This is a genomic window from Natronococcus sp. A-GB7 (assembly GCF_029688865.1).
GTDB lineage: Archaea > Halobacteriota > Halobacteria > Halobacteriales > Natrialbaceae > Natronococcus.
Window position 1 is genome coordinate 1 of sequence record NZ_JARUKV010000022.1, and the last position, 86,785, is coordinate 86,785.

General features: G+C 63.9%; 80 protein-coding genes and 3 pseudogenes. 32 read left to right on the plus strand and 51 right to left on the minus strand.

Annotation, left to right across the window (positions count from 1 at the left end; all coding sequences use genetic code 11):
• Positions 1 to 287, minus strand: a pseudogene (locus QA609_RS17825) (hypothetical protein); the annotation flags it as partial.
• A gap of 788 nt (positions 288 to 1,075) precedes the next feature.
• A complete protein-coding gene (locus QA609_RS17830) occupies positions 1,076 to 1,372 on the minus strand; it encodes a HalOD1 output domain-containing protein (protein ID WP_278303968.1) in 297 nt (98 codons plus the stop codon).
• Between the two features lie 207 nt (positions 1,373 to 1,579).
• Here QA609_RS17830 and QA609_RS17835 point away from each other — a divergent pair, with 207 nt between their 5' ends.
• Positions 1,580 to 2,095, plus strand: coding sequence for a PAS domain S-box protein (locus QA609_RS17835; RefSeq protein WP_278303969.1), 516 nt, complete (start codon positions 1,580 to 1,582; stop codon positions 2,093 to 2,095).
• Between the two features lie 1,026 nt (positions 2,096 to 3,121).
• Positions 3,122 to 3,387: pseudogene (locus QA609_RS17840) on the plus strand (winged helix-turn-helix domain-containing protein); the annotation flags it as partial.
• 90 nt (positions 3,388 to 3,477) lie between these two features.
• Here the strand turns inward: QA609_RS17840 and QA609_RS17845 are convergent.
• Positions 3,478 to 3,687, minus strand: coding sequence for a hypothetical protein (locus QA609_RS17845; protein WP_278303970.1), 210 nt, complete (start codon positions 3,685 to 3,687; stop codon positions 3,478 to 3,480).
• Positions 3,688 to 3,886: 199 nt separating this feature from the next.
• Here QA609_RS17845 and QA609_RS17850 point away from each other — a divergent pair, with 199 nt between their 5' ends.
• On the plus strand, positions 3,887 to 4,648 hold the full coding sequence (locus tag QA609_RS17850) for a TraB/GumN family protein (RefSeq protein ID WP_278303971.1): 762 nt from the start codon (positions 3,887 to 3,889) through the stop codon (positions 4,646 to 4,648).
• Positions 4,649 to 4,839: 191 nt separating this feature from the next.
• Here QA609_RS17850 and QA609_RS17855 read toward each other — a convergent pair whose 3' ends face one another.
• The 4 genes and pseudogenes from QA609_RS17855 to QA609_RS17870 form a co-directional block, all read right to left on the minus strand.
• A complete protein-coding gene (locus QA609_RS17855; protein ID WP_278303972.1) occupies positions 4,840 to 5,058 on the minus strand; it encodes a hypothetical protein in 219 nt (72 codons plus the stop codon).
• Positions 5,055 to 5,270 carry a hypothetical protein gene (locus QA609_RS17860; RefSeq protein WP_278303973.1) on the minus strand — a complete coding sequence of 72 codons (216 nt, stop codon included), beginning with the start codon at positions 5,268 to 5,270 and terminating at the stop codon, positions 5,055 to 5,057. The genes QA609_RS17855 and QA609_RS17860 overlap by 4 nt, the downstream gene beginning before the upstream one ends.
• 171 nt (positions 5,271 to 5,441) lie before the next feature.
• Positions 5,442 to 5,981: a hypothetical protein gene (locus QA609_RS17865; RefSeq protein ID WP_278303974.1), complete on the minus strand. Its 540-nt coding sequence runs from the start codon at positions 5,979 to 5,981 to the stop codon at positions 5,442 to 5,444.
• Positions 5,978 to 6,085, minus strand: a pseudogene (locus QA609_RS17870) (hypothetical protein); the annotation flags it as partial. The gene QA609_RS17865 and the pseudogene QA609_RS17870, both read right to left, overlap by 4 nt.
• A gap of 1,138 nt (positions 6,086 to 7,223) precedes the next feature.
• Between QA609_RS17870 and QA609_RS17875 the strand changes: the two are divergent.
• Complete coding sequence (locus tag QA609_RS17875; protein WP_278303975.1) at positions 7,224 to 7,781, plus strand: PH domain-containing protein; 558 nt, start codon at positions 7,224 to 7,226, stop codon at positions 7,779 to 7,781.
• A gap of 536 nt (positions 7,782 to 8,317) precedes the next feature.
• On the opposite strand, the gene QA609_RS17880 is transcribed toward QA609_RS17875, so the two are convergent.
• From QA609_RS17880 to QA609_RS17905, 6 genes are all read right to left on the minus strand, one after another.
• Entirely contained in the window at positions 8,318 to 9,307 is a 990-nt protein-coding gene (locus tag QA609_RS17880) for a hypothetical protein (RefSeq protein WP_278303976.1), read from the minus strand.
• A gap of 88 nt (positions 9,308 to 9,395) precedes the next feature.
• Entirely contained in the window at positions 9,396 to 9,920 is a 525-nt protein-coding gene (locus QA609_RS17885; protein ID WP_278303977.1) for a hypothetical protein, read from the minus strand.
• A gap of 117 nt (positions 9,921 to 10,037) precedes the next feature.
• The gene (locus tag QA609_RS17890; RefSeq protein WP_278303978.1) at positions 10,038 to 10,745 is read right to left on the minus strand and encodes a hypothetical protein; all 708 of its coding nucleotides are present in this window, start codon (positions 10,743 to 10,745) and stop codon (positions 10,038 to 10,040) included.
• Positions 10,745 to 11,236, minus strand: a complete 492-nt coding sequence (locus QA609_RS17895; RefSeq protein WP_278303979.1) for a hypothetical protein — start codon at positions 11,234 to 11,236, stop codon at positions 10,745 to 10,747. The genes QA609_RS17890 and QA609_RS17895 overlap by 1 nt, the downstream gene beginning before the upstream one ends.
• Positions 11,237 to 11,638: 402 nt before the next feature.
• On the minus strand, positions 11,639 to 12,712 hold the full coding sequence (locus QA609_RS17900; protein WP_278303980.1) for an AI-2E family transporter: 1,074 nt from the start codon (positions 12,710 to 12,712) through the stop codon (positions 11,639 to 11,641).
• A gap of 78 nt (positions 12,713 to 12,790) precedes the next feature.
• Positions 12,791 to 13,426 (minus strand): metal-dependent hydrolase, encoded by a 636-nt coding sequence (locus QA609_RS17905; protein WP_278303981.1) that lies wholly within the window; start codon positions 13,424 to 13,426, stop codon positions 12,791 to 12,793.
• 124 nt (positions 13,427 to 13,550) lie between these two features.
• On the opposite strand from QA609_RS17905, the gene QA609_RS17910 reads away from it, so the two are divergent.
• Positions 13,551 to 14,117: a VTT domain-containing protein gene (locus QA609_RS17910; RefSeq protein WP_278303982.1), complete on the plus strand. Its 567-nt coding sequence runs from the start codon at positions 13,551 to 13,553 to the stop codon at positions 14,115 to 14,117.
• Here QA609_RS17910 and QA609_RS17915 read toward each other — a convergent pair.
• From QA609_RS17915 to QA609_RS17940, 6 genes are all read right to left on the minus strand, one after another.
• The gene (locus QA609_RS17915) at positions 14,106 to 15,410 is read right to left on the minus strand and encodes a hypothetical protein (protein WP_278303983.1); all 1,305 of its coding nucleotides are present in this window, start codon (positions 15,408 to 15,410) and stop codon (positions 14,106 to 14,108) included. The genes QA609_RS17910 and QA609_RS17915 overlap by 12 nt on opposite strands.
• Before the next feature lie 138 nt (positions 15,411 to 15,548).
• Positions 15,549 to 17,519, minus strand: a complete 1,971-nt coding sequence (locus tag QA609_RS17920; protein WP_278303984.1) for a bacterio-opsin activator domain-containing protein — start codon at positions 17,517 to 17,519, stop codon at positions 15,549 to 15,551.
• Between the two features lie 42 nt (positions 17,520 to 17,561).
• Entirely contained in the window at positions 17,562 to 19,418 is a 1,857-nt protein-coding gene (locus tag QA609_RS17925; protein WP_278303985.1) for a histidine kinase N-terminal 7TM domain-containing protein, read from the minus strand.
• Between the two features lie 458 nt (positions 19,419 to 19,876).
• A complete protein-coding gene (locus QA609_RS17930) occupies positions 19,877 to 21,646 on the minus strand; it encodes an L-lactate permease (RefSeq protein WP_278303986.1) in 1,770 nt (589 codons plus the stop codon).
• Between the two features lie 261 nt (positions 21,647 to 21,907).
• Complete coding sequence (locus tag QA609_RS17935) at positions 21,908 to 24,898, minus strand: FAD-binding and (Fe-S)-binding domain-containing protein (protein WP_278303987.1); 2,991 nt, start codon at positions 24,896 to 24,898, stop codon at positions 21,908 to 21,910.
• Between the two features lie 120 nt (positions 24,899 to 25,018).
• The gene (locus tag QA609_RS17940; RefSeq protein ID WP_278303988.1) at positions 25,019 to 26,374 is read right to left on the minus strand and encodes a DUF4147 domain-containing protein; all 1,356 of its coding nucleotides are present in this window, start codon (positions 26,372 to 26,374) and stop codon (positions 25,019 to 25,021) included.
• A gap of 128 nt (positions 26,375 to 26,502) precedes the next feature.
• On the opposite strand from QA609_RS17940, the gene QA609_RS17945 reads away from it, so the two are divergent.
• Positions 26,503 to 28,764, plus strand: coding sequence for an NADP-dependent malic enzyme (locus QA609_RS17945; protein ID WP_278303989.1), 2,262 nt, complete (start codon positions 26,503 to 26,505; stop codon positions 28,762 to 28,764).
• Between the two features lie 14 nt (positions 28,765 to 28,778).
• Here QA609_RS17945 and ddh read toward each other — a convergent pair whose 3' ends face one another.
• Positions 28,779 to 29,717 (minus strand): D-2-hydroxyacid dehydrogenase, encoded by a 939-nt coding sequence (gene ddh, locus QA609_RS17950; protein WP_278303990.1) that lies wholly within the window; start codon positions 29,715 to 29,717, stop codon positions 28,779 to 28,781.
• Between the two features lie 147 nt (positions 29,718 to 29,864).
• Here ddh and QA609_RS17955 point away from each other — a divergent pair, with 147 nt between their 5' ends.
• Positions 29,865 to 30,290 carry a PPC domain-containing DNA-binding protein gene (locus QA609_RS17955; protein ID WP_278303991.1) on the plus strand — a complete coding sequence of 142 codons (426 nt, stop codon included), beginning with the start codon at positions 29,865 to 29,867 and terminating at the stop codon, positions 30,288 to 30,290.
• A gap of 53 nt (positions 30,291 to 30,343) precedes the next feature.
• Here the strand turns inward: QA609_RS17955 and QA609_RS17960 are convergent, their stop codons facing one another.
• Complete coding sequence (locus tag QA609_RS17960) at positions 30,344 to 31,399, minus strand: isocitrate/isopropylmalate family dehydrogenase (protein WP_278303992.1); 1,056 nt, start codon at positions 31,397 to 31,399, stop codon at positions 30,344 to 30,346.
• A gap of 143 nt (positions 31,400 to 31,542) precedes the next feature.
• Here QA609_RS17960 and QA609_RS17965 point away from each other — a divergent pair, with 143 nt between their 5' ends.
• The 3 genes from QA609_RS17965 to QA609_RS17975 all read left to right on the plus strand — a co-directional run bounded on the left by QA609_RS17965 (position 31,543) and on the right by QA609_RS17975 (position 35,226).
• Positions 31,543 to 31,911, plus strand: a complete 369-nt coding sequence (locus QA609_RS17965; RefSeq protein WP_278303993.1) for a VOC family protein — start codon at positions 31,543 to 31,545, stop codon at positions 31,909 to 31,911.
• Positions 31,912 to 32,582: 671 nt separating this feature from the next.
• Positions 32,583 to 33,893, plus strand: coding sequence for a malate synthase AceB (aceB, locus tag QA609_RS17970; protein WP_278303994.1), 1,311 nt, complete (start codon positions 32,583 to 32,585; stop codon positions 33,891 to 33,893).
• A 571-nt stretch (positions 33,894 to 34,464) separates the two neighbouring features.
• Positions 34,465 to 35,226 (plus strand): IclR family transcriptional regulator, encoded by a 762-nt coding sequence (locus QA609_RS17975; RefSeq protein WP_278303995.1) that lies wholly within the window; start codon positions 34,465 to 34,467, stop codon positions 35,224 to 35,226.
• Between the two features lies 1 nt (position 35,227).
• On the opposite strand, the gene QA609_RS17980 is transcribed toward QA609_RS17975, so the two are convergent.
• The 6 genes from QA609_RS17980 to QA609_RS18005 all read right to left on the minus strand — a co-directional run bounded on the left by QA609_RS17980 (position 35,228) and on the right by QA609_RS18005 (position 42,390).
• On the minus strand, positions 35,228 to 38,194 hold the full coding sequence (locus QA609_RS17980) for an FAD-binding and (Fe-S)-binding domain-containing protein (protein ID WP_278303996.1): 2,967 nt from the start codon (positions 38,192 to 38,194) through the stop codon (positions 35,228 to 35,230).
• A gap of 315 nt (positions 38,195 to 38,509) precedes the next feature.
• Entirely contained in the window at positions 38,510 to 38,674 is a 165-nt protein-coding gene (locus QA609_RS17985; protein ID WP_278303997.1) for a hypothetical protein, read from the minus strand.
• Between the two features lie 64 nt (positions 38,675 to 38,738).
• Entirely contained in the window at positions 38,739 to 39,164 is a 426-nt protein-coding gene (locus QA609_RS17990) for a cupin domain-containing protein (RefSeq protein WP_278303998.1), read from the minus strand.
• Between the two features lie 78 nt (positions 39,165 to 39,242).
• The gene (locus QA609_RS17995; protein ID WP_278303999.1) at positions 39,243 to 40,742 is read right to left on the minus strand and encodes a tripartite tricarboxylate transporter permease; all 1,500 of its coding nucleotides are present in this window, start codon (positions 40,740 to 40,742) and stop codon (positions 39,243 to 39,245) included.
• On the minus strand, positions 40,743 to 41,339 hold the full coding sequence (locus tag QA609_RS18000; protein WP_278304000.1) for a tripartite tricarboxylate transporter TctB family protein: 597 nt from the start codon (positions 41,337 to 41,339) through the stop codon (positions 40,743 to 40,745).
• Between the two features lie 73 nt (positions 41,340 to 41,412).
• Positions 41,413 to 42,390, minus strand: a complete 978-nt coding sequence (locus QA609_RS18005) for a tripartite tricarboxylate transporter substrate-binding protein (RefSeq protein WP_278304001.1) — start codon at positions 42,388 to 42,390, stop codon at positions 41,413 to 41,415.
• A gap of 330 nt (positions 42,391 to 42,720) precedes the next feature.
• Between QA609_RS18005 and QA609_RS18010 the strand changes: the two genes are divergently transcribed.
• The 3 genes from QA609_RS18010 to QA609_RS18020 are packed head-to-tail and all read left to right on the plus strand — an operon-like array spanning position 42,721 to position 45,188.
• On the plus strand, positions 42,721 to 43,149 hold the full coding sequence (locus tag QA609_RS18010; protein ID WP_278304002.1) for a universal stress protein: 429 nt from the start codon (positions 42,721 to 42,723) through the stop codon (positions 43,147 to 43,149).
• 60 nt (positions 43,150 to 43,209) lie between these two features.
• Positions 43,210 to 43,995, plus strand: coding sequence for an enoyl-CoA hydratase/isomerase family protein (locus QA609_RS18015; RefSeq protein WP_278304003.1), 786 nt, complete (start codon positions 43,210 to 43,212; stop codon positions 43,993 to 43,995).
• The gene (locus QA609_RS18020; protein WP_278304004.1) at positions 43,992 to 45,188 is read left to right on the plus strand and encodes a CoA transferase; all 1,197 of its coding nucleotides are present in this window, start codon (positions 43,992 to 43,994) and stop codon (positions 45,186 to 45,188) included. The genes QA609_RS18015 and QA609_RS18020 overlap by 4 nt, the downstream gene beginning before the upstream one ends.
• Before the next feature lie 65 nt (positions 45,189 to 45,253).
• Here the strand turns inward: QA609_RS18020 and QA609_RS18025 are convergent, their stop codons facing one another.
• From QA609_RS18025 to QA609_RS18035, 3 genes are all read right to left on the minus strand, one after another.
• A complete protein-coding gene (locus tag QA609_RS18025; protein ID WP_278304005.1) occupies positions 45,254 to 46,864 on the minus strand; it encodes a thiamine pyrophosphate-requiring protein in 1,611 nt (536 codons plus the stop codon).
• A 205-nt stretch (positions 46,865 to 47,069) separates the two neighbouring features.
• Positions 47,070 to 48,320: a CaiB/BaiF CoA-transferase family protein gene (locus tag QA609_RS18030; RefSeq protein ID WP_278304006.1), complete on the minus strand. Its 1,251-nt coding sequence runs from the start codon at positions 48,318 to 48,320 to the stop codon at positions 47,070 to 47,072.
• Between the two features lie 42 nt (positions 48,321 to 48,362).
• A complete protein-coding gene (locus QA609_RS18035; RefSeq protein ID WP_278304007.1) occupies positions 48,363 to 49,598 on the minus strand; it encodes an MFS transporter in 1,236 nt (411 codons plus the stop codon).
• 515 nt (positions 49,599 to 50,113) lie between these two features.
• Between QA609_RS18035 and QA609_RS18040 the strand changes: the two genes are divergently transcribed.
• Complete coding sequence (locus QA609_RS18040) at positions 50,114 to 50,881, plus strand: IclR family transcriptional regulator (protein WP_278304008.1); 768 nt, start codon at positions 50,114 to 50,116, stop codon at positions 50,879 to 50,881.
• A 23-nt stretch (positions 50,882 to 50,904) separates the two neighbouring features.
• On the opposite strand, the gene QA609_RS18045 is transcribed toward QA609_RS18040, so the two are convergent.
• Positions 50,905 to 51,252: a hypothetical protein gene (locus tag QA609_RS18045; protein WP_278304009.1), complete on the minus strand. Its 348-nt coding sequence runs from the start codon at positions 51,250 to 51,252 to the stop codon at positions 50,905 to 50,907.
• Positions 51,249 to 52,367, minus strand: coding sequence for a thiolase family protein (locus QA609_RS18050; RefSeq protein ID WP_278304010.1), 1,119 nt, complete (start codon positions 52,365 to 52,367; stop codon positions 51,249 to 51,251). The genes QA609_RS18045 and QA609_RS18050 overlap by 4 nt, the downstream gene beginning before the upstream one ends.
• A gap of 1,039 nt (positions 52,368 to 53,406) precedes the next feature.
• On the opposite strand from QA609_RS18050, the gene QA609_RS18055 reads away from it, so the two are divergent.
• Together QA609_RS18055 and QA609_RS18060 are read left to right on the plus strand one after the other, a co-directional pair.
• Positions 53,407 to 53,601, plus strand: a complete 195-nt coding sequence (locus tag QA609_RS18055) for a DUF4177 domain-containing protein (RefSeq protein WP_278304011.1) — start codon at positions 53,407 to 53,409, stop codon at positions 53,599 to 53,601.
• Between the two features lie 9 nt (positions 53,602 to 53,610).
• On the plus strand, positions 53,611 to 54,612 hold the full coding sequence (locus tag QA609_RS18060; RefSeq protein WP_278304012.1) for a hypothetical protein: 1,002 nt from the start codon (positions 53,611 to 53,613) through the stop codon (positions 54,610 to 54,612).
• A gap of 32 nt (positions 54,613 to 54,644) precedes the next feature.
• On the opposite strand, the gene QA609_RS18065 is transcribed toward QA609_RS18060, so the two are convergent.
• Complete coding sequence (locus tag QA609_RS18065; RefSeq protein WP_278304013.1) at positions 54,645 to 54,998, minus strand: hypothetical protein; 354 nt, start codon at positions 54,996 to 54,998, stop codon at positions 54,645 to 54,647.
• Between the two features lie 379 nt (positions 54,999 to 55,377).
• On the opposite strand from QA609_RS18065, the gene QA609_RS18070 reads away from it, so the two are divergent.
• Both QA609_RS18070 and QA609_RS18075 read left to right on the plus strand, forming a co-directional pair.
• Positions 55,378 to 56,574 carry an MBL fold metallo-hydrolase gene (locus QA609_RS18070; RefSeq protein ID WP_278304047.1) on the plus strand — a complete coding sequence of 399 codons (1,197 nt, stop codon included), beginning with the start codon at positions 55,378 to 55,380 and terminating at the stop codon, positions 56,572 to 56,574.
• Positions 56,574 to 56,852, plus strand: coding sequence for a DUF3006 family protein (locus tag QA609_RS18075; protein WP_278304014.1), 279 nt, complete (start codon positions 56,574 to 56,576; stop codon positions 56,850 to 56,852). Before QA609_RS18070 ends, QA609_RS18075 begins: the two co-directional genes overlap by 1 nt.
• A 328-nt stretch (positions 56,853 to 57,180) precedes the next feature.
• Here QA609_RS18075 and QA609_RS18080 read toward each other — a convergent pair whose 3' ends face one another.
• The 3 genes from QA609_RS18080 to QA609_RS18090 all read right to left on the minus strand — a co-directional run bounded on the left by QA609_RS18080 (position 57,181) and on the right by QA609_RS18090 (position 59,278).
• Positions 57,181 to 57,771 (minus strand): NAD(P)H-dependent oxidoreductase, encoded by a 591-nt coding sequence (locus QA609_RS18080; RefSeq protein WP_278304015.1) that lies wholly within the window; start codon positions 57,769 to 57,771, stop codon positions 57,181 to 57,183.
• A 62-nt stretch (positions 57,772 to 57,833) separates the two neighbouring features.
• Positions 57,834 to 58,229, minus strand: coding sequence for a DoxX family protein (locus tag QA609_RS18085; protein WP_278304016.1), 396 nt, complete (start codon positions 58,227 to 58,229; stop codon positions 57,834 to 57,836).
• Positions 58,230 to 58,231: 2 nt separating this feature from the next.
• Complete coding sequence (locus tag QA609_RS18090) at positions 58,232 to 59,278, minus strand: sialidase family protein (protein WP_278304017.1); 1,047 nt, start codon at positions 59,276 to 59,278, stop codon at positions 58,232 to 58,234.
• Positions 59,279 to 59,412: 134 nt separating this feature from the next.
• On the opposite strand from QA609_RS18090, the gene QA609_RS18095 reads away from it, so the two are divergent.
• The 3 genes from QA609_RS18095 to QA609_RS18105 all read left to right on the plus strand — a co-directional run bounded on the left by QA609_RS18095 (position 59,413) and on the right by QA609_RS18105 (position 61,530).
• Positions 59,413 to 60,414, plus strand: a complete 1,002-nt coding sequence (locus QA609_RS18095) for a TatD family hydrolase (protein WP_278304018.1) — start codon at positions 59,413 to 59,415, stop codon at positions 60,412 to 60,414.
• A 169-nt stretch (positions 60,415 to 60,583) separates the two neighbouring features.
• Positions 60,584 to 61,021, plus strand: coding sequence for a DUF6653 family protein (locus QA609_RS18100; protein ID WP_278304019.1), 438 nt, complete (start codon positions 60,584 to 60,586; stop codon positions 61,019 to 61,021).
• A gap of 38 nt (positions 61,022 to 61,059) precedes the next feature.
• The gene (locus QA609_RS18105; protein ID WP_278304020.1) at positions 61,060 to 61,530 is read left to right on the plus strand and encodes a nucleotidyltransferase domain-containing protein; all 471 of its coding nucleotides are present in this window, start codon (positions 61,060 to 61,062) and stop codon (positions 61,528 to 61,530) included.
• Positions 61,531 to 61,741: 211 nt separating this feature from the next.
• On the opposite strand, the gene QA609_RS18110 is transcribed toward QA609_RS18105, so the two are convergent.
• A complete protein-coding gene (locus QA609_RS18110) occupies positions 61,742 to 62,629 on the minus strand; it encodes a fumarylacetoacetate hydrolase family protein (RefSeq protein ID WP_278304021.1) in 888 nt (295 codons plus the stop codon).
• Positions 62,630 to 62,652: 23 nt separating this feature from the next.
• A complete protein-coding gene (locus QA609_RS18115) occupies positions 62,653 to 64,011 on the minus strand; it encodes an amidohydrolase family protein (protein ID WP_278304022.1) in 1,359 nt (452 codons plus the stop codon).
• A gap of 101 nt (positions 64,012 to 64,112) precedes the next feature.
• Between QA609_RS18115 and QA609_RS18120 the strand changes: the two genes are divergently transcribed.
• Entirely contained in the window at positions 64,113 to 64,745 is a 633-nt protein-coding gene (locus tag QA609_RS18120) for a TetR/AcrR family transcriptional regulator (RefSeq protein WP_278304023.1), read from the plus strand.
• 97 nt (positions 64,746 to 64,842) lie between these two features.
• A complete protein-coding gene (locus tag QA609_RS18125; RefSeq protein WP_278304024.1) occupies positions 64,843 to 65,979 on the plus strand; it encodes a hypothetical protein in 1,137 nt (378 codons plus the stop codon).
• A 154-nt stretch (positions 65,980 to 66,133) separates the two neighbouring features.
• Here QA609_RS18125 and lrp read toward each other — a convergent pair whose 3' ends face one another.
• Entirely contained in the window at positions 66,134 to 66,598 is a 465-nt protein-coding gene (gene lrp / locus QA609_RS18130; RefSeq protein WP_005557383.1) for an HTH-type transcriptional regulator Lrp, read from the minus strand.
• Positions 66,599 to 67,206: 608 nt separating this feature from the next.
• On the opposite strand from lrp, the gene QA609_RS18135 reads away from it, so the two are divergent.
• The 4 genes from QA609_RS18135 (at position 67,207) to QA609_RS18150 (ending at position 70,679) form a co-directional block, all read left to right on the plus strand.
• The gene (locus QA609_RS18135) at positions 67,207 to 67,785 is read left to right on the plus strand and encodes a MaoC family dehydratase (protein ID WP_278304025.1); all 579 of its coding nucleotides are present in this window, start codon (positions 67,207 to 67,209) and stop codon (positions 67,783 to 67,785) included.
• Complete coding sequence (locus QA609_RS18140) at positions 67,782 to 69,017, plus strand: Xaa-Pro peptidase family protein (RefSeq protein ID WP_278304026.1); 1,236 nt, start codon at positions 67,782 to 67,784, stop codon at positions 69,015 to 69,017. Before QA609_RS18135 ends, QA609_RS18140 begins: the two co-directional genes overlap by 4 nt.
• Before the next feature lie 95 nt (positions 69,018 to 69,112).
• On the plus strand, positions 69,113 to 69,643 hold the full coding sequence (locus QA609_RS18145; protein WP_278304027.1) for an HNH endonuclease: 531 nt from the start codon (positions 69,113 to 69,115) through the stop codon (positions 69,641 to 69,643).
• Positions 69,644 to 69,689: 46 nt separating this feature from the next.
• Positions 69,690 to 70,679 (plus strand): asparaginase, encoded by a 990-nt coding sequence (locus tag QA609_RS18150; protein ID WP_278304029.1) that lies wholly within the window; start codon positions 69,690 to 69,692, stop codon positions 70,677 to 70,679.
• Positions 70,680 to 70,757: 78 nt separating this feature from the next.
• On the opposite strand, the gene QA609_RS18155 is transcribed toward QA609_RS18150, so the two are convergent.
• Both QA609_RS18155 and QA609_RS18160 read right to left on the minus strand, forming a co-directional pair.
• Complete coding sequence (locus QA609_RS18155) at positions 70,758 to 71,570, minus strand: ABC transporter permease (RefSeq protein ID WP_278304030.1); 813 nt, start codon at positions 71,568 to 71,570, stop codon at positions 70,758 to 70,760.
• Entirely contained in the window at positions 71,567 to 72,715 is a 1,149-nt protein-coding gene (locus QA609_RS18160; protein WP_278304048.1) for an ABC transporter ATP-binding protein, read from the minus strand. The genes QA609_RS18155 and QA609_RS18160 overlap by 4 nt, the downstream gene beginning before the upstream one ends.
• Before the next feature lie 173 nt (positions 72,716 to 72,888).
• Between QA609_RS18160 and QA609_RS18165 the strand changes: the two genes are divergently transcribed.
• Complete coding sequence (locus QA609_RS18165) at positions 72,889 to 74,412, plus strand: MATE family efflux transporter (protein ID WP_278304032.1); 1,524 nt, start codon at positions 72,889 to 72,891, stop codon at positions 74,410 to 74,412.
• Positions 74,413 to 74,510: 98 nt separating this feature from the next.
• Positions 74,511 to 74,675, plus strand: coding sequence for a hypothetical protein (locus QA609_RS18170; RefSeq protein WP_278304033.1), 165 nt, complete (start codon positions 74,511 to 74,513; stop codon positions 74,673 to 74,675).
• A gap of 80 nt (positions 74,676 to 74,755) precedes the next feature.
• Here the strand turns inward: QA609_RS18170 and QA609_RS18175 are convergent, their stop codons facing one another.
• Positions 74,756 to 75,292: a TrmB family transcriptional regulator gene (locus QA609_RS18175; RefSeq protein ID WP_278304034.1), complete on the minus strand. Its 537-nt coding sequence runs from the start codon at positions 75,290 to 75,292 to the stop codon at positions 74,756 to 74,758.
• 229 nt (positions 75,293 to 75,521) lie between these two features.
• Positions 75,522 to 75,722, minus strand: a complete 201-nt coding sequence (locus QA609_RS18180; protein WP_278304035.1) for a hypothetical protein — start codon at positions 75,720 to 75,722, stop codon at positions 75,522 to 75,524.
• 127 nt (positions 75,723 to 75,849) lie between these two features.
• Here QA609_RS18180 and QA609_RS18185 point away from each other — a divergent pair, with 127 nt between their 5' ends.
• Positions 75,850 to 76,632, plus strand: coding sequence for an aldolase/citrate lyase family protein (locus tag QA609_RS18185; protein WP_278304036.1), 783 nt, complete (start codon positions 75,850 to 75,852; stop codon positions 76,630 to 76,632).
• A 92-nt stretch (positions 76,633 to 76,724) separates the two neighbouring features.
• Positions 76,725 to 77,039: a hypothetical protein gene (locus QA609_RS18190; protein ID WP_278304037.1), complete on the plus strand. Its 315-nt coding sequence runs from the start codon at positions 76,725 to 76,727 to the stop codon at positions 77,037 to 77,039.
• A 36-nt stretch (positions 77,040 to 77,075) separates the two neighbouring features.
• Here the strand turns inward: QA609_RS18190 and QA609_RS18195 are convergent, their stop codons facing one another.
• The 5 genes from QA609_RS18195 to QA609_RS18215 form a co-directional block, all read right to left on the minus strand.
• Positions 77,076 to 77,324, minus strand: coding sequence for a HalOD1 output domain-containing protein (locus QA609_RS18195; protein WP_278304038.1), 249 nt, complete (start codon positions 77,322 to 77,324; stop codon positions 77,076 to 77,078).
• A 42-nt stretch (positions 77,325 to 77,366) separates the two neighbouring features.
• Positions 77,367 to 77,642 carry a helix-turn-helix transcriptional regulator gene (locus tag QA609_RS18200; RefSeq protein WP_278304039.1) on the minus strand — a complete coding sequence of 92 codons (276 nt, stop codon included), beginning with the start codon at positions 77,640 to 77,642 and terminating at the stop codon, positions 77,367 to 77,369.
• Between the two features lie 402 nt (positions 77,643 to 78,044).
• Positions 78,045 to 78,377 (minus strand): hypothetical protein, encoded by a 333-nt coding sequence (locus QA609_RS18205; protein WP_278304040.1) that lies wholly within the window; start codon positions 78,375 to 78,377, stop codon positions 78,045 to 78,047.
• 159 nt (positions 78,378 to 78,536) lie between these two features.
• On the minus strand, positions 78,537 to 78,689 hold the full coding sequence (locus QA609_RS18210) for a hypothetical protein (RefSeq protein ID WP_278304041.1): 153 nt from the start codon (positions 78,687 to 78,689) through the stop codon (positions 78,537 to 78,539).
• Positions 78,690 to 78,815: 126 nt separating this feature from the next.
• Positions 78,816 to 80,285 carry a TIGR00366 family protein gene (locus QA609_RS18215; RefSeq protein WP_278304042.1) on the minus strand — a complete coding sequence of 490 codons (1,470 nt, stop codon included), beginning with the start codon at positions 80,283 to 80,285 and terminating at the stop codon, positions 78,816 to 78,818.
• Positions 80,286 to 80,564: 279 nt separating this feature from the next.
• Between QA609_RS18215 and QA609_RS18220 the strand changes: the two genes are divergently transcribed.
• Positions 80,565 to 80,765, plus strand: a complete 201-nt coding sequence (locus QA609_RS18220; RefSeq protein WP_278304043.1) for a hypothetical protein — start codon at positions 80,565 to 80,567, stop codon at positions 80,763 to 80,765.
• 100 nt (positions 80,766 to 80,865) lie between these two features.
• Here QA609_RS18220 and QA609_RS18225 read toward each other — a convergent pair whose 3' ends face one another.
• From QA609_RS18225 to QA609_RS18235, 3 genes are read right to left on the minus strand one after another with little or no spacing between them, the layout of a single operon-like run.
• Entirely contained in the window at positions 80,866 to 81,753 is an 888-nt protein-coding gene (locus QA609_RS18225; RefSeq protein WP_278304044.1) for a molecular chaperone TorD family protein, read from the minus strand.
• A gap of 2 nt (positions 81,754 to 81,755) precedes the next feature.
• The gene (locus QA609_RS18230; RefSeq protein WP_278304045.1) at positions 81,756 to 82,964 is read right to left on the minus strand and encodes a 4Fe-4S dicluster domain-containing protein; all 1,209 of its coding nucleotides are present in this window, start codon (positions 82,962 to 82,964) and stop codon (positions 81,756 to 81,758) included.
• 2 nt (positions 82,965 to 82,966) lie between these two features.
• On the minus strand, positions 82,967 to 86,548 hold the full coding sequence (locus QA609_RS18235; protein ID WP_278304046.1) for a molybdopterin-dependent oxidoreductase: 3,582 nt from the start codon (positions 86,546 to 86,548) through the stop codon (positions 82,967 to 82,969).
• Between the last annotated feature and the right edge of the window lie 237 nt (positions 86,549 to 86,785).

Consider the following 86,785-nt stretch of genomic DNA (forward strand, 5'->3'; position numbering starts at 1 on the left):
GTGTAATATAATCTGTTGTCAAGACTACGGGCTTCTATACGCTCGTGCCAGGCTAACTTTTCCAGTCGAGATGCAACCAACACAGCCCGAGATAATCTAGCAGAATCACCCTCGGTGAGCAACGGTTCAGGAAACACCTCTGGCTTTTCAGCTGCAAGATGTTCCGTGATTTCTGATAGCTTATAGGCCATTTCTGAATTCTTCTGGAGGAACCTCTCGATCTCTACTTCTAAAATATCGACTTGCTTGCTCTTGTCCCACTGATTCGATTCAATATCGATCGGCATAGTATCACTATCCTCTATCTGCGGTATATTAATTCTAGTCTAGTAACAGAATTAATAGGAACGTCCAAATAAGTTAGCCACAGGAGACTTTCATAGATGGTTTTCACCGTTTTGGCATTTTGATGTTTTACTCGAGAAATATAGACCAGTAGTGAGTCATCCCGGAACGCCCTACTGAGTTCCTTTAGTGGGCCAATGAATTTGAGACCGACTCGAGCACCCACTGTGGTTGCAGTTCGTCTGCGTGACTACGGCCCGCTGTAGGTACTGACGCCGCTTGCCCGGGGGAGCAAGCGGTCGCTACCGCCGTTCTGGAGTCGTTGTTCACCATGCATCACGCTGATTAGCTCACCAATTTCACCCATGTATGCTTACAATGATAGAATCATCACATAAGTCCTATTGTGTTTTCAATACAAATTCAAATATCATAAAATCATATCTAACTGACGAGAGGTCCCTCACCATACGACGACTGCTGCCGCAACCGTAGTATGCCCTCTTCGTGCAGGCAGTCGTGCTACCTAGCCTAAGATGCACGCGTCTACGAGATTCCCTCCTGTGTCATCACTCAGAAACGGTGAAGTCGCGGGGGCTTGTTCCCATGGTACTTCACATCGTGGCGATATTGATTCCCTTCGGGAACAGCTCAGTGACGGACAAGCGTTCATCGAAGAGAGTGGGTTCGATCATCGGCTCATGGGTATGTTCGGCCAATCAGCAGCTTCAGCCGAAAAATCGAGACGCTCCTCAAGTTCCTCAAGCGACAGCGGACGTGAATTCGTCCGCTACTGCCCGTCGAACTCTAGAACAGCGATCCGACCGTTACTGCTGGCAACGACTAGGTAGTCCAGTATGCCGAACTCAATCTTTGTCGGTGGTTCATCACTGATCACCGGATCGCCGAGAAGAGAATCGAGTGCCTCGGGATCAATGGACTCGTACAAAAGATCAAGTTCGGTCGGGCTGACACCCTCAGCTACTGCAAGTGCTCGAATGACTGCCTCGCTTGCTTTCTCATTGCACGAATATCGTGTCTGTACCACCGGTTCGTCGCCGTCCCGAGGGTCATGTTCGTTAGCCATTTCGTTCCCCGTTCTAATTGTTTCATATACCCCCTGATCTCGAAGACTGCGCTCTATACGGAGTTTGGAAAGTAACCTGACAGTGGTGTAAGAGGTATTTTATTCTTCTGTTTCCTCATGCGGTTGGCAGCCGATTAACTCCGGTTGTTCGAAAGTACTGTTTCTACCGGCAGAACACATTTGCCTACACTTGATCAAATTCGTCTTATGACAACGACCACACCAGAACTTGAAGACGTAGTAGAGACGGTTGATACAGTCGGTCCACCTGGTACACCGGTGACGACGCCAGAAGTCGCCGACAGGTTCGACTGCACCCAGCGGACTATCTACAACAGACTCGAGACGCTTGTCGATGACGGCGTCCTACAGACAAAGAAGGCCGGGGCCAGCAGCCGTGTATGGTGGCGCCCCGTCGAAAGCGATCCGCCGGGTAGCGAATCCTCACGGGGTCGAGAACAGGTACGCTCCCACTCAGTCTTTGATTCGACAATGGTCGGCGTCATTGTCTGGGGAGACGACATGATGATCACTGACGCGAACGACGCTTTTCTGGAGATGACTGGTTTCGAGTACAAGGAGGTACTGGGTACGTCGTGGCGCGAACTCACGCCCGAAGAATTCTATCAGGAGTCAAAACGACACATCGAACAAGTCGAGCGGACAGGGCCCCAAATCCTACCGAAGAGGAGATCCCACTCTATATTCTATCCCTTTGTTTAAGAGTGAATTCTTGATCTAAATGGTGAGATAGATGTCTAGTTTTATGTGCTATGTTCACAAGCATAACATATGAACGTCATTAGAGCAATGCACCAGGTGCTGTACAACAGTAGAGTTACGATGTACGAATGTCGTGATTGTGGGCAGAATTTCTCTGGGGGCGTTACGGAGTGTCTCAACTGTGGATCGGAGGAGATTGCTGACTACGAACTTAGACAATAAAAAGCAATGTTACGATGATGGTCCGTTGTGTACTTTGATCGTACTCACATACCGCTTTTTACTGTGGAATCTAATTATACGATATGACAAATGCTCCTAAAGGGCAGAGAGGAATTGCCGTCTGTGTCCAGTGTGGAAGAAAGTATGCGGCAAAGACACTCTCGGATGGGGGTGTCAAGCCTATCGGATCACCTAGTGGATGCAAGTCTTGTGGATGTACTGAGTTTAGCCCCTTTTCCCTAGCCGAGACAGATCCTGGTTCCGAAAAAGGAGATCTCCACGGGTGAGTGTTCCTCGATGTTCAACCCTTTGTGAGTACTTATGAGATGAGTATCATCGACAGTGCTTCAGAACACAGACCGACTTGAAATTTCAATAGTAGGACTCTGAGTTAGACTACCGCTGCCTCGAGGGCCCCGTGAATGGATGTGGCTACTTGTGTGTGACATTCTAGAATGTGGCCTCGTCTATCTCTTCCCAAGCTCGCGGATCCGTTGGGCTAAGATGATGGCCAGCGAGCATCCGTGAAGAGCTCGACCGGCGATCATCATCGTCGAAGTAGTGCCTCGTGTTCCCGCATTCGGCGCAAATCGTTTTCGTCCAGACCAAGTCGTTCGCCGAGACCGACTACGGTTCGTTCGCGTACTCGTACTGCCGGCCAGGATAGTACTCGCGGATCTCGTCGCCGTCTTCGTCCTGGACCTCGTAGGCGTACGCCTGCAGACTGAGCGACGGCAGGTCGGGCTCGATGGCCGGATCGCTTGACGGGCTCTTTTCGCCTCGGGCGGCGTGCTCGGGACAAGTATGAAGCTCCGGCAGCCTACTGACTTCCTGATCCTCGAGGAACTCGAAGAGAAAGGACGCAACGTCGCGACAAACTTAGCGCACCATACCGGAAAGTCCCGCAAGAACGTCAACACGAGACTTCCCCTGCTTGAAGACTACGGTCTTGTTCAGAAGATCGGACCGCTGAGCAGTCTGGTCTGTACGAGATTACGCGGTTAGGAAAAGCAGCGATTATCCACCAAGCCGAGTACGACGACGCTGACGACTTCGAATCACTCATCGAATATCCTTTGGTCACTGTTGATCGGCCTATGAAATCCAATCGGAGGTTGGGACTGTGGCCTTATCCAGAACCTGGTTTGAAAGCTGACTTCTCACCGAAAGTAGAGAGCGTATATCATGATGGCAAGGCCGAACGCAAGGCTTCCGCCGACAACGACGATCAGTGCGAGTGACTGATCGGCGCGCAGGAGGGCAAGGATGAGTATCGTGTATGCTGCGTATATTATCGTAAGAGCGACGCCAAACCAGAGCCACCGGGTCTGTTCGGAAGCATCCGTCTCCCCTCTCTCATCAGTGCTCATTCGTAGTGCTTCTCGTATTCGCACCCGACTCTCGTGTAGCTTACCTACCACAGCGGGTGTCCTGGCCCGGCTGTAACGCACGAACTTCGATACCGCCGCCGCTATGCACCTACACGATGACCGCCGTTCGAGACGCCCGCGTCAATCGGGGGCACCGAGTACTGGGTTCAAGGCGCTGCGAAGTGAGCGTATTGCCAGCATGTCTGTTCAGGGCTCCATCACGTTCGTACCGAGCGTCCACTTCTCGCCAACACACTGCCGCCGGGTCCGCGAGACGATTCGCGCGGAAGCCCCCGATCTCGTCGCCGTCGAACTCGACGAGTTCCGGTTCGAACACCTCGACCGCGGCCGACGACCGACCTCCGCCGATGTCACACAGGTCTTCCCGTCGACACCGGCAGCTGCCACCTACGGAGCCATTACAGCGCTCCAGCGAACCGTTGTCCGGCTTTCCGGGCTTGACCCGGAGACGACCGACATGGAGGCTGCCATCGAGACGGCAGCTGAACTGGACACCGAGATCGCACTCATCGACGAGAGGATTGCGGAGACGCTCGCCGAACTCAGCGCGCGGGTGGGCCTTGAGACGCTCCCGAAGTTCTGCCTGCGGATACAGCGGGTGGGACCACAAACGCAGGCCGCCCAGATCGAGGCGCTCACGCGGCCGGTCGGCGAGATCGAACACGGCGACGATGTCCAGCCCGCAATTGACCAGTTGCGGCAGTTGCTTCCCGAGGTTGCCGAGGTCATGATTGACCGGCGTGACCGAGCGATGGCCCAACGACTCCACCGGCTTCGTCGCGAGGGCAACGACGTGGTCGCGGTCATCGGCGCCGGCCACCACAACGGGATCCAACACGCCCTCGAAGAACTCGAGGAAGGGGATATCGACCCCGATCCGGAAATCTCGCTTCCGATCCGCTCGTCCATAAAAACGGTCGTTCGGATTCCGATCGACTGACCCTCGGCGACAGTGTCTCGGCCATCCTCGTCGGCGGACGACTAGCGGTTTCGCTCCTATCGCTACTTCTGGTGGTTCGACGGCGGCACTATCTCTCCACCACATGTCAGTTCCAAAACTCGCCTCCCATACTACATAGACCTCCACCTACGGTCCTGCTATGGCGACGAAGACGAGACAGATGGCCTCTATCACTCGAATTTCGTGTTGACGTCGCGACCACCGAACTCGCGTTGTTCGACAGCACGGTACGCCGAGAGGAGACCACGGTCCTGGATGCCGCGGATCCGTGCTATTGGGAGATAATGCTCAGACGAGGAGAGAAACCGCGCCGGATCCTCGCCCATGTCCTCGTCGATTTCCGGATACTGCGGTCGGTCAGACGTCGCCGCTTGTATCGGGACGCTCACGTCCGCTTGACCACCCCGTTGAAGACGTAGATCCGACCAGTGTTCTCGAGTTCGTCGAACGAAGCGAGAACCGTCTCACAACTGTAGCCTGTTTCATCGATGATCGCTTCGATCAGGAACTGCTTCGTCCACGTGCCTCGAGAAAGCCGAGTGAGGATCTCTTCTCCCGGAGTTCGAGTGTTCGCTTCCGTCGGTGTGTGTTGGGAGTCCATTGAACTTGTTCACCACAGGCCGACGGCGGGTCGAACTCCCCCGTTCTCTCCGAGAGAGAGCCGAGAGCGAACACACCCGCCGCTAATCGTTTGATGATTAACACTACTACTGCAACAAGATTTTAGCCGAATGAAAGGGCGGTGGGATACCTCGTTGGAAAGAACCCATCTCTACCGCCCCCCTCCCTCGGTGCTTGTGGTGAACTTGTTCACAGCCTCTGGATCGCTGTGAAGTGCTTCAAAATCGATGACGATCGCCTTCGTCTGTTTCCCGTCGTCGATTTCGATGCTCCCGAACTGACGCTCTCTGGCTTCGCTCCGCGTGAGGATCCAGTAGTGTTGTTCAGGAAGATCCTCGATTAGATCGTAGGCGTAGCGTCGTGAGACGCCGGTTACCGTCACGATCTTCGCGGCGTCCATCACGACTGCGGGCTGCTCGCCGGTGCGATTGTTCTCGGCGCCGGCGACAATCTGGCGGACCTTTCCGTTCTTGCTGCTCGAGCCGTCCTCGAGGACGTCCATCCGTGCTTCGAGGGAATCGAGGCGGGCGCGGAGTTCGTTGTTCTCGTCTTCGAGTTCGCTAACGCGGTCGTCAGTGTTCTCGAGCCAACTGGAGAACGCATCCAGTCGTGCCTCGAAGTTGTTAACGCGATCGCGAAGCGAGTCGACCAACTCCTTCACGTCCTCGGCGCTGCGAGGGGCGACGCTCATCGAACCACCTCGTGAACACCGAAGGTACGCCGGCAGTTGCGACACTCCCAGCGTGAGCGATCGTCCTCGAGGCGCCAAGCCTCGGGCAGGATCCAGCCACACTCGGGACAGTCGGGCTCGTACGCGCTCGGCGATCAGCCGATCGACAATAGACGCGCAGATGAGCGACATCCGAAGGATGTGTTCGGTACTGGGATCGACGACAGAGAGAATGTACCAGCCGCCGGCATCGACGAGTCGCTCGTGGTTCGCGCGCGCGATCCACCAACTGGCCTCTGCGCGACTCGTATCGAACCCAGCAGGACTTACACTCGATCGGATCGCCGGTGTCGACGGACCGAGCAGCGACGCTGAAGGGCTCTGTCGCGACGAAATCGCACCAGTCGTCTCGTCGGCCGCGGTCATCAGCAATCGGCTTGAGTGGCCACTGACGGCAACTCTCGTCTTCGACGTCCAGGCCGCGCGCGCGGTTGTCGGTGACGGACGCGGACGTCATGCTCCACCCCCCGCTGCCGCAGCTCGAGGACGCTGTAGAGTCCTATCTGCTATATCGTTGTGACTACGTGTTTTTGCTCGAGGCCCGCAAACACCCGCTTCTAGGGGTGTTTTTACGCGGGCATGTAAATAATCTGATGAGTGCCCCCGGGGAGGGCACTGCAGTTCGACCGAACGGACGGCGGACCGGAAGAACGGGTCCCGGAGACGAACGTCCTCACTGTCTGGCCCGATGGGCCGCTGTATCTCAGCGGCGATATCGAGATCGTAACCCCGGACGAGACGACGGCACTCGAGGACACGCGCGTCGCGCTGTGCCGGTGTGACGCGTCGGAAAACAAACCGCTCCATGACAACAGCCATCTCGAGGCTGATTTCCGGGTGCCCGGAGCAAAGAACGCCTCCGGTCGGGCGCGCAACCGACGACGGCGTACTCGCGGTTGCTCCGAGACTCGACGGACTGGTTCGGCTCCAGGGCCAGTTCGAAACTCGCGACGAGGACGGGACGGAGACCGTTCGTGATTCTTCTATCGCGCTTTGTCGGTGCGGTGCCTCGGAGAGCAGGCCGTTCTGTGATAGATGACACGACGGGGTCCGCTTTTCCAGCGACGCGTAGTTACGGCCGTTCGATCTCGAGGCTGTAGATACCGGATGGCCACCGGAGGCCCCGACAACAACCCACCAGCAGTCGAGAGATGACCGCATCGTCCGAAAGGACCAGTATCGAAGAGATGAAACGGGATACCAATGGAGGAAACGCACGAGTCCTACGACGACCTCGCGGCCGCGGACTGGCTTCACCTGACCGACGACGAGCAGGTTCAGTGGGCGGGGCGTCCGTCGTGGCTCACGATCGCAGCCTCAGTCGCGTTCGGCGTCGGTCTCGCGGTGGTCGGGATCGTCCTTACCGTCTGGCTTTCGGGGGTTATCACCGGCGAGAGCGTCCCGTCGTGGGTAGCCTATCTGCCGTTGGTGCTGGTCCTGGCGGGCGCCGGACAGGTAGGCGCGACGTACCTCAACTGGATCCGGCTGCTGTACGTCATCACCGACGAGGAGATCTACGTCAAACACGGGCTCATCTCTCGAGACGTCACGCAGGTTCGTCTCGACAGGGTCCAAAACACCGCGTACAACCAGTCGGCGCTCGAGCGAACGCTCTCGTTTGGCGACGTCGTGGTCTACACGGCCGGAACGTCGACCGACGACGTCACTTTCCGCAGCGTTCCGAATCCGGAGCGAGTCAAGCGAACGCTTACGCACCTGCTGAGCAAGAGCCGGACGCCCCAACCCCGCGACGATCTCTGAGAGGGCGACCGCGGTTCGCACTCGCGGGACCGCCCGGGAGCCGAAACGCGAGGAGTTTTACCCTCTAATCGATCGGACCTCCGGACCGACGCCTGCTCGATCGCGAACCCGCCCTGACCGGTCGGACCCGGCCGGAGACGGCTACGTGTCGGGACGAAAGAGGGCGCAGTTCGGACACCAGACGGAACTGTCGGCCCGAGCGATCTTTCGTCCACCGCACTCGGTACACGGGTCGGTCGCGTATTGAACCATGTAATACGAACGACACCACGCGGTAATATGCTTTCCGTAAGACACTCACACACACACGTCGAACCGTCTCGAGTCCCTACCGAGCCGGCGGGACGACGCAAGTGAGAGCGAGGACGTGACGGCGGACGGCGCTTTCGACCCTCGACGCGGACCGAGTCCGTTTCCCGTTCCGAACGGATCGAGTACGTCGGCGGGTGGAGTCGGAGAATTCATCGGAAACACGGTGTCGGTCCCCCGCAGTCCTCGATGGTCCGGCTCGGACACCTACCGTCCCGCGAGTCGTTTCAGGTGGGTTCCTCCCTCGGTACGTCGCCCTCCGACGGATCACCGGTCGGGTAGCTCTCCGCTTCCTCGGCGTCGGCCTTCGCCGTCAGTTCCCGGAACTTCTTCGAACGGCCCTCGAGGAACTCGACCGTTTCGCTGTCCGGCGTCAGCTCGCGGGACTCGATCAGGAACGTCGTGATCACGACGGTCTTTACCCAGGGTCTGAGCACGCCGAGGTAAACCGTCAGGCCGATCGCGGCGATGCCCAGCCAGCCGAGTATCTCGAACGTCGGCGAGAGGCTCCCGAAGACGGTCGCCAGCGGCGTCAACGCCAGTAACATGACGAACGCCGCCACGTACATCGCGAGGATGATAAGCAGCGTCGAGCCGAGGATCGACTTCCAGGTCTTCGCGTAGAGGACGACGCCATCCCGGGCCGCTCGCCAGTTGTTTTCCTCCTCGGCGATGAAGACGTAGGCGATGATCGCCTCGTCGATGTACGACGCCGCGAGCCCGATCGCCTTTCGAAGGACGGTGAGGATGTTCTTCAGCGTCGGAACGAAGCTCACCAGATTCGATAGCGAAATGGCGGTGTTGTTGAACTGCCGGATCGCCGCCTTCACCAGCTGATCCACGACGAACAGGGCGTTGGCCTCCTTGAAGTGCGATTTCACCTGTCCGGTGCCGAACGCGAGCTGGTTTCGCGGCGTCTCGCCCGTATCGACGATGTGAGCGATGACGGCGACGTGGCCAGCCGCGACCATGTAGAGGACGTACCGACGGGCAAAGCGCATCGCGGCCAGGAAGATCAGGGTCGCGACGAGCAATCCGATCCCACCGATCGGTCCGGAGACGGTCCCCGCGTCAAGCAGCGTCAGCACCAGCCAGCCGACGACGCCGAAGTAGACGACGGTAACGAGCCCGAACAGCAGACCGACGGCGATCCGTAGTGCGACGAACGGGAGCGTCCTGAGGAAGACGCGCGTCGCCTTCAGGAAGTACAGCACCATCGCTACGCCCTCCGTTGGGTCGCTGATGACGACGAGGACTCCCTCACCGAAGTCGGCGTGCGGTTTCGCACCATCGATGTCTCTCGTGTTAACATGCTATCTCCCAGGTTACCTCCCCACCGTCGGGGTCGTATGCCACGTCGTCGTTCATCAGGGACGAGGGCTCGAGGTGGATGCTGCCCGACGTGCCGCTGCCGAGTTCGAACTCGATCTCGTCGACGGTCGTCCGGGCGTCGTACGCTTCCACTTCGCCGATCGTCTCGTTCGGGTCGCCGGTCGGAAACGAGAGGTGGACCTCGACGACATCGGATTCGGCTGGATCGTGACGTTCGACCCAGAACTCGATCTCGTCATCCACGTCTCGGTGGCGAATCATCTCGTTTTCCGGTGGAAAGGTCCTGCTCGCCTCGCACGAAGCGTCGTCGTAGGTGTACGTCTCGCCGAGGAACACGATTTCGGCGGTTCCGACGCTCCCGTCGCTCCCGTCGTCGTTGCTCACGTCGCTCGACCCCTCGGTTTCGTCATCGTCGTCCGTCGACTCGTCGCTCGCCACCTCGGCCTCGTCGCCGTTGCCCGCGGTATCGTCCTCGTCCCCGCTAAGGCAGCCGCTCACGACCGGAATGCTCGCGACCCCCAGTGCTCGAAGAACCGTTCGTCGATCGAACACCGCTGTATCTATTTGCCTCGTTGTCGTCATCGTCTTCGTGATTCGGTTGTTTTCATCCGTCTCTCAGCTCCCGTCACCCGGTGCGTCGTACTCGAGCAGCTCCATCTCGAGCAGTTGCGCGCCGCTCTCGTCGTGGTACGCGACGAACGCCGGAAACGCCAGGTCGGGCGAGAGACAGCTCTCGTGGACCACCGCGCCGTCGATCTCGGTCGTGGTCACGTAACACTCCCGTCCGACGTAGGAGGCGGTGTCATCGACCGCGTACCGGAAGCTTCCCTCGTCGGTCGCGACGCGCCACTCGTAGCCGACGTAGACGCCCTCGTCGGCGACAACGTACGGCGAGTGCAGCCCCGAGCCGATGAAGATCGCGGCCGGCGTCGTCATCAGCTCCGAGAACACCTCGTCCTGAGTGCCGGTTACGGTCCGAGCGAACTCGTCTCCGCTCTCGAACGCCAGCTCGGTGTCGACGGTGAGTCGATCCTCGCCCGCGTCCTCGACGATCCAGCTGAAGGTTCCGGGACCGTCCTCCTGGGAGTCGAGACGATACTCGTAGCGCTCGCCCGGTTCGAACTCGTACAGCCGCCACTCCTCGTCGGTTTCCGGCGGCTCTTCGGGCGTCTCGACGTCTATCCCCGTTCGATCCCGAAACTCGTCGCTTGCCCGGTCGCTGGCCTCGCTTCTCGCTCGGTCCGTGATGTCGTCGACACTGAGACAGCCGCTCAGCGCGGTGAGTCCGGCGACCGCCACGAACGAGCGCCGGCGCACTCCCATCAGACGTACCTCTCTGCGATCTCACCGGCGACGGGGAGGGCGTATCGCTCACCCGTAACCGCCTTGTACGTCAGCAGTACCCAGAGGATGAACCCGAGCGGAGCGAGCACCAGGAACGTCAGCATCGAGATCGCCAGCGAGAGCATCCAGCCGACGAACGGCAGGAATTCGAGAACGAACCCCATCATGAACACGCCCATCCCGACGGCGAAGAAGCCGCCGAAGACGACGATGCTCTGTGCGGCATGGAAGCGGACGAACTCGTTTCGATCCTCGAGGAGGTAGAACAGCACCGCAATGAACGGTGCGAACAGGTAAACGAGCGCTCCCGCAACGTTCTCGCTGAGGCCGCCGACGACGGTGCTGTCTTCGGCATCCACATCCGAATCGGCAACTGTCGGCTCCGCGTCGGAAGATCCCGGCTCCGTCGCGATCGCGTTCGAGTGATCGGTTCCCAGCTCCCCATCGATTTCTGTGTTATCGGTTGACATGTAATTGCCTCCTGATTCTTCCCCGGACCGTCTCTCGTCGACGAACGTGTAGGGAAGACGTTCACGCTGCGTTACTCTATTGAATCTTCCCACTGAGAAGCGTTATCACATAATACGACGTACCGATCCCGTTTTAGGTATGATAACGATCGACCTCGCACAGTTCTCGTCCGACATATGAAGGTATTCGATTCTTATCCGTGCGTCCTCGAGCCGTTCGTTACAGGCTTCCGAAACGGCGAAACTCGCGCTCGAGGGGGGCTGTTCTACGGTGGCCCCGCTGTCGGCCGAGATCGGTATCGCAGTCGCTGACAGTCAGCGCATGCCGGGTTGCACGACTGTTGCACAATCGGTATGCAACCGATTTCAATTGTTGCTACGTTCGGGCGGTGAGAAAGTGGCTCAATCCGATGGAGCGTTTCGCTCTCCGGTATCGGAGGTGTGTGCTTCGCTGAAAACTTCGAGCACGGCCTTGAGCGTCGCCAGGAGGACCGGTCCGAGTATCAGTCCCAGGAAACCGAAGAGATAGAGCCCGCCGATCACCCCAACGAGAACGGTTCCCGGATGCACGCCGGATCCGATATCGACCAGGAAGGCTCGCAGGTAGTTATCCACGATCGAGAGGACGGTAACGCCGTACGCCAACAGGAGCAGTGCACCGACGGGGTCGCCGATGAGGAGAAGATAGCCGACGATCGGCATCCAGACCAGCCAGATTCCGATCGCGGGCAGGAAGGAGACGACGACCATCACAACCGACCAGAACGCGACGTTCGAAACGCCAATGAGGTAGAGTCCGATTCCGCCGAGTATCCCCTCCGCGAGCGCGACGAGGACGTGACTGATCAGTACGGCCCACGTGACGCCCTCGATCTCGGCGACCAGCTCCGTTCGAGTCTCGTCTTCGATCGGTGCGACCGCACCGATCCAGCCGACTAACCGCCGCCCGTCGACGAGGAAGTAGTACAACAGAAAGACCAGCACCAGAAGTCCCAGACCGACGCGAAAGCTCGTATCGATCAGTCCGATCAGCTCCTGGAGGACGAACTCGGCGCCTCGCTCGAGGAGCCCTTCGACCTCCGTGTTCAGGAACTGCTCTCCTTCGGCGACGATCGCGTCGTCGATCCCCAGCTCGCGGGCCGTCTCCTGAATCGTCTCAGTGATCGCTATGTCGTCGACCTCCTCGAGGAAGGAGAGAACCGTCCGAAGAACGATGCCGGAGACGATGAGTAGCGGCAGGATGGCGGCAACGACGCCGAAGAAGGTTACGAGACCCGCCGATATCCGCGGCGAAATCGTGAGCGCCCGTCCTCGAATCGTGACCGTTCGAGCGGCGAGGCGGTCGTGAACCGGAAATAGAATGAACGCAAGCAGCGCGGCGGCGATGATATACTGTAGTAGCGGGAGCAAAAGCAGGGCGCTGATCCCACCGAGAAGGGCGACGAGAAACAGCATAAACACGACGCGGAGATCCATACCCACCCATTCCGAAACGACCTATTTAGCCGTTAATACTTCAGCAGGTGATCGGAACGATACTCCGATATCGGCCCGCTAGCGTCTCGTCGTTCTCGTCTCGGATTCGAGGTCTTCCAGGTATCGGTTCGGGACGTAGGGTTGGACGCCCGTCGGTATTCGCCGAGCGACGACAGCCGCGAGATCCGCGAGACGACGCCTGAGCGCGGTGTAAACTGCCGCGACGGCGACGGTACTGAACACGAGCCACTGGAACACTCCCTCGAGCGTGTACAGAAGGGGGAGCGCGAGCGTTACCGAGAGCATCAGATCCGCCGGCGAGCCGTCGTATCGAACCAGGCGACGTGGCGGAATCCAGGTCCGACGGTAGTGATCGTACACCGCCCTGTCGGACGTCCCCTCCCACGGGCGCAACTCGAGTCCGCTCCCGAGGACGTCGGTCGCACAGTGGAGGGCGGCTGCGAGCAGAAAGACGGCGACGGCGACGGTCACTCCCGTCGGAACGAGTACCGCGACGCCGATCGCGAGGACGGCAAGCACGCTGTAGTACACCGGAAAGTGGAGGGTTTTGCGGTGGCCGGCGTACATATCGAGGTCGGGAAATATCCCTCCGACCAGTCCCGCGCCGAGCGCCAGGGGAGCAAACTCCGGAGCGACGACTAGCAACGGCAGCGCGAGTGCCATGCCGCCGAGAGCGTGAGTCGGGAGCATCATAGTGTCCCTCCTAAAGGGACAGAAAGGCTTCAATGTATCGGGTAACCTGTTCGACCCGTCTCGACGGAAAAGCAGTACCGCCTCCAAACTCCTATATGAGGGTGGTGAGAAGGGAGCGGACGAGATGCCTCTCGATACGACGCTGGCCGAGTTGGTGCTTACAATCGGTCCGCCGGTGCTCGTGTTGTTGTACTTCCTCGAGGGGCTGTGGATCGGGAAGCTCCTCCACCCGTCCGTTCTCCTGATTCTGTATCTCGTCGTTACGGAAGCCGGACTGCTGGTTACGGCCGTGGTTTCCGCCCTCTGTGTCGTTTCTGCGACGGCGGGACAGTGGGTTCTGTACGAGGGCTTCAGAGGTGAGCACGAGGACAGAAATCAAGCCAGTCGCGTCGTTCAATACATCGACCGGATCCCGATCGTCGTCAGACGTCGCCTCGGTCGCAAACGGATGTCGTTTATCAACCGCCAGTTCGACCGGTACGGCGGGAAAGCGATCTGCGTCTCGAACGCGACTCCCGGGCTCCGAGGGCTGATGACGGTCGTTGCCGGGTTGAACGGCTACCCGCGGCACCGATTCGTACTCCTCTCGGCGATCGGGAACGCGATATACATGGTGATTCTCGTCGCGGTCGCGAACGGTCTGTTGGAGGCCATCGACTTCCTCCCGGAGTACGATCTCCTACGAATCTGATTCGTCGACATCGAACCGGCTCTCGAGTTGCTCCGCGAGACTCTCGGAAACGTCCGTGAGGTACACCGTTCCCCACGTCGCGACGATGATCGCACCGAGCGTGTTGAACAGCATATCGACGATCGTATCGTCGATTCCGTGTTGTGCCAGCACGGGCTCGATGCCTAACAGGAGCGCGCCTTGATCGACGAAGAACTCGAAAATCTCCCAGACGACACCCATCGAGAGCACGAATACGACGGTGAACGCGAACAGCGCCCACCGCGGAAGGTGAATATCCCGCCCGTGGAGGTGGATCGCTCGAAGGGTGGCGTAGCCCGCAGCCGCGACGACGGTTGCCGACAGCGTGTGCGTCAGGTTATCCCAGCGAGCGATCGCGTCGTACAGTCCGGCGGTACCGAGCGCGTGTAGAAAGACGGCGCTCGTCACCCACAGTGCGAGTCCGGGTTCGACCGCGATGTGGTAGTCTCGGTCCAGTACCGCCGGGATGAAAGTGATGATCAGCGCGATTGCGGCGTTGGTCACGACGGGGAGTTGGAGGTTCCAGATACCGTAGACGAGAACGCCGACAAGAACGAACTGCATCAGTCGCACCAGCCGGATCTGTCGTCGCTTCGCGATTCCCAATCGCTCGCTGAGAACGACTCCCTCGACGTCTTCGTCCTCGGTTCGGGACGTCGAGCAAGCGGCCATTCGAGGCGATGCACGCGCGCCTGCGGTACGGAAGTACCAGTAGAAAATCGCGCCCGCGAGGAGTCCGGCGATAGTCGCATAGATGAACTCGATCATCACCGCCGCGTTGATCGCGTCCTGGGTCCGCCCGTCGAGCAAGAACGACGTTCCGAACAGAACGTCCGAAGCCCAGCGAACGATGTTCAACAGGCCGCTCATAGCGAGGGTAAACAGCACGGTGAGGGTGATAGCAAACCACGGAACGAGGCGGAGCGATGTGAACCGGTGTAGTTCGACCGCCATCAGCAGTCCCAGCGTGGCAAGTGCCAGACTCGGGACGACGGTCGTCAACAGCGGTCTCGGTGCGAACGCCTCCCAGAGGACAGGTAGACATATCAGTCCAACGAAGTACCACGGCGGCATCAGCGTCGGATCGCGGAACTTGACCGCCGGAGCCGTGATTACGACGATCGCAATGCTACTGAACAGTACCGATTCGTACCGGGTAAGGAAGAATCCGCCGACGAAGGTCGCACCCAGTACGGCGAGGAACAGCCACGAGAGTGCCGTGTTTCGCGAGGACTCGACGAACAACGCCGTGAGCCTGTCGACTTCACTCATCGATACTCGGGTTCGGACGACCTTCACCGCACGGTGACTCGTGAACGACCATACTGACACCACCGTTTTTCCGACCTAAAGAAACCTCGTTTCGAACCGTCCAGGATCGTTCGGTCGACGGTTCGAGGCCGCCGGCCGCTACTCGTCGTAAAACGCCGCGAACACCTTCTGCTGGGCCGCACGCAGGTGCTGCAAGTACGTCGAGTGAGAGATTCCTAGGACGTTTGCGATATCCGTTGCGGACGAGCGACGCGGCTGCTCGAAGTAGCCGTGGCGGTAGGCCGCCTCGAGTGCGACCGCCTGCTTTTCGGTCAGCGCGCTCGTATCGACCGTGAGTCCTCCGGCGTGATCCCCCCACTCTCGTTCGGCGAGTGACTGTACCGACACGTTCCCGTACCGGTCCTCGAGGCGGTCGATCAGCGCGCCGAGGTTCTCCCTCGAGGGGAGCTCGATCCGAAGCACGGCGTGGTCGGCGGTGACCTGCGTCGATCGAACGCGCGCGTTGAACGGAGCGAGCGTCGACTCCGGAGTCTCCCCGCTGACCGTCAGTCGGAACGAACCGGGGTCGGTCTGTCGGACCGGAACGATGGCCCGGACGATCGGATGATCCGCGGCGGCGTCGCGAAACATCTCGGAAGCGCCGCCGTGGAGGGTGACGTACTGGACGACTTCTCCACCGCCGTCCGAGTAGGTGCTGTGGACGGTCACCTCCGGCATGGACGCGTCGCCTCCGGCGACGGCAGCGATCTCGCTCAGGTAGTGCGTTCCGTCCCGGAGTTCGATCCGAGCCCCGACCCCGTGGTCGGCCGCAAGCGCCTTCCGGGCGTCCATGTGGTGGATCGCGTAGCCCACGGTCGCCGTGAGATCGCGGAGGAACTCGCGCTCGGCGTCGTCGATTGCGTCGGGTTCGGTTTGGTAGGCCGCGAGGACGCCGTAGGTGACGTCCTCGTAGCCGACCGGAAGCGCGATCGCCGTCCGAAACCCACGCTCGAGGGCCAGTCCCCGCCAGTCGGTCGGAAACAGCGCCTCGAGATCGGGGATCAGCTGCGTCGTCCCGGTTCGGGCCGCCCAGACGCTGGGCTCGCACTCGTGCTCCGCTCGCTCGAGCGAGAGTTCGACCTCGTCGACGTACCCCCGGTCTCCGGCGACGGCGCGTGGCTGGAGCGTCCTGTCGACGACCGTTCCGAACCAGACGAGGTCGTACCCCTGGTCGGCGAGTTCGGTGACGACGGCGTCCTCGAGCTCCTCCCGGCTTCGCGACGCGACGAGCGCCCGCTGGAGGTGTCTGTTCAGGTTTCGCTCCCGGCGGTGGCGCACCTCCTTCAGTCGTTTCGCCGTAACGTCCCTGATCGAGAGCATCGTTGCCGGGGTGTCGTCGTACACGAGTTCACACCCCGTGTACTCGCAGTGAGCAGTCCCCTCACCGGTCACCAACCGAAAGCGGTGGACGTCATCCGTGAGGATTTCCCTGTCGATCCCGCGAAACCGTTCCCGGTCGGCCTCGTGGACGAAGGTTTCGACGAACGAGGTGTCGACGAGGTCGTCGACGCTCGAGTCGGTGAGTTCGGCGAAGCGCTCGTTACAGAACAGGATCCGACCGTTTCGGAGGATCACGATCGCGTCGCGGCTCTGCTCGATCACGGTCCGGTAGCGCTGTTCACTGTCCTCGATCGCTCGCCGCAGTGTGTGGCGTTCGACTGCGTTCCGGATCTTGCCGGCCAGAACGGGTGTCTGGTCGATCTTCGGATCCTTCGGTAGGTAGTCGGTTACGCCGGCGTCGATGGCCCGCGTCGCGATCGTCTCGCTTCCTTCGCCCGTGACGAGGATGACCGGCAGCTCCGGACGATGCTCTCGAACACGCTCTACAAGTTGGATCCCGTCGGCTTCCGGCATCCGATAGTCGACGACGAGACAGTCGTGGTCCGCCCCCTGAAGCGCGGAGAGCGCCTCGTTCGCACCGAGGGCCAGCTCGACCCGGAACGACGGATCGTGCTGCTCAAGTTCGTCCGTCATAAACGTCGCCCACCGCTCGTTGTCGTCGACGAGCAGCACCTCGATCCGCTCGAGGGACGGTTCTATCCGGTCGTCGTCGGCTGCACGTTCAGTCATCCGACCACCCGGTCGGCTCGCCAGACCCGTGTTCGATCCCGATCATCGGTCCTGACACCGCTGGCTGGTTGCAGTCTTGGACGCACGATCGCTTTCGGTCGTCGTCCCCTCCTCACTCGGTGACCCGAAGTCGTTCACCGCGACGGTCCGTACGGTATCCGGTTCGCGGTCGCCTCCGGCGCGTGCCAGTCGGACCGTTACGACCGATCCGGTCGGTCGGTTCTCCGCGACCGAGAGTTCGGCTCCGTACCCCTCGATCAGCGATCGAACGATGTAGAGCCCGTAGCCCGAGCCGTCGTACTCCGAAAGCGGGGTCTCCCCGGTAAGCAGATCCCTCGGCCCCTCGGGGAGCCCGGGACCGTTGTCGGCGATTGCGACGAGGATTCGCTCGTCGGACTCGGTCACGGTGACGGTCACTTCGGGCCGAGGGTCGTCGCTGTGGACGACCGCGTTCGTCAGGAGGTTGTAGAACACCGACGAGAGCATCTCGTCGGCGTACACCGTTGCGTCCGGGAGGTCGGACGCCATCTCGACGCGTGCGTCCTCGAACGCGGTCGCCACGGCCTCGAGTTCCGCCTCGAGAATCGGGGCGAGCTCGGTCGGTTGCGGTTTGCGCTCGCGCCGATCGATCGTCCGCAGGAGGTCGCCGACGGTCTCCGTGAGATCGACGACGTGCTCGCAGTTCCACCTGATGCGATCGGTGTACTCCGAGAGCCGGTCGTGGACCTCGGGATTGTCCTCGCGCAGTCGCTCGAGTTCGGGATCGACCCGCCGCAACAGCCCCAGGACGAGCCCCATCTCGTTTCTAATGTCGTGGCGAACCAGTTTGTTCAGCAGCTCTCCCTGCTCGTTTCGTAGCTCGAGCGACCGTTCGTAGCGCTTCTGTGCGGTAACGTCTCGGAGAACGACTACCCGCCCCAGGGTCGCCTCCTGCGAACGCAACGGCTGCGAGCGGAGTTCGAGAAACCGATCGCCCTCGGACGTCGTAACCTCGATCGTCCGACCGTCGGCCGCCTCGTCCAGCTCCGGCAGGACGGCGTCTACGGGCGCTCCGGTAAGCGGCGGGGAGACGCCGAGTAGTCGACCGACGCTCTCGTTCGAGTGGACGATCCGCCCGTTCGAATCGAGAACGAGGATGCCGTCGGGCGAGTTGCGCATCGCGGTCGTGTACGCGATCGGCGGCAGATCGAGCAACCGGTATCGAAACGTCGCGATCCCGACCGCGACGACCGAGAGGCCCGCCGCCGCGGGGACGAGGTTCACGCCCTCTCGACCGAACGGCGGAACGCCCGCGACCGTGAGGAAGCTCGCCCCGACGGGAGCGACGACCGCGACCGTCAGCAGGGCGGCCTGCGGGTAGTACGTTCGACCGGTGCGGACCGACTCGTACAGTACGACGGCGAGCGTGAGGGTGGCCATGAGCGCGGCATAGACGAAGCTCAACGCGACGTGGGCCGGGCCGCGATCGGCTCGCCAGACGACCAGCCCGTCTGCGTCGACGATCCGCGTCTCGATGATCGCGACGTCGTACGGATTCGTGAACAGGAGTGCGACGAACGCCACGGGCACGACGAACACTCCGACGGAGAGCGAGGGCGTAAGCCAGCGGGACCGGTCGGTGTACGCGAGCGCGAACAGCAACAGAAGGGGACCGACGGCGGCGCTGCCGACGTGAAGCAGCTGATAGCTCCGAAACTGGACCGTGGGGTCGGTGCTGAGGAGTTTCAGCGCCGAAAACCCGGTCCAGATCGCGATCGCGCCGGTCATGGCGGCGAACGCGAGCAACGTCGGCGATCGTCCGCGGCGCCGAACGCGGGCAACCGCGTACGTACCCAGCACGACCGAAAGCGCCGTCGCAAAAAGGATCGGGTACGCGTAGACGGTATGTTGCCACGCCATACCACTTTCCTCGAGCGAGACTGATATAACGGTACCGGAGACTCTTCGGTTCTCGGTTAGGTCGCTCCGCGGAGATTCCAAGCGGGAACGATCCCGATCGCATCGATCGGATCACCGCTCGTTACAGCTGCGCCCGGATAGCCGAAATCGTCTAGACGTTTCGATGATGGACGTTCTCGAACAGTGTCATTACCGACAAAAAGTCAAAGAAGATATAGTAGCTGGAGCGGCGTGATCGCTCGAGTCGATCGTCCTCCGACCGGAGTGTCGACTCAGATGCTTCTGGAGAGGGTGATAACACCGTTCGCCGCCTCTCGTTTCGACTACTGGCTGCGTTTCGTCTGCCCCGCTCTGGAGAAAGCATAATTTATAAAATAATAGTATCCATTTGTTGATACTGCCTGTCGACGGGTCGATCGTCGGTACGCGCCGAGAGAAACAAAAAAGGAGACGTGCGCTCAGTAGACGTCGAACACCGACGGGAGCAGGTCGGGCATGACGTAGACGAACAGCAGCGCCCAGACTCCGACAGCGATGGCGTAGTACAGCAGTGGAATCAGGTTCAGCCGGATCACGCGCCCCTCCTGGCCGACGAGACCGACGGTCGCCAGCGCGGCGACGATGTTGTGGATCGCCACGAGGTTACCGACTGCCCCGCCGACGGCCTGCGTGCCGACCATGATCTGGCTCGAGATGTCGAGCTCGTGGGCGGCGGTGAACTGGAACCCACCGAAGGTGATGTTCGAGACGGTGTTCGAACCGGCCATTGCCGCCCCGAGACCGCCGATGAGCGCCGCGATAGCCGGATACACCGGTCCGACGACGTTCGCCGTCGCGATCGCAAGCAACTCGATCATACTCTGGTCGAACGCCGCACCGGGGGCGTCCCCGGACAGGAGCATCACCTGCACCATCGCGATGACGAACACGAGCGCGATGAACGGCGAGACGAGCTTCTCTCCGGCCTCGAGCCAGGCGTCTTTGACCTGGCCACCGGTCATCCCGAACAGCGGGATCGCGATGAGCGCGCTCAGGATCAGCCAGAAGCCGGGCACGTTGACCCATGCGATCTCCGAGCCCAGACCCTGTCCGAAGATGTCCTGCCATGCGAGGATGATCCCGATGGTGAACTCTCCGATCGGGGTCGCGATGTCGACGCCGATATCTGCGTCGGTGATGACCTCCGCGATGGGGTCCCAGACCCGCGTGATCACCAGCAGCACGACGAGGAAGATGTACGGCGACCACGCCTTCAGTAGCGACATCGAGGGTCCGTCGTTCGCACCGGGGCCGTTGACTTCCTCACTGCCGGGTTCGATCGCACCGACCCAGTGATCGGGCCACTCCTCACGGGGCGGGAAGTCCCACGTCTCGTCGGGTAGGAAGTAGCCCGCACGCAGCAGTGCCACGGTGATCGCGCCGCCGACCATCGATCCGATCAGGGCCGGGAACTCGGCTGTGAGGAACCACGCCGAGACCCAGTAGGGGATCGCGAAGGCGACCCCGGCGAACAGACACAGCGGTGCGACCTCGAGTGCGGGCTTGATCGAACGTTCGTCCCGCGGGCCGAAGAAGTAGACGACCATCCCGACGGCGAACAGCGGCATGACGAAGCCGACCAGCGCGTGGTAGGTCGCCGCCCACGCCGCGACCTCGTTCGAGTACTGGGCGACGGACATCCCGCCATCGTTAACGATCTGGTCCTCGTAAATCGTGAGCGGATCACGGATACCGACGATGATGGGCGTGCCGACTGCGCCGTACGTGACGGCGATGATGTGCCCGATCAGCGCCGCGATCACCGCGGCCAGTGCTGGGAAGCCAAGCGCCAGCAACAGCGGCGCGACAACCGCTGCCGGCGTCCCGAAGCCCGCGGCACCCTCGATAAACGTCGCGAGAAAGAACGCTAATAACACGATCTGTACCCGACGATCGTCGGAGACGGACGCGAAGCCCTCGTTGATCCGGTCGAACGCACCGGCCCGCATCAACGTGTACAGCAAAACCAGTGCGCCAAAGACGATCCACAGGATCTCGATAGCAGTCATCACGCCGACGATCGATGCACCCACCAGATACCCTGGCGGATTGTTCCACCAGACGAATCCGACAGCGAGGGCGACGAGCCAGGCGATCGGCATCGCCCTCGTCGCCGGCCACAGCAGCCCGACGAGCAACACCGCGACGATCAGAAGCGGTGACGCTGCAACGATGACGTCCATCACCATCCGTCTCGTTCACCCCGGTTGATCCGGCGTTCGAGCCCCGTGCTTCCGTTCCCCTGTTCGATTCCGTGTCGCCTCACTCCGTCCTTTGTCATTATGAACGTCCCATGATCACATCTATCATAAGGTATAATAAATGGTTCTATTTATAATCTGATTTGTATATGTCTGCAACAGGACATGAAACCCCGTCACCACCTCGACGGGGCCGAACGAGGAACGGTCGTCTGCTGAACAATACTGAAGTGCTACTCCTGGCTGACGTTACCGTGCCGGAAGCAGCTCGTTGACCTTTTCGATCGGGTGCGGCGGCTTTTCGGAGGATCCGTCGCGGTCGCCGATCTGGCTCCGGCACGAGGCGCCGGGCGCAACCGGGTTCCCTTCGCTGTCGTCGATCTTCTCGAAGAGTCGCTCGCCGATCGACTTCGAGAGATCGTAGTGTTCGGCCTCGTAGCCGAAGGAACCGGCCATTCCACAGCAGGTACTGTCGAGCGGATCGACGGCGTACCCCGCCCGCCGGAGGACGCCGACGGCGTGGTGGTCCTTGCCGGTCGCCTTCTGGTGGCAGTGGCCGTGGTAGGCCAGCGTCTCGTCGGTCTCCTCGAGCGGGAGGCCCTCGACGAGCCGGTAGGTGTCCATGTACTCGGTGATCCCGTAGGAGTGGCCGGCGACCTTCTCGGCGGTCGCGGAGGGTGCCAGGTCGAGGTACTCGTCCTGGAACATCACCGCGTCGGAGGGCTCGAGCGAGACGATCTCGTACCCCCGGTCGACGTACTCGGCGAATCGCTCGATGTTCGCCACCGCGCGCTCCTCGGCGTCGTCGAGCATGCCGACCGAGAACGCCGCACGGCCGCTCGGGCCGACGTCCTCGGGGACGGTGACGTGGACGCCCGCGGACTCGAGGACGCGGACGGCGGCCTTCCCGGGACGGGGGTAGTTGTAGTTCGTGTACGTATCCGGGAACAGCACGACCTTCCGATCGGTCTCCTCGGGGTCGACCCGCGGCCCTCGCTTTGCGAACCAGTCCTGGAGCGACTCCTGTTGGAAGCTCGGCAGCTCTCGCTCGGGGGCGATACCGGCGACCTTCTCCATCACGACGCGGCTGCCGGGAAGCTTCGTTCCGAGGTTCGACAGGGGGGCGAGTGCGCTGCCGACCTTCGAGAGGGTGTCGATGTTGCCGAACAGCCGCGAACGCAGGCTGACGCCCTCGCGTTCGTAGTACTGGTACTTGGTCTCGGCCTTGAGCTTCGCTAAGTCGACGCCGGTCGGACAGTCGCTCTTGCAGCCCTTGCAGCCGACACAGAGGTCGAGCACCTCCTCCTGGAACCGCTCGGTGTACATCTCCTCCTCGGGAAGGTCGCCCGAGATCGCCGACCGGAGCATGTTCGCCCGCCCGCGGGTCGTCGCGATCTCGTCTTTCATCCCGCGGTAGGTCGGACACATCACGTCGTCGGTCTGGCGGCAGGTGCCACAGCCGTTACACAGCTCCACGAGGTGGGAAAAACCACCCTCATCGGAGAAGTCGAGCTTCGTCTGGGGCTCGATCGAGGCGTAGGCGTGCCCGTAGCGGAGGTTCTCGCGCATGTCCGTCGGGTTCTCGTCGGTGTAGACGACCTTCCCCGGGTTCATCCGCCAGTCGGGGTCGAACACCGACTTGACGTCCTTGAACGCCTGCCAGAGATCCTCGCCGTACATCTTCGGGTTGAACGCGGTCCGGGCGAGGCCGTCGCCGTGCTCACCGGAGAACGATCCCTCGTGTTCGAGGACGAGGTCGGTAACGGCGTCGGTGATCGACTGCATCGTCTGGATGCCGCCGTCGTCCTTGAGGTTGAGGATCGGCCGGATGTGCAGGGTCCCGCTGCCCGCGTGAGCGAAGTAGGCGGCGGAGGTGTCGTGGTCCTCGAGGACGTCCATGAACTTCTCGACGTACTCGGCGAGCTCCTCGGGGGGCACCGTCGCGTCCTCGATGAACGGGTACGGCTTCGGGTCGCCCTTGAGGCCCATCAACAGCGGGATCGCGGCCTTTCGGAGCTTCCAGATGTCAGCCTGGTCGGCTTCGGTGTACGCCTCGAGTGCATCGAAGGCGTCGCCGTTCTCGACGAAGTGCTCGTTCGTCCGGCCGATCGCCTCCTCGAAGTCGTCGTGGAGCTCCGAGTCGTACTCGAGCATCAGCGCCGCCTCGGCGCGTTCGGGGATCGGCTCCTCGTACTGGGCGAACTGCTCGGACTCGCGAGCGAGCCGGAACACCTCGCTGTCCATCAGCTCGACGGCGCTGGGTTCGAACTCCAGCGCCTCGGGGACGGCCTCGAGGGTCTCGATGAGGTCGTCGAAACAGTACAGCACGAGCGCGGTCTCCTCGGGGAGGGTGACGAGGCTGATCTCGGCCTCGACGATCACGCCGAGCGTCGACTCGGCGCCGACGAACAGCTTCGAGAGGTTGATGACCTCCTCGCCGTCGTCGTTCTCGTAGACGACCTTGTTGAGATTGTAGCCCGAGACGTTGCGCTTGAGATTGGGATACCGCTTCTCGATCTCCTCCCGGTTGTCCTCGACGAGGCCGCGGACGGTCTCGTAGATCTCGGCCTCGCGATCGTTCTTCGAGACGATCTCCTCCCACTCGGGGGAGTCGAGGACGACCTCGCGGGTGTGGATCAGCGAGCCGTCCGCGAGCACGACGTCCAGCTCCTCGGTGTAGGCGTCGGAGATGCCGTACCGGACCGAGTGAGCGCCCGTCGAGTTGTTCCCGATACCGCCGCCGATCGTCGCGCGGTTCGACGAGGCGGGGTCGGGCGCGAACTTGAGTCCGTGCTCCTCGGCCGCCTCGTCGAAGTGGTCCTGGACAACGCCGGGCTGGACCCGCGCTCGCTGGCGATCGGCGTCGATCTCCAAAATGTCGTCCATATACGTCGTCATGTCGAGCACGATACAGCCCGGCCCGACGGCCTGGCCGCCGAGCGACGAGCCCGCGCCTCGGGCCATGATCGGCACGTCGTGTTCGGCCGCGACGCGAACGGCGTTCTGGACGTCGGCGGCGTCCCGGGGCAACACGACGCCGGCCGGTTTGGCCTTGTAGATGCTGCCGTCGGTTGCGTACAGGACCTGGGCGTACTCGTCGAACCGAACCTCGCCTGTGACGACAGATCGAAGGTCCGCGGCGAGATCGACGTACTCCTCGACGTCGTCGTACTCGTGGTCGAGTTCGTCACGGAACTCCTCGTAGTTATCTAAGCCACCGTGTGGCTTTTCAACAGCCATTACTCGTCCCTCAGGGATCGATTATGATAAATCCTGTGTCTGTCCTCCCCACGCAATCCGGTAAACACCCACACGAACTGGCGGTTCCCGCAAGGATTGCCTCTCGAGGGGGCCCGGCGATCACTCCTCGGGCTCGACGACGAGGATCCGGAGGTCGTTGACGTTCGTTCCGGTCGGTCCGGTCCGAACGATCGCGTCGGCGTCCTCGAGCACAGGAAGAGCGTCGTTGCGTGCGAGCGCACGTCGCCCGTCTCCCGTCGGGACGTCCCCGGCTGCCGCGATCGCTCCGGCGGCGTCGGTCGCGCCGTCGATCCCGTCCGTGTCGACGCTCGCGACGACGACCGCGTCGCTCTCGAGTTCGACGGCACCACTGAGCGCGAACTCCTGATTCGGGCCCCCTTTGCCGTGATTCTCGGCGAGCGTTACGGTCGTCTCCCCGCCGGAGAGCAAGACCGCGGGCGGCGAGATCGGATCGCCGGTCTCGGCACACTCCTCGGCGATCGCGACGTGGGTGATCGCGGACTCGCTGGCCTCACCCCGGACTCGCGAGGAGAGGACGAGCGGATCGTACCCCCGATCGTTCGCCACCTCGCGGGCCGCCTCGATCGCGGTCCGGCCGCTTCCGAGCACGTGGATCCGCACGGACTCGAGCAGCGGATCGTCCGGCGAGACCGTCTCGGGGTTCTCGCCGCGCTCGCCGGCTGCCAGGTACGCCGAGACCGTCTCGGGAACCGACAGCTCGTACCGCTCCAGCACCTCGAGGGCGTCCGCGTAAGTAGACGAGTCGGGGGCGGTCGGGCCGCTGGCGATCACGCTGAGGTCGTCACCGACGACGTCGCTCAGGACGAGCGTCGCGACCGTCGCCGGCGCCGCTCGGCGGGCGAGCTTGCCGCCCTTGATCGACGAACAGTGCTTGCGAACGGCGTTGATCTCGTCGATCGAGGCCCCACACTCCAACAGTGACTCGGTGACCGACTGGAGGGCGGCCAGCGAGATCGATCCGGCTGGAGCCGGCAGGAGGGCGCTCCCGCCGCCGGTGATACAGGCCAGCACGAGGTCGTCCTCGCCGGCCCGGTCGGCGATCTCGAGCACCCGCCGGGCGCCCTCGACGCCGTCCTCGCTCGGGATGGGGTGGTCGCCGGGGTGTTCCTCGACGACCGACGTCCCGGCCGGATCGTCGGTGACGACGACCCCGCCGGTGAGCGCGTCGCCGAGCGCGTCCTCGAGGGTTCGGGCGAGGTGGCCCGCGGCGTTGCCGCCGCCGACGACGAAGACGTTCTCGTAGCGGTCCAGGTCGTACTCGGTGCGCTCGTTCCCGGCGGCGTTCTCGACCGCGAGTACGCCGTCGCGGACGGTCAGCGTCTCGTCGACGATCCGCTCGGGATGGGCGGCCTCGAGGCCGGCGACGAGGCAGTCGAGTGCCACCTCGTGGGCACGCGATCGCTCGAGCGCGTCGCGGTTCGCAATCGTAACCATACGTCCCAATGAACGGACCGCGGTATGTAGCTTTCCTGGATCGGCCGCGGCTCCCGCGCCGCCACCGGTTATGCATTATTATTGGTGGTAAAAACAGCTTTACCGCACCGTACGATACATGATGACATATGTCCCTCGAGGACGAGTCACTGGAGTACCACGAGGAGGAACCGCCAGGAAAGATCGAGATCGCGACGACGAAATCGACGAGCACACAGCGGGATCTCTCGCTGGCGTACTCGCCCGGCGTCGCCGGCCCCTGTCGTGCCATCGACGAGCGACCGGACGACGCCTACCGGTATACGGCGAAGGGGAACCTCGTCGGCGTCGTCTCGAACGGCTCCGCGGTGCTAGGACTGGGCGACATCGGCGCGCAAGCTTCGAAGCCGGTGATGGAGGGGAAGGGCGTCCTGTTCAAACGGTTCGCGGACATCGACGTCTTCGACCTCGAGTTCGAACTCGACGATCCCGACGAGATCGTCGCGGCGACCGCGGCGATGGAGCCGACGTTCGGCGGGATCAACTTAGAGGACATCGCGGCCCCGGACTGTTTCGAGATCGAGGAACGGCTCCGCGAGCGGATGGACATCCCCGTCTTCCACGACGACCAGCACGGCACGGCGATCATCTCTGGGGCCGGGCTGCTCAACGCCGCCGAACTCGCCGGGAAAGGCCTCGAGGAGCTCGAGGTCGTCTTCTCCGGAGCCGGTGCGAGCGCGATCGCGACGGCGCGCTTCTACGTCTCGCTCGGCGTCCGGAAGGAGAACATCACCATGTGTGACTCGACCGGGATCATCACCGAGGAGCGCGCCGCTGCCGGCGACGTCAACGAGTACAAACGCGAGTTCGCCCGCGACCTGCCCGAAGGGGGACTCGCGGACGCGATGGAGGGTGCTGATGTCCTCGTCGGGCTGTCGGCGGCCGGTATCGTCTCCCAGGAGATGGTCCGCTCGATGGCCGAGGATCCGATCATCTTCGCGATGGCCAACCCCGACCCCGAGATCGGCTACGAGGAGGCGAAAGCCGCCCGCGACGACACGGTGATCATGGCGACGGGGCGCTCGGACTACCCGAACCAGGTCAACAACGTGCTCGGCTTCCCCTTCATCTTCCGGGGGGCACTCGACGTCCGGGCGACCGAGATCAACGAGGCGATGAAGGTCGCCTGTGCCGAAGCGCTCGCCGATCTGGCGAAACAGGACGTCCCCGACGCCGTCATCAAGGCCTACGGGGATCAGCCGCTGCGCTTCGGTCCCGAGTACATCCTGCCGAAGCCGATCGACCCTCGAGTACTCTTCGAGATCGCGCCCGCGGTCGCCGAGGCGGCGGTCGAGAGCGGGGCCGCCCGCAGCGAGGTCGACCCCGAGACCTACCGGGAACGCCTCGAGGCCCGGCTTGGCAAATCCCGCGAGATGATGCGAGTCGTCCTCAACAAGGCGAAAAGCGACCCCAAGCGGGTCGTCCTCTCGGAGGGGGAAGACGAGAAGATGATCCGAGCGGCCTACCAGATCCAGGACGAGGGGATCGCGACGCCGGTGTTGCTCGGCAACCGCGACGAGATCGGCACGACGGTTACCCGACTCGGTCTCGAGTTCGATCCCGAGATCGTCGATCCGTCGACCGGCGACTACGACTCCTACGCCGACCACCTCTACGGGCAGCGCCAGCGCAAGGGGATGACCCGCAACGAGGCCAACGAACTCGTCCGGAGCGATCCGAACTACCTCGGCAGCGTGATGGTCGACGTCGGCGACGCCGACGCCATGCTGACGGGGCTGACCCACCACTATCCCTCGGCGCTGCGTCCGCCCCTCGAGGTGATCGGCACCGGCGACGACGCCGACTACGCCGCGGGCGTCTACATGCTGGCGTTCAAGAACCGCGTCGTCTTCATCGCCGACGCGACGGTCAACCAGGACCCCGGCGCCGACGTCCTCGAAGAGGTGACTCGCCACACCGCCGACGTCGCTCGCCGGTTCGACGTCGACCCCCGTGCGGCGATGCTGTCGTATTCGAACTTCGGCAGCGTCGACAACGAGCGCACCCGCCCCTCCCGCGAGGCCGCCCAGCGGCTGCAGGCCGACCCGACTGTCGACTTTCCCGTCGACGGCGAGATGCAGGCCGACACCGCCGTCGTCGAGGAGATCCTCAACGGCACCTACGAGTTCTCCGAACTCGAGGAGCCCGCGAACGTGCTCGTCTTCCCGAACCTCGAGTCGGGCAACATCGGCTACAAGCTGCTCCAGCGGCTAGGTGGCGCCGAGGCGACCGGGCCGATGCTCGCGGGGATGGACAAACCCGTCCACGTGCTGCAGCGAGGCGACGAGGTCAAAGACATCGTGAATCTGGCGGCCGTAGCCGTCGTCGACGCACAGCGAACGGAGAACTGATCGAAGCCTTCCTCTCAGGCGACGCGGTTTTTCAGCTCCTCGTCGGACTGGTAGCGCTCGACGTTCTCCGCGACGAGTTCGGCGATGTCGAGGTGGTACCGGTTCGTCGCCGACCCCTTGTGCGGGAAGACGATCACGTCGTCGAAGCCCCACAGCGGCGACTCCTCGGGGAGCGGTTCGGTCTCGAAGACGTCCAGTCCGGCGCCGGCGATCTCGTCGGCCTCGAGGGCCTCGACGAGCGCGTCCTCGTCGACGACGGGCCCGCGGGCGACGTTGATCACGTAGGCGTCCTCGCGCATCGCCTCGAACTCGGCGTCGCTCAGCATATCGTCGGTGGCCGGCGTGTGCGGGACGGTGAGGACGACGAACCTGGCGTCCTCGATCGCGTCGTGGAGCCGATCGGGTGAGAAGATCTCGGAGACGCCGGGCACCGGCTCGTCGGAGCGACGAACGCCGACGACGTCCATGCCGAGGGCGTCACAGCGGGTCGCGGTCGCCTCGCCGATCGTTCCGAGGCCGACGACGCAGACGCGTTCGTTCTCGAGGGTGAACGGTCGTTCGTACGGCGGCTCCCACCACTCGCGGTCGTTCTGGTGATCGCGGTAGCGATGGCCCAGCCGCGCCAGCGAGAGCATGCAGTTGAGCGCGACCTCGCTGACCGTCGAGCCGTGGATCCCCGAACTGTTCGTGAGCGGAACTCCCTCCCGTTCGTACTCGTCGGTGTCGAACTCGTCGTAGCCGGCGCGAATGCAGTGGACCCAGCCCGCGTCCAGGTACTCCGGTTGCGGGACGTAGGTCGCCACCGCATCCGTCGGACCGTACTCGCGGCCGTCGCCGACGAGTTCGGCGGGGATCGGAAGGTCGTCGAACGCCTCGACGAACGCCTCCGGCGGGATCACGTTTTCGACCGATTCGTGGACGTACAGCTGCTCGAGCTCGTGGCGCTCGGTCATACGCTACTCCTTCCGTGGAGGGGAATTGAATGTTGCGTATTATTCAGCACCTCGAGAGTGTGAACACAGTTGGCACGGGATCCAGGCCGTGGCGGTCGCGTCGCCGCCACCGCAATCTTTTTTGAGCAACGTTGCGCGTGTTGCGGTATGGAGTACCAGGAAGTGGAGGCGACGCGGGAGTTCCTCGCGCGACTCGAGACCGGACAGGACTGGCGCGACGAGATCGAGAGCCTCGCCCGGGCGGAGGACGTCGAGGCGGGCTGGTTCAACGCAATGGGAGCGGTCCAGGACGCCGAGATCTGGTTCTACGACCAGGACAAGGAGGAGTACCAGTCGGTCTCCTTCGACGAACCGCTCGAGGTCGCCGCCTGCGTGGGGAACATCGCGAAACTCGACGGCGACGTGTTCGCCCACACCCACGCCGTCCTCTCCCGACGGGACGGCGAGACCCTCGCGGGTCACCTCGAGGGTGGGACCGTCTTCGCCGGCGAGGTCCACCTCCGCGCGTTCGAGGAGCCCCTCGTCCGGAACTTCGACGAGACGACGGGCCTGGACCTCTGGCTCAACGAATAGCGTCGAGAAAAATCGACTTCTTTGCGGTGGTCGTGACGACGCCGAGTGATCCGCTAGAGACGGCTCCGGAGATCCTCGACCACGTCCTCGGTCCCGCTCGAGCCGCCCAGGTCGGGCGTTCGCGGGGCGTCCGCGTCGGCCAGCTGGTCGGTGACGGCGTCCCAGAGGGCGTCGCTGGCTTCCTCCTCGCCGAGGTAGTCGACCATCATCGCGCCGGAGAGGACCGTCGCGATCGGATTCGCGACGCCCTCACCGACGATGTCGGGGGCGCTGCCGTGGACGGGCTCGAACATCGAGGGATAGGCTCGGGTCGGATCGATGTTAGCCGAGGGTGCCAGCCCCATGCTGCCCGTAATGATCGCGCCGATATCGGTCAGAATGTCGCCGAAGAGGTTCGAGGCGACGACGACGTCGAACTCCTCGGGACGGCGAATGAAGTCCATGCTCGCCGCGTCGACGAGCAGCCGTTCGACGGTGACGTCGGGATACTCCTCGCTTACCTCCTCGACGATCTGATCCCAGAAGACCATACTGTGGGCCTGGGCGTTGGACTTCGTGATACTCGTCAGGTGGCCCTCCCGCTCGGTCGCCGCGTCGAAGGCAGCCCGAACGATCCGTTCCGTTCCGGTTCGGGTGAAGACCGCGCTCTGGATGGCGACCTCGTGGTCGTGGCCGGGGTGTTCCTGGCCGCCCATGTTGGCGTACTCGCCCTCCGTGTTCTCCCGGTAGACGACGAACTCGATGTCGCCGCCGTCGTACCCCTCGAGTGGGCTCTCGACACCGTCGAAGAGGATCGCTGGCCGCTTGCAGATGGACTGGTCGAACCCCTTGCGGATCGGGAGGAGAAGGTTGTTCAGCGTGACGTGGTCCGGGACGTCGGGATGACCGACCGCCCCCAGCAAGATTGCGTCGTACCCCTCGAGCTCCTCGAGGCCGTCCTCGGGCATCATCGCCCCCTCCTCGAGGTGTCGCTCGGTCCCCCAGTCGTACCGCGTTAGTGAGAGTTCGAACCCGTGCTGTTCGGCGACGTCCTCGAACACCGGTCGAGCCGCATCGACGACCTCGGGACCGATACCGTCACCTGGAATACTCGCTATCTCGTATGCCATGTGGAGTGATACCGCCCGACCGTCAAAAAGACTCTGAAAGGGTCAAGGATTCCTCGTCCGCCCGGCGAGCGCCCCCGCGTTCCGCGACGTGTCGATCGGTAGCATCCAGTGAGTTTAATACGGTGGTCGACCGGGAAAACGGTATGGAGCTCATCCATATCAACATCAACGTCGCCGACGCCGACGAGACGATCGCGTTCTACGAGCAGTTCGGCTTCGAGGAAAGCTGGGAGTTCGAGACGCCCGACGGCGAGACGCAGAACCGGTACATCGCCGACGAGAACGGCGTCGAACTCCAGCTGTCGGACACCGAGGGCGAGGAGAGTTTCGAGGAGGGGTCGTCGTGGGACCACCTCGCGATCGGCGTCGACGACGTCGACACGGTCTTCGACGAGATCGACCACTACGGTGTGGAGAAGGAGCCCGGCGACCAGCCCGAAGCGGGCGCCCGAACGGCGTTCGTCTACGATCCGGACGGACGGAAGGTCGAACTCGTCGAGTCGCTCGACTAACCCGGATCGGTACGCACTCGCCACGCCAGAGCGGTCTAACGACTGATTTTCCTTCCCTTTCCCTCCCGGCGGAACTCGTCTCCGTAGACCAGCTGCGTCGACGAACCGAACGACGATCCGGCTCGGAATGACAAACCAGTATAGTTTGCCCGTTCGGGTTCTCTATTTCAGAATATCCGGCGCCAGCGGGGACGAAACCGAAGTAAATTACAAAAATACTGCTGTAAATATACTGATATCCTCTCGTAGCTACGGAGTGGTAAAAGAAGAGAAGTCGACTCGGGTTCTCTATCTCAGAACGAATCCGGATCGTCGAGTACTCGATCGTTCGGTTCGCGAAGCGGGTTCGGCTGCTGCGCCAAGCCGAGTTCGGCGAGTCGGCGAACGAATTATTTTCTGTGAAAGAACAAGCGTACACTACCGCTTGCGGCCGGGGCGGACGAATCGACCCGGCCGTTCGGATGGTGAAGACGCCGTCGCAGCCACGGCGCTCGCTCCCCCCTCGAACGTCGCCCTACACCCGGCTCGATATTCCCATCCGTAGCGTCGCACCGAACCGTCACGCGGGATCGCGGTCGAATACGGCACGTTCGCGCCGCAGTCGGCCGTCTCGACCGCGAGGCGTTACCAAACGATTTTAATATTAGAATGCAATAGAGCCAGATGGATTCATGAGTACGCATACCGACCGTCTTCACGACCGGAAGTTCGTGCGAACGTTCTTTACTACCCCGACTGCAGTGGAAGGAGAGGACGACTCCGCCAAGATGCTCCAGAGCGCATCGCAGCTTCGCGGCATGCAGGCGCCCGACGTCTGGGTCCCGGACAACGAGGACGCGACCGCGCCCTCGATGCGACCCGAGGGCGTCGAGAACATGATCGACGTGATCTCGGAGGAAGGCGCCGACTTCCCCGGCGAGATCCACCCCCGCGTCGTCTGGCACCGCGAGAGCCCCGCGACGCGATACCAGGGCTTCCAGCAGATCCTGAAGCTCGCCGACCCCGAGAACGGCGCCATCGAGCACCTCGACGGCTTCGTGATTCCGGAGGTCGGCGACATCGACGACTGGAAGAAGGCCGACGAGTTCCTCACGATCGTCGAGAACGAGCACGACCTCGAGGAGGGGAGCCTGGCGATGTCGGTCATCGTCGAGAGCGGCGAGGCCGAGCTCGCGATGGGCGACCTCCGCGAGGAGATGGGCAAGCCGTCGAACAACCTCGAGCGCCTGTTCATGCTGGTCGACGGCGAGGTCGACTACACGAAGAGCATGCGCGCGATCACGCCTACCGGCGAGCTCCCGCCGTGGCCGGAGCTGCGACACAACACCTCCCGCGGCGCGAGCGCGGCCGGCCTGATCGCGGTCGACGGTCCCTACGACGACATCCGCGACGTCGAGGGCTACCACGAGCGCATGACCGACAACCAGGCAAAGGGGATGCTCGGCATCTGGTCGCTGACCCCCGGCCAGGTCGTCGAGGCCAACAAGTCGCCGCTACCGCCGAAGAACGGCAGCTGGCAGCTCGAGGTCAACGACCGAACGATCGAGCTCGAGGAGGAGGACGGTCGCCACGTCTACAGCGGTAACGAGGTCGAACTCGAGGAGACGGGCGACGACCAGTACACGCTCCGCGTCGGCGGCGACGAGCTCGAGCTCGACGGCGAGGAGCTCTCCGAGGAGCTGCTCGACATGACCTCCTACATCCCGAGCCTGGACGACATCGTCGACTCGATGGAGGAGTTCGAGGCGGCCAAGGAGGCCGGCAAGGGCGCCATCGCGATGGAGCGATCTGGCACCCTCGTCATCGACGGCGTCGAGGTCGAGGTCAGCAACGACCGCATGTGGGACGAGGCGACCTACCAGGCGGCCCAGACCCCGATCACGCTGTTCCAGGACGTCTACGAGAACCGTCCGGACCAGCACGAGGACCTCGAGGAGCTCTACGGCGAGGACCTCGTCGAGCGCGCGAGCCTCGTCGGATAGCCGGGTTCGGTACCCCGAACCGGATCGTTTCGTTCTTTTCGGACGCTCGTGCTCGAGGAGACGGATCCCTACTCTCAGCCTTCCGGCTCGTCCCGGCCCCCTCCGCGGTGACGAGCGCTCTCGAGTACGGCCGACGGTGTCCGCAGTTCGTACCCGCAGGCGATGGCGGCAGCGAGCGTCGAGCGTCCGACAGCACCGTTCGACGCCGACACCTGTAGCACTACCCCACCCTCGCGGACGGGCAATTCCACCGCTTCGAGGCGTCGGCGTCGAACTCTCGAGCTTCGGGCTGCTCGAGAGGACGGACGAACCGACGGCCGGTCTCGACTACCGACGAGTGATCTGTTCTCCATATGAGAACACTATCTTCGCTCAGTCCCTGGTCTCCGCGTGCAGTACAAGGAGACGTTTTCGGGGCTTGGATGCCGTTTGCGTCGACTTCTACCGAAGCTGGCGGTCTCGGTCGACGACCGTGTTCGTCGATTTGCCACTCGGAGGCTCGGAATCCGCCGATTACGGCGTTCTCTATAAGAGACCAACCTTTATTGGCTTCCACCGACTGGTTTCGCGTATGGAAAAACGGGCCAAACATCCCGTCCGGACGACCGAAAAGTCGCTGACGCTCATCGACGAGCTCAACCGCCGCGGGGGCGCGCGGATCACGACGCTGGCGGACGAACTGAGCATGGGCAAGAGCGCGATCCACAACCACCTCAGCACGCTCGAGGAGCACGGGTTCGTCGTCAAGAACGGGAACACCTACGAGCTGAGTCTGCGCTTTCTGGATATCGGCGGGCAGCTCCGGAGCGAGATGGACGTCTACCGAGTCGCCGAACCGCAGGTCGAGGCGCTGGCCGAGGAGTCCGGGGAGCTGGTCCACTTCGTCGTCGAGGAGGGCGGTGAGGGGGTCTACCTCTGTCGCTCGAAGGGCGACCGGGCCGTTGACCTCGACACCTACGTCGGCTGTCGTCACCCCATGCACAGCTCGGCGTTCGGCAAGGCGATCCTCTCGCATCTCCCCGACCAGCGGGTCGAGGAGATCATCGACCGCCACGGGCTGCCGTCCGTCACGCCGAAGACGATCACTTCGCGGGACGAACTCTACGACGCGCTCGAGCGAACACGGGAACGAGGGTTCGCCGTCGACGACGAGGAGCGACTCGAGGGGCTGCGCTGTATCGCGGCGCCGATCAGGTTCGACTCCGAGGTCATCGGTGCGATCAGCATCTCGGCGCCGACGGCCCGCATCGACGACGACTGGGAGGAAAACGAGTTCGTCGAGCAGCTCTGTCGCACCGCGAACGTCATCGAGCTGAACAAGTACAAGGTGTAGCTTACGCGAGCGACGCCTCGAGTTTCGCGATCGGGTGGGGCGGTTTCTCGTCGTACTCGTCGCCGATCTGGGTTCTACAGGACGCTCCCGGAGCGACGACGCCGTCGCCGTCGCTCTCGTCGATCTGTCCGAACAGCTGCGTGCCGATCGCGCGGCTCATCGAGTAGTGTTCGGCCTCGTAGCCGAAGGAGCCGGCCATGCCACAACAGCTGCTGTCGAGCGGGTCGACGCCGTACCCCGCCCGCCGGAGGACGCCGACGGCGTGGTGGTCCTTCTTCGTCGCCTTCTGGTGGCAGTGGCCGTGGTAGGTCAGGCGTTCGTCGACGGGCCCGAACTCGAGGCGGTCGTCGAGTCGATGGACGTCGAGGTACTCGCAGACGCCGTAGGCGCTTTCGGCGACGTCGGTCACGTCGTGGCCGGTGACCAGATCGGGGTAGTCCGACTGGAACATGACCGCGTCGCTGGGCTCGCAGACGACGACGTCCCAGCCGTTTCGAACCCTCGGGATCAGGGCGTTGACGTTCTGCTCGGCCTGCTCTCGGGCCGTCTCGAGGAAGCCTTTCGAGTAGGCGGGGCGGCCGCTGCTGGTGGTTCCGGACGGGAGGTCGACGTAGACGCCGGCGGCCTCGAGGAGCCGAACCGCGGCCTTGCCGATCTCGGGATCGTTGTACTCCGTGGTGACGTCCGGGAACAACAGGACCTTGTGGTCGGCCGTCTCCGGATCGACCGGCGACTCCCGGCTCTCGAACCAGTCGGTGAACGTCTCCCGGTGGAACGTCGGCAGGGACCGCTCGCGGGCGATGCCGACGGTTTTTTCCATCACCATCCGGGCGCCCGGCAGCTTCGTCGCGTAGTTCGACAGCGGCGCGGTGGCGCTGCCGAGCTTCGAGAGGGTGTCGATGTTCGCGAACATGCGTTCACGGATCGAGGCGCCGTTGCGCTGGTGGTACTCGTGTTCGACCTCGACCTTGAGCTTCGCCATGTCGACCTCGCTCGGACAGTCCTTGGCACACCCCTTGCAGCCGATACAGAGGTCCATCACCTCGGTGACGAACTCGTCGGAGAACGCCTCGTCGGGCTCTAATTCGCCAGTCATCGCCTGACGAAGCATGTTCGCTCGCCCGCGAGTGCTCGTGATCTCTTCGTCGGCCGCCCGATAGGTCGGACACATCACGCCACCTGTTCCTTCTTGGCTGGTCCGACAGCCGCCACAGCCGTGACAGAGTTCGACCATTCCCTGGAACCCGTTCTCGTTCTCCCAGTTCAGTGCGGGCTCGAAGCCGGCCTCGAACTCGCTGTCGGGGCCGAACCGGAGGTTCTCGGTCATATCGTGGTCGCCACAGACCGAGCCGGGATTGAGCAGCCAGTCGGGATCGAACGCGGTCTTCAGGTCGCGAAAGACGTTCCAGATGTGGTCGCCGTACAGCTTCCGGTTCCACTGGGTCCGGGCGCGGCCGTCGCCGTGTTCGCCGGAGACGCTGCCGCCGTACTTCACCGCGAGGTCCGTCGCGCCGTCGGCGATCGCCTCCATCGTGTCGACCCCCTCGGCGGTTTTCGTGTTGACGAGCGGTCGGACGTGCATACAGCCCGGCCCGGCGTGGGCGTAGAAGCTGCCGAACGTCCCGTTTTCCTCCATGACCTCCTGGAAGTCCGCGACGTACTCCGTGAGGTGCTCCGGCGGGATCGCGATGTCCTCGATAAAGGCGATGTGTTTCTCGTCGCCGGTCCGGGAGAGCAGGATCGGCGTCGAAGCCTTCCGCATCTTCCAGAGCCGCGACTGCTGTTTCTCGTCGTAGGCCGTCAGCGCGTCGAACGCGATCTCGCCCTCGCGGTCGTCGATCAGCGCCTCGACCAGTTCGCGGCCCTCCTCTTCGTCGTCGGCGTAGAACTCGACCAGCAGGAACGAACTGGTTCCCTCGGGGAGGATACCGACGACGTCGGCGAACTCCTCGGTGTTTCGCGCCAGGTCGAGCAGCACGTCGTCTAACACCTCGACCGCCGCGGGGTCGTGTTCGAGGATGTCCCCGACGTCGTCCATCGCATCGAGCAGACTGCGGTAACAAAGCACCGCGACCGAGGTCGTGTTCGGGATCGTCTCGAGGGAGACCTCCGCCTCCGTGACGATCCCCAGGGTGCCCTCGCTGCCGACCAGCAGCCGCGCGAGGTTGACGGTTCCGCTCTTGGCCTCTTCGACGAGCATGTCCAGATTGTACCCGGAGACGTTCCGCTTGAGCGTCGGATAGGCCTCCTCGACCGCGTCGCTCTCCTCGTCGACGATCCGAGCGACTTCGGCGTAGATTCGCTCGAGAAGCTCCCCCTCGGGATCGGCCCGCTCGCGCAGTTCCTCGAGGTCGATCTCGCCGAAGCGCTCGACGGAGCCGTCGGCGAGGACGACCTCGCAGGACTCGACGTAAGCGTCTGTCTTACCGTACTTCAGCGAGTGCGCCCCGGTCGTGTTGTTCCCGATCGCACCCCCGAGGGCGCTTCGGTCGGCGGTCGACGGATCCGGAGCGAACTTGAGCCCGTGGGGCTCGAGGGTCCTGTTGAGTTCGCCGACAGTAATCCCAGCCTGGGCTCGGGCTCGTCGGGCATCGGGGTCGGTGTCGGTCACCGCGTTCATGTAGCGGGTGAAATCGAGGACGACGGCCTCGTTGACGGTCTGTCCGGCGAGGCTCGTTCCGCCGCCCCGGGGAAGCACTGGAATCTCGTGGTCCGCACAGTAGCGCATCACCGCGGCGACGTCGTCGGTCCCGGTCGGGTAGACGACGCCGATCGGCAGCATCTCGTAGGCGCTCGCGTCCGTCGCGTACAGTTCGCGAGAGTACTCGTCGAAGCGGACGTCGCCGTCGACCCGTCGCTCGAGCGCGTCGACGAGATCGATTCGTTCGGTCGTGTCGTTCTGGTAGTCGTACTCCGCGCGACGATCCGTCGCCGGGTCTCCGTCGATCGGTCTGTCGTGTGTAGCCATTGGATATCTGGTGTTGGTCGAAGCGGTTTCTGTTGCAAGCGATGCCGAAACCGGCTCGGGAAGGCGACGAGGGGGCGTCTACTCGTCGATCCGGCCGCCTCCGAACGGTCGGACTGCTCGCCGCACCACGATCCGGTCGGTCGGGAAACGGGGAACAGTCACCGGTCGTTTGCTAATCGCTTGCATGTTTCGTGTGTGGTAACTGCTAGTCGAGGGAACTCACATAACTGTTGTGCCACTCGGCTGCGAGCACAGTCGTGTTCGTGGATCGCACCACTCCAGCGCGCCGTTCCACACGGACTTCTGGGGGTCGTTTCAATCGGCGTACCCGTCGTTCGCCCGGTAGACGACGAGGAGATACGCGGTGACGACGAGAAACACCGTCGCGTACAGCACCGATCGGACGTACAGGGAGTAGGCGAACGCCGACACGTTGAGCACGATTCCGCCCAGTACGAGTCCCCGCTGGAGTCGCGGCATAGCCGCGGATACGGGTACTCGAGTATTAAATTCGGCGGTCGGATCGACTCCTCGGGGACCACCGCTACTCGCCGTCGTCCCCGACGGAGCCGTCCGTCGCTTCGTCCGCGGTCTCGAGCTGGTAGACCGGATACCGCCCCTCCTGGGGCCAGCCGACCGCAGCGAGCTTACACGGCTCGTCGAACGGGTTGTAGACGAGGTGGGCGCCCGCCTTCCCCTCGTCGAACGCGATGATATCGTCGGTCTCGAGCGTTACCGTCTCGTCGGTCGTCTCGGCGCGACAGGACCCAGAGACGACGTAGAACAGCTCCTTCTGGTTCTCGTGGTAGTGGAAGTGATTCTGCGAGAGTCGCTCGCCCGACTCGAGGACGGCGACGTTGAAGTTGAACGCCTCGACGCCGAGCGCCGGCGAGGCCTCCCACCGGCGTCCCGGTTTGTCGGGATTCGTCTCGAGCTCTTCGAGCGTGACGTGTTTCCAGCCGTCTTCCATACCCTACCGGTCGCACGCCGACACTTAGCCGTTGTGGTAACGGCCGTCTGCTACCTGCTACGAGAAGAAATTCGGGAGTCAGTTCCTGCCGAGGGTTCGTTCGACCCGTCCCTTCAGGAAGGGGCCGAACAGGATCAGGAAGATCGCGACCGACAGCAGGAACGACAGCGGCTGGTTGATCGGATCGATGAAGATCGTGTAATCGCCGCCCGAGATCTGCAGCGACCGGAAGAAGTTCTCCTCGGCGATCGGGCCGAGCACGATCCCGAGCACGAACGCGATGATCGAGTAGTTGTTCCGGACCATGTAGAAGCCCAGAATCCCGAGCGCGATGACGGCGCCGACGTCCCACCAGTTCTGGTTCAGCGTGTACGCGCCGGCGTACGAGAGCACGATGACCATCGGGATGATCAGGGTCGTATCGAGCTCGGTGATCTTACTCGCGTAGGGAATCAGCGTCAACCCGACGAGGAGGATGAGGATGTTGCCGAGGAACAGCGAGATAAACAGCGCGTACGTGATCTGAAGCTGTTCGCCGAAGAGGACGGGGCCGGGCTGGAGTCCGTGCATGAGGATCCCCCCGAGCAGGACTGCGGTCGATCCGCTGCCCGGAATGCCGAATGACAGCGTCGGAATGAGCGATCCGCTGACGGTCGGGTTGTTCGCCGCTTCCGGTGCGATGACGCCACGGGGATCCCCGTCGCCGAACCGCCCATCCTTGGTCGAGGAGCGGGCCTCTTCGGCGTAGGCGACGAACGTCGACGTCGTCGCTCCGGAGCCGGGGACCATCCCGATACCCATTCCGATCAGCCCCGATTTGAGGGTCGTAACCGGATACTTGAATACCGTCGTGATCCCGTCGCGAACGCTGCCGGCGATCTCGACGTCGCCCTCGGAGATCTTCTTGCGGGCGGCGAGTTTCATCATCTCGGCGAACGCGAACATCCCGATCAGTGCTGCGACGAAGTCGATTCCCTCGTAGAGTCCGAACTGGCCGAAGGTGTACCGCGGACGCGGACTGAGGATCGCGGTCCCAATGGTCGAAATCATGAATCCGAGCGCGCCGGCGACCAGTCCCTTGACGATCGACCCCTGGGTGACGATCGTGATCAGGGAGATCCCGAGGATCGCCAGTAGGAAGTACTCCGGCGAGCCGAACGCCAGCACGACCTCGATCAGGATCGGCGAGAGGAGGATTAGTGCGATCGCGGCGAGAAAGCCGTTCAGCGCCGACGCCGTCGTCGCGATGGCGAGTGCGTTCTTCGCCAGCCCGTTCTGTGACATCGGATACCCGTCCAGTGTCGTCGCCGCGGCTGACTCGGTCCCAGGTGCGTTGATCAGGATCGCCGCGATCGAGCCGCCGAACATCGCGCCGCTGTAGATCGCGACCAGCAGAATGATCGCCGCCGTCGCGTCGAGTGGCAGCGTCAGCGGCAGCACGATCGCCATTCCGACCGGTGACCCGATACCGGGGAGCGCTCCGAGGACGATCCCGAGGAGGAGTCCAAGCGCCAACCACATGATCATCTCGGGGGTCGTCGCGATCGACAACCCCTCGAAGAAGGCGTCGACCGCCATCTACAGCCCACCTCTCAGGAGTATCGGCGCACCGTCGAACAGCATCGGCACGAGCGGACTGAAGTCGAAGAGGTGTCCCTGGTCGAACGGCAACACGAGATACGTCATGAACAGGTAGATGACGGCCGTTCCCGCGACGGCCAGCCCGACGCTGACGACGGGATTGACGCGGAACCAGAGGGTGTATCCCGCGATATACAGCGGTGTAACGAACAGGAAGCCCGCGGCCCACCCCGCGACGAAGTACAACACCGCCGTCGAGACCATGAATATCGTCTCGTCTACTTCGAACCCGTACTTCGCACCGAGCGTGTCCTTTTTGTACTCTTCCGCTTCCGGTTCGGTATCCTCGAGTTGCTCCTGGTCCGTCTCGGTCTGGTCGACCACCTCCGAGTCCTCGGAGCTAGTGATGCTGACGCTCTCGGCGACGAACCGCCGAACGGGTCCCGGGAGGTAGTTCTGCAGTAACAACAACAGCGAGCCGATAAAAACGGCCGCCGCGGTTAGCTGAGGAAACACGCGAGCGTCGTCCGGGTAGCTCTCGATCACCGGCTCGATAATAAACACCGCGCTCACGACGAGGAACGTAACGAGCATTATTCGCTCCGGCGTTACTTTCCTCTTAATTGACTCTGAATTACTCATTATAATATAACAACGGCGGGGGTAGTTACGAGTGCTCTTCGATCAGATCGACGATCTCTAGCTCCTCCATCTCCTCGAACGCGTCGTCGATCGACGCGTTCGCCTCCTCGGGACCTTCGTAGAAGATCGGGTTTCCGGTATCATCCGACCACTCCTCGTACCGTTCGTCCTGAGTCGCCTCTTCGACCCGCTCGGTCAGTTCCTGGATGACGCCGTCGGGCGTATCCGGCGGGGCGTACAGGCCCCGGGTAACGCCGGAGATGAAGTCCATATCCGGATACCCCTCGTCGGTCACCGACGGGATGTCGGGGTACACCTCCGTCCCCTCGCTCCAGAACGTACAGACCGGGTAGACGCCGCCTGCGGAGACGTCCGGCTCCGTCCCCGCGTCCGTTCCGATCCCGCAAGGAACCTCGCCGGAGGTCACCGCCTCAGCGATCGGGCCGGTACCCGTGTACTGGACCCGATCCTCCCACTGCCAGTCGTACTCCTCGGCGTACCCCTCACCGTGTTTCGCCAGCAGGGTCATGATGTCCTGCGGACTGCCGGGCTCCTGGATACCGATCGAATTCCACTCGCCGGAGTTGTGCATCTCGCGGACGTCCTCGAACGTTTCGACCTCGCCCTCGTACTCCTCGTTGACGATCAGACACCACGTCGAGCGACCGATGTTCGCGATTCCCTCGAGCTCGCGCTGATCGAAGCCGGGGTCGTCGAGCATCTGTGGCGGCACCTCGAGCGGGGTTGCGCTCCCAGCGATCGTGTGTCCGTCGGGATCAGAGCCGTACAGTTCACCGAACCCGTTCAGACCGCCGCCGCCGGGAACGTTGTCGACCTGGATATCCTGATCCATCGCGTCGGTAAGCGATTCGACGATCCCGCGAGCGTAGACGTCAGTGCCACCGCCCTCGTCGTACGGCACGATGTATCGGATCGTTTCAGCGGGCTCCCAGTCCTCGTCGTCCCCCGCGTCGGGGTCGTCGTCCTGTAGACAGCCAGCCATCGATACGGCAGCTCCCGCACCAGCAATCCCGAGGAACCCTCGCCTGGTCGTTGCCTCCACCGTCAAACGTCGTTGAGTTGGTTTTTCGGACATACGTATCGACCACAGACCCTGGAATTCGTTACACGACTCCGTGAGTCAGGGTCACACTACCATGATCAAACAGTACAGATATAAAGCTTTCTCTTGTGTTGGGGCTTGATCTGTACATAATACAAAAATGAACAAATTTAATGTTAGATTTAATATCTAAGGGGTCGTCCGATCGTGGCTACGAGTTGCCCGACCCTGCGAGTAACTGATTTATGGGTGGAGGCCGTCGTCGGATCCATGACCGTCGTTGCAGCGATCGATCGTTCCGACAGGGCCGCCGCCATCATCACTGAAGCACACCGACTCGGCGAGGCGTTCGGCGAATCGGTCGAGGTCGTCCACGTTCTCACCCGCGACGAGTTCGTCTCGCTCGAGCGAACGAACGTCAGCGAGACGGGGGGGACGGTACCGGTAGACAACGTCGTCGAGATCGCCGAAGAGATCGCCGCGGAGGCGATCGAGGACGCCGGTGTCGAGGCGACCCCGGTCGGACTCCTCGGAGATCCGGCAGACGAAGTCGCCAGCTACGCCGACGGGGAGGAAGCGAGCTACCTGGTCGTCGCGGGACGCAACCGCTCGCCGGTCGGGAAGGCGCTGTTCGGGAGCGTCGCTCAATCGATCCTGCTGGACGCCTCGACGCCGGTCGTCTCCCTTCGAGCCGAGTGAGTCGGAGCGACCGGCGCCGTAATACAAAATTTTTTGCGAGAGACCCACTAACGGGGTGGTATGGTTAGCTACAGCGCCTACGAAAGTATCACCCTCGACGTCGACAACGGAGTGGCGACGATCGAGTTTCACCGCCCCGAGGTCTACAACGCGCTCAACAACGAGGTCATGCTCGACCTCAGCCGCGCGTTCGACGAGATCCAGCTGAACCGCGACATCGACGTCGTCGTGATCACCGGCGAGGGCGAGGACGCGTTCTCCGCGGGCGCGGATATCTCCCAGTACGCCGGAACCGCAGACGAGCACGATCCGCTCCAGCGGGACCGCCAGGAGCTGTTCTACGAGATGTACCAGAAACCGTACGACTGCCACGCGCCGGTGATCGCGAAGATCAACGGCTACTGCGTCGGCGGCGGGCTGATCTTCGCGATGTACTGCGATCTGCGGATCGCCGTCGACGACGCGAAGTTCGGCGTCCCGACGGCGAACATCGGTCAGATACCCACCGGCGGCTCGACCTGGCGGGCGGTCGAGCTGGTCGGCGAGGCGAAGGCGAAGGAGCTCGTCTACACCGCGGGGATGATCGACGCCGACGAGGCCGAGCGGATCGGGCTGGTCAACCACGCCGTCCCGCGCGAAGAGTTAGACGAGACCGTCGACGGGATCGTCGACGGAATCCAGGACACCGGTCGCGGGGCGGTCAAGAACTCCAAACGCGCGATCAACGGCGCGGTACGTGCGGGGAGCCTCGCGGGGGCACGTGAACAGGAGGCCGAGATCTGGTGGGAGCAGTTCGCCACCGACGAACGCCGCGAGCTGGTCGACGAGTTCAACGAGGGCCAATGACCGAAGGACCGCTTTCCGGCGTCTCGGTCGTCGAGATGACCGGCCACCGCGCGGGGCCGTTCTGTGGCGCGTTGCTCGCCGACATGGGCGCAGACGTCGTGAAGATCGAACGACCGGGCGTCGGCGATCCCGCCCGGTCCCAGGGGATCGGTCCCGACGGTAAGTCGGGGTACTTCATGGCGAACAACCGCAACAAGCGCTCGGTCACGCTCGATCTCAAGACCGACGCGGGAACGGAAGCAGCCCGGGAGCTGATCGCCAGCGCGGACGTCTTCGTCGAGAACTTCGGCTACGGCGTCACCGACAAGCTCGGCATCGGCTACGACGAGATCAGCGACCGCAACCCCGGGATCGTCTACGCGAGCATCAAGGGGTACGGCGAGACCGGTCCCAAGCGAGAGCAGCCGGGACTCGACCTCATCCTCCAGGCCGAGGGCGGGATCATGAGCGTCACCGGGCCCGAGGGCGGCGAGCCCGTCAAGGTCGGCCAGGCCATCGGCGACCTCACTACGGGGATGTTCGCCGCGATGGGCGTCCTCGCACGACTCTACGAGCGCGAACACGTCGGGGATTCCGACGCGTTCGTCGGCAAGTTCGACGTCGGTCTGTTCGACTCGATCGTCACCCTGCTCAACGAGTATCTCACCGAGTACTCGATGGACGGTTCCGTTCCCGGCCCGCAGGGCGTAACCCACCAGACGTTGGTGCCCTACCAGCGCTTCGAGACCGCCGACGGCGCCATCGTCACCGGCGTCCCCAGCGACGACCGCTGGGACGACTTCGTCGATCTCGTCGGGGTGGAGGAACTCGGAGAGTACCCGACCAACGACGACCGCCAGGACAACGCCGAGCGCGTAACGGAGCTGATCCAGGCCGCTCTCGAGGAACGCTCCACCGAACACTGGCTCGAGCAGCTGACGGACGCGAACTTCCCCTGCGGTCCGATCAACGACGTGGCCGACGTCGTCGCGGACGAGCAGACGAGCGCCCGGAACCTCGTCGTCGACCACGAAGACCCCGACTGGGGTGAGTGCCTGCTTCCGGGCCACCCCATCAACTATCCCGACTACGACGCCGTCGTGCGCACGCCGGCGCCGCGGCTCGGTGAGCACACCGAAGAGGTGTTCGACGAGGTCGCGGGCGACCAGACGACCCTCGAGCAGTGGAGCGAGGACGGCGCGTTCGGCAACTAACGCGCTCGGCCGTTCTTTCGGATACAACAGCGAAAGCCGATAGAAGAGCGTTCGGCGGTGCCGTTCTACTCGAGGTCCGGCCGCGAGAGCTCGGTCTCCTTCGAGGTGACGATCTCGAGCAGCGCGGGCGTACCGGACTCGGTCTGTTCGATGGCACGCTCGATGGCCGGTCCGACCTCGTCCGGATCCTCGACGCGTTCGCCGTAGCCGCCAAGCGCCTCGCCGACGTCGGCGAAGTCGCCGGAGAACGGCGTGTCGTAGGAAGCCATCTCGTAGTTGTTCAGGTGGATCGTCAGGATCGGGATGTCCTCGCGGGCGGCCGTCTCGAAGTCCAGCCCGGTCATTCCGATCGCGCCGTCACCCATGAGGTTGATGCAGTGCTTGTCGGGGTGAAGCAGCTTCGCGCCCAGTGCGAGCCCGAGTCCGTAGCCGAGTTGGGTCGTCTTCCCCCAGCCGATGTACGACAGCGGCTCGGTCGACTCCCAGAACGGTGCCAGGAAGTCCCGCGGGTTGCCGGCGTCGTGGGTGATGATCGTGTCCTCGGCGTCGAGGACCTCCGTGAGCTCGTGGATCACGCGGTAGGGGTTGATCGGCGTCTCCTCCGACGTGAGCTTCGGCCGCCACTCGTCGAGCCACGCCTCCCGTGCGTCCTCGATCTCGCTGACGACGTCGTCGAAGCGGTCGCGGGAGTCGCCGACCTGTGCACCGACGGAGTCGACCAGCGCGTCGAGGGTCAGCTTGGCGTCGCCGACCAGCGAGTAGTCGGATTCGACGTCCTTGTCGATGTCCGTCGAGTCGAGCGTCGAGTGGACGATCGTCGGCCCCTCGGGGACGGTGACGCCGTAGGCGGTCTCGGTGAAGCTACAGCCGACACCGAAGAGCACGTCGGTCTCCCGCATGAAGTGGGCGAGCTGTCCCGGTTCGCTCTTGCTGGCGGCACCCAGCGACAGCGGGTGGTCCTCCGGGAACGCGCTCTTCCCGTTGAGGCTGGTCGCGACGGGTGCCTCGAGCGTCTCGGCCAGCTCCCGTAGCTCGTCCCACGCCTCGGCGTAGTGGACGCCCTGGCCGGCGAAGATGACGGGGTTCTCGGCCTCGAGCAGGACGTCCGCGATCTCGTCGACGCCGTCCGGGTCGGGACCGGACCGGTTCGACGACGTGGGCTGATACTCGAGGTCCTCCGAGAGGTCGGTGTAGAAGACGTCCTTGGGGACCTCGACGACGGCCGGACGCGGACGACCGTTCCGGGCCGCGCTGAACGCGCGGCGCATCGTCTCGCCGACGGCGTCGGGGTTCGTCAGTTGCTCGCAGGACTTGCTGACGTGCTGGTAGTTGACCAGCGAGCTGAACTTGGGATCGACGTCGGTCTTGGCTTCGTCATAGCCGGCGGGGATTGCGACGATCGGGGCCGACTCGCCGTAGGCCTGGGCGACACCGCCGAAGGAGTTCTCCGTGCCGGGACCGTGCTGGCACGCGAACGCGCCGACCCGGTCGCCGGAACTCAGCCGACCGATGGCGTCGGCCATGTGGACGGCGGTCCGTTCCTGTCGGGTGATGATCGTCCGGATCCCCTCCGCTTCGGCCGCACCGGTGTCGAAAAGCGGGTTGCTCGGGAATCCGAACAGGTACTCTACTCCTTCCTCTTTCAGGGTACGCGCGATCGCTTGATTGACATCCATAGTGTTTGCTCCAGGTAGGGCTACCTACTCCTACTCCCGAGCACTATCATAAATCCTTCGACGCCTGCAGTCGGTTTCGGCCGAATGCGGAGCTATCGCTCCGAAAACTCGCCGTCTCGCTCGGGACGCGAGCCGACCGCCGACACCCCGTCCGACCCGACAGCGGTACCGCTCCCGAAGGGTCAGCACCCTCCGTGCGGCGGAGCTAACCCGACAACGCTCCCTTCCGTCGAAGTTCCTCGATCTCCGCCTCGGAGTAGCCAAGCGCCCGGACGACGGCCTCGGTGTCCTCGCCGAGCAGCGGCGGCGCCTCGTCGAACCCGCTCTCGGACTCGGCGTAGTTCAACGGGTGCTCGAGGATCGGGATCTCGCCGGCCGCGGGGTGAGAGAGGCTGTCGACCGCGCCGCGCGCGTTGACCTGTTCGTTGTCCAGCGCCTCGTCGACGCTGTAGACCGGTCCGACCGGCAGGCCGGCGTCGTCGGCGAGGCGTTCGACCCACTCGTCGGTCGAACGCTCGGTGAGCGTTTCGGCGAGTTCCTCCTCGAGGGCGTCCATGTTCTCGACCCTATCGGCGTTGGACTCGAAGCGGGGATCCGAGGCGAGGTCCTCGCGGCCGATCTCCGCACAGAACTGCTCCCACAGCTTCTGGTTTCCGCAGGCGACGTTCAGGTAGCCGTCGGCCGTCGGATAGCTCTGGTAGGGCGCGAGGACGGGATCCTTCGTTCCCATCCTGGTCGGCTCGTCGCCGACGAACGCCTTCGCGGCCTGTTTCGTCAACCAGGGCAGCGCCGCGTCGAGCATCCCGAGTTCGACGCGTTCGCCCTCACCGGTTCGCTCGCGCCGGTAGAGCGCGTTGACGATCCCGAACGCGGACCACATCGCGGTGATCAGATCCGTCTGCGGGAGGCCGACCTTGACGGGGTCGCCGCCCTCGGGCCCGGTGACGCTCATCATCCCGCTCATCCCCTGGATCAGCAGATCGTAGCCGGGACGGTCGCTCCAGGGCCCCGAGTCGCCGAACGCGGAGATCGAACAGTAGACGAGTTCGGGGTGGTCCTCGGAGAGTTCGTCGTAGCCGAGGCCGAGCCGTTCGGCCGTTCCCGGCCTGAAGTTCTCGACGACGACGTCGGCTTCGTCGATCAGCTCCCGACAGATCTCGTACCCCTCCTCGGATTTGAGGTTCAGTTCGACGCTCTTCTTGTCGTAGTTGACCGTCCAGAAGTACGGTGACTCGCCGTGTTCGGACGCCGCCCGTCCCTCCCCCTCGTAGTCGGAGATATCGACGAACGGCGGTCCCGAGTGACGGCTGTCGTCGCCTACCTCCGGCCGTTCGATCTTGATCACCTCAGCGCCCTGGTTCGCGAGCATCAGCGTCGCGAACCCGCCGGTTACGAACGTCGTCAGATCGACTACGGTGATATCATCGAGGATCCCACGGCTAGCTCTGGCTCCCATACACCAAGCATGCGAGAATACCGTATTAAATCTTGTCGTTAGTTACTCATTCCCACTGTACAGCGTAAACAAGACGAGGACGATCCCCGCGCCGACGAGCGCGAGTGCACCGAGCGTTCCGAGAAGGATCGTCTCGCTCGCGTAGGTGAGCAGGGAGCCGGCGAGTGCGGCACCCGCCGCGCCGAAGCCGAACATCCCGAGGTAGGCGTAGCCGTAGGAGAGGCCATGGACGTCGGCGGCCGCGTACTCGGCGATCACCACCTGGTAGATCGGCGCCGTCGCATAGAGGAAAAAGCCGAGTGCGGCACAGACGAGCAGGAACGGAGCGAGCCCCCAGCCGACGGAGGGGATGAAGACGAACGCGAGCACGCCGAGTGCGAACAGCGTCGAGAAGAACGCGTACTCCGTCCGAACGTGGTCGGTGACCCGACCGCCGGCGTACTGCCCCAGAATGCCGATCATCAGGATCCCCGTGTAGATGTACTGTGCGGGCTCGGCCTCCTGGCCAAATATTTCGTAGGTGCCGAACTGCGGCAGTCCCCCGATCATGTCGGGCAGGAACGTGAGCAGGCCGCGATAGTAGATTCCGTAGATCATGATCGCAGCGAACGTGAGCAGGAACCCGGTCGTGAGCAGCAGCTTCGAGTCGTCGACGATCGACTGAAGATCCATCGACGACCCGTCGTCGTCGGTGTCGTCAGTTCCCCCGTCAGCTGCGGTCGCGGCGTTCTCGTTGAACTCGATCAGCGAGCCGAACGCGACGACGGCGACGGCCGGGACGGTGAGCGCGACGACGACGAGCCGCCAGTCGAAAAAGAGGAGCAGTGACGCGGTCAACAACGGGCCGAACGCGGTCCCGATGTTGCCGCCGACGCCGTGGTAGGCGAACACTGTTCCGCGATTTTTCGCGCCACGGCTGATCAGCGACAGACCGGCGGGGTGGTAGACGCTCGCGGCGACGCCCCAGATGACGATTGCTACCATCAGCACGTAGACGTTCGGGGCGAGCGCGAGGAGGAAGAAGCCGCCGCCCATCCCGACCACCGATGCGACGATCAGCCGACGCGAGCCGTAGATGTCCGAGAGCAGTCCGCTCGGGATCGCACCGACGCCGATGAGGCCGTAACCGATACTGACGACGATTCCGAGGACGAACGGCGAGACGTCGAAGACGTCCAACCAGATGACGATAAAGATGGGGATACTCAACTCGTAGGTGTGAAAGATGCCGTGTGCGAGCATCGTAAACCCCGTAATCGAGCGATCGTTCTCATCCATCGCCGTTCACCACTTCCTTCCAGCGAGAGGACGAACCTGGCATGACATAACGGAGCGTGTCGGATCTACTTAACCGATTCCCTGTGGCGTTCGCTCTCGAGCAGGGCGTACTGGCGTAGTCTGTCCCAATTATTCGGATAGGCCGGAAGAAGGCTCGGAGCAGCTGTATGGAGGGTGTGACGACGGTTATATAGATATCAAACGCCAATATAGCATCCGAGCAACCGGGATACAGACGGAGAACGCCAGAGAGTGCCGAACGAGGCCACTTCACACGTCCGACCGCTGACCCCCCGATACGATTACGAAAGTACGGATGTAATTCCGTAGTACAGCCCCGATCTCGGATGATAATATATGGGAGTTATCTCGGAAGACGGCCGAAACGAGAGTCCCTATTCACGAAGCAAGCATCGCTAATCCCGTTCCGTAGGATCTGGAGGGAGACCGGTCCTGGAGACCCATCTCCGCAAAGAAAGGCATAATTTATAATGTCCCGGTCCCCAGGATCGAGTATGGCAAACAAACCCAAATCGGGGGCACGCACGACCGAGACCTCCATACGGATCATCGACGCGCTCCGGAAGCTGGGGGAGGCGACGATCCACGAACTATCCGAACATCTCGGACTCGCTCCGAGCACCGTACATCGTCACCTCGTTACGCTCCGCGAGCACAGCTACGTGGTGTGTACGGACGGGCGCTACCGGATCGGGTTCCAGTTTCTCACCATCGGCGGTCACGCCCAGCGGACGACGACCGCGTACCCGATGATCAAACAGAAGGTCGACGCGCTCGCGGCGGAGACCGGAGAGCGCGCCCAGTTTATCGTCGAAGAACACGGCGAGCGAGTCTATCTGTACACCGAGGTCGGCCAGAGCGCGGTGCAGACCGGCGCCCACATCGGAAAGCGCGGCCCGCTTCACACGAGTGCCGCGGGAAAGGCGATCCTCGCGAACATGCCCACAGACCGCGTCGACGAAATCGTCGCGACCCACGGGCTACAGGGCGTGAGCGAGAACACCATCACGACGCGTGCGGAACTCGAGGAGGAGTGCGAACGGATCCGAGAGCGCGGGTACGCCTTCAACAGGCAGGAAACGACGGAGGGGGTTCACGCGGTCGGCGCGGCGGTGACGGACGCCGACGACGAGGTGATCGGCGCGCTGAGCGTCTCCGGACCCGCCCACCGCGTCAAGGGAGCGCAGCTCACCGACGAGCTTCCGGAGCGGGTGCTCGGTGCAGTCAACGAACTCGAACTCCACATCGCTCACTCGATCTAGCCGTTAGCCGTCGGTCACCGGTCTCACTGTTTGCCCGAACTCGTCGGCGTCTCTCGACCCCGCTCGGTTCCGACGGGAACGATCCGGGGCGGCGACTCCGCCCCGTCGGTCGGCTCGAGGACGACCGAGTCGCCCGCCTCGAGGCCATCCTCGAGGCGAGCGATGATACTCGCGTCGCCGTCGAAGGAAGCGAGGCCGAGCCGGTTCGGGGCACTAACGCCGTCGGGCGTGACGTGGACCGCCGTCACCGCTTGCACGGTCCCAACGCCCGAGTCGCGAGTCCGTAGTTCGTCGGCGCCGCAGTCGAGACAGCGGCGTTTCTCGTAGAAGGTTCGCCGACCGCAGTCCGGACACTCGAGGACGCGCGTCATCCGCTCGCCTCCACGATCGTACAGACGCTGTTGTTCCCGAACCCGGCGACGTTGATAGCGAGTCCGTACCGTGGAGAATCGACCGCACGGTCGTTCGGAACGTCGCCCCGAAGCTGCCAGACGAGTTCGACGAGTTGGGAGATCCCCGTGGCGCCCAGCGGATGGCCCCGGGCTTTCAGCCCGCCACCCGGGTTGACCGTCAGGTCTCCGTCGCCGTCGATCTCGGTCCGTCCCTCCCGCGTTAGTTTCCACGCCTCGCCCCGATCGGCGAGTCCGAGTTCCTCCATCTCGAGCCACTCGAGGATGGTGAAGGCGTCGTGGATACACGCGATGTCGATCTCGTCGGGGCTCGTCCCCGCCGCGTCGTAGGCCGCTCGCCCGGCGGCCGCGGCGCTCTCGATCCGTAGCGGATCGGCCCGATCCGCGACGGCGTGGACGCCGACGGCGCTCTCGCAGGCCGTGACCGACACGTCCGCGTCCGCCGCCGTGACGACCACCGCGGCGGCTCCGTCCGAGGTCGGACAGCAGTCGTAGAGGCGAAGCGGCGTCGCGACCTTCGGCGAGTCGAGAACGTCCGCGATCGTGACGTCGCTCTCGAACTGCGCGTACGGGTTTCGACGGGCGTTCGCGTGGTTCTTTACCGCAACCCGTGCGAGGTCGCGCCGAGTCGCGTCGTAGGTCTCGAGGTACCGTGCGGCCGCGAGACCCGCGAACGAGGGGAGGGTGATCCCCTGATCGTACTCCTGGCTGTGCGTGATCCGGCTGATGATCTCCGTCGAGACCGACGTGTCGGCGACGGACATCTTCTCGCCGCCGACGGCCAGTGCGACCTCGGCTCGCCCCGCCCGAACGGTGTCGACCGCGTCGAGCACCGCACTCGCCCCCGTCGCGCTGGTGTTTTCGATTCGACGTGCGGACGCCCGACTGAGGCCGAGACTGGCGGTCAACGCGTTCGCCAGCCCGGAGGTGTTGTTGAACGCTTCCGCAGCCATGTTCCCGACGTGGACCGAGTCGACGGCGTCCGGTTCGATGTCGGCGTCCTCGAGCGCCCGTTCCGCGGCGGTTTCCAGCAACTCGGCGATCGATCGGTCGTCGGAACTCGCAAACGTCGTCATTCCGACGCCAGGAATCCCGAAACTGGCCGGTGATACCTCTGGCCGACCCGGCAGAGAGCTATGACTTTCCATCTCGCTGCATGAGATAACAAACCACACCGACTTATAGATGTCGTTGCGAACGCCCGAAAACGGGACGAACGCCCGCCATCGTCCCGAATTCGGTAGCGCTCGGCTCCCGGGGGTAGCGTCAGCTTCCCAACCCCGTTTCCGGTGAAGTACCCGTTCAGCCGGGTTTCCTGTTCGGTCGGTCGGGATTAGACCCGCGATCGCTGGCTCGAGTAGCGTAGCAGTCCCTCCGCGGGCGATCAGACGCGGCCTCGCAGTCACACCTGCGTTCGCGGAAACTGTTCGTATCGGTCGAGAGTCGTTTCCGTCGATACCGGGGTTCCACTCTTTCCCGAAGGAAGACTAATTTATACATTCTGTTATCTTCTATTACAGATGGGGTTGTGTTGTAATCACTATACTATAGCGTGCGACACTCGAGTCAGTCCCGATCAGTTGCCGGTAGCCGCTCCCTCGTTGGTCCCCTGCTCGAGATGTTTCGGGTTCGAATCCGAGCCGTCGAATCGGGTTCTGGGCCCCGATATCGCCTAGTTCGCTTCTGTCGCACGTGAGATCACGATCGAACTGCTCCGCACTCGCAGGTGAACGATCGTGCTCGCATCCCGTCTGTGATCGAGTTGAGACGAGAGTCAGTATAGCAACCGTTCGAAAATCCAACCAAACTGTAACCTGTTAATATAATAATATAGTTATGTTTGGCGTGGCTTTCTAACCGGTTCGAGTTCCAACGAAATCGGGCAGTCCGCGTCGAGTGTCGTTGGCCTCCGCGACGAGGGAAAAAACGGCTCGGCCGCACCGAGAACGAACCCGACGACGAGGCGGACGAGAGTACGATGGTGACGAGGACGACGAGGAGAACGTGGACGAGACGGACGACGGAGAGAGCGTGCTCCGAGTGATCCGCTCGGAGGGTAGCGTCTGCCCGACAGCAAGGGAAAGAATAAGGACGGATACACGACTCTGATACGGGATGAGCAGCGATCGGGATACACGCTGGGAGTACAAGGCCATCGAGCCGCCGACGGAGTTGACGAAGCGCGAATCCGCGAACCCCGAGGAGCGGTTGAACGAACTGGGCGCCGACGGCTGGCGGCTCGTCGAGACGGTTTCCTACGACGGCGGCGGTACGAAGTTCCTGCTGTTCGAACGGCGGCTCGAGGACTGATCGCTACCGATGAGGGATCTGACGACCGCCAACACGATGCGCGAACGGGCCGCCGAGAACCGCTACAAGCTCTGGGTGCTCCTCAATGCGAACCGATGGCTCCTCACCGGGATGCTGGCGGCGGGCGTGTTCTCGCTGTTGATGCTCTGGGGCGTCTCGAGTTCGCAGTCGATCCGCGCGGTGATGGCCTCGGAGGACTGGGTGAAGATGACGTTTCAGGCGCTGATCGGCGCCCTCATCACCGGGACGACGCTCGTGGTCTCGATCAACCAACTGGTCCTCTCCCAGGAGATCGGTCCGCTGGGCAGCCAGCGAAAGCGGATGGATCTCGCGATGGATTTCTACCAGAACACCGACGAGCTACTGGACTTTCCGAGTCCCGCGAACCCGGCGCTGTTTCTCAAGGAGCTCATCGACGCGACCAGCGATCGGGCTCGGCGGTTCGAGCGGACCGTGCAACGCAGCGACGACGAGGATCTCCGCGCACAGACCGCGGAGTACGTCGACGACCTCCTCGAGAACGCGTCCGTGGCCGGAGAGGGACTGGACGGTACCGACTTCGGCTCCTACGACGTGATGAACTCGGCGCTGAACTACAACTACGACCGGAAGATGTACGATCTCCGCTGGCTGTTGGCCGAGTACGAGGGCCAACTCTCTGAGGAACAACGCGAAGCGGGGGTTCAGACGCTCGAGGCGCTGACGATGTACGGACCGGCGAGAGAGTACATCAAGACGCTGTACTTCCAGTGGTCGCTCGTCAAGCTTTCCCAGGGGATCCTCTACCTGGCCGTCCTCGCGCTCGTCGTCGCCGGCGGGATGCTGTTGTTCGTCGACGAGGGGACGATGATCGGATCGCTGTTCGGCGTCGACAACCTGCTGTGGATCGTCGCCCTCGCGTACACGATCTGCGTGCTGCCGTTCCTGCTGTTCGTCTCCTACATCCTCCGCCTGGCGACGATCGCGAAGCGAACGTCGGCGATGGGCCCCCTGGTCCTCCGGGGCGACTGAGATCGTTCGTCGAACCCCCAATCGCTTCGCCGTCAGTCTCCCGCTCGAGCGTCCGACAGCTGGCACCGAACGCAGCGGTCGCCGGGGAAGCAAGCGCCGTTCTCGTACGGACAGTCCGATTCGTCGACGTCGACGGAGAGCTCGCGTTTCGCGTCCTCCCACGCGGTTTCCCAAACTTCGATATCCATCTCCGCGGAGGTGAAGACGACGTTCTCGTCGCGATCGACGATCTTCGCGGCCGCTACCGAGTTTCGGTGGTCTTTCACCGCGTCGACCGCGTCGGCGTACGAGTTACACCGGATCGTCCTCGTTTCGTCGCCGTCGTTCAGCAGGCGAACGGTTACGGAGCCATCGACCTCCTCGGTCGGTTCCAGTCCTCCCGTCATACTGCCGGAGTCGAGTTGCCGACACAAAAGGGTGCCCTCGGGGTCCGACGAACTCGGCGTTCGGGTCCGACCTCGCCCGGCGTGTAAGCAATCCAAAGAGCCATCCGATACTTTCCCGTCACTGAACGGTATGGTCACCGCCAGATCGGTCGCCCAGTGGGGGCTGGGCGTGCTCGTCGCACTCTTTGCGCTCACCGCGCTCTCCGCGATAGAACTCTCGGCGCTTTCGATACTACAGGGAGTACTCGCTGCCCTCCTGTTTCTCGGCGCTGCGGCGCTCATCGTTCCACGAACGCGGGCCGCGATCGTCGGACGGACCGATCGCTCCCTCTCGTCGGGCGTCCTCGCCGTTCTCGTCGTGGTTGCGGTTCTGACCGGGATGCTCGTCACGCCGCTCGACGCCGACGACGAACCCCCGGTCGACGCCGACGCCGAGGACCTCGAGGCCGCCGATACCGACGGCCAGGCGGACGACGGCGGAACGCAGGCCGACGAGACGAACGACGCGGACGGCGAGGTGGAGTCAGACGACGGTGAAGCGGACGAACCCGATAGCGAGCCGGGGTCAGCGGGAACGGACATCGACGACGGCGGGAGCGGAGCGGGAGATGCCGACGACGGCTCGAGCGACGAGTCGGGAGCAACTAGCGCGAACGGCGACTCGGAGACCGAACGGACGACCGACGTCGACGGTGAACTCGAGATCCACCACATCGATGTCGGCCAGGCCGATTCGACGCTGCTCGTGACTCCCGACGGCGAGACGGTGCTGATCGACACCGGCGACTGGCGCCAGGACGGCTCGGACGTTATCGCCTATCTCGAATCGCAGGGCGTCGATCGGGTCGATCACCTCGTGGCGACCCACGCCCACGCCGATCATATCGGCGGTCACGCCGCCGTGATCGAGCACTTCGAAACCGACGGTGACGGCATCGGAGCCGCCTACGACTCGGGCGTCGCCCACGACTCCGCGACCTACGAGAACTACCTCGACGCGATCGAGGCACACGACGTCGATCTCTTCGAGGTCGAGGAGGGCGACGAACTGCCGATCGACGGGCTGGAGGCGACCGTGCTGAACCCGTCCGCGGACGAATCCGGCGACGACCTCCACTACAACAGCGTCTCGGTCGCGTTCGAGTTCGGCAAGTTTACCTACCTGACGACGGGCGACGCCGAAGCCGACGCCGAACAGCGGATGGTCGAAGAACACGGCGGCACGCTCGAGGCCGACGCGTACCAGGCCGGTCACCACGGCTCGTCGACGTCGTCGAACGGGCCGTTCATGGACGCGGTCGACCCGGAGATCGCCGTCATCTCGAGCGCCTACGACAGCCAGTACGGCCATCCACACGAGGCGGTACTCGAAGACTACGCCGAGCGGGGAATCGAAACCTACTGGACGGGGGTCCACGGCGACGTCGTGGTGACGACCGACGGCGCCGCCGTGAGCGCCGAGACCGAACGGGAGTTCTCGACCGACGCGGCTGACCTCCGGGAGGAACGACCCGACGAGCAGGCCCGCGTCGCTACACCACAGGTTGATACGGCTACGGCCGGTGTATCCGGGTAATGACCGCCGACGGCTCGTTCACCTGCGTCGTCGATCGCATCGTCGACGGGACGACGGCCGTCGTGCTCCTCGAGGAGGACGACGACGTCGTCGACCAGCTCGATCTCGACCTCGAGACGCTCCCGGAGGAGTGTCGACACGAGGGGGCGCTGTTCGACGCCGACGTCTCCGACGAAGCTCTGGTCGACATCGAGTACCGACCCGAACGCGAGCGGGAGCGACGGGAGCGACTTCAAGAGAAGTTCGATCGGCTCTCGAAGCGACTGGACGAACGGTAGGCAGGCGACTGTTCGACGCCGTACGGTTCGCGACCGCGATCACGGTCGGCCGAACGGCGGTCTTCGACTGCGTTCGGATCGTCGATTCGAAAACGGGGACGGCCGTTTGACGGTCGGCTCCTCGTTCAGTCCGCGCTGTGGGCCGGAATGGATCCACACTCCGGACAGCCGACGTGTTTCGTCGTTCTGTAGTCGAGCGCAGCACTGCATCGGGTGCACTTGTATTGGGTTTCAGTCATCGAGCGCTGGTAATCCGCTCGAGCATATATACCTTGTGCGACGTCTATAACGGTTGATTCGGCAGATACTGGAGCTCCTCACCTCACGGTCAGCCGGCACGTTCGTCGGCGCCGACGTTTTCCCGACTCTCGAACGACTCGGGATCGGGCTCGATGTTGGCGAACTGGACCGCTCGCGTCCCGAGCGTCTCGACGCGCTGGCGAATATCGTCGTCGACGAGTTCGCGCCCCTCGAACCGGCGATGGGCGTTCGGCACCGCCGCCTGATGGGGCAACACCCAGGCGTCGAGGGCCCGGCAGACGACCCGCAGGTGGTCGAGCGCCCCGATGGGGAAGCTCCCGCCGGAGACCGCGAGCAGCCCGACGGTCTTGTTCTCGAACTCGTCGAACCCGCAGTAGTCGAGCGCGGTCTTCAGCACCGAGGAGTACGACCCGTGATACATCGGCGTTCCCAGGAGGATGGCGTCCGCTTCCCGAACGCGCCGGGCGAGCTCCGGCGTGTCGCCGGCCTCGTCGTCGTCGGCGTCGAACAGCGGGATCTCGAGTTCCCGGAGATCGATCAGTTCGGTGCTCGCGCCGGCGGCTGCGGCAGCGTCCAGGGCGTGTTGCAAGGCGGGGCGGGTGTAGCTCTCTTCGCGGAGGCTTCCGGCGATTGCGACGACGCGAGTGTTCTCGTCCATAGGACACGTTCGGCAGTGTGGGTTAAAATCACTCTCCCGGACGCGGCGGCCCGGTCGGTCCGCTACTCGTTCGTCGCTACGGGATCTTCGCTCGCGGCCTCGAGCAGGAGAATCGCCCCGCCGAGGAGGGCGACGTTCTTACAGAAGTTGATCTTGTTCGCCTGGCGCTCCTCGCCCTCCATCGTCCAGAAGTCGTGGATCCCCGGCGTCGTCCCGAGGAAGAAGACGATCACCGCGCCGGCGGACGCTCGAGGGTACTTCCAGAGGACGATACCCAGATTGGCGACGAGGAGCATCCCGGTGACGAACGGGACCAGCCGATCCGCGGCAGGGACCCCCTTCTCGCGGGCGATCTCGACGCGTTTCTCGTTGCTCCGGAAGCCGTCGACGGCCATGTACGCGAGCGTCGCCCCGTACAGCAGCCGGCCCAGTCTCGAGGGCGGAGACGAATCGGCCATCCTCAGATCGCCTCCATTCGGCTGACGTTCGCGCCGAGTCGTCCGACCGTCTCGTACGCCCCGTTCTCGTCGCGTCGCATAAGTCGGCCCTCGACGTCGTCTCGCTGGTCGGGGACGTCGAACAGCCCGGAACCACAGAGGACGTCGCCGTCGTGGACGGTCCACGTTTCGATCACCTCGTGGGGTTCGCCGGGGAACGGCACTCGCTCGAAGTCGCGACCGAAGTTCGTCGACTCGAACAGCGCGACCTCGTGTTCGTCCTCGACCCACGCCGGCGGCGCCTCCTCGCCGCCACAGAAGAACAGCCGTCCGTCGTGAACGAAGACGCATCTGATGTAAGAAAAGTCGTTACCCTCGTCGAGCCGGGTCCAGGAGCCGCCCGCGTCGGTCGTCCGGTAGAGCCCGCCGACGCCGACCGCGTGGCCCAGACCGAGGTTCTCGAGGTCGTGGTCCAGATACCCGGTCGTCGCGAGCCAGACGTCTTCCGAGATCGGCAGCACCTGGTGGACGTCGTCGATGATCGTCTCCCGGCGGTCGAGCCAGGTCTGACCGCCGTCGTTGCTCAGGTGGATCCCACCAGCTTCGACGCCAGCGATGAGTCGTTCCGGACGACCGGGGACGGCCTCGAGCGCCCGCAGTCGCGCGTAGTGGGGGTCGATCGGCGACTCCCAGTGACCACGGGAGGGCAGTTCGCGAAACCCCTTCAGCTCCGCCCACGTCTCGCCGTCGTCGACCGAGCGGTAGATGTAGGGATCGTTCGTCCCCGCGTAGAGCGCCCCGTCCGCAGTTGCGAGGATCGACCACACCTCGCTCTCGCCGGCGTGCCAGAAGCGGTCGCCGAGGGGGACCTCGAGGTCCTCCCAGGTTCGGCCGCCGTCCCTTGAGCGGTACGCCCCCGTCGACGACGCGACGAAGGCGCCGTCGGCGTGATCCCACGTCTTGACCGCCGTGACGACCCCGCAGTCGAGCACCCGCTCCGCTTCGTCCCGATCGAAGGGGATCCCGTCGACCCGGTAGAGGCCGTCGTCCGTCCCGATCAGCAGCGTCATGTGTGTCACGTTACTTCGACACATAATAAAGTTTTACCAGCCTGTAAAACGCTAAGTGCTCGGGCCGACGATAGGTACCCGTCGTGACGACAACGGCCTCGCTCACACCGTTTGCGGTACACCCCACCTGACCCATGCCACCGACACACTCGACGAAACGGCCGACCGACGCAGCGCACCTCGACGACCACCCGGAGCTGCCGACTGAGCTCCTCAACCTGCCCTGGATCGACGTCCACAACCACGCCCACACGCTCTCGTGGGACGATCGCGAGCGGTACGCGCTCTCCGGCTGCGAGTCGATGGTGATGGTCGCCTCGGGCTACCACTGGACGCCCTACAAACCGGTCAGGACCGACGACGTTCGGTTCCTCTGGGACGACGCGATCAACCGCCGCGCGGCGATCGAGCGAAACCACTTCTTCGAGGCTAACCACGGACTGGGGATCCACACGGGCGTCCGCATCGAGGATCCCGACGAGGCCCTCGAGGCGATGGCCGACTACTGCACCCTCGAGGAGGTCGTCGCGATCGGCGAAACAGGCGTCACCCCCTCGCAACACGTCAGCAGCTGGGATCTCGACGAGCAGCGCGCGATCGTCCAGGCCCAGATGGAACTCGCCGATACCCACGACCTGCCGGTGCTTCTCCACACGCCGAACACCTCGAGCGACTCGGGTCGGTCGTACCGGGACGGGATCGGGACGCCGGGCTACGAGAAGAACCCCGGCCTGGGACAGGAGCCGGTGATCGACGCCGAGAATCCGGCGCTCGAGGCGGTGAAGATCGACGTCGAGGCAGCCCGAGACGCGGGCTTGGACGAGGAGCGGGTCGTCGCCTCCCACGCGGACGGGAACAACACCGAGTACCTCATGGAGGAGACCGACTGCTACCTGAGCTACACCATCGGCCACTCGTGGCTGATCGGCGTCACCGCGGCGGACGTCGCCGACGCGATCGACGAGTACGGCCCCGAGCGGATCATGGTCGACACCGACTGTGCGAACGTCCTGCGGACGGATCCGTTCGCGCTAAAGCGGGCCATCTTCGAACTCTATCGCTACGGGATCGACGAGGACGCGATTCGGCAGGTCGTGCTGGAGAACCCCCGCGACGTGTTCGACATCGGTCAGTGATCTTCGCAAAGAGAATCGACGACGTTTACGAGTAGTTGGTACTACGATTTCGATATTCGGTCTCGGTGCCGAATCTGAGGCCGCTGATTCGCTACGTAGAGATGCTTGCTGAACGCTGTGGCGGAATGTTAATATGACGGTAGTACCTCTCACTTCCGAGATAGTCGATATGCTCAAAGAGTCGACGGCGATAGAGAATATGTGGGCCAGACACTCCAACCCGAAGAGCGGGTGGAGTCGAATGGCAGCAGCGTTTGTGGCCGTGGGCGCACTCTACCATCGGCAATGGAAGTTATTGGGGCTCACTCTCCTGTTCTTACTCATCAATCCGGTGTTATTCCGCGAACCAAGTGAAGAGTTGGATGACTGGATGTACAAAGTCGTACGTGCTGAAGAACGCTGGACTAATGACGGGCACCGCCTCATCGGTCTCGGCTATCCACAGATCCTAAACACCGTGAGTATCCCCATCGGGCTCTATAGCCTCTACGCGGCGTACAAACGCAAGCCCGTCTCAACGTTGGTTTTCACACTCGCATCACAAGGGCTCAACCAATGGTGTTTGAAGGAGATTATCGAGTACTACGAAGAAGTCGATTCGCAGTAAGAATAGATCCTATATTGATCCTCCGCTCAGAACAATACGTGCTTGACCTGTACGTACCGTTTCACCAGATAGCCGCAGAGAGGATATATGCCCTATTTCATAGCCTCGGGATCCGGCTGGCGATCCCGTTTGGATCTCACGCGAGCGGAGAAACCCATTTTCGAAGTGACGTCGATCTCGTGGTCGAACTCGAAGACGCCCAACCGACCGATCCGGAGTACAACGAACGCTTCTTCGGGCAGAGTGCCGATCTCAGCGAGACACTCGAGACTAACGAGATAGATCTCGTGGATCTCCAGAGAGCCTCTCCGGAGCTGGTAGCGACGATTTTGATCACGGAATACTCCTCGTGGGTAATGCGGATCATGCAACTGCCCTTCGAGACCAGCTGGCGGAGACGGTCCCCTCAGTCACCGCGTGAACGGTTCGATGCGGCACTAACCAGAATCGACGAACACCTGAACGGATCTGCCGTGACAGCAACGGACGGCGAGACGCACGACGAATGACGGACGAACCCTTCCCACCGGATCGCCTCGACAGGATCCTGAACGCTGTCGAGACGATTGAGGTCAGCCTGGGTGTCCTTGCTGCGCGGCAACTACGACGCGAATCTTCGGATCAACTCGAGAAATCGTCTCACTGCTCCGCGAACTGACTGATTCACCATCCGTTGCTGCTCGAGGAAAACTGAAGCGAAGGTCGTGTTACTGACTACTGCTAGTCGAACGCGCAGGTGTTCGTCAGTTCGCCGAGCCCCTCGACGCCGATCGTCACCTCGTCGCCGTCCTCGAGCAACACCGGCGGCTCCCGGTAGACGCCGACGCCCGGCGGCGTGCCGGTGAAGATGAGGTCGCCCGGCTTGAGCGTAAACGCCTGGCTACAGAACGACACCAGCTCGTCGATACCGAAGATGAGGTTCGCGGTCGTCGACTCCTGGAGTCGCTCGCCGTTGACCTCGGCCTGGATCTCGAGGTCGTGTGGGTCGTCGACTTCGTCAGCCGTGACGAGTTCGGGTCCGATCGGTGCGAAGCCGTCGAGGCTCTTGCCGCGGACCCACTGGCCGTCGCCGTGTTGAAGATCGCGAGCCGAGACGTCGTTGCCGACGAGGTAGCCGGCGACGTGCTCGAGGACCTCGTCCTCGTCGACGCGCCGGGCTTCCGTCCCGATGACGGCGACGAGTTCGGCCTCGTAGTCGACCTTCTCGGTGAGGTCGGGATCCCAGCTGATCGTGCTTCCGGGACCGGTCACGGTCGTCGGGAACTTCGAGAAGAGGACGGGTTCGTCCGGAATCGGGTTGTCGCCCTCCTCGGCGTGGTCCCGGTAGTTGAGTCCGACGCAGACCACCTTCTGCGGATTCCGTACAGGTGCGTGTCGCTCGAGGTCGTCGTGCTCGTAGACGCCGGTTCCCGTCTCCAGAGCGTGCTCGACGGCCAGTTCGGCCTTCCGCTGCCACTCCCAGCCGGCCAGCAGTTCGGTGCTCCGTCGGGGCAGGTCGACGCCGGCGGCGGCGCCCGCCTCGGCGAGGTTGACGACCGTTGTGTCATCTATTCTGGCGCCGCACCAGGGCTGTGCTCCGTCCGTCGTCGTGTACTGTCCGAGTCGCATATGGGTGAATTGGTGAGGGTGGGTTACTCGAGGTCGACGCCGGCCTCGTCGAGCAGCCGTTCGCCCGAGGCGACGAAGCGGTCGAACTCCTCCTCGACGAGCGGGTTTCGCAGTTCGCCGTCGCGTTTGACCGGTTCGCCGTCGACGAGGACGGTGTCGATGTGAGACGGGTCGGACTGGAAGACGACGGTCTGGATCGGGTCGTGACACGGCGCGGTCATGAAGTCGTCCGTACGGATCATGACGATGTCCGCGCGCTTGCCGGGCGTGAGCGAGCCGATCTCGTCCTCCATGTTCAGCGCCCGCGCGCCCTCGATGGTGGCCATCTCGAGGGTCTCTCGGGCGGTGGTCTGGACCTCGGTGACCTCCGCGTCGCCCTCGAGGATCGCCTGGTTTTCGAACATCCGCTGGACCTGCAAGCCGATCCGCATCTGCGTCGCCATATCGCCGCTGATGTCCGAGCAGACGTCGACGCCCCACGCCGGCCGGCCGCCGGCCTCGAGAACCTTTCCGGTGACGGGGATGCCGTGGCCCATCTGCATCTCGACCTCCGGCGTCGCCGAGAAGGAGACACCCTGCTCGACAGCGTGGTCGACGTCCTCCTGAGCGAAGTGGTTCCCGTGGGCGACGTTGACGTCCGGTCCGAGCATGTCTTCGATCGCACCGAAGCCCTGATAGTCGTCGCCGTAGACCGACGAGGGCCAGCACGCGGCGCCCATGTGGAGCGTGGCGACGACGCCGAGTTCGCGGGCCAGTTCCAGATCGGCGCGGGCGGCCTCGTCGGTACAGAAGTCCGGCCCCCGGAGCCCGAGCGCGAGCTCGAGCAGGTCGTCGTCGCGGATGTTCTCGTCGTAGAACTCGCGGATCTCCCGTTCGGGGAGGGTGACGTCGCTGTCGAACCACCATTTCGCCGCGTCGTCGCCCGGCGGTCCGTAGGTGTACACCGCGCGCAGTCCGGTATCCTGCAGCGCGTCGACGGCCCGTTCGGCGTGCTCGATCGAGTTGGGGTACGACCAGTCCAGGGCCGTAGTCGTCCCCGTGTAGAGCTTCTCGAAGGCGCCGAAGAGGCCGCCGAGGTACATGTCCTCGGGCTGGTAGAGGCCGGCGATGTTGCCGAGCATGTGATCGAAGTAGTCGCCCATGAGCGACCAGTCCCCGGCGATACCCCGTACCTGGGTCTGAGCGAGGTGGATGTGTGAGTCGACGAACCCCGGCAGGACGATGTGGTCGCTGGCGTCGATCTCCTCGGCGTTCGACGCGCTCAGCCCGCGTCCGATCTCGACGATCTCGCCGTCCTCGATCAGCACGTCGGCCTCCTCGAGTTCGCCGATCTCGGGATCGAGCGAGACCACGGTGCCGTCTCGGATGAGTGTTGCTGTCATGCTCGGTCTGACAGACTGACCGCGAGGACAAAAGTTTACCGTCTGGTAAACTTCTATCGTCGGAGCAATCGAACTATATATCGTTCGAACGGAGTAATCGTATGAGCGAGTCCGACGGGAGCGCCTCCGACAAGGATACCGAGGAGGTGATCATGGAGGCAACGTTCCGTGCGCTACGCGAGCACGGGTATGCGGATCTCAGGATGCGCCACATCGGTGACGAGATGGAGCTGACCCGACAGGTGATCCACTACCACTTCGAGGGGAAGTACGATCTCATGGCCTCGTTTCTCGAGTACGTTATCGATCAGTACGAGGGAAGCGTCGACATCGCGCAGGACGCGGACCCGCGGACGGAGCTCGAGGCGAGGATCGATCAGTGTCTGTTCGGTCCCGAGTTCGGGGAGTTTACCCACTGGGACCGGATGAAGGTGTACCACGAGCTGTACACGTACGCCCAGAACGACGAGCAACACCGAGAGATCTTCAACGAGCACTACGAGCTGATTCGCGGCAGCATCGTCGAGGTCGTCGAGGACGGCATCGAGCAGGGCGTCTTCCGCGACGTCGACGCCGAGCGGATGGGCCAGCTCGTCACCGACGTGATCCACGCGGCTCGCGGACGGCGGATCTCGCTCGGCCACGACGACGCCCCCGACGAAGCGCGGCGGGCGATCCACGAGTTCGTCCTCGACCCACTGTGTCTCGACGCGGAGGCCGACCGGTACTCCTGATCTGTCACGCGTATCGCCGACGACGTCGAGTTCACGAGCGACGCTCCGAGCGTCGGTCTTTCGATACTGTTATTCCGTCGTTGGATAACAAACGTGTATGCGACGACGGACGCTACTCGGGGGCGCCGGGGCGACGCTCTCGATCGCGCTGGCGGGCTGTGGTGACGACGAAGCGTCTCCCGACCAGAGCGACGAGTCCGACGCCAACGACTCCGACGCCAATGACTCCGACACCGACGACTCCGGCAACGAAAGCGACGAACCGACCGACGACACCGACGACGAGCAGGTGTACGAGGACGACTCCATCGAGGGGGATATAACCCTCTCCGGAGACGTAAGCGAGTCGCTCTCGGCCCGGCGACATACGTACACGTGGGCCGACGAGCCGCCGACGGACCACTGCCACGTCCACGCCGAACTCGAGAACGAGGGTGACGAGGAGCCGACCCTCGACATGGAAGCGCGGATCTACGACGACGACGGTGTCGAGCTCTCGAGTACGCGCTACACCGACGAGACGGCCCCCGAGCCGGGGGACGCGGAGGTCTACTCGTTCTCGCTCAGCAACTGCGAGGAAACCGCCGCGTACGAAGTCGAGATCGGGGACGTCGAGACGGACGACGAGAGCGAGGACGTGGACGAGTTGGTGATCGACGACTTCGAGGAGTACGACCAGGGCCGTCTGGTCGGTCCGTGGACCCTCGACGGGGCCGGCGACGCCGACGTCTCCTCGAGCGCGGCTCTTCACGAGGACTCGAGTCAGGGGCTTCGACAGGACGGCGACTCGAACGTCCGCTCGTTCCCCGATCAGGGACTCCCGAACTACCCCGAGGACGGTCGCGAGGTCTCGGTACTCGTGCGTCCCGAGTCGGGTGCCTCCCAGCCCTGGATCCTCGTCGGGATGGAGGAGGACGTCTGGTCGACGCAGACACCCGGCTGGCGGCTCATCGTCGACCCGAGCGGCGAGATCCGTCTCGGTCGAGAGACCGGCAGCGGCGTCGAAATCCTCGAGGAGGACTCGACGGTCCCGAACCTGGCGGACGAGACCGTCGACTGTCGGTTCGTTTTCGACAGCTCCGAGGGCGTCGAGTTCCGGGTCCAGGATCTCGAGGGGACGACGCTCGGATCGGTACGCACGAGCGAGACGGACGGTATCGACGACGAGATGAGCATCGGGTTCCGTTCGACGAGCGGCGCCGACTGGGACTGGCTGCGGCTCGTCGACGAGTAACGATAACAGCGGGCGATCTCTACGGAGTCCTGGCGATCGCGATCCGCTCCTGCGGGATCGACGCCTCGAGTCGGTTCCGTCGCGCTCGAACCGCTGTGATCCACGTAGCCGCCTTCTTCGCCGCTTCGAGACTGGTGTCGATAGGAACGCCGAATCAGTCCTCGCGGTCCGCCTCGAGTTCGAACTGCTCGTTCTCGGCGACCTTGTTGAGAACGATGCTGGTGTTCGACTGTTTGATGTCGGGATCCGTAACCAGCGCCTTGATCTGGTCGTTCATGTCGTCGGTGTCCTTGAACTTCCCGATCGCGACGATGTCGTAGTCACCGGTGACCTCGTAGACGGACATCATCTGCTGGTGATCTCGCAGCGTCTCGGTGATCTCCGCGAGCGCGCTTCCCTCTGCTTTGAGCTGCATCACCGCGGTCACGTCGTAGCCGGCGGCGTCGTAGTCGACGATCGGTGTGTACCCCTCGATGACGCCCTCGTCCTCGAGATCCGACAGGTGGTTCGAGACCGTTGTCACGGAGACGTCGAGTTCTTCGGCGAGGCTCCGGAGGCTGGCGCGACCGTTTCCGAGCAGTTCGTTGACCAGATCAGTGTCCAGATGTTCGTAGGTCATTACTCCGAATATTTTTCTCCACATACTAGGATGTTACGAAAACTGAGTCGACGAATTCCGGAAAGAATCCAGCCGAGTTTATAAACGACGATTTGCACCTTCCGAAAACCGCTCGTCGACGAGTGCCCACGGTCGAGGCGTCCAATCGGACTGCGAGACGCCGGTATCAGGTCCAACTCGCTGGTAGCGGCGAGTCGCCCGAACGAGACCGATGGCGGTACCTCGAGATCGATGGATAGCCACCGAACGACACGAGACCGTCCACAGAAGGACTTCCCCTAGGGGAAGACCGAGTGCATGGGTGCAGGGTCGATACCGCTGCGTGCGTAAGCAACCGACGGTATAATACAACCGTTACGATTTTAGTTGAATAATAACTATTGCTAGTATTATTTGCTTGTGTCAGTTGATACAGGGTCGAACTCCGGAGGTCGTCTCGAGGCGTTCCCCGTCGCCCGTCGTACCGGGGATCAGTCGGGCACACGGATCGAACGGGCAGTGTACCGTACGCTGCCCGTTCGTTCGGCGGAACCGATCCGAACGGAGTAGGTCCCATAGCCGCTTTCCGGGAGTTACAACCCGACCGACGCCGACCGTCGAGACACAGTATGACCGACGACACCGAGACACAAGACGAAGTTCCCGAGTCGGAGCGACGCGTGGTCGCCGGCTGGCACGGCCGCTACTACGAGGATTTCGCGGTCGGTGACGTCTACAAGCACCCCTTCGGCCGGACCGTCACCGAGACCGACAACGTCTGGTTTACGAACGTGACGATGAACCTCAACCCGATGCACTTCAACGAGGCGTACGCCGCCGGGACCGAGTTCGACGAGCGCCTCGTCGACGGCACGTTCGTCATCGCCCTCGCCGTCGGAATGAGCGTGATCGACGTCTCGGTGAACGCGACCGCCAACCTCGGATACGACCGAATCCGCCACCACGCTCCCGTCTACCACGGCGATACGATCTTCGCGGAGAGCGAGGTCCTCGAGAAGCGCGAGAGCGACTCCCGCGACCACGTCGGGATCGTCACGACCCAGCTCCGGGCGTACAACCAGGACGGCACGAAGGTGCTCTCGCTCGAGCGGACGCCGATGGTGCTCAAACGAGCACACGCGGACCCGTCCGCCGCACAGCCGCCCGGCTGGCCCGAGGAAATCGGCACCCAGCCGGAGGACGCGTGAGCCGAGATCGCTCGTCGGCGGAGCCGAACCGGAGCGGAAACGCGACGCTCGAGCGGCTGGCCGACGCGACCGCGGCCGCGGGAGCGGACGCCTTCGTCCACGTCGGCGACCGGTTCGACGACGACCTCCGGTACCTGACTCGGTTCGCCGGGCCGGATCGGGACTACGCGTTCGTCCACGTCGACGGTCGCGCGACGCTGTGTGCGCCGCGGCTGTTCGCCGAGCAGGCCGAGCGGGAGTTTCCGGGAACGGTCGTCCCGGCCGGCGGGTCCTCGGCCTCGAGCGCGGCCGAACGGGCCCTCGAGATTCTCGACGAACGGTTGTCCTCGCCGCTCGAGGACGCGCGCGTACTCGCCCTCCCCTCGATGCCCGCCGGAGCGACGCGAGCTATCGCCAGTGCCGTTGACGAGGTAGCACTCGAGCCGATCGAACTCGGCCGAGCGTACAAGACGAGCGCAGAGCGGGACCGACACGCGTTCGTCCAGCGGGCAGCCCAGCGAGGGATGGCCAGGGCAGAGGCGGTGCTCGCGGGGGCGACTGCCGAAACCGCCGAGGACAGCCGGTACGACGAACTCCGCTGGCGCGGCGACCCCCTCACGACCGAACGACTTCGCCGGGAGGTGAACGCGACCCTGGCGAGATCGGGAGTCCGGAACGCTGGAAACACGGTGATCGGCGCCGGAGCGACCTGTGCGGACCTGCACTTCGCTGGCGAGGATCGAATCGACCCGGGCGAGACGGTGTTGCTCGATCTCTCCCCGCGCGGTCCGCAGGGGTACTACGCCGACCTCACGCGGACGTACGTCGTCGGCGACGTCGGCGAGTGGGAACGGCGCGCCTACGACGCGGTCGTCGAGGCCCAGGACGCGGCCTTCGATGCGCTTCGCGGCGGTGCCGGAACGCGCGCGGCCGACGTTCACGAGGCGGCGACCGGGACGCTCGCCGAGTACGGGTTCGAGTCCGGCGACGTCGACGTCGGGATGTACCACGGCACCGGCCACGGCGTCGGCGCCAGCCTCCACGAGGCGCCGTCGCTCTCGAGCGAGGAGCCGCTCGAGGCCGGCCACGTCGTCACCGTCGAACCGGGGGTGTACGACCCCGACCGCGGTGGAGTGCGACTCGAGGACCTCGTCGTCGTCACGGCAGACGGCTACGAGAACCTAACTGCCTACCCCTGTGAAATCGAGCCGAACCCCAGTCGAGACGAGACTCTTCCAGAACACTCCAACTAGCTATAACTCCATTTCACTCGCTTGGAGCGTCGTACCCCGTCGAACCGTAATTACAAAGACAGTTGAGACACTGAGCGTGAGAGTACAGCGATCCAATGAGTGACCGATCCGACGACGATCTCGAGGAGCTGGGGATCGACATCTCCGTTCGCGGCCCCGACGGGGAGGAACTCGAGTACGACGACGTCTCGGCCGACGAGGAACTCGAGAGCGGCGTCACGCCGGCCGGCGGCAACGAGGAGCGCTCGCTCGAGGACGTGAGCAAACAGTCCACGCGGGACTACCCCGACGACTGGGACCGGCGCCGACAGGAGGTCTACCGGCGCGACGACTACCAGTGTGCCAACTGTCGGCGCCGCGGCGGCCCCCACGGCGACGTCGAGCTCCACGCCCACCACATCGTCCCGAAGTCCCGCGGCGGGGTCCACGAACTCTCGAACCTGATCACGGTGTGTGAGGCGTGTCACGCCGCGGTCCACAACAGGGACGCGGTCGCGCCGACCGCGATCCCGCCCGAGGAGCGGGGGAAAACTGCCGGCGGCGAGCTCGCGGAAGCCGTCGACGAGATCAAGTCGGCGCGACGGCAGTACCGCTCGTGGAAGCGGCTGTTCAACAAGTTCTTCTGACCATCGAGGGCGACAAGCAAAGTAGCTCCGCTCGAGACACCACGGTATGCCACGCGTCCGCGTCCTGAGCACCGGCGGAACGATCGCATCGACTGACGGCGACGGCGGCGCCACCCCCTCGAAGGACGGCGACGACCTCGTCGCGGCCGTCCCGGAACTCGAGGACGTCGCGGCCCTCGAGGTCGAATCCGTCTGTGACGAACTCAGCTTTCACCTCTCCGCGTCGAACGTCGCGTCCCTGGCCCGAGCGGTCGAGCGGGCGGCCGAGGACGGCGTCGACGGCGTCGTCGTCACCCACGGCACCGACACGATGGAGGAGTCGTCGTACTACCTCGACCTGGTGAGCGACGCCGACGTCCCGGTCGTCTTCACCGGCGCGCAGCGACCCGCGGACATGGCCGGTGCGGACGGTCCCGCGAACCTCCTGCAGGCGGTCCGCACTGCGGCCGACGAGCGATTCACCGAAGGGGCGTACATCGCGTTCGGGAACCTCGTCCACGCAGCCAGATGGGTGACGAAGGCTCGAGCCGGACGCCCCGAGGCGTACGCCTCGCCCGACTCGGGTCCGGTCGCGGAGCTCACGGCCGACGGAATCTCGCTGCGCCGCGACCCTCGCAGCGAGTCGGTCTCGCTGCCCGCGACCGAGCTAACCGCTCGAGTCGAGATGATTCCCAGCGGGCTGGCCGTCGACGCTCGCCAGCTCGAGCGCGCCGTCGACGACGGCGTCGACGGGCTGGTTCTGGCGGCGAGCGGCATCGGGAACACGACGCCCGCAATCGGCGACGCCGTCGCCGACGCAGTGGATGCGGGCGTCCCCGTCGTCGTCGCGACGCGCTGTTTCGACGGCGCGGTGAGCGCCCGCTACGGCGGCCCAGGCGGCAGCCGAACCGTCCGCGAACACGGGACGATTCCGGCCGGCGATCTGCCGCCCTGGAAGGCCCGGATCAAGCTCGGGCTGGCACTTTCGGCCTATGACGAACGCGAGGCGGTCCGAACGGCGTTCGAGGAGCAACTCGGCGTCCCGACGACGGAGTAGCGCTCGCTCCCGATAGCGGCCGTGACGACGAACTCGTCAGTCTCTCTCCTGGCGGTTGCATCTCGAGGTCCGTGGTTGCTAGTAGTCGCCGAGGACGCCGAGCCGCCTCGCCCGGCGGGTCGCGTACTGGAACACCACGTACCCCAGGACCAGGTAGCCGACCGCGACCCCGACGAGGAGCCCCAGGTCGATCGGCGAGAACTCCCAGAGCCGGATCCCGTCGACCATCGCGCGCTGGAGGAGGGCGCTGCCGTGGGCGAGCGGGAGGAAGCGCATCCAGCCGAGGTCGAACGCGGGCGCGGAGATCAACACGATGAACCCGAACTGGAGGAGGTTAAGCCAGTTGCCGATCTGTTTGTAGAGGACGGTGATCCCGCCCGCCGCGAGGCCGAGGCCGAGCACCGAGACGATAGTGAGCGTCGCGACGGCGACGATCGTCAGGAGGTTCAACTCGAGCGTTGTCCCAGTGACGACGATCATGACGACCAGGATCACCGTCGAGGTGAGGAAGGTCCGAACGATCTTCGCGACGCCCTTCAACAGCGCGACGGGCGCGAACCCGAACGGCGTCATCACGTGGCGCTCGAGGGTCCCCCACTGAACCTCGCTCCCGATGTCGTTCGAGATCGAGGAGTAGGCGCCGACCGAGAGCGTCCACAGGAAGTAGCCGACGACGATCCCCTCGATCGAGTCGGTGAGCGCCTGCCCAGCGACCATCTGTCCGCCGTAGAAGAGGACGCCGAAGAAAAACAGCGAGACGACGATTCCGCCGACTGCGTTGGCGGGGTAGCGGACGAAGAGCAGGAACTCCCGGTAGAGAACGGCCCGCGCGAGGTGGCGGTAGCCCGCCTTCCGGGGCGTTTCGGCCGCCTCGGCTCCCCGCGCGGTCATCGCTCGTCCTCCTCGAGTCGCCGCGCAGTCCGCTCTCTCACCTCGGCGCTCGTCAGCTCGACGAACACGTCCTCGAGGTCCGGCTCGACGGTCCGCACCCGCTCGAGGGTGACGTCCGCGGCGCGGAGTCGAGCCAACAGCTCGTACAGCCCGTCGCTGTCCGTCGTGACGTCGATTCGCGCGCCGATCTCGAACTCCTCGACGTCGATCGCGTCGAACCGGTTTCGCAGCTCCGAGACGATCGGGCCGATTAGATCGGCGCTCGAGATCTGGACGCGGTGGCGGTCGGTTCCACGAAGCAGCGCGTCGACGCTGTCGTCTGCGATGATCCGCCCGTTGGAGACGATCAGCACCCGATCGCACACCGTCTCGACGACGTCCATGTCGTGGCTGCTGAGGACGACGGTGAGGCCCTCCTCCTCGACGAGACGTCGCAGCTCCCGCTGGAGGGTGCGCGAGCTCTCGACATCCAGTCCCAGCGTCGGCTCGTCGAGGAAGATCACCTCCGCCCCGCCAGCGAGGACGGTCGCCAGCGACACCTTCTGTTTCATCCCCCGCGAGAGGTCGCGGACGGGGACGTCCGCCTTCTCGGCGAGTTCCAGCTGCGAGAGGAGGCGGTCGTGTCGGCCCCGCACCGAGTCCGGATCGACGCCGCTGATCGTGGTGAAATATCGCAGGTTCTCCCGGACGGTCAGCCGCCAGTAGTCGTTTCGAGCGCCCTCGAGCATCGCGTCGACGAACGCGTACGCCTCGCGGGGGCGGTCGTAGACGTCGATCCCCTGGATCCGGACCGTTCCCTCGTCGGGAAACACCATTCCGAGGATCGACTTGATCAGCGTCGTCTTTCCGGCACCGTTCGGCCCCAGCAGTCCGACGATCGAGCCGGTCTCGATCTCGAGCGAGACGTCGTCGACGGCCGTAATCGCGTCCGTCCCGTCGCCGAACCGCTTGCTCAGCCCGGTGACGGAGACGGCCGGGGTACGACGCGCCGGTAGCGATCTATTGGTATCGTCGGTGACGCGGTCGGTCGGCTCGGCCCCCGTACCTGACCGTTCGACCGAGCCCCCCGAGACGGAGTTCGCGGCCGTCTCGTCGATCTCGGTACCTGTGCGCTCCCGACTCGCGGATCGACCGTCGTCGCGCACTGTCACACCCCGTAGAGGTGGCGAAGCTACAAAAGCTCGAGGCACCCTCCCGGTCCGGGCCGCTGCTCACCCGCCAGCTCCCGTTCGGCCGGCCAGAGCAGGTCAGCAAGTCGATCGAGCGATCACGGCGAAGGAGAAAGCGTTTCACCCCTTCGCCCCGGAGCGGTGAGTAGATGAGCCGAGAACGACGGGACCGGTCGGTCGACGTCATCAACGGGAAGCTGGTGTGGCCGTTGATCGTCCTCTCGGTTCCGATCGTCATCACCAACCTGCTGATGGTCGGCTACAACCTCGCCGACACGTTCTGGGTCGGCCGGCTCGGCCAGGCGGGCGTCTCCGCGCTGTCGTTTTCGTGGGCGATCATCTTCCTGGTCATCAGCTTCGGGATCGGCTTCAACGTCGCGGGGACCGTCCTCGTCGCCCAGAACAAAGGCGCCGGCAACGTAGAGCGGATCGCCCGGGTCGCCGGCCAGACCGTCACGTTCGTCTTCGGCCTCTCGATACTGATCGGAATCGTCGGCTTTCTGCTGACGCCAACGATGCTCCGACTCGTCGGCGCCGAGCCGGGTACCCTCGAGTACGAGTACGCCCGCACATACACCCGAACGGAGTTCGCGGGGATGCCCTTCATCTTCGCCTTCTTCGTCTTCCAGTCGCTACTGCAGGGGTGGGGCGACACGCGCACACCGCTGTACCTCATGACGTTCAGCGTCGCGCTCAACGTCGCCATCGACCCCTTTTTCATTCTGGGCTTTCAGGACAACGTCGTCTTCGCCTGGTTCGGCCTCGAGGCCCTCGAGGCACAGCTGTTCGCGCTTACGGGCTTCGACGGGTGGGCGGTCCAGGGTGCGGCGTTCGCGACGATCCTCTCTCGGGGACTCGCGGCCGCGATCGGCATCTGGCTGTTGCTCTCGGGGCGGGTCGGAATCGAACTCTCGGCTGGCGACTTCCGACCGGAGCTCGAGACCGTCAAACAGCTCGTGACGATCGGCCTCCCCGCGAGCGTCGAGGTCAGCACCAAGGCGTTCAGCGTGACGATCCTGACCGCGCTGGTCGCGCTGGCCGGCCCGACGGCGGTCGCCGGCTACGGCATCGGCACGCGCGTCACGTCGATGGTCGTACTGCCGGCGCTGGGGCTCGCCCGCGGCGTCGAGACCGTCGTCGGACAGAACCTCGGTGCCCAGCAGGTCGACCGCGCCAAGCGCGGAGTGTACGCCGCGGCCGGGCTCATCGCCGGCTGTTTCCTCCTGTTCAGCGGGTTCGTCTACGTGCTCGCCGATCCGATCGTCAGCTTCTTCATCACCGGATCGGGAGCGGCCGAGGTGACGGCCGTCGGCGCCGAGTACCTGCGGATCGTCTCGCTCTCCTTCGTCTTCCTGGGCGTGTTCTACATCGTCCAGGGAGCGTTTCGCGGAAGCGGCAGCACTCGGACCGCGATGGGGTTCGCGATCGTCGGCTTCATCGTGCTCCGCCCGCTGCTTGCCTACGGCCTCGCCGAGCCGCTGGGGATGAGCGCGACCGGGGTATTCATCGGGGACGCGCTGACGAACGTCGTCATCGTCGTGTTGGCCGGCCTGTACCTCCTCCGGGGGACGTGGACCGACAGCGTGGTCGAGGCGGAGCCGGATCGAGAGCCCGAACCGGGCGCCGAGGAGCGACCGCCGACCGCGAACGGTGGATTCGAGGAGGACGACTGACGAGACGGCCGTCGAGCGTTCGACAACGGTCGATCGTTACGCACCGAGCAGGCAGCTGAAAGCAGCAGTGTTTACCGTTCTACTGAGTATCAGAATATATGTCTGTTCTCACGGCAGTAAAAAAGCGTCTCTCGGGAGATGCTGCCGTGGTCTACGAGTGTCGGAACTGCGGAACGGTACTCGAGGCGAGCGAGTGGACCTGTCCGTCCTGCGGGTCGATCGAGGTCGCGGAGTACGACAGCGTGGAGTACGACGCTCCGTGAGTGGATCGGGCGCTACGGGGCCCCGTGACTGAGAGGCGGCTCCCGTCCCGCAGGGGAGCGGTCCCCCGAGGAGTCGCCGATCACGACGTCGACGGTTCGTTCCGAAGCGGCGCCTGTAGCTCCTCGACGTCGACGATCACCACGTTGTTCGTCTCCTCGATGGCCGTGATCTCGCCGACGACGACGAGACTCGAGACCGGAGAGGGACCGACGACGATCGGGTCCCCCTCCTCGAGGTCGCGGACCGACTGCTGGAAGTGGAGCTGCGCCCGGCAGAGGTCGGGGTGGTGAACGTTCGTGAAATCGATCTCGTCGACCGTCGCGTCGACGCGATCGTACTCGCGGGCGAGGGTGACGGTTTCCGCGTCGTCTAACTGCCGGCGACCGAGGATCCGGTAGGCGGCGTCGGTCGGCTCGTACCCGCCCTTCGGCCCCGCGATCCCCTCGGCGAGCCCGATCGAGGTGAGCGTCCGCATCTGATTCCGGACCGTGCCGGCGTTCCGATCGGTCTCGTCCGCGAGGGCCCGAGCGTTCACCGGTTCGCCGGTCGCCTGATACTCGTTGATCAGCGTCGTTATCGTCAGTCGCTGACTGCTGGTCAGATCGATTTCGCTCATACCTGCACAAACGGTCGTTCAGTTATACGGATTGTGGTTATCAGTTCGCTAACACCGGCGAAGCGACCACAGTCAAAGAGAAAGACGAGACTGTGCGAGGGGAGACCACCGGTGCCGATCCTTCGGTCGGGGCCGGCTCCCATGATTCGGACGGACTGCTGTACCGATGTTCCGGCGCAACCGCGACCCGGGCGGCGGTTGCGCCGGAACTGACCTACAGCGAACCGTATCAGGCCCTCTTCCCGCGAGTCGTGGTACTCCGACCGTACGTGATCACGTAGGCGGTCACTGACGCAAGTGCCAACAGCGGTAGCGAGTACAGAACGAGCGTGAGCGGATCCGGCGGCGAGACGATCGCCGCGAACGAAACCGCAAGCATCGCCAGGAGCAACGTCGTCGACAGGAACTTCGAGAACGTTTTGGAGTGCATACTGGGAACACTGCTGTTATTTCACCAGATCCTTTGTGTCGTCGACGATCCGATCCGAACGGCGGACGGGCTCGAACCGGGTTTCCGGATCCCCCGCGTTCAACTGGTTTCGGGGAGACGGAGTCCCATGACGGACCGATTACAGCCGTTGCTGGCGAGGGACGACCGCTCGGTCGGAAACTGGATCTCGATCGGCCACCCGACCGTCGCGGAGCTCTGCGCCCGAGGATTCGATTTCGTGGTTATCGACACCGAACACACGGCTCTCGACCTCGAGACCGTAGCGAACATGCTCCGGGCAATCGAGGCGCTCGACGAGGCGGTCGCGTCGATCGTTCGCGCCCCGGAGAACGATCGGGCCCGGATCAAGCGGGTGCTCGATCTCGGCGTCGACGGACTGCTGGTGCCGAGGATCGAGACGGCCGAGGAGGCCCGACGAGTCGTCGACGCGATGCGATACCCGCCGGAGGGGAGTCGCGGTGTGGCTCCCGCTCGAGCCTCCGACTACGGGCGGACGTTCGGCGAGTACGTCGAGCGCGCGAACGAGGAGCTGACGACGATCGTCCAGATCGAGACCGAACGCGGCGTCGAGCACGCCACGGAGATCGTCGAGGTCGACGGCGTGGACGCGATTATCGTCGGTCACGGCGATCTCTCGGCGTCGCTGGACGTCTTCGGCCGGTGGGACCACGAACGGTTCCAGTCAGCACTCGAGTCGATCCAGGAGGCCGCCCACGACGCCGGGAAGCCGGTCGGAATGCTCGCGACCGACGACGAGGAGATGCGGCGCTGGGTCGACGCCGGCGTCGACTTCGCGATCGCCGGCGCGGACCTGTGCTACCTCGCGGACGGGAGCGACGCCGCACGCGAGGCGTTCGAGTCGATGACCGCGGACGACGGCCCCGATTGAGTTCGGGCGAGGAGACGGCCTCGCGGGAACGAATCGCCGAGAGCGGCCGCTCTCGGCCCAACGACTATAGTCACCGCCGATCATGTCCTCCCATGGTCGAGGCACACCTTCGGGAGCTCGACGGCGAGCAGATCCGGTACAACGACGACACCTGGGAGTTTACCGGAACGATCGACGTGAAACAGAACGGAAACCGGATCCACGCGGCCGCGAAAAAACCCGAACGGGTCCGCGGAAACACCGGCACGCTCAATTTCACGCTCGACGATCCACCGGCCTCTCTCAATCCGGGAAATCTCGGCGACCTCCGGTGTGAACTCGAGCAGGGGGCGGACGGCCCCGTCCTCGTCGTCGATCGAAACCACACGGCCGATCGCTACACGCTGGACAGTCTGAGCTACGACTGAGCCGGCCGAGCGGCTTTTTCGACACCTCGGTTCGACTCAGTCGATTCTGACGATCGGTTCGTCGTCGAACTCGATGCGGATCGTATGTCCGGCGTACGGGAACTCGACCGTCCCGATCCGCACCGCTTCGCTCTCGGAATCCGCGAAGATCGCCTCGAGCGCGTCGGGATCGACCGCGTCGAACAGCGGCGGGAGCGCCATCGGATCGACGTTCTCGAGCGTCGCGACCCCGACGACGATCCGTTCGTGTATCTCGTTACCGACTTTGGTGAGTGTTTCAGTCATCGTTCTCCGGAACCATATTATTTCGTAAATACTTTCGTCTAATTATTTCTCGGTGTACTGGGAGACCCACTCCAGACGGTCCTCGATCGCACGCTCTCCGGTTTCGGTCAGTTCGTAGTAGTTCGTCCGGCGATCGAGTTGCCCCTTCTCGACGAGTTCCTTGTTGACGACCGCATCGAGGTTCGGGTACAGCCGACCGTGATTGATGTCGGCGCTGTAGTACTGCTCGATCTCCGCTTTGATATCCTGGCCCGACGGCTGTTCGGCACCCGCGATGACGTACAGGAGGTCTCGCTGGAATCCCGTGAGGTCGTCCATAGTATGAGAAGGTCTACAGGTGAGGGGTTTGTTATGTGCGTCTTAGAGACTGTTTGGGATAGTAAACGTTGTCTCCCGGCGATGACGGTAACATCGTCGCCCTCGAACGCGACGAGACAGCCCTCGTAGGTACTCGTCGCCGTTGATATCGCCGGCGAATTGCGTCGTTCGGGACTCGAGCGGCGATACTACCGATCGAAGGGGGAGCGTATGTCGGTCGTTCGGGGTCGACAGATATCGGTATCGTCCTCCCTGAAACCCAGGTCTCGACAGCTCCGGTAGCCGGCAGCTTCCTCGAGAACGGAGCGGCTAGTTACGTCGACTCGACAGTACGGAGTAGCTGTCGACGATCGGAACGAACGCGAACGGTTGCTCGGGCACGACCCGGGGCGCCGCTGTGAGTCAGTCGCCCGCTCCCATCGAGTCGTCTTCGGCCGTCCGGCGAGCCGTCTCGGCCAGGCGGTCCGACAGGTGGCGGGCCTCCTCGGCGGTCAGCGTCGCGTCGACGTGACCCGTTCCGTGATCACCCGCCATCGCGTCGACGCTCAGGACGACGTCGTCGCCGGACCGGCGAACCGAGACGTCGGCCCGATCGGGGTAGTCCCGCGGCGGACCGATCTCGAGGTCGTTCTCGCCGCGCGTGACGCCGAACTGGATCTCTTCCGGTCGCTCGAGGTCGAGCGTCTCGGTCTCGTCCGAGTCGGGCTTCTCGTCGCGGTTGGAGTCGGTGACCATGCCGGAACGTAGATCGGCCGGCGACTTGGCTGTACTGCCAGTCGGTGGCTCGGTCGCGGCTCGTGACCGAACGGAGCGGGCCCGATCGGGTTCGGAACCGGAAGGGATACCCCCCGGACGCGACCGACGCCATCCGCGTCCCGCATCCCGCCGAACGGTTCAGTCGACGGGCCCGAAATCCGTCTCGGCGACGTCCTCCTGACAGAAGAGACACCCCCTGCCGAGAAGCTCCGCTTGCACCATCGAATCGACGACGACGTCCTCCCGACAGCTCGGACACACGAACTCGTACCGATCCGAATCGGGTCCCATACTCGAAAGAGGGAAGGAGCGCACATATCGGACGATCCACAGTACGGTGGGTAGTGATCCTGTACGTCGGTCGACTGGGGTTGACCCCCGCCCGATCGACGGACGAAAAAAGGTCGCGGCGGTCGCTCAGAACATCCCGTACGGGAGGAGGTAGAGGACGATCGTCAGGAACGGGAACAGGGCGAGCAACATGACGGCCGCGTACCCGAACATCTCGCGAGCCTTGATTCGGGTGATGGCCAGCAGCGGGATCGCCCAGAACGGGTTCAGCAGGTTCGTGTGTGCCTCACCGACGGCAAAAGCCATCGTCGCATGCCCGAACTCGACGCCGAGCTGGTCGGCGGCCTCGAGGATCGAGGGTCCCATGACGATCCACTGGCCTCCGCCGGACGGAACGAACAGGTTGAGGATCGCCGCCGCCAGCCACGCGAAGATCGGGAACGTCTCGGGGGTCGAGAGCCCGATGATGAGGTCGGCGACCGCACCGGCGAGACCCGAATCCGCCATCATTCCCTGGATTCCGGCGAAGAAGGGGAACAGCAGGATGATGCCGGCCGCCGCCGACGACGCCTCGCCGAACTTGTCACGGTACGTAGAGGGGTTCGTCCAGACCAGTATCCCGGCCATCAGGAACGCGAAGTTGATCGTGTTGAGGTCCCACAGTTCGATCCCCTCGGTGACGAGCACCCAGACGACGTACCCGATGCCGGTGATCGCGAGGAGTCCGCCGAGAACGCGGCTGTTGTTCAGTCGCTCGGCTGGAACCGTCTCGTCGGTCTCGGACGCGTCCGGTTCGACGACGTTCTCGCCGCCGTCGGTACTCGTCTCGTACAGTTCGTCCTCCGGGATGTACTCGGTGATACCTCGAGCTCGGTCGCCCGACGGCGTGATGAGGTAAAGTACGGTGACCGCAAAGAGGATCGAGAGCACCGTCAGCGTGATCGTGTACGGGTGGAGGATCGTCTCCGTCACCGGAACCGGTTCGGAGACCACGGCGAAGGCCGTCCCCTCGCCGACCTCCGTCTCGTCGGTGAGCAACAGCGGCGCGGACCCGGACCACCCCCAGTGCCAGGTCAGGCCAAGCCCCATGTAGCCGGCGACACACAGCAGCGGATAGTGGACGTCGATCCCCTTCTCGTGTGCGACCTTCCCCATTTCGCGGGCGAAGATCGCACCCAGAATGAGGCTAAACCCCCAGTGAATCCAGGCGACGGCCATCGAGAACCCGGCGACGAGCACGACCGCCTGCGCGGGAGTGCTGGGGAGTTTGGCGAGCCGGACGAGGAGCCTGTTGGCGGCCGGGTGGTACGCGAGTACGAACCCGGTCATCAGAATCACGACCATCTGCATCGAGAAGTCGAGAAAGCCCCAGAACCCGCCGAACCAGAACTCGATCATATCGACCGGTCCGACCGCCCCGCCGCCGTTCGGCGGCTCGATCGTCCCGGTTTGATTCAACACGAGCCCGGCCGCGAAGACGAGATACGTGAGCAAGATCGCGAACAGGAACGGGCTCGGCATCCACCGCTCGACGATGCTCGAGAGTCCGTACCCGAACCGTTCGATAACCGAACCCCCTGTATCAGTTTCGGACATACAGACTACGTGTACGCAACTCGGATGATAAATAACATGGTTCGAATGCTGTTCGGATCGCCGACACGTACGGGGGTCGATACAGGTCGTCCGCGTCGCCTGTCGCCCCCCTCGAGGGCGGCGCTGGCCACTCGAGTAACCCCGATTCCAACCGAGGGAACCGTGTCTCGGCTCGGCCGATCGCGTCCGCTCGGATCGGCGGTCGACGATTCGGAGACGCGAACGTGACACCGTCGGGCCGCCGATGTGCTTACCTTGTCGAAGTGCGAACAGGTATCAATGGAAGATCTGAGTTCGTACGAGGTCGGCGACACCGTCCGCGATATTCGAGGTGACGGTAACGAGTACGAAATCGTCGAGAAGGAGCTGTCCTCCGTCGGGAAGGTCAACGCCGTCGTCGTCAAACCCGTCGGCGAAGACGGCAGGGAAGCGCGGGTCAGGATCCCCCAGTCGAAGTGGAGCGACACGTGGACGGCGTGATCGGCAGGCCAACGGCGACCTGTCCCACCCTCCCTCGGTCGTCCTGACTCCGTGTTTCAGCGTCCGAACGGGGTCGGCTATCGCATCCAATCGCCGGTCCTCACTCGAGCGACACGTTGTCCGACGAGAGAGACCGGTTCGAGCCGTCGGCATCCGATCCGCAGCCGCCACAACCGCGGCCCGCGTCGCCGAAGACGTCCTCGCTCCACTCCGTCACCGCCGGCGCGTCCGGCACCCACTCCGGCTCGAGCGCCAGCGTCTCGAGTTCGTTCTCGACGAGGGCTGCGAGCAGGTCGGCCAGCGCGGCGTAGAAGCCGTCGTCGTGCGCGCTGACCTCGTCGGCGAACCGCCAGAACCACCGACCGAGGTGGTCCTCGAGGAACGAGCCGCGGGCGTCGACGACGATCGCGACCCCCCCGTCGTCGCCGCGCCGTCGCAGCCGTGCCTCCCGGAGACAGCAGTGGCCCAGAAACTCCGTCAGGTAGCAGACGTGATCGCCGCGGTACGGCATCGCCTCGCCGACCTCGAGCCCGAAGGCGTCGTAAAACCCCCTGATGTCGGCGAGCTGACGGACAGTGGTCAGCAACGGTCCCGGCAGGTAGGTCAGCTCGTACGGCGAGACCGACCGTCCCTCCTCGACGCCGAACAGCGACGCCCACTGACGACCGAGTTCGCGTTCGGTGCTCTCGGCCGCGGCAGCACCGACGGCCTCGGCCGTCCGTCCGACGGCACCGTCGACGGTCGCGGCCGATTCGACGATCCCGTCGACGTAGCTCCCGTCGGCGAGCGCCGCCTCGAACTCGTCGTTCGGGCGGTCGAACCCGAGCGCGAGCAGCGAGTACAGCCGCCCACGGGCGGTCGCCGTCTCGGGGTCGCCCGACGGGAGCGGCGTACTCGAGTCGCCGTCCGCGCTGCGGTCGTCGGCCCGTTCGTTCGAGTCGTCGGTCCGTTCGCTCGGCGGTCCGCCGAGGATAGTGAAGTTGCTCATGATCAGGTGATGTCCAGTCGGTAGACCTCCTGCCCGTCGACCTCCTCGACGCGGTCGCGTTCGGCCTGTGGCTCCGTGATCGGGACCCGTCCCACCTCGTCGCCCTCGTAGTAGCCGATCGCCTCATCGCCGTCGACCTCGAACTCGGTGAGCGACCACTCGGTGCTGCCCATCAGGTTCAACAGCCCCTCGAGGCCCGGCTCGTCGCCGTCGCCGATGGCGCGGTACGTCTCGAGGGCGTCCTCGACGCCGGGGCCGAACAGCTGCTCGAGGTAGTCGATCGGCGCCGTCGTCGGCGGGATGTAGTAGACGTTAGGCTCGAGGCCGAACTGCGGGTACAGCGGCAAGGCGACCTCCTTCTCGTGGACGAGGAAGTCCATCGGGTTCGCGGGTCCCTCGAGCGGGTCGGCGTCGTCGGCCTCCTCGGGGGTGTTGATGTAGCCGTGGAGGCGGATTTTCCCGAGGCAGGTCTCGAAACACTGCGGCGCCCGCCCGTCCTCGGTCTTCGGGTAACAGCCGACGCACTTCTGGGAGATATTCTCGGCCGGGTTGAACTGGGCCTTCTTGTACGGGCAGGTCTCGTTGCAGACCAGTCGAGCCTGACACTCCTCGCGATCGATGAGGACGACGCCGTCCTCGGGGCGCTTGTAGATCGCCTGAACCGGACAGCCGCCGGCGCAGCCGGCGTACGTACAGTGGTTACAGATCCGGGGGAGATAGAAGAACCAGATCGGGTGCGTGTCGTCGTCGAAGTGCATATCCGACTCCATCTCCGTGCCGGCGGTTTCGTCCTCGCCGAGGTTGGGGTAGCGCCAGTCGTCCTGGATGTCCGGCATGAACCCGGCGACTTCGTCGTTGATGTTCTCCTCGGTCGGATGGTTGTCGGGGTCGTCCCAGTCGACGTCCTCGGTCTCGAAGATGGTGTCGCCCTCGTAGGTGTCGCCGTCCCACTCCATCGCACCCATATCCTCGAGGGTGCGCTTGTCCCAGCCGACGGGGTGGCCACCGTACGGTTTGGTCTCGACGTTGTTCCAGAACATGTGCTCCTGGCCCTCCTCGTGGGTCCAGGTCGTCTTGCACGCGAGCGTACACGTCTGGCACTCGATGCACTTGTTCAGGTCGAACATGGCCGCCCACTGTCGTTCGGGGCGGGCCTCCTCGTAGGGGAACTCGACCTCGCGGTTCAGCTGCCAGTTGTCTACCTGTGGCATGATTACTCACCTCCGGTGTCGACAAAGTCGCCGTCCAGGTACTGCTCCATCGCGTCGTCCTCGTAGCCTGGTCGCAGCCCCATCTCGGCGACCCGCCAGAGTCCCTCGCCCTCGAGGCCGCCGTCCTCGGCGTGCTCGACCCTGACGAACGCTTCCTTCGGAGCGCCGTTGGCGCAGTGGACGTCTCCAGCGTAGCCGGTCTCGATGTTCTGCCCGCCGTAGTTCTTCCGTGCCATGTCGTCGGTCAGCAGCGTCGGTCGGAACCACGTCCGGGTCGCACTCTGGTGGCCACCGTACCGGTACAGCGAGACGTAGTCGGTCTCCTCGTTCCGTGCCTCGCCGTCCTCGCGCTCCTCGTGACCCTCGACGCTGCCGTGAGTGGCCTCGTTCAGGTTCATCCAGCTCTTGATGATCCCCTGTGGGAGCGCCGGCTGGTAGCGCACGCGCATCATCGCACGAGTCACTTCGTAATCGTCGTCGTCCTCGTCCCAGTCGCGGTAGGGACGATCCCTGGGATCGGCGTCGACCCAGACGTAGTCGCCGTCCTCGAACCCCTCTTCCTGGGCGTCGGCGGGATTCATCTCGACGTACGCCTCGCCGACGTACGGTCGGCGTTCGTCCTCGCGGTCGAAGTCGCCGAAGTTGCCCCACCAGACCGCGATGTTCGGCAGGGCGTTGGCGAACGTGTGGGCGCCGTGGCGGTACTTCGGCGTCATGTAGTTGTAGCGGTACCCCTCGTCTAACTCCGTCAGCGGATGCTCGGACTCGAGGAACTCCTCGGTCTCCATTACCACGTTGCGCACCTGGCGGAGGTCGCCGTCGCGCTGGTCGGGATCCCAGCCGCGGTCCTCGGGCGTTTCCGGGTCGATCAGCGGGTGATCGCCGTCGTCGACGAGGACGTTTGGCTCGTTGGGCGTTCCGTCCATCACCTCCCGGAACACCGGGATGTTCTCGCCGGCGTCAGCGAAGTGCCCCTCCTCGCGGAAGAACTCGAGGCGACCGGTCTTCGTGTACCAGGGGTCGTCGTCCTGGATCTGGCGTCCCCCCTTGAACTTGGGGTAGGTCCCGGTCATGATGAGTTTCGGAACGCCGTCCGCGGCCTCCTCGAGCATCTCGTCGAGGTCGTAGCCGGCGACGGTGTTCGAGTTGTCGATGATCCGCTGGAGGTACGGTCGCGCCTGGTGGTCGTCCTCGTCGATGAACGCCCAGTAGTCCTCGAACCGATCGTCACCGGTGGCTTCCGCCAGCGCCTCCGCGACGCCCGCGTAGATCTGGGCGTCGTTCCGGGTGTTGTAGATACGCTCCTCGAGACCCGTCTCGGGCATCGTCATCACGAACGGGTTCGTCACCGAGGCCGTGATGTCGTGGACGTGGTGTTCGGCCCACGAGTCGACCGGGAAGACGATATCGGAGTACTCGCAGGTCTTCGTCCACCACCACTCGTTGGTGAAGACGGCCTCGATAGCCCCCGTTCGCAGCATGTTCTGGATGATATCGTAGGCGCCTTTCGCGTTGCCCAGAATCGAGTTCGAGCCGGCCGTCCAGAGGAACTTCGTCGGCGTGAACATATGCGAGTCGCCCATGTAGTACTCGCCGTCCTCCGGATCGTACTCGCCCTCGTCGTTGAACTTCAGCGGCCGATCGCCGTGGGAGTACCAGTGGGTCGACTGCGAGGTCCGGCGGCCGTCCTCGCTGGCGGGCTCGTCGGGGTCGAGTTCGGGGTCGAACGGATCCTCGTTGATCCACTGACTTCGCCCGTTGAAGTACGCGCCCCGGTAGTTCCCGGCGTAGCTGCCGACGTTGCCGCCGAAGTGGCCGACGTTGCGCGTCAGCGACGTCAGCAGGAACGAGGCGCGGCCGAACAGGTCCTGGTTGGTGTAGTGGTTCGGCCCCATCCCGGTCAACAGCAGCGCCGACTCGTGGGTCGTCCCGAACGCCTCGGCTAGGCTCTCGACCGCGTCGGGATCCGTGCCGGTGACGTCCGCGACCGTCTCGGCGTCCCACGTGTCGGCGAGGTGTTCGGCGATCAGATCGAAGACGGTGCGGACCTCGATCGTCTCGCCGTCGCCGGCTTCGCCGGCTGCCAGCGAATCATCCTGATTCGCGCTGTCGATGGTCTCGACCTCGAAGGGACCCTCGAGGCTCGCGGGGACGTCGAAGTCATCGCCGACCTCGTCGCGGCTGACCGCCACGTACTCTTCGGCCTCCTCGTCGCGAACGACAAAGTCGCCCCAGTCGGTCCGCAGGTCCTCGGTGAGGACGTTCTCCCAGACGTCGGTCACGCCCTCGCTCGGACGCTCCTCGTCGTCCTCGACGACCACAGTCTTCTCCAGTTCCGCGGGCTCGTAGCCCTCGATCACCTCGCTCGCGCGCAACAGTCGACCCTCGTCCATCCGCACCAGCAGCGGCATGTCGGTGTGCTGGCGGACGAACTCGGCGTCGTACATGTCCTCCTCGATGATCTGCCGGGCGGCGCCGAGCAACAGCGCCGTGTCGGTCCCGTTTCTGACGGTGATGAGTTCGTCACATTTCGTCGCCGTGGCGGTGTAATCGGTGAAGACGCCGGTGACGTCCGCTCCCTTCATCCGGGCCTCGGTCAGCCAGTGAGAGTCGGCCATCTTCGTACAGATCCAGTTCATCCCCATCAGGACGATGTGATCGGCGTACTCGGCGTTCGACAGGTCGAAGTCGACGGTCTGCTGGCCGGTGACCATCGTGTGGCCCGGCGGCAGGTCCGTGTGCCAGGAGTAGTTGTCTAAGCCGACGCCGCCGACCGCCTCGTCCTCGTCGACGTCCCGGACGTTGTGATCGACCAGCGCCATCTGGTTCGCCACCCGGTACATCCCCATCAGACGGATCAGTCCCAGGAGCGGCATTCCGCCGCGGAACTTCATCGTCTGGATCCCGGCGCCGCCGGTCTCCTCGACGACCCGCTCGTCGTACTCCTGCTCGAGGAGCGACTGCTGGCCGGCCTCGCCGCTGTAGTGGTCGGCGATCTCGAGGATCGTCTCCGCGGCGAGCTCGTAGGCCTCCTCGAACGAAACTTCTTCCCAGCCGTCCTCGCCGCGCTGGGCGTACTCCTCGGGCATCGAGCCGTCGTCCTCGCGGGGGAAGCCGTCCTCGACCCACTCGAGGAACCCCTCCCGGACCATCGGCGCGTGGACGCGACGGTCGCCGTAGAAGCGTTCGATCATCGCCAGCCCCTTCTGACAGACGCGGGGATCCCAGCGGTGGGAGGCCTGGTTCCCCTGTAGGTCGGTCGCCTCGCCGTAGCCCATCGACGGCTGGAGGCGCGTGATCGTCCCATTGGTGACCTGGGCCTCGAGGTAGCAGTTGTGGGTGTCGTTTGGCGTACACGTCAGCATGAACGTGTCGTCGACGTCCCAAATATCACGGTAGAACTCCTCCCAGTCGCGGTCCGGGTACTCCTCGAAGACGTTCATCGGCGCGTCGTCCGGATCGGCAACGCCGGGCAGCGAACAGCCCGCGAGTCCGGCGAGCGCGGCGGCCGACCCCGCCTTGAGAACGGATCGGCGAGACGGGTGCTTCCCGGCCTCCACCCTCGGGTCGCTCTCGCTGCTCATCGGCCCACCTCCTCGCCGGACACGCTCGAGCGTCCGAGCCGTGCAGCCACGTGGCGGGCCGCGTCACTGTCGTTGAAAGCCGATCGACGATCGCGGGTGTCCCACTGATTCTGGCGCCCCTCCCGGGGCACCTGGCGGCGCGGTCGCCGCGACGGCCGGAACGCGACGCCCGCAGCGTCCCTCCGTCCGCTGGTGGCCGTGTGATTCCTGGGCATACGGTTACCCCTCTGATCGCCG

Excerpts from the sequence above, each read along its gene's own strand:
- QA609_RS17830 (WP_278303968.1), bottom strand. The coding sequence starts at position 1,372 with ATGGCTAACGAACATGACCCTCGGGACGGCGACGAACCGGTGGTACAG.
- QA609_RS17835 (WP_278303969.1), top strand. The coding sequence starts at position 1,580 with ATGACAACGACCACACCAGAACTTGAAGACGTAGTAGAGACGGTTGAT.
- QA609_RS17845 (WP_278303970.1), bottom strand. The coding sequence starts at position 3,687 with ATGAGCACTGATGAGAGAGGGGAGACGGATGCTTCCGAACAGACCCGG.
- QA609_RS17850 (WP_278303971.1), top strand. The coding sequence starts at position 3,887 with ATGTCTGTTCAGGGCTCCATCACGTTCGTACCGAGCGTCCACTTCTCG.
- QA609_RS17860 (WP_278303973.1), bottom strand. The coding sequence starts at position 5,270 with ATGGACTCCCAACACACACCGACGGAAGCGAACACTCGAACTCCGGGA.
- QA609_RS17865 (WP_278303974.1), bottom strand. The coding sequence starts at position 5,981 with ATGAGCGTCGCCCCTCGCAGCGCCGAGGACGTGAAGGAGTTGGTCGAC.
- QA609_RS17875 (WP_278303975.1), top strand. The coding sequence starts at position 7,224 with ATGGAGGAAACGCACGAGTCCTACGACGACCTCGCGGCCGCGGACTGG.
- QA609_RS17880 (WP_278303976.1), bottom strand. The coding sequence starts at position 9,307 with ATGGTGCTGTACTTCCTGAAGGCGACGCGCGTCTTCCTCAGGACGCTC.
- QA609_RS17890 (WP_278303978.1), bottom strand. The coding sequence starts at position 10,745 with ATGGGAGTGCGCCGGCGCTCGTTCGTGGCGGTCGCCGGACTCACCGCG.
- QA609_RS17895 (WP_278303979.1), bottom strand. The coding sequence starts at position 11,236 with ATGTCAACCGATAACACAGAAATCGATGGGGAGCTGGGAACCGATCAC.
- QA609_RS17900 (WP_278303980.1), bottom strand. The coding sequence starts at position 12,712 with ATGGATCTCCGCGTCGTGTTTATGCTGTTTCTCGTCGCCCTTCTCGGT.
- QA609_RS17905 (WP_278303981.1), bottom strand. The coding sequence starts at position 13,426 with ATGATGCTCCCGACTCACGCTCTCGGCGGCATGGCACTCGCGCTGCCG.
- QA609_RS17910 (WP_278303982.1), top strand. The coding sequence starts at position 13,551 with ATGCCTCTCGATACGACGCTGGCCGAGTTGGTGCTTACAATCGGTCCG.
- QA609_RS17915 (WP_278303983.1), bottom strand. The coding sequence starts at position 15,410 with ATGAGTGAAGTCGACAGGCTCACGGCGTTGTTCGTCGAGTCCTCGCGA.
- QA609_RS17920 (WP_278303984.1), bottom strand. The coding sequence starts at position 17,519 with ATGACTGAACGTGCAGCCGACGACGACCGGATAGAACCGTCCCTCGAG.
- QA609_RS17925 (WP_278303985.1), bottom strand. The coding sequence starts at position 19,418 with ATGGCGTGGCAACATACCGTCTACGCGTACCCGATCCTTTTTGCGACG.
- QA609_RS17930 (WP_278303986.1), bottom strand. The coding sequence starts at position 21,646 with ATGGTGATGGACGTCATCGTTGCAGCGTCACCGCTTCTGATCGTCGCG.
- QA609_RS17935 (WP_278303987.1), bottom strand. The coding sequence starts at position 24,898 with ATGGCTGTTGAAAAGCCACACGGTGGCTTAGATAACTACGAGGAGTTC.
- QA609_RS17940 (WP_278303988.1), bottom strand. The coding sequence starts at position 26,374 with ATGGTTACGATTGCGAACCGCGACGCGCTCGAGCGATCGCGTGCCCAC.
- QA609_RS17945 (WP_278303989.1), top strand. The coding sequence starts at position 26,503 with ATGTCCCTCGAGGACGAGTCACTGGAGTACCACGAGGAGGAACCGCCA.
- ddh (WP_278303990.1), bottom strand. The coding sequence starts at position 29,717 with ATGACCGAGCGCCACGAGCTCGAGCAGCTGTACGTCCACGAATCGGTC.
- QA609_RS17955 (WP_278303991.1), top strand. The coding sequence starts at position 29,865 with ATGGAGTACCAGGAAGTGGAGGCGACGCGGGAGTTCCTCGCGCGACTC.
- QA609_RS17960 (WP_278303992.1), bottom strand. The coding sequence starts at position 31,399 with ATGGCATACGAGATAGCGAGTATTCCAGGTGACGGTATCGGTCCCGAG.
- QA609_RS17965 (WP_278303993.1), top strand. The coding sequence starts at position 31,543 with ATGGAGCTCATCCATATCAACATCAACGTCGCCGACGCCGACGAGACG.
- aceB (WP_278303994.1), top strand. The coding sequence starts at position 32,583 with ATGAGTACGCATACCGACCGTCTTCACGACCGGAAGTTCGTGCGAACG.
- QA609_RS17975 (WP_278303995.1), top strand. The coding sequence starts at position 34,465 with ATGGAAAAACGGGCCAAACATCCCGTCCGGACGACCGAAAAGTCGCTG.
- QA609_RS17980 (WP_278303996.1), bottom strand. The coding sequence starts at position 38,194 with ATGGCTACACACGACAGACCGATCGACGGAGACCCGGCGACGGATCGT.
- QA609_RS17985 (WP_278303997.1), bottom strand. The coding sequence starts at position 38,674 with ATGCCGCGACTCCAGCGGGGACTCGTACTGGGCGGAATCGTGCTCAAC.
- QA609_RS17990 (WP_278303998.1), bottom strand. The coding sequence starts at position 39,164 with ATGGAAGACGGCTGGAAACACGTCACGCTCGAAGAGCTCGAGACGAAT.
- QA609_RS17995 (WP_278303999.1), bottom strand. The coding sequence starts at position 40,742 with ATGGCGGTCGACGCCTTCTTCGAGGGGTTGTCGATCGCGACGACCCCC.
- QA609_RS18000 (WP_278304000.1), bottom strand. The coding sequence starts at position 41,339 with ATGCTCGTTACGTTCCTCGTCGTGAGCGCGGTGTTTATTATCGAGCCG.
- QA609_RS18005 (WP_278304001.1), bottom strand. The coding sequence starts at position 42,390 with ATGGCTGGCTGTCTACAGGACGACGACCCCGACGCGGGGGACGACGAG.
- QA609_RS18010 (WP_278304002.1), top strand. The coding sequence starts at position 42,721 with ATGACCGTCGTTGCAGCGATCGATCGTTCCGACAGGGCCGCCGCCATC.
- QA609_RS18015 (WP_278304003.1), top strand. The coding sequence starts at position 43,210 with ATGGTTAGCTACAGCGCCTACGAAAGTATCACCCTCGACGTCGACAAC.
- QA609_RS18020 (WP_278304004.1), top strand. The coding sequence starts at position 43,992 with ATGACCGAAGGACCGCTTTCCGGCGTCTCGGTCGTCGAGATGACCGGC.
- QA609_RS18025 (WP_278304005.1), bottom strand. The coding sequence starts at position 46,864 with ATGGATGTCAATCAAGCGATCGCGCGTACCCTGAAAGAGGAAGGAGTA.
- QA609_RS18030 (WP_278304006.1), bottom strand. The coding sequence starts at position 48,320 with ATGGGAGCCAGAGCTAGCCGTGGGATCCTCGATGATATCACCGTAGTC.
- QA609_RS18035 (WP_278304007.1), bottom strand. The coding sequence starts at position 49,598 with ATGGATGAGAACGATCGCTCGATTACGGGGTTTACGATGCTCGCACAC.
- QA609_RS18040 (WP_278304008.1), top strand. The coding sequence starts at position 50,114 with ATGGCAAACAAACCCAAATCGGGGGCACGCACGACCGAGACCTCCATA.
- QA609_RS18045 (WP_278304009.1), bottom strand. The coding sequence starts at position 51,252 with ATGACGCGCGTCCTCGAGTGTCCGGACTGCGGTCGGCGAACCTTCTAC.
- QA609_RS18050 (WP_278304010.1), bottom strand. The coding sequence starts at position 52,367 with ATGACGACGTTTGCGAGTTCCGACGACCGATCGATCGCCGAGTTGCTG.
- QA609_RS18055 (WP_278304011.1), top strand. The coding sequence starts at position 53,407 with ATGAGCAGCGATCGGGATACACGCTGGGAGTACAAGGCCATCGAGCCG.
- QA609_RS18060 (WP_278304012.1), top strand. The coding sequence starts at position 53,611 with ATGAGGGATCTGACGACCGCCAACACGATGCGCGAACGGGCCGCCGAG.
- QA609_RS18065 (WP_278304013.1), bottom strand. The coding sequence starts at position 54,998 with ATGACGGGAGGACTGGAACCGACCGAGGAGGTCGATGGCTCCGTAACC.
- QA609_RS18070 (WP_278304047.1), top strand. The coding sequence starts at position 55,378 with ATGCTCGTCACGCCGCTCGACGCCGACGACGAACCCCCGGTCGACGCC.
- QA609_RS18075 (WP_278304014.1), top strand. The coding sequence starts at position 56,574 with ATGACCGCCGACGGCTCGTTCACCTGCGTCGTCGATCGCATCGTCGAC.
- QA609_RS18080 (WP_278304015.1), bottom strand. The coding sequence starts at position 57,771 with ATGGACGAGAACACTCGCGTCGTCGCAATCGCCGGAAGCCTCCGCGAA.
- QA609_RS18085 (WP_278304016.1), bottom strand. The coding sequence starts at position 58,229 with ATGGCCGATTCGTCTCCGCCCTCGAGACTGGGCCGGCTGCTGTACGGG.
- QA609_RS18090 (WP_278304017.1), bottom strand. The coding sequence starts at position 59,278 with ATGACGCTGCTGATCGGGACGGACGACGGCCTCTACCGGGTCGACGGG.
- QA609_RS18095 (WP_278304018.1), top strand. The coding sequence starts at position 59,413 with ATGCCACCGACACACTCGACGAAACGGCCGACCGACGCAGCGCACCTC.
- QA609_RS18100 (WP_278304019.1), top strand. The coding sequence starts at position 60,584 with ATGCTCAAAGAGTCGACGGCGATAGAGAATATGTGGGCCAGACACTCC.
- QA609_RS18110 (WP_278304021.1), bottom strand. The coding sequence starts at position 62,629 with ATGCGACTCGGACAGTACACGACGACGGACGGAGCACAGCCCTGGTGC.
- QA609_RS18115 (WP_278304022.1), bottom strand. The coding sequence starts at position 64,011 with ATGACAGCAACACTCATCCGAGACGGCACCGTGGTCTCGCTCGATCCC.
- QA609_RS18120 (WP_278304023.1), top strand. The coding sequence starts at position 64,113 with ATGAGCGAGTCCGACGGGAGCGCCTCCGACAAGGATACCGAGGAGGTG.
- QA609_RS18125 (WP_278304024.1), top strand. The coding sequence starts at position 64,843 with ATGCGACGACGGACGCTACTCGGGGGCGCCGGGGCGACGCTCTCGATC.
- lrp (WP_005557383.1), bottom strand. The coding sequence starts at position 66,598 with ATGACCTACGAACATCTGGACACTGATCTGGTCAACGAACTGCTCGGA.
- QA609_RS18135 (WP_278304025.1), top strand. The coding sequence starts at position 67,207 with ATGACCGACGACACCGAGACACAAGACGAAGTTCCCGAGTCGGAGCGA.
- QA609_RS18145 (WP_278304027.1), top strand. The coding sequence starts at position 69,113 with ATGAGTGACCGATCCGACGACGATCTCGAGGAGCTGGGGATCGACATC.
- QA609_RS18150 (WP_278304029.1), top strand. The coding sequence starts at position 69,690 with ATGCCACGCGTCCGCGTCCTGAGCACCGGCGGAACGATCGCATCGACT.
- QA609_RS18155 (WP_278304030.1), bottom strand. The coding sequence starts at position 71,570 with ATGACCGCGCGGGGAGCCGAGGCGGCCGAAACGCCCCGGAAGGCGGGC.
- QA609_RS18165 (WP_278304032.1), top strand. The coding sequence starts at position 72,889 with ATGAGCCGAGAACGACGGGACCGGTCGGTCGACGTCATCAACGGGAAG.
- QA609_RS18170 (WP_278304033.1), top strand. The coding sequence starts at position 74,511 with ATGTCTGTTCTCACGGCAGTAAAAAAGCGTCTCTCGGGAGATGCTGCC.
- QA609_RS18175 (WP_278304034.1), bottom strand. The coding sequence starts at position 75,292 with ATGAGCGAAATCGATCTGACCAGCAGTCAGCGACTGACGATAACGACG.
- QA609_RS18180 (WP_278304035.1), bottom strand. The coding sequence starts at position 75,722 with ATGCACTCCAAAACGTTCTCGAAGTTCCTGTCGACGACGTTGCTCCTG.
- QA609_RS18185 (WP_278304036.1), top strand. The coding sequence starts at position 75,850 with ATGACGGACCGATTACAGCCGTTGCTGGCGAGGGACGACCGCTCGGTC.
- QA609_RS18190 (WP_278304037.1), top strand. The coding sequence starts at position 76,725 with ATGGTCGAGGCACACCTTCGGGAGCTCGACGGCGAGCAGATCCGGTAC.
- QA609_RS18195 (WP_278304038.1), bottom strand. The coding sequence starts at position 77,324 with ATGACTGAAACACTCACCAAAGTCGGTAACGAGATACACGAACGGATC.
- QA609_RS18200 (WP_278304039.1), bottom strand. The coding sequence starts at position 77,642 with ATGGACGACCTCACGGGATTCCAGCGAGACCTCCTGTACGTCATCGCG.
- QA609_RS18205 (WP_278304040.1), bottom strand. The coding sequence starts at position 78,377 with ATGGTCACCGACTCCAACCGCGACGAGAAGCCCGACTCGGACGAGACC.
- QA609_RS18210 (WP_278304041.1), bottom strand. The coding sequence starts at position 78,689 with ATGGGACCCGATTCGGATCGGTACGAGTTCGTGTGTCCGAGCTGTCGG.
- QA609_RS18215 (WP_278304042.1), bottom strand. The coding sequence starts at position 80,285 with ATGTCCGAAACTGATACAGGGGGTTCGGTTATCGAACGGTTCGGGTAC.
- QA609_RS18220 (WP_278304043.1), top strand. The coding sequence starts at position 80,565 with ATGGAAGATCTGAGTTCGTACGAGGTCGGCGACACCGTCCGCGATATT.
- QA609_RS18225 (WP_278304044.1), bottom strand. The coding sequence starts at position 81,753 with ATGAGCAACTTCACTATCCTCGGCGGACCGCCGAGCGAACGGACCGAC.
- QA609_RS18230 (WP_278304045.1), bottom strand. The coding sequence starts at position 82,964 with ATGCCACAGGTAGACAACTGGCAGCTGAACCGCGAGGTCGAGTTCCCC.
- QA609_RS18235 (WP_278304046.1), bottom strand. The coding sequence starts at position 86,548 with ATGAGCAGCGAGAGCGACCCGAGGGTGGAGGCCGGGAAGCACCCGTCT.